The following is a 115343-nucleotide window of genomic DNA, read 5'->3' on the forward strand; positions in this document are numbered from 1 at the left end:
AGATTCTCTAAATTTTTTAAAAATATTATTTATTATTTTACTAATTATTGGTGTATTATTTCGATTTACAAATCTTGATAAAAAAGTTTATTGGGGAGATGAAACTAGTACATCAAGCCGTATTGCTGGTTATAGATTTCAAGAAATTAGAGAACAATTTTCTGGCTCTTATTCAGTTGGCATAGAAGATATAAAAAAATATCAGCAATTAACACCAGAAAGAACCTGGGTAGATGTCGTCAAAGGTTTAGCAGCAGAAGAACCACAACTTCCACCAGTTTATTTTCTATCATTGCGATCTTGGGCGCAGCAATTTGGCAGTTCTGTTGCAGCTATCAGAAGTTTTTCTGCCATCATCAGTTTACTAGCTTTCCCTTGTATTTATTGGTTGTGTCAAGAGCTATTTGAATCATCTAAACCAGCATGGATAGCCGTTGTTTTAATTGCCATTTCGCCTTTTCATTTAGCATATGCTCAAGAAGCCCGTCCTCAAAGTTTATGGATAGTGACCATTCTATTAAGTAGTGCTGCTTTACTGCGAGCAATTCGGCTCAACAACCGATTGAGTTGGGGAATCTATACTGCGACTTTGGTGTTGAGTCTTTACACTTATATGTTTTCTGCTTTAGTTGCTATTGGACATGGCATCTACGTTTTTTGGAATGGTGGATTTCGGTTTAGTAAAACAGTTCGTACCTATCTAATTTCTGCTCTAATGACAGGGTTAATGACTATCCCCTGGGTAATTGCTGCCGTTTCCAGTTTCACAAAATTAGATGAGGGTACTAGTTGGGTCAAAATGAAAGTTCCGCCAGGAGATTTAGTTAGAACTTGGCTTTTAAGCGTAAACCGATTATTTATGGATTTCAACTATAGTTTCACCTATCGAAATAGCTTTTTTTATTTAGGAATTGCCACTACTACATTACTAGTTGTTTATGCAATTTATTTCCTCTGTCGTCACACACCTAGACGAACCTGGTCATTTATTCTGTTATTAATCGCCATTACGGTTCTGGCTTTGGTAGTACCTGATTTAACTGGTGGAGGAAGACGTTCTGGTGTTGCCCGTTACTTGATGCCTTCTTTTTTGGGAATTCAAATAGCAGTTGCCTATTTGCTGGCATCTAAGTTATCATTTTCTGCTCAAAGACTCTGGCATAAACAGCTATGGAATAGTTTAACTATGTTCTTGATTTCAGTAGGTATTGCTTCCTGCTTTATCTTCTCACAATCCCAAATTTGGTGGAATAAATATAATGGTATTCCTTTTCCCGCTATTGCTAATGTTATAAATCAATCTCCTCATCCAATTTTGATTGGTGGTCCATCTTTCGAGTTTATAGACCTGATCAAAACGGATATGAAAATGCAATCTGCCCAAGTTCCTATTCCTAAAGAGACAAGTGACGTTTTTATCATGAGTCGCAATTATTCAGACTTAATACTACAAGACTTTCTTAAACAGCAACCAGACTATTTGGTTAAGAAAAGCGATGTTTGGAAAAACAAAGTTGATCCAACCTATGAATTCAAAATTATGCTTTGGAATCTAGTAAGAAAAGGAAAAAATTAGCATGGCTAGATTAGCAATTACTAACAAACTGCCTTCAGGTAATTTTGTTGCTTACTCTCTGATTGGTTTAGCGATTACCTTTGGAATATTAACCCGCATTATTAGTCTGTTTAGATATACCACTTTTGATATTGGTCAGGCTCCTGATCAAATCAGAGATGCATTTGTTTATATGAAAATGTTGGCGGGAGAATTCCCTACTCTAGGACAGTCTTCTTCCGTAGGAAATTACAGTTTACCACCCCTGTACTATTATCTAGTTTTTCCTGCCGTTTGGTTCGGTGCTGATCCATCTTTACAGGTTTTTCCCAATGGAATATTCTCTTTTTTAGCTATTCTTTTATTCATGGTTTTAATATATGAACTTCTAGAAAATATTCCTGATTCTAAACGATTATTGCTATCAGGAGTAGCTGGATTATGGTACAGTTTGATATTTTCTGAAGTTTTTGTTAGCACATTTGAATGGAATATTAGTCCAATTCCATTTTTCTTGTTTGCATTTTCACTCCTATATAAACGCCTATTAGAAGGAGGAAAATCACTTGCTATTCAGGCTTTTCAATGGATACTCTATGGCATTAGCCTGGCTGTGCTAATCTGTTTACACAGCACTACTTTATTTGTAATGCCTATTGTTTTTATTGGCAGTCTTCTGGTTTTTCTAGGTAAGAATCGCAAGCATTCTAACAGATGGTTTTTACCTGGATTGGCGATTGCTTCTGCTATCATCACTCTCACCCCTTACTGGATAGGTGAGATATCTCGTAGGGGAAGTAATACTAAAAAAATTCTAGCGTTAATCTTTAATCGTGATGATCAAGGAAATGCTGGTTCAAGTATTGGTTATCGTTTGAGTCGGATAATTTTTAACTATGTAGAATTGGGGCAACAGACCTATTTTACAAAATTCCCTTGGTTCTATGGCAGTATTGGTATTGTTTTTCTGGCTTTGATTCTAATTATAGGAATTACTAAATTTAGAGGAAATAAAACTCTATTAGGTTCTCTAATTTCTATTTGGATTATCTATCTTTATGCTGCGTCAAACTATCAAAAAGAATATTTCTTCCATTACAAGATGTTGATATTCTTTGCGCCAATTTTATTCACGGTTCTGACTTTAGCATACATAGATTATCAGCGCAGATTTATTAATCAATTAATCACTGGGTTCCTGACTCTGGGCATTTTTACATCATGCATGAGCAATTTATATTTCAATTATTTATATTTAGATACCAAGTTTGGTCAGGAACAAGCAATCGCAATTCCCGATATGATTAATATTCTCAATCAACTCCCGAATGACTCGACAATTTGTGATCCACAGTACATTCGGTTGCGGGAACAATATCATATAGTTCAGTACTTGGATAGGTATATAACTAAGAAAAACTTCAAGTTATCAAAAGTTTGTGAATCTGGAAATTATCGGATTTATCCAAAATTCCAATATGCTTTTTTGGGCAATAATCAATGGCCTCATTTTGATGTGATTAGCCCTAAACCCTTTGAGCAACCAGCAGAAAAATTTCTAGAACTGCCTGTTGCGTATATATACCAAATTAAAAACTAAATAATACTAAATAAGCAAGTCAGCACAATTAATTACGCCAAGGCTTGACATTAATTATGGTAAGTTCTACCATAAAGAATCAGCACTTGGGGAAGTCCTCAGATGACAACCTTTCCAGATATGGATTATGGACAGAAAAGTTACCAAAACTCAGAATTAAATCTCAGTGCAGAGGACTATAGCTTACTGACTGATCTTTACCAGTTAACAATGGCAGCTTGTTACACAGGTGAAGGTATAGAAAAAAAACAGGCCAGCTTTGAATTAGTTGTCAGACGCTTACCCGAAGGTTTTGGCTATTTAATAGCGATGGGTTTGACTCAAGCTTTGGAATATTTGGCTAAATTCCGCTTTAATTCCGCGCAGATTGCGGCTTTACAAGGGACAGGCATTTTTACCCATGCACCTCAACATTTTTGGTCATTATTAACAGAGAGCGCTTTTACTGGTGATGTGTGGGCAGTACCAGAAGGCACAGCAGTATTTGCTAATGAGCCATTATTGCGAGTAGAAGCACCACTTTGGCAAGGGCAGTTAGTGGAAACCTATCTATTAAATACTCTAAATTATCAAACTTTAATTGCTACCAGAGCCGCTAGATTACGTGATATTGCGGGAGAAAAAGCAACACTTTTAGAATTTGGTACAAGAAGGGCTTTTAGTCCCCAAGCTTCTTTATGGGCAGCGAGGGCAGCTTTAGCAGGGGGGTTGGATTCCACGTCCAATGTGTTAGCAGCGCTACAGCTAGGTGAAAAACCAAGTGGTACGATGGCACACGCTTTAGTTATGGCTTTATCAGCTTTAGAAGGCAGTGAAGAACAGGCTTTTACTGCATTTCATCAATATTTTCCTGGTGCGCCATTATTAATTGATACTTATGATCCGGTTGCTGCTGCTCAAAGATTAGCGGAAAAGGTTAAATCTGGAGAAATGAAATTAACGGGGGTGCGTTTAGATTCTGGGGATTTGGTAAGTTTATCAAAAGAAGTGCGATCGCTCTTGCCAAATGTATCAATTTTCGCTAGTGGTGATTTGGATGAATGGGAAATTGCCAAACTAAAAGCAAAAGGGGCGCAAATTGATAGTTATGGACTAGGAACTAAACTAGTTACAGGTACACCAGTAAATGGAGTTTATAAACTTGTCGATATTGATGGTATTCCAGTTATGAAACAGTCTATTGGCAAATTGACTTATCCAGGACGAAAGCAAATTTTTCGCTCATTTGTGGGCAGTAAATTACAAGCTGATAGATTGGGATTAGTCTCTGAAAGTGCAGTTACAGAAGAATCTGTATTAAAGTTAGTCATGAAAGAAGGTAAACAATTACAACCACATGAAAGTTTAGCCACAATTCGTCAACGTACGGCTGCTTCTGTAGCGAGTTTACCGGAAGAAACACGAAGATTAGAAAATTCGATTGCCGTGACAGTAAAGATTTCTGATAGTTTGCAGAAGTTAACAGAAGAGACTAGAAAACAACCAATAAAAAACACAAAAGGGGCAAAGTTAATATGAAGAGAATTGCCTTATTTGGTACAAGTGCAGATCCACCAACTGCTGGACATCAGGAAATTCTTAAATGGTTATCTGAAGATTATGATTGGGTCGCTGTTTGGGCAGCGGATAATCCTTTTAAGTCTCAACAAACGCCTTTACCTCATCGGGCAGCCATGTTAAAATTATTAATTGAAGATATCGATATGCCCAAACAAAATATTACTCTAGAACAAGAATTGAGTAGTTGGAGAACTCTGGAAACTTTAGAAAAAGCTAAGATCCGTTGGGGTGATGATGCTGAATATAGTTTGGTAATTGGTTCAGATTTATTGCATCAATTACCACGTTGGTATCATATTGAAGATTTATTAAAACAAGTACAGCTAGTGGTGATTCCCCGACCAGGCTATGTCATAGATTATCCTAGTTTAGAGGGAGTTAAACAGCTAGGAGGGAAAATAGCGATCGCTAGTTTAACTGGTTTAGATGTCTCTTCTACCGCTTTTCGTGAACAAAAAGATCCCGAAACTCTGACACCTCATGTCGTTGCTTATATTCATCAAAAGCATTTGTACGCCTAAATGCCAGAACGCAACCATAAAAAGATTTCAAATTCGATCAATCAACAACCTTTGGCTGATTTCAAAGTCGGTGTTGATAATGTGATTTTCTCTGTAGATACTGCTCAAAATCGCTTATTAGTTCTTTTAGTAATGCGACAGCAAGAGCCATTTTTAAATTTTTGGAGTCTTCCTGGTACTTTGGTACGTCAAGGAGAATCCTTAGAAGATGCGGCTTATCGGATTATGGCAGAGAAAATTAAAGTCAATAATCTGTATCTAGAACAACTGTATACATTTGGTGGACCAAATCGTGATCCTAGAGAAGAAATTGATAGTTATGGTGTGCGATATCTATCAGTTAGTTACTTTGCTTTAGTTCGGTTTGAAGAAGCAGAATTAATCGCTGATAAAGTGGCTGGTATTGCTTGGTATCCTGTGAAAAAACTACCCAAATTAGCATTTGACCATAATGAAATTATTAACTATGGATACAGACGAATCAAAAATAAATTAGAATATAGCCCTGTAGCTTTTGATGTATTACCAGAAACATTCACTCTCAACGATTTATATCAGTTATACACAACAGTTCTAGGGGAAAATTTCTCTGATTATTCTAATTTTCGAGCGCGGTTACTTAAATTGGGGTTTTTATCTGATACTGGAATTAAAGTATCACGAGGTGCAGGTCGTCCCGCTAGTTTGTATAAGTTTGATGCTGTGGCTTTTGCACCTTTTAAGGATAAGCCTTTGGTGTTTATTTGATTTAAATATGGATTAAATGAACCGCGTTCGCGTAGCGTCCCGTAGGGATAGGCGCGAAGGACGCGAAGGAAGAGGGAAGAAGGAAGCCATTATTTATAATATTCCAATTACTAATATGAAAATAGGAATCGCTCAATTTAATCCAATCATTGGTGATTTGTCTGGTAACTCTAAACAAATTCTTGATGCTGCTGAAAATGTAGTGTCTTCAGATGTACGTTTACTGTTGACACCAGAACTTTCTTTGTGTGGCTATCCACCACGAGATTTATTACTAAATCCTAGTTTTGTGGAAGCTATGGATATTACTTTACAACAATTAGCTCAGGATTTACCTGCTAATTTAGCTGTGTTGGTAGGAACTGTTGTTAAAAATACTGACGCGCACATTACTGGTGGAAAAAGTTTATTTAATAGTATTGCTTTATTAGAAGCTGGTCAAGTTAAACAATTTTTTCACAAGCGACTTTTACCAACTTATGATGTTTTTGACGAGAATCGTTATTTTCAATCTGGGTTAGAAGCTAGTTATTTCACTTTAGATGATATCAAGATTGGTGTAACCATTTGTGAAGATTTATGGAATGATGAAGAATTTTGGGGTAAACGTAGTTATGCGGTTAATCCTATTGCTGATTTATCAAATTTAGATGTAGATTTAATTGTGAATTTATCTGCATCACCTTACACTGTCGGTAAGCAAAAGTTACGAGAAGCTATGCTGCAACATAGTGCTGTTAATTTTAAAAAATCAGTAATTTATACTAACCAAATTGGCGGAAATGATGATTTGATTTTTGACGGGCGCAGTTTTGCTGTAAATCAGCAAGGTAAAGTTATCTGCCGTGCTAAGGGTTTTAAACCTGATTTATTAGTAGTTGAATTTGATCAAATACAGCGCGATTTAAAGTTAGGTTCTGTTTCACCTGCTAATGAATCTGAAGATGAGGAAATTTGGCAGGCTTTAGTTTTAGGTGTGCAAGATTATGTTCATAAATGTCGCTTTTCTCAAGTAATCTTAGGTTTAAGTGGTGGGGTTGATTCGGCATTAGTAGCTGCAATTGCAACTGCGGCAGTGGGGAAGGAAAATGTTTTTGGTGTTTTGATGCCTTCTCCTTATAGTTCCCAACATTCTATTAGTGATGCTTTGGCTTTAGGAGAAAATTTGGGGATTAAGACTAATATTTTACCAATTGGGGAATTAATGCAGGGATTTGATCACACTTTGGCTGAATTATTTTCAGGAACTGAGTTTGGTATTGCTGAGGAAAACATTCAATCTCGAATTCGTGGTAGTTTATTGATGGCGATCGCTAATAAGTTCGGTCATCTCCTCTTATCCACTGGTAACAAGTCAGAAACAGCAGTTGGTTACTGCACCCTTTACGGTGATATGAATGGCGGTTTAGCAGTGATTGCAGATGTCCCTAAAACCCGCGTATATTCTCTTTGTCATTGGTTAAATTCTCATAACCAGACAGAAATTATTCCCCAAAATATTCTCACCAAAGCACCAAGTGCGGAACTTAAACCAGGTCAAGTTGACCAAGATTCTCTACCAGCTTATGAAATCTTGGATGATATCTTAGAACGTCTGATTCATAACCACGAATCAGCAGCACAGATAGTTGCAGATGGTCATGACTCAGTAATTGTTAATCGAGTCTTGCAGATGGTAGCGCGGGCTGAATTTAAGCGGCGACAAGCACCTCCTGGACTGAAAATCACCGACCGCGCTTTTGGTACTGGTTGGCGAATGCCTATTGCTAGTAAAATTAGCTGGCTGTCAGTAAAAAATTCTCAATTGGATTAACCGCCGATTTCTCTTAGCATGGCTTCTACCCTGGCTAATCCATCTGGATCATTAGTCCGTCGATATAAATCCTTGGCTTTTTGTAATACGTTGCTGGCTTGTTGGGTTTGTCTTCGCTGTTTGAACATTGAACCCATTAACTCGTAAGTGCGGGGATCGTTACGGTTTAAGTTAATTGCTTGTTCGTACGCCCACATAGCTGATTCATAATCTCCCAGAGAGGTTTGAGTTACACCCAAACCTAAATAGGCATTAAAATTGCCACGGTTGAGCTGGATAGCACGGCGATAAGCTTCTTTTGAGCCAGCAGTGTCTCCTAGGTTACCTTTGATATAACCGACAGCATAGTAAAAATCACTATTATTGGAGTCGATAGCGATCGCTCGACGATAGGCAGCTAACGCCAATTGAAAGTTCCGTTGTTGAGCATATAAGTAGCCAATCCCAGAATGTATCTTGGCATTCCTGGGGTCTAATTTTGCAGCTTCCTGATACTGAGCGATCGCCCCATTATAATCACCCGCATCTACTAACCTCTTCCCTTCTTCTAACAGTTCCTTTAACTTTGGATTACTGGCTTGTGCTACTAATACCTCAGCTTGAGCTATCAAGGGAGTAGCAGTAAAAAAATATCCCAATAGTAGAAAAGTTACTAAACATGATGTTGGTTTGAACACAATGAATTTCCTTAAAGTTTCATGAAGTTTTTGTTTGTACATTAAAACAAAAATATTGAATTTTGGAAAGTGCCTTTATTCACATTTTTGAAATATTACTAACTTAGGAAACTTAGCTACACGTACCGTAAATTAGGCGATGTTTCACACTATAACTCAAATTTAAAAGACCTAGCAATGGTAGTAAAAGTTGTAGTAGCATCAAAGCATTAAGATTAACAAGACCTTCGCTAAATAAAAAAGCCTTGATTCGGAGGTTTGGTAGAGGCACGTATCCCTGCGTGAACGCGAAGTGTAGCGAAACCAAAACCCAACCTAAAAATGGCGAAAGTATTGATTAATATCTGTATTTCTGGACATTAAAAATCTAGATTCAACTTGGTAAAAGTATAATCTATCATGCTTATATCCGTAAAATTTCTCATATATCCAGCCTTGTGAACTTTTCTGCACCAGTAAGCGGCTTGAGATTAATTTAAATTAATTCAGAGACTGTGTGTAAAGCTTGGCAGTAAATTTATCCAGAGTCATTGTCCCTGATAGATTTTGGGTTTCCTTTAACTGAAACTGGGATAACAAAACTGTTTGAATCTTTTTTTGTTCGCTTTCTACTTCCGTTGCTGTTTTCAATTTAGACCATAAAGGATTGCCACTATCTAACCACAAAATACGAGAATATTTAGCTGGTTCTTCCTTCAAAACTTTTTCTAAAGAAATTGCTAGTCCTGATGGCTTTTGAGATAGAAGCATCACCGGGTAAGAAGTGGGAATATAATAAGCCACACGCATAACATGACCCCAAGCTTTGGAGTTCATAGCAATTAAAGTTGGCTGATTCCAGTCTTGGGAAATTAATTCAGAAACCGAGCGAAAAACTGAGCGTGTCCGCAGACTAAAATCACCAACGCTAATAGTCAAATACACCAGCAATAAACCAACTGCTATAGGAGTTTGCCATTGTTTTGCAACTGCTTTTTCTACCCACAAAGTTATTAATAATAAACAACCAGGAAGAATAATGATCATTGTTCTGCCAAAGCCAAATCCTAAGGTAAATTTTTTAGTGGCAATGTCTACCATTAAGGCTAGTAATATCGGCAAAATTCCTAATATTAAAACTGTACCTAAATTTTTCTGTTCATGTTGTTTCCACAGATGAATACTAAACCCTATAAATAGCAAAATTACTAAACAACCAGATAAAGTAATGACTATTGGATCTAAACTAGTTGCCCAGTCTCCTATAAGTATGTCAGTACCTAAAGTGTTAGTAAAATCTTGTAAATGTCTTAATAAAGGAGGTAATGCAGATTTAGCTTTACCAAAACGATTTAAGTCGGCATTGCGGAGTTGTTTAATTGTACCCCATAAAAACCAGGGCATTGTTAATAAAACTCCAGTACCTAAGCGTAAGCCATGTTTAAACCAATTTGTTCTATCTAAATAAAGTACCAATACTCCTAAAACTATCAGCCAATAGGCATATAAATAAAAAGTCATCAGACCCGCACTAATGGAGATAATTAAAAGTCCATTCCATAGCAATTGACTGCGAAAGTTTTGGGTAATTTGCAATTTTTCTTGTTCAATTAAATATAGCAGCGCCCATGTACTTAAGATGACCCATAAGACTAAGGGCGCATACATCCGCATATTGAGAGAATGGAATAAATAAAATGGACTCATTCCTAGCAGTGCTGCAAAAAATAGTCCTCCACGATGTCCTAAAAAAAGCTTTCCTAAACCATAAGCCCCACCCATAGCAGCAATGCTAAATAATGTGTTTAAACTTCGCACAGATGCTTCACTATTGCCAAAAAGACGCAACCAAAAATGTTGACTTAAAAAGAATAATGGTGGATGAGGTTCTCCACCTAATAAACTCTTAATTAAAGTCTCTATGGTTAGGAAAAAGTCGCGTAGATTTGCTTCAATTGGTAAACGCAATAAGGATGTATATTCTGCTAATAACACTGGTGTATCTCCAGGAGTATTATAAGCATCATTTTTACTCGTAGAAAGTAATAATGATAAAACCTCGTCGTACCAAAGTTCTCTACTTCCTAGATTGATAATTCTGAGTACAACTGCTAAAGCAATGACAATCAATGCTATTTTCTCTATGGAAAAAAACTTATTAAGTTTATAAATTGCTAAGTTTAGTTTCATTTTCTTAAGCTACTTTTTTAAAATTAGGTTTCTTATTTATTCTTATTTATTTTCAATAATCGTTGCTTCTTCTATTCTGTATTTTTTATTTTGTTTAATGTTTCTTAGCTGCATACTCAAGTTTTTCTCGCTTGCAAATAATGTAAATTTATCAGGTATTTTAGGAGAAGAGAAGCATTTATCATAAGCAGGACATATGTAGAGAAATTTTTGATAACCTTGTTCGTGCAATGCTAAACCTAATTTACTCACATTATCAGGCTCTTTTGTGAGAAAAAATATTTTTTGGTTAAACATTGCTTCAAAACTTTGGCTAACATACTGGTTAGCTACAGCTACAACTTTATTACTATCTTGGCGCAAAAAGTCCAGAACATCAAGATTTTCTTGTTTGCTTTTTTGATAAACAGCTTCTGTGCCTGCAATTATGTTGAGATTAAACCCTAAAACAAATAGTATGGCTAAAATTCCCATGCTGATATATCTGAACCCAAATTGTTTAATTTTCCAAATTTTATCTAACCCTGATATTGCTATGAAATTAAATAATGGTATGAGAATTAATAAGAATCTTGGTCCCCACTGTTTACCACCATCACTAGGAATAAGTATGGGAACTATCAACAAAAACAAACTTGAGATTAGTAATATTTGCATAATTACAGGTTGGAATCTCAAATTAATTCTAAATATAGAAATAAACAAAATCCCAATTGCAAAGTAGATGATCGGAAAATATTTAAGTAGGCTATCTTTAAGTTCATTAAAAAATCTCACTGATTTTAATAATCTTTCTGGTAGTGAAAAGTTTTCTACTACTTGGAAAGCATGAGCGCCTAATGGATGATTATAAATGATTTTATTTAATGCAAAGAAACATAATATGGTAGCGATAAGACTAGCAATAAATATTATTTGTCTATTTTTAATAATAGTGATGAAATCAAGTTTGATTTTATATGAGACGATTACTAGCATTATCAAAATAGCTACTAATGCTAAAAATTCGGGTCTAAACCAAGCTGATAAACCAATTAATATGCCGCTACTTATGGCATCTTTATTTGAAAAATTTTCCTCTGTTTTAGTTAGAATAATCACTAAGCCATTAAATGCTAAACATACTGCTAGTGTATGTTCCCAATACATAGCACTATACATGGTCAGTGGAGAAGCAAATATAAGAGTAAGCAAACCTATACTTATAATTAAATAATCTAGTTTAAAGCACTGACATAATTTATAAAAAATCACCCAAATTATCCATGTAGAGATTAAAGGAATTATATAAAAACCTCTAAAACCAAACATGGCATAAAACGGGGCAGTTACTAGTGGAAATGTAAACGGAAATGTAATATAGTAAAGGTTAGATATCTTATAACTAAATGGGGCTTCAAAGGGATATAATCCGCTATCCCATAGATTTTTTACCCATTGGGGTGCTAGTAAGTCTAAATCAAAATGCAGTTTACCAGAGCTAAGTTGTTTTGCTAACAGTGCTTTCAGCCCAGCATCACCACTAAAGTAAATTTCATCAGGAATTTGCGATAGTAAGTATAAGGAAAAAATTACACCAGATAGAATGATCAAGAACGGTGTATTTGCTTTCAATTTATTCATAAATTCATGAAAAATGATTATTATCGATATTTATTCAATTGGATACATAAAACTCAAGCAAATTTCAAAGCAGATAAATTAGCAATTATCTGTCAAAATAGAAGATAAATGATGGTTATTTCACAAGACGGACTAGAACTCAATGGCTTGTCAATAATATAACATCACAAGTTGCAACTTTTAATTTATTGCGAAAATTAAATAAGTAGTTTACGTTTGATGAACTGTGGCTAATATAACTTTCGATGCAATTCTTGACCGTGCTTTATTAGGGTATAATATATCACCACATGAAGGTGCTATGTTGTTGAAACAGACTGAGCCAAAAGCTGTAAGTGCTATTCAGGCTACAGCTGATAAACTCCGTTACACTCAAGTAGGTAATACAGTCACTTACGTAATTAACCGTAATATTAACTTTACGAATATCTGTGAGCAACATTGTAGTTTTTGTGCGTTCCGTAGGGATGATGGCGATACTGATGCTTATTGGTTAAATTGGGCGCAAATCTTGGAAAAATCCACAGATGCGGTGCGTCGGGGAGCAACAGAAATCTGTATGCAAGGGGGATTACACCCACAAGCGCAAATTAACGGTAAATCGTTGCCTTATTATCTGAAGTTAGTAGAAACCATTAAGGGGGAGTTCCCTCATCTGCATTTACACGCATTTTCTCCCCAAGAAGTCCAGTTTATCGCTAGATTAGATGGAATTTCCTATACTGAGGTGATCACATCTTTACGGGATGCTGGTGTAGGTTCCATGCCAGGAACAGCCGCTGAGGTGTTAGATGATGAAGTCAGAAGAGTGCTATGTCCAGAAAAAATTGATACGGCTACTTGGCTAGAAATAGTTGGTATAGCGCATAAATTAGGTGTAAATACCACTAGTACCATGTTATCTGGGCATATTGAAACCCCAGAACAGCAAATTGGACATTTAGAAAAATTGCGATCGCTCCAACAAAATGCTATTGAGCAAGAATACCCAGCTAGAATTACAGAATTTATTGTCTTACCATTCGTTGGACAAGAAGCGCCCAAATCCTTACGTCGTCGTGTGGGAAGAGATCAACCAGTGTTAGCTGATGCACTGTTATTAACTGCTGTAGCGCGAATTTATTTAGGAAATTGTATACCTAACCATCAACCGAGTTGGGTCAAATTGGGTTTAGCTGGTGCGACAGCAGCTTTAAATTGGGGTTGTAACGATATCGGTGGCACATTGATGGAAGAACACATTACCACAATGGCAGGGGCTGTGGGTGGTACTTGTATGGAGGTGGAAACCTTGCAAAGTGCGATAGCATCCCTAAAACGACCTTACCAACAGCGGGACACCTTATATCGGAAAATAGGAGCTAGGGATAACAAATAAATTATCTGTAGGACTTACGCAAGTGTCACACCAAACATCTATTTTATGGTGCGTCAGATATCAAATATCTGTTTATTTGCAGGATATTTCAGGTCTGACGCACCCTACCAATATGCCAGTTGCGTAAGTCCTGATCTGTTTAAATTATCTGTTCCCTGTTCCCGATAACTGACTGATCCCAATCCAAGATAGTATGGACGTTGATTTACATATTGTTTTACTTAATGCATATGAAGCGTTATTGGTCGCGTCTGCTTGCACTAGTTCTAGTTGTAACCATTGGTTTAATAGGCTGTTCTGGTAGCCCAGATAGTTTGACTGGGGATTATCGTCAAGACACATTGTCTCTAGTCAATACAATGAGACAAGCTCTAGATTTATCACAAGATTCCCCAAATAAAGCCGAAATTCAAGCTGAAGCACGTCAAAAAATTAATGACTTTTCGGCTCGTTATCAACGTGCTAATTCTGTTTCTACTCTTAGCTCATTTACAACCATACGAACAGCCCTTAACGCCTTAGCTGGTCACTATAGTTCCTACCCAAATCGTCCCGTCCCTGAAAAACTGAAAAGTCGTCTAGAGAAGGAGTTAAACCTCGTGGAAACAGCACTGAAGCGTGGTGGCTAACCATCAGATATATTTTTGTCAAGAACCAAAAATGCAAAGTCAAAATTTATAACTTTGCATTTTTGGCTCTTGGCGACTTGATACAAAATGTCGATAAATCTGGGGTTTCAATTTTAAATTTATCTATCTTTTTTTAATGTTTAGCGCCAGAAAGCAAAAGGTAGTAAAAAAGCTTATTTGCTCAAATGTTAATTCTTTTTTAAATAAATATTTATTTTTGCTAAACTCTAGTAGCTAGAGTATTAATATAATTCACTTGCTTTTAAGTTGTCATCAATGGGGATTATATGAAATAATAAAGCAGTGGTAATCAGATTAAGTAGCAGCTAAGTTCAATGAACAAACAAAATGATAATGTAAAAAAAGAACCAAATGCAATTGAGAAGAATCTTAGTGACATCCATCAGAGTCTACAAGATATCAATGACAACCTAAAAGGTATCAAAAGTTATTTTAAGAGTTCTTCCGACGCATTTAACAATTTTTCCAATACATTTTTTGTGTTATCAATTGTACTGGCCTTTTTCTTATTTATAAATTTTATTAATAGGGGTTGATAAATATTTGGTCAATCTAATGTTAGTCCATAGCCATCCTAAATAAGACATGAACAACTCTTTTTCTTTACTTGTGCGCTCTCTGTGGTTCGTTCCCTTATCCGTCAAAATTTATTTGAGAGACTATTAATAAATATGTTTAACTTTACCTTAAAAGTTACAAAACCAAGATTATTTTGGCGAAGTCTGTTCGCTGTCCTTTTTAGTAGTAGTTTTTTGCTTCCTAATATTGGGAACCAAACAGCTAGGGCGCAAGTAATTCTACAATCTTGTCAGCTATCACCAAAAACCGTCAAAGAAAAAGAAAATCTCCGTTTATCAGCACTTAAAGGTAATAGAGATAGCCAGAATCGCTACCAAAAATTACTAAAACAACACGCACAAGAATTACAGAATTGTCGCAGTCGAAATTGGCCTCAAACCCAAGCTATCTGGTTGCGGTTGTATCCATGCGATACTCAACCGGGTGCAATTGATCAGATTATGGATCGGATTGTTAGCCGTGGCTATAACCAAGTTTATTTAGAAGCATTTTATGACGGCCAGGTATTATTGCCAGCAGCAGCTAATCCCACAGTTTGGCCGGCTGTAGTTCGCACACCGGGAACAGAAAAGACTGATTTACTAGCCGCAGGAATTAAAAAAGGTCAAGAACGGGGTTTGAAAGTTTATGCTTGGATGTTTACCGTCAATTTTGGCTATACTTACGGACAGATACCCAGCAGACAAGATGCGATCGCTCGTAATGGTAAAGGACAAAACAGTTTAGCAGTTGTAGATAACGGCTCTCAAGTATTTATTGATCCTTATAACAACCAAGCCAAAAACGACTATTACCAAATGGTACAAGAGATAATACGTCGCCGTCCTGATGGTATGCTCTTTGACTATGTACGCTATCCTCGACAAGCTGGAATTAACTCTATTGCTACTAAAGTTTCAGATTTGTGGTTATTTACGCCCGCAACCCAAGAAGCCTTTTTCCGTAGGGCTTTAAACTCCAAAGGATTGGAATTAATGCGGCGGTTTTTAACTAAGGGATATGTCACCGCAGGAGATATAAATCAAGTTGATAAACTTTATCCCCAAGAAGATGAACCTCTTTGGGAAGGACGCAATCCCTCAATCGCTCAAAAGTCCCTCTTATCAGCCACCGACAGACAACCAGGTTTACAAGTAGAATTATGGCAGTTGGCGGTAGCCCATGCTATGCAAGGTATTCTAGATTTTGTTGCTTTAGCTAGTTCCCCAGCACAGCAGCAACGCATTCCCAGCGGAGTAGTGTTTTTTCCAGATGGTAATCAAGCTGTGGGAAAAGGGTATGATTCCCGTTTGCAACCTTGGGATCGTTTTTCTCCTTCCTCAGAATGGCATCCTATGGCTTATGCAAATTGTGGTAATGCAAATGCTAGTTGTATTGCAGAGCAAGTGCAACGGGTTTTGAGTATGGCACAACCAGGTACACAGATAATTCCAGCTTTAGCTGGTAAATGGGGAGAATCAATTAGTAATCGTCCACCCCTGGAAGCACAGATGGCAGCTTTACGCCAATTTTCTCCTCAAATCAAGGGAGTCAGCCATTTTGCATATTCTTGGCAATATCCTGAACATGATGGCGATCGCAAATTTTGCCGTAACAAATAATTATTTCGATATCTCATTGCTTTTTCTTAGCACGTTTTTGTTGGTACATCAATTCATCTGCCAAAGTAATTAGATCATCTAACGAAACTGGTTGGCTAGGGTCATAACTCACAAACCCTATACTCATTGACACATTAAACGGCTTATTCCCAGACAGATTATACTCATCAATAGAAGATTGTAGTCGCCCAATCGTTACCTCTACACTGGGGTCGTTACTTTGCATTAATACCACAAATTCATCACCTCCCAATCTCCCCAAAGTATCAGAACTGCGAAAAGTTTGGTTGATTAAGTTGGCAGATGCCACAATAGCAGCATCACCAAATTCATGTCCTAATTGATCATTAATTTGCTTGAGTCCATCTAAATCAATAAACATTAAACAGGTAGGAATTTGAGTGCGTTGGGCTAATTTTAATTGTTGTTCTGCGACTACAAAAAATCCTCGTCGATTGTATAAACCTGTCAACTCATCAGTTAGAGAAAGATGACGCACTTGTGCTTCAGCTGCTTTCCGTTCTTCAATTTCTTGTTCTAGAGCAATAGTCCGGTCTTTTACTCGCTGTTCTAATTCTGAATAAACTTCTACATTCTCCATTGCAACTGATGTTACATCTGCCAATGCTTGCAACACTTTTACTTCTTGTAAGGTAGGCTGATGGAGAGTTGCCCAATAAGTCCCAATAGCTCCGATTGGTTCTTGAGTGCGGATAGGAACCATAACCATACTTTTTATAAATGTCGGTTTATAAGCGACATGAGGAACACGTTCATCAACACTTACATCTTCAATAATCGCAGGTTGACGGTTAAACATTGCCCAGCCGCCAATACAAATATTCATCGGAAATCGCTGACCTTTCCAGAGTGGAGCAATAGCATCCTCGTCAGCATAGTAACAGCAACCGTTGTCCCGAAGTACGAAGCTGGCTCCATCCGATTTCGTCAATTCTCGTGCCGCTACCCGCACAATTTCCATAATCCTTTGTAAACTACGAGCCAGAGAAAGGTCTTGAACTACTAATAATAAACGTTCCATTGCTTGTAAGTATTGCTGAGTTGCATTACCTTCTGCTTCAAACAATATTGGACAAGACAATGGTGTGGGAATATTGGTTGTTGTCATATACACCCCAATAATTTTTAATTTTAAACACCGAGACTAGGAGTGATGTCGTAGCTAACTTGTCTGGAAATAAACTGTTTCTGAGGAAATTTTTCCAAAATAACACATTAACAAACAGCTTTTTTGATAGCTACTTAAACACCTATATATATCATGTCAGTTTCATGTAAATTATTTAACGGTTATTTAAAAGATGTAACTTTTTGTTTTATTTGCACTTCCGTAAAATAAAAATTAATCAACACGCAATTTAAAACGCTAATATTTATGGATTTATCGCCAAGTTAAATCATGACTTTGCTATATTACTTCATTTCCATCCAATTATCTCCCGCACGCATATCTACTAATAATGGCACACTTAAACTTACAGCATTTTCCATCACCGACTTAATTTGTGGTTGCAATTCTTCCCACTCTTGAGGAGGAACTTCAAACACCAATTCATCGTGAACTTGTAACAACAACCGTGCTTGATAATTCTTTAAAACCTCATGTAATTGCACCATAGCAATTTTGATAATATCCGCACTAGAACCTTGAATTGGTGCATTCGCAGCCGAGCGTAATAACCCAGCATCATAAGCACCTAAATTCTTTAATTTACTCAAATCAATATCTTCTATATTCCTATTTTTAAAATCGCGTAAACTATTACTAGTAAAATCAAAATAACGCCGTCTACCCAGAATTGTTTCTACATAACCGAGAGCAATTGCTTGTTTTTTAACTCCCTCTAAATATTTAAATACTTGGGGATACCGTTCATTAAATCGCTTAATAAATTCATTCGCATTCGCTTTATCTACACCTGTTGAACGGGCAAACTTGAGAGAACCCATTCCATAAATTACACCAAAATTAATTGTCTTCGCAAAACGACGTTCTTCTGAAGTTACTTCTTCTTTTTCAAAGACTAATTTTGCTGTCACAGTGTGAATATCTTCATTTTGCTGATATGCTTTTAGTAATATCGGTTCTTGACTCAAATGAGCCAAAATTCTTAATTCAATTTGTGAATAATCAGCAGCTACCATTAACCAACCTGATTCAGGTAAAAACGCTTTTCTAATTTGACGACTAAAAGCGGTACGAATCGGGATATTTTGTAAATTCGGATTAGAAGAAGATAACCTCCCAGTTGAAGTTGCAGCTTGGTTAAAATCTGTATGTAAGCGTTGACTTTTTGGATGTACTAATACTGGTAAAGCATCCACATAGGTAGATTTTAATTTTGATAAAGTTCTATATTCAAGAATCGCATCCACAAAACCAGTATTATCAACTTCTTGGAGTTTTTCTAAAGTCGCTGCGTCTGTAGAATAGCCAGTTTGAATCTTGCGGGAATATTTAGTACTTAATCCCAACTTCTCAAACAAAATCTGGCTCATTTGTTTGGGAGAACCTAAATTAAATTTTTCTCCCGCAATTTCAGTGGCTGTTATTTCTAATTTTGCTAATTCTGTTTCTAACTGCTGAGAAAGTTCTTGGAGATAATCTGAATTAATTCTCACTCCTGTATATTCCATTTCCGCTAAAACTGCTTCTAGGGGTTGTTCGACTTCTTGCAATAGTTTATTTAAAGCCGGAGTTTTTTCTAATTCTTCTCGCAATTTTGGGACTAAAGCAAATGTAGAATAAACATCCATTCCGCAATAATCAGCAACAGCAGTAATATCTATATCAGCAATGGTTTTACCTTTGGGAACTAAATCAACATAACTTGTGGCTATTAATCCTAAATATCGCTGTGATAAATCAGTTAAATTATGGCTACTATCTGGATTTATCAAGTAACTTGCCAGCATAGTATCAAACACTACTCCTGTCAAATTAATTCCCTGACACTTGAAAATTAAACGATCAAATTTAGCATTTTGTAAAGATTTAGGATAATCAGCACTTTCTAAAATTGGACGTAATGTTTGTAATACTAAATCTTGATTTAAATTTTTGCCAAGTTTATGATTTAAGGGAATATAAGCTACTTCATTTGCTTCTTTTCCCCAACAGCAACCAATTCCCACTAAATTCGCATCTCTAGGTTCTAATGCAGTTGTTTCTGTATCCCAAGCAACAGGTGTTTCTGGATTAGTGAAGGTTTGTAATAGGTTCACCAAATCAATTAATTGAGCTTCAGTATTAATGATGTTTGGTTGAATTGGGGAAGCAGTTTGTTTTTTGGCTTCTGTTGTATCAGCAGCACTAAAAAACCACAAATCATGATCTTCATCAATATTGTTTTTTTCTAGTTTATCTACTTTAGGATTTAATTCAACTTGTCCACCAAATTTAAATTGGAGTTCGTTGATTTTATCTAAAAAATTATTAAATTCTAACTTCTCTAAAATTGGGGTGAGAACGCTGCTATCAAATCCTGTTAATTTACAATCTTCTAAATCAACTTCTATAGGAACATCGACAATTATTTGCGCCAAATATCGAGAATGAAAAGCATTTTCTTTCCCATTAATCAATTTTTCCTTAATCGTACCTTGGAGTTCGGTTAATGAATCATAAACATGATCAAGAGAATTATATTTATTTAGCAGTTTGACTGCTGTCTTTTCACCAATTCCTTTTACCCCAGGAATATTATCTGATTTATCACCACAAAGAGCTTTGAAATCAACAATTTGTGTAGGTAATATGCCTAATTTTTCTTTAACTTGTTCTGCTCTAAATTCAGTAATACTATTTGTAGAACGTTTTAATGCTTCTGGACTAAAATTTAAAACAGTAATTCCTTTATCAGCATCTATTAATTGAAATAAATCTTTATCTCCTGATAAAATTTTCACGCGATACCCAGCAGCAGCAGCTTTTTGTGCCAAAGTTCCCAAAACATCATCCGCTTCATACCCTGGTGCAGTTAAAATTGGTAAATTAAACCCATTTAGTAACTCTTGTAAATTTGCTAAGTCGGGAATGAAATCTTCTGGTGTTTCTGCACGTCCTGCTTTATAAGTATGATCAGCCTCATGGCGGAAAGTTGGTAATTTTAAATCAAACGCTACCGCAATTGCTTGTGGCTGTTGTGTGGTTATTACTTCCAGCAAACACTTAAGAAAGCCAAAACATACGCTAGTGGGAATACCTGCTTTTGTACGTAGTCCTCCGTTTTTACCTTTAGCAAAAGCGAAGTAGGAACGAAAAGCCAAGGAATGTCCATCTACGAGAATAAACGTAGGATTATTTGTAATTGCAGAGTGAGAAGTCAAATTGTTAACGGAATTGAGAGACATAAGCCTATTATAGCTAGTATTTTTCCTTGAGTACATAATACCTACGTAGAATAAAGCAAGTTTTCTTAGCTTTTTAACCTTTGTTGACTGGATGGTTATTTTCACCCGTCAGTAATATTCCCTTAAATATTTGTAGTCATGTCATGACATGAACAATAATATCCCCAATATCCCCGACTTATTAGAGAAGTAGGAAATCTGAGTTTTGTAATTTTCACAAATAAAAAATGCTTACTATAGTATTTTCTCTTATGTAGATACTACTTAAGTAGAATATCAAAAATATTGAACTGGAATCCTCATCAAAACTTTAGATTTAATTGAGTAGATTTACGAAAGCGCTAATCAGTGTTTTAGAGCTATAAATTAGTTATATTTCAATTCCTCTAACACAACAATTTACCTATGAACTCTAAATTTATCAGCACTTTAGCAGCCGCCACTACCTTAGCAGGAATTGTTGCCACCGCCGGAACTGCAAATGCAGCTTCCCTCTCTTATACTGCTTCTTCTGGTGATTATTCTCCAACGGATTTTAGTGAAACACTCAGTATCCAAAAATTTGACTCATCTTTAGGTACACTGACGAGTGTTTTCCTAGAAATTACTGGTTCTATCAAGGCAAATGCAGGCTTAGAAAGCCTCAGTGCATCTTCATCTACAATCACAGCAAATGTTGGTGCAGATATGTATTTAACCCAGGATAACAATCAGTTGTTTTTCATCAAGCCCACTAATAGTGAATCTTACCAAGCTACTGCATTTGATGGACAAATTGATTTTAGTGGCACTTCTGGAAAGACAATTAATGACATCATGGACTCGGAATATAAAAACACGACTTTAACTAGTGACCTATATGACCTAGCCGCATATATTGGTTCTGGAAATATAGACTTTTTGTTTTCAGCTACAGCTAAATCAAGCGTTTCAGGATCTGGTAATATTGTTTCTCAGATCAATACAAATGCTAAAGGAACACTGAAAGTTACATATAACTATGATAGTCCCTACTCAACTCAAGTACCTGAACCCTCTACTTTACTGGGATTTGGTTTAGTTGCTGGTTTTGGTATGTTATCACAACGCAAAAAAAGCCGATTTCAAATCTCAAAGTAATAAGGTTATACAATGGGTAGTTTGACCACACCAATTAGAAACTTTAGGTTTGAATAGTTAATTTTGTAAGTATTTTATTTAATTTAGTTATCTTTTTTTATCGTGTCTACAAGATGCGATAAATTATTGTTTTTAGGCAAAATATTTTCTTTACCCAGAATACTCCCCATTGTCTACCAGAGATTGCTAATCTCTTACTAGCACTTCAAAGCTGGGGAATTTATGCACAAACTATCTACCAATTCTACATCTATCCACAATCAGACAGGAAATGTCAAAGATGTTCAGCTATTAGTTTTAGATATAGATGGTACGATTGCTGGACATGACAATCAAGTGAGTGAAGTTGTCAAGCAAGCCATTACAGCAGTACAAGCCAAAGGCATTAAAATAGCCATAGCTACGGGGAGAATGTATTGTTCAGCTTTGCGGTTTCATCAAGAAATTCAATCTACCCTACCATTAGTAGCTTATCAAGGGGCTTGGATTCAAGAACCAAGGAACCAAAAAATTCATCGTCATTTACCGGTTTCTCGGAAAATTACCCAGCAATTACTAGATTATTTTGAACAGCCGCCATTGCGTTCTTTACTTTCTGTGCATTTCTACGTAAATGACAAACTTTACGTGCGGGAAATGACTAAAGAAACTGAAAGTTATGCAGAACGCTGCGGTGTTAGTCCCATACCCGTCGGTGATTTGCGTCAAGTCTTAACTGATGAACCCACCAAAGTTTTAGCTTTGTGTGACGATGTCAATATCATCAACGAACTTTTAGGGAATTTACGTCTTCAATACACACCCGCAGAACTATATTTAACCACATCTGTTGCCACTTTTTTAGAAGCGGCTAACCCCTTTGTGAATAAAGGAACTGCTGTCCGCTATATCGCTGAAGAATTGCTGGGATTAGAAAGCGCTAACGTCATGACTATTGGCGATAACTTCAATGATGTGGAAATGCTAGAATACGCGGGTATTGGAGTGGCTATGGGTGACGCACCAGCAGAAGTTCAAGCGATCGCTAATTGGGTAGCTCCTAATGTAGAAGCAAATGGAGCGGCAGTAGCAATCAAAAAGTTTTTACTGTAAACATCAAAAAAGACACCGACGACTGGCCGTGTTTCGTCTCGGTGTCTTTTCTGGTTCGCTCCTCACACACCTGCTACTATAGCCGAGGAGATTTATTGAGTCAATATCCGTAATTAAAATTTTTATTTTGATATTGGAAAAAATGATGGTAACTATAACTCTAGAGGTGCGAAAACCCCCAATTTTGCCTCTAATACAGACTTTAACACCAACTTAGTAGCTATCAGCAATCCCAGTCTAGCTTGGGCTAATGCCAATGAATTAATTTTCACTTCACCCCAAATCCGGCAATTACACCAAAAATTATCAAAAGCTTGGCTCAATTTTAGCCCTGCTTTTTCCCAGTTGACTACACTCATGGCATCAGGATATACCAAATCGTCTACCAATTTTATCAGCTGGTGAATGAGACGAAATTCATCCGGTTGATGGAAACGCAATTTTTGATCATGATCAAGCCACGGTATAGATTGTGCGGACTGAAAATAACGAAAATTCATACTTTCATCTACAAGTTCAATTAAGCCCTCTCGGTGAGCTAATCGTAATAATGAACAGCAGCGTGCATGAGTATATTGAATAGTAAATACTAGTTTATCAGTATGTTGGGTTTGATAACTACTTTTAACACTTTTTAATCCAGTACTTTCAACCGTAATACTGTGCAGCCAATCTGCTAGAGTAGGATGAGTAAGCTCTATACAAACCCAAGCAGGGGGAACTATTTTGACTCTAAAAATTTCGCCACAGTTTGCCGATAAATAAGCAGCAATTTCCCAAGCAATTTCCATAGCTTTTGAATTATCACTGGTTGATAGCCTCAGAGCAAGACTGGAAATATACAAAATCTTTTCATGATCTCCACCTTGATGTAGAGGAATTTTTATATCCTCTATGCATAGAATTTCTCCACGATTAGTATAATCACTTAGAAAATTCATGAAATGGATATAGACTAAATGTTTAATTGATGTATACTTCTTAAAAAGTAGCCGTTGATGCACGTAGATCTTTGGGAAACTTTTGTGGATATGAATATTTTATCCTGTTCCATCCACCTTTAGATAGAAGTTAACTCTAGGTAAAGAAAAATGAGAGTAGGATAAAATTTCATGAATAATCGATGAATCATGAGTAAACTTTACTACCTTCATTGTACAGTAAGAAGTATAACAGAAGAGTAGAGGGCAAATCCGCTTTCTACACTTTACATGGCTGACGCTGTTAGGCGTTAAGCCTACCCTGTTAACACAAAGACACTCCTTGCACCTTTTTATTACGTCTTTGTATTCAGCCGAACGCTCTTTGTTACCTATGCAATCTCAATCCTCTTTTTCCGAGGCATCACGGCCTTTTCTCACTTGGCAACGAATTCTTGATTGGGCTCAAGAACACTACCGCTGCCGCACCTTCAGCAAAGATGAGCGTATTCCAGCTAGACCTGGATTGCTCTATTTAGTGCAAAGAGGTGCAATCCGCATGGTAGGAACAGCCCAAGTTAGTGCTACTGCCAGTCAACTAACATCTCGACGCATCAACAGAACCCCAGAAGAAGCCTTTTTGGGTTTTGTGGGAGCAGGACAACCATTTGAGATCGTTGCTCAATCGCCTTTTACACTCCAGTCTTATGCTCACGTTGACCAAACTGCGGTGTTATGGATGTATTGGCATGATTTAGATAACTGGCCTCACTTCCGTCGTGAAGTTATGGATGCGTTTAGATATCAACACCAGCGCAAACTCTTGTGGTTAAGTGCCTTGGGACAACGGCGCACAATTGACCGACTCTTAGGATTTCTCACCTTGTTGATTGAGGAATATGGGGAGCCAGCAATGAGCGAAACTGATCCCGATGTAATTCGTGGTTATTGCCTACCCTTTCCTCTCACCCATGCCCAAATAGGCAGCGCAATTGGTTCGACTCGTGTCACAGTTACCCGCTTGATGGGTAAATTGCGTCAACGCGGCCTCATCCTCACTCAAGGGGATAATTTGATTTGCTTGCCAGCAGAATCAATTAACAGAGCCAACTAAAGCAAAGTTAGAAGCCACATTCTGAGCATATAAGTTGGTACTTGCTATTTTCAAAGCCATAACTAGCAGGAGTCAGTGGATTTTAACAAACCCAATCTGGGTAATTAGTTCCTGTCCCTGCTCTGTTAAAAGTAAATTGACGTAAGCAAAACCTGCTTGCTCATAATTTATGACCGTCCTGTTTGACCACCACAAACAGATTTCGGGTAATCGGGTATTCTCCTGATTGGAAAGCCTTAATGTTCAATTTGTTGTGTTGATCAAGACATTCATTAGGGACAACAAATGATTCTTGGTAATGAACAATGTATTGCCCTGGCATTCCCCCCAAAGCTAAGGGTTTAATAGAACATTGAGAAATCACTTCTGGGGCAGAAGCGTAATAGATGCCACCAGGACTATCAGCCAGCTTTTTTAAGGCTTGGGTGGTCGTGGAGACAAACTCTACTTGGGGACTGAAAGCTTGACCACCCAAAATGTCTTGGAAAAAAAGTTAAACTGTAACCCCATGATTAACACGGTGTGAACAGGGCTTGATCGGCAGATTGGAACCAAGTCGGTGGTTCCAATTATTGATCTTGCCTGTGTAAGTAGGTCAGCGTTACAAATTGTGATGATTACAAGGCAAGAGGCAGAAGAAAAGAAGTTTTTGGGCGAATTTACTTTTCGTTACATACTTCGGTTTTTGAGCTTTTCTAGATAGATATCAACGGTAGGAATGCTATAGATTTTTTAGTTTTTTAATTTTTTAACTGGTTTCGGATTGGCTCAAAGTCATATCCAGTACGGGAACGATTACCGGAAATAATTTTTACAAGTTGAATTGGGGCATTGCGATCGCCTGATTGTAAAAAGCGAATTGCACCAGAAGCACCTGTAGCAGTAAAATCTGACGACACTAAAGCTTGTTGAATTCCAGACCGGGTGGGATTAATTTCTAGAGATGCAATAAAGGCTTTTGTAGCATCATAGCCCAGGGCAGTACGCCAACTTACATCACCACCCCATAACTGTCGAGATTTTTGGGGAAAATTTGATTTGGTTTCACCATCAATATGCCACGGAACGGCTACTACCATTCCCATTGCTTGTTCTCTACCGAGTTCTAAAGTTTTGAGGGTATAAACATCATCACCTCCCAGTAAAGTTAAGCGTTTCTGATTAACCTGAACTACTTGCAGTGCTTTGTCCAAAGTTTCAGTATTCGCGGCTAACATCAACACTTCTGTTCCTTCTTTAATTGCCCGTTCTACACTTTTAGCTGCACTAAAATTAGCCTGAGATAAATCAACCTCGCTTGATATTTGTCCACCCTCCAAAGCCAAAGAAGAAACAAATTCAGATTTTAAAGATTGGCTATAGTTACTTTGAGAATTGAAGAAAACTACAGCTTTTTTTTTCTGCAAGGTTTTTACCATGTAGTTAGCTAAGGTTCTAGCAGCCATAAAATCACTGGGAACTGTGCGAAAAACATAGGGGCTAAAGTTAGAGAGTTTTACTGAAGTGCTGGTAGGAGAAATAGCTACAAGTTCTCCGGAGTTATAGACAGCACCTGCTGCTAAAGTTGCATCACTTGTATTAGGACCAACTACACCTAACACTTCCGAATTTTTAACTAAATTGGCAGCAATTTGTTTAGATATTTCTGGATTATCATCGTCGTTAGCTATGCCTACTTTTAAGAGAACTCCCTTAATTCCCCCAGCAGCATTAATTTCATTTTGAGCTTGAGCAATACCCCGTAAAACTTCTAAAGCGGCATTGGGATCTGTTCCCATTGGAAGTGATGCAAAAATGGTATAACTTTTGCTATTTCCAATCCTGGTATTATTCAGATATATTAGCGCTTCTGGGTCGTTAGGTTTGAGTTTTAAAGATGTTGTTAAATCGGCAATTGCTTTGTCATAACTTTTATTAGCTAAAGCCTGGATGCCGTCTTTTTTAGCTGAAGATATTTCTCCAGGAGTTAAGGATTTATCCCCAAAACTAATCCGTTCGCTAATTGATTTGTTGCCGTTATTTGTTTGATTGGCAGCGGTATTACTACTAAAATTAACGCCAGAACTATGAATAAACAACCAAATGCCTCCACCTATTAAACCTGTTGTTAATAGTAAAGAGATAACTAAAACTTTAATTTCATTTTTTTGAGACATAAGTTAATTTCTCAACATTTAGTATTGTTTAAATTATTGAAGATAGTAATTTATAAATTAGTCGAAATATGGTTGTTATAGCAATGGCGATTAGTGCAGATGTAACTGTTAAAATCATTAATTGCTGAATGCCCAAGCTACTCCGTAAAAGTGGGATAAAAAATATAATTGCCAAAGTAATTCCGGGAATAATTAATAAGTCAAATTTTTCCAACCAGCGTCTGGTTTGAGCCAAAATCAAACCACTCAAAATCACAATGGAAATAGCTAAAGTAATGATGGGGTTTTTGACTAAACTAAAAAGAGCGATCGCTATTAATGCTCCTTCAAAACCACTAAAAGCAGCCCCAGCTAATAGTTCCCAAGTTGTAAAAGCTGGTTTAACTGTTATTTTCCGCTGAGGTGCTGGTGTTTGAGGTGGTTGTGTTTGTTGTAATACTGGTGGAGGAACTGAGAGAGCAATAATAGCTTCCAATACTTCTGCTGCTGACTGAAAGCGTTGACTAGCGGCCGGGAGCAGCATTTTGTCTAAAATATCCGCTAGTCTGTCGTTGACAGTGGCTTGTCTTCGCCATTTCCATTGGTTAGTATAGGCATCAAATAGCTGACTTGCTTCTTTTCCTGTCATTAAAGTGATGAGAGTAACCGCAAAAGCGTACAAATCTGTAGATGGAAATACTTGATTTCCTGACATCTGTTCAGGGGGAGCAAATCCCATAGAATAGATTCCTGTGGAAGTAGCGGAACCAGAAGGAGCATTGGTAACTTGTTTAACTGCGCCAAAATCCAGCAAAAATAGTTTACCATCTCGACGACGCATGATATTAGAGGGTTTAATGTCTCTGTGAATAATGCCTCTATCGTGAATAAACCTGAGTACTGGGAGAATTTCTCTGAGTATTTCTAGTACTTTATCTTCGGAAAAATTACCATTTTGAATTAATTCTTCTTCGAGATTTTGCCCATCAATATATTCTTGGACTAAATAAAAAAACTGGTCTGCTTGATTTAGTTGCAAACTTGGAAGTGTGATAGTAAAAAAAGCAAATAGGTTAGGTATTTGTTTGTGTTCGTTACCTATTTCTTCTAAAACTCCTGCTTCTTGTGTAAACAGGACTCTGGCCTTTTTTAGAGTTTCTTCTGTTAAATTGCCCATAGGCTGAAATTGCTTAACCACACATTGACGCATTCTCGGAGTATCCCGATCAATTGCCAAAAAAGCTGCACCAAATCCTCCCTGTCCCAAAAGTTTAATTGGTAAATAGCGGTCACGCAAAATTAATGGCATACCACAGTTTGTGCAGTATTTTTGCTGGGTTGTTTTTAAAGTTGTAATATCATCTAAATCAGCAAAATAATTTTTTGGGCGTGAGCAATGTGGACGAGTGCAGTAGACTTCCATGTTTGTTTCTAGTCATTAGTCAAAAGCTGATTTCTTCTGACTAGTACAGCTTGGCAAAAATATAGCTGTCATATTCTTACGGGGAAGCAAGCTACAAAACATTGAAAAGCTCATCTCATCGGCTTTTGGAATTTTGTAGCCGCCAGCCCTGGTGTGAGGCTATTTTAAATTCTGCCCTGCGGTACTAGTGACTGTTAACCTTGGATAAAATGTTCAGTCTGCGTCAGAGGAATTGAGTGTTAAGGTATCCAATGTAGTTACCACTAAATCCTTTTGTGGTAATTTTAACGTATCTTCATTCCATCCAGAAGTAGCAAACTGAGGTAAGATTTCCTGACTGAAGGCTTCTGCTGCTTTAGAACGATAACGATTGGGATTCACAATCAGCCACAGGGTTCGCTTGACAACCACACCGTCAATAGGGGTATGGTGTAGCACACCCATTTGTAACTCTTTAGCGATCGCAGAAGTAGAGACAAAGGCAGCCCCTAAACCAGATTGCACAGCATTTTTAATAGCTTCGATGGAATTTAGTTCCATTTCCAATTTAAAACGCCTGGTATCAATCTCGCAGCGCGCTAATACTTGATCAATGACTTTACGGATAGTAGATTGAGAATCGAGGGCAATGAATTGTAGTTTATATAGGTCTTCTTTTTGAATTGTTTCGAGTTTAGCAAAGGGATGGAATGTCGGCAAAATCAGCGCCAGTTCATCTTCTGCGTAAGGAACAATTTCTAAAGATTCTGCCAATTCACCGGGAATTTCTCCACCGATGATAGCTAAATCTACTTGTCCATTAGCCACACTCCAAGCCGTGCGACGGGTAGAGTGGACGTGCAATTGCACTGCCACATCTGGATACTTTTGTCGGAACATTCCAATCATGCGCGGCAAAAGATAAGTGCCGGTAGTTTGAGAAGCCCCGACAATTAAAGTACCACCTTGGAGATTTTGTAAATCCTCAATAGCACGACAGGTTTCTTGGCACAGACTGAGAATTTTTTCACCATAGCTCAGGAGTAGATGCCCTGCTTCGGTTAATTGGGCGCGTCGTCCTCCTCTGTCAAATAAAGGTACATCCAGTTGGCGTTCTAGGTTTTGTACCTGCAAACTAACTGCTGGTTGGGAGACATAAAGACTATCAGCGGCACGCTTAAAACTCCCCTCTGCGGCGATCGCTTTGAGAATGCGTAACTGATCTAAAGTGAAAGGAAGGTCAGACATAAGGCTCAACCCAAAAACTTTGAAAGGAGCGATTTTGGCAATAAATCAAACTGAACAGCAATAAGCTGGGCATGATTTATTACAACTTCAACTACGAGGCTTGACTCGGAAAAGACATTACCACAACATCTTGGCTAAAGTCCTCTTGTGTATAATCTGTTAAAGGTTAAGATGCTTACCAATACTAGCTTCTTTCATTTTGGATTTTTTAATTTTTAATTGAGTTGTGTCTATGATGCTGAATCCTTGGTTTACCTCCAGTCATTTTGTCATGCTGGGCTTACAGTTAGCTTTTGCGATCGCCCATAGTGGAGGAGCCGCTTTGCGCCCTTGGGCAGAAAAATACGTTGGACCAAGGCTTTATCGCATTTTGTTTGCATTAGTTAGCCTACCCTTAGCGGTGATATTAATCACTTACTTTTTTAATCACCGTTATGATGGCTGGCAACTTTGGCAAGTGCAAGGTGTACCAGGAATCCAACCTCTCATTTGGGTGCTGTCAGCGATTTCATTTTTATTTTTATATCCTGCTACATTCAATCTACTAGAAATTGCGGCTATTCAAAAGCCCCAAGTCAATCTCTATGAGACAGGAATTATTCGTATTACCCGTCATCCCCAAATGGTAGGACAAGTTATTTGGTGTGTCGCTCATAGCCTTTGGCTAGGAACTACCTTTGCAATTGTGACATCATTGGGTTTGGTGTTACACCATTTATTTGGGGTTTGGCATGGCGATCGGCGATTGAGCAACCGCTATGGAGAAGCCTTTGAAACGGTCAAACAGCGAACTTCAATTATTCCTTTTCAAGCAATTCTTGATGGTCGTCAATCTCTCCAATGGGAGGAATTTCTCCGACCTGCATATTTAGGGGTTGGTATTTTTGTGGCGTTGCTGTGGTGGTCGCACCCGCTGTTAATCGTAGCAACCAGTAGGTTAGTATGGTAGTTTTGAGTGATCCCCAAGATCAACAAAAAATACCAATTTAATCCAAATTCTGACCTATCAATTGCCACCAAATCAATGTAGGATAAATTTAAATAGCTGTCAGCGAGGTTTTCCTCAGTCGGTTTGAGATTTTAGATTGGTATTTGCTGGACAAGTTACTTTCCTGGAGAGGAAACAGCAATCAGGAGTTGAACAACAAAAAGAGCCACCGTGAATGTCGCGCTGGCTTTTTTGTCAGCAACACCATAACAGGCTGACTTGCCAATCTCTGCTGCTGCTAGTTACTTTGATATAAAAACCTTATAAATCAAGAGGCGTCATGGTGTTGTCGGTTTGTGAGCGGACATTTACTCAAGAAGTTTTAGAATCTCCAATTCCGGTTTTAGTTAATTTTGAGGCTCCTTGGTGTGGCTTGTGTCGCATCATCCACCCGTTGTTGCTGCAATTTCAAGCTCAATGCGGCGACGAAATTAAACTAGTGGGAGTTAACGCCGATCAAAATTTCAAGCTATCTACTACCTATAGACTTAAATCACTACCAACGTTACTACTCATTGAAAAAGGCATAGTCCGACAACGCTTAGAAGGTTTTCGCAGTAGAGATGATTTGCGTCTGGCATTAGCAGAAATTAAACTCAACTACGGCAGTAGCCATAAAACTTACAATATTCCCCAAACAGCCGACTTGGAGTGCCGCACAGTCTGATTGGAAGCAGAAGAGGCAGAGGGACAGGGTGCAGGGAAAAGGTATTTTCTCCCTTGTTACCTACTGTCTGCCGCCTTTGTTTTTCCCATTTCTCAATCCTCAAATCTAAAACCATGCTTAACACCCCACCTAAAGCTCATTAGGTGGGGTATTTTATCCTCTAGGGTGTGTGTCACAATTATTAACAGTTCCGACCTGGATAGTTGCCTGCAAAGCAAGCCGCTACAGCACTATCCTAACTTAGTCAAGAATTTTAAAAGTAGGCGTTAGTGATGGAAGTAATCTATCAGTATGCCTGGATGATTCCAGTATTACCTCTTTTGGGAGCAATGCTGGTCGGTCTAGGGCTAATCTCGATAAATCAGGTAACAAACCGCCTGCGGCAGCTTAACGCTGTGGTAATCATCTCCCTGATGGGAGCAGCTATGGGGCTGTCGTTGGCTTTGCTATGGAGTCAATTTCAAGGCCATGCGCCTTATCTCCGTACCCTGGAATGGGCAGCAGCAGGTAATTTTCATCTGACAATGGGCTACACTATTGACCACCTCACAGCCTTAATGCTGGTGATTGTGACAACAGTAGCCTTCCTGGTGATGATTTACACTGATGGCTACATGGCGCATGACCCAGGTTATGTCCGGTTTTACGCCTATCTCAGTTTGTTTGGTTCCTCAATGTTGGGTCTGGTGGTCAGTCCCAACCTGGTACAAGTTTATATCTTCTGGGAACTGGTCGGGATGTGTTCCTACCTCCTGGTCGGCTTTTGGTACGATCGCAAAGCGGCCGCAGATGCTTGTCAAAAGGCATTTGTCACGAACCGCGTCGGTGACTTTGGCCTATTACTAGGCATCCTGGGGCTATTTTGGGCAACAGGCAGCTTTGATTTCATGATTATGGGCGATCGCTTATCTGAACTAGTAGAAACCGGTTCTGTGAGCAATTTCCTGGCTATCGTGTTAGCAATTTTGGTCTTCCTTGGTCCAGTTGCTAAATCAGCCCAATTTCCCCTCCATGTCTGGCTACCAGACGCAATGGAAGGTCCCACACCCATTTCCGCCCTTATTCACGCGGCAACAATGGTGGCAGCGGGTGTATTCCTGATTGCCCGGATGTACCCAGTGTTTGAACACGTTCCCGCAGCTATGAACGTGATCGCCTTCACAGGAGCATTTACAGCATTTTTGGGCGCGACTATCGCTATGACCCAAAACGATATCAAAAAGGGCTTGGCTTACTCCACCATTTCCCAACTTGGTTACATGGTAATGGCGATGGGAGTAGGTGCTTACAGTGCGGGATTATTTCACCTCATGACCCACGCCTATTTCAAGGCAATGCTATTCTTGGGTTCAGGTTCGGTAATTCACGGTATGGAAGGCGTGGTTGGCCATGATGCCGTTTTGGCGCAGGATATGCGTTTAATGGGTGGACTGCGTAAGTATATGCCCGCTACCGGTATCACCTTCTTAATTGGTTGCTTGGCAATTTCCGGTATTCCTCCCTTTGCTGGTTTTTGGTCAAAAGATGAAATTCTCGGTGCAGCTTTTGCTGCTAACCCCCTGCTGTGGTTCATTGGTTGGCTAACTGCTGGGATTACTGCTTTTTATATGTTTAGAATGTATTTCTCGACATTTGAAGGCAAATTCCGGGGTAATGATGAGAAAATCAAAACCCAACTCAAGAATGCGGCTGCGGCGGCTGCTGAAAAATTAGGTGCTGCTGAATTAGCGCCTAACTTTGGTCCAGGGGCGATGAAAAAAGGCGAACTGGATAGTCATTCTCACGACTCCCACGGACACAGCACTTCTCCCCATGAGTCTCCTTGGACGATGACTCTACCGTTGTTGGTGTTGGCTATCCCTTCGATGTTAATTGGTTTAACGGGTACTCCCTACGCCAATTATTTTGAGCAGTTCATCTATTCTCCTAACGAAAGTTTGGCTGAAGTGATGGAAAAAGCAGCGGAATTTGACCCCCATGAGTTTTACATTATGGCGGGTAGTTCTATTGCTATTTCTGTGGTGGGTATTACTTTGGCTGTGCTGATGTATTTGGCTCGGAAAATTGACCCTGCTGCGATCGCATCTAAAATCAAACCACTGTATGAGTTATCGTTGAATAAATGGTATTTTGACGATATTTATCATCGTGTGTTTGTGCTTGGTTTGCGTCGTGTCGCTCGACAAGTGATGGAAGTTGATTTCCGCGTTGTTGATGGTGCGGTTAATTTAACTGGTTTCTTTACTTTGGTTAGTGGTGAAGGTCTGAAATACCTGGAAAGCGGTCGGGTTCAATTCTATGCTCTGATTGTTTTTGGGGCTGTTTTGGGCTTGGTGATCGTTTTTGGTGTTACCTGATTTTAATGGGGGCGGTTTGTCCGCCCCTAGATTGTTTTTTATGGTCATTAGTCATGCTATGAGTACAAATTTAATAGATGAAATTTAAGAATAGATACTAAAAAATCAGATAATTAAAAGTATATTAGCAAAATCAACGACACTATTTGGCTACTTTAATAGACTTACTAGATATATATCAGGATTCAAAATGGTTTCAGATAATGAGGCAAAGTCACCAAATCAAGTAGATGCATCACCTACCAAAAACTTTTTTGTAGAGATGCTTACTCGTGATATTGATCTAGAAGATTCAATTCTTGATCTTCTAGATAATTGTATTGATGGAATACAACGCATTATTAAAGATCGTCCAAGTTCAGATAAGCCATATCAAAATTTTTGGGCAAAAATAACATTTTCAAGTGAAGGATTTAAAATTGAGGATAACTGTGGAGGTATTCCTACAGAAGCTCAACAGTATGCTTTTAGAATGGGAAGACCTACAGACATCATTAATGGTAACACTTACACTATTGGTACTTATGGTATTGGTATGAAAAGAGCTATCTTCAAGATGGGTTGCTCTAGTACAATAACATCTCAAACTGAAAATGATTCCTTCAAAGTAACAATTGCTCCCGAATGGCTAATCTCTGATAGTTGGGAATTACCCATCGAAAAAATAGAACCTTTTCTAGCTGAAAATGGTACGGCAATTGAAGTAACACATATACGTCCTGGGATTATCACACAATTTTCATCCCCGCAATCAACTCTTCTTGACTCCCTTGCAGGAAAAATTTCCCATCACTATAGCTATATTATGAACAAAGGCTTCACTGTTTTTGTAAATGGAAAAAAAGTACCTCTAATATCTCTAAATCTTCTTTGGGATGGTGTTGAGAAAATAAATAGTCAAAATAATGTTGCCATTGCTCCATATCTTTATGAAGCTCAGAAAGATGGAGTGGAAATCAAGCTGGCAATCGGTTTTTATAGAGCAATAGCTAGTGAAGATGAAGTAAATGAGGAAACAGAAGGAATCAGACGAAGTAGTAATACAGCAGGTTGGACTATCATTTGTAATGATCGAGTAGTATTGTATTGTGACAAAACACGTTTGACTGGCTGGGGTGAACCAACAGTTCCTAGTTATCACCCTCAATTTATTGCTATTTCAGGTGTGGTACATTTTCGTAGTAAAGATGCAAGAAATCTTCCTATTACAACTACAAAAAGAGGTATAGATGCATCTTCTGAAATATATTTATATGTGAAGGATTTCATGCGGGAAGGACTGAGAATTTTTACTTCATATACTAACAAGTGGAAGAAAAATATTCCTCAAGAAAGAGAAATATCAAGTAACGCTAAGACTGCTGATTTAAATATGATATTCGAGACAATACCTGAAGAGGCTTGGAAACCAGTAAAAAGAAGAACTAGCGAGAGTAAATCCTTTTCTACTCAAAGAACTTTTACTCCTAACCTACCCGTTCCTGAAACTCAAAATACTGGAACTAGAAGAAAGAATATAAGCTTTTCAAGACCTTCAAAAGAAATTGAGATAGTTGCTGAATATTTATTTGAAGACTCTGAACGTGAAGCATCAGAAGTTGGTAATGAGTGCTTTGAAAGAATTTTGGGAGAAGCAAAATAATGAGTGGTGCATCTATTCCCTATCACCTACGACAGAATAAAGCAATTGACAGATATGCCTTCATGGAACTTCTCTCAAAAATTGACAAGTTCTGTAATATTTGTGAGTATAGTTATATAGGTTTCGGTGGTCATTCATTGGAAGATTTTAAGTATATCCACTCTTATTTTGGAATTTCCAAGATGATTTCAATAGAAGAGGATGAAGAGGTATATAAGCGACAGCAATTTAACCAGCCTCATAATTGTATTAACTGTTTTAGGAAAACTAGCAGTGATTTTATCAATGATTTTCAAAGAACTGATGGAACTATTATTTGGTTAGATTATACAAAACCATCCGATTTAAGGAAGCAAATCGAAGAATTTCAAACTATCATTAATAAACTTATTCCATTGGATGTTATAAAAATCACATTAAATGCCCATGCTGCTTCCTATCTACAAGCACCGCCAGGAGCTAAATCAGATGAAATACAAAAATCAAGATTAGAAGAGTTAAGGAGAAGATTAGGAGATATTTTCCCCTTTGCTGAAGTTACTACAGATATGATGACACAAAAGAGGTTGCCAGAAGCATTATGTCTAGTTCTAAAATTTGCTGCTAATCTAGCAACTCAGGGTATACCTGATGTTTATTTTCAACCCATAACCTCCTTCTCATATTCTGACGGACAAGAAATGTTAACTGTCACAGGCATTATTTTAGAGCAGGAACAAGAAACTAATTTTTTTGATAGAACTCATATAAAAGAATGGGGACTTAGTAACACTAATTGGGGAAAACCACAAAAGATAAATGTACCTAATCTAACGGTTAAGGAACGGTTATATATTGACGCTCTTCTACCTAATTCAGACGCAGATATAATTCAAAGTAAATTAGGATTTTCATTTGATAAAAATGATAAAAATTCACTCGAAATGTTGAATACTTATGTTCTTTTTTATCGCCAATCTCCATTTTTCTCAAGAATCCTTATTTGATAAACTATTTTTTGTATTTTAAACTAGCAGAAACTGTTACACCAATTTTGTAGAGTGCGTTACGCAACGCTAACACACCCTACTGTCTGAATCAGGATTTCCAGGATTTAAGGATGTTCAGGATGAAGAAAAAAACTCATCTTTAAAATCTGAAATATCCCCAGATAAATATTCATATAAAATCCTGTTACTCCCCTAATCCTGGGTATCCTGATTCAGACAATTAAGCATTTTCAGGATGTAGAAAAAAACTAATCTTTAAAACCTGAAATATCCCCAGATAAATATTCATACAAAATCCTGTAAATCCTTAAATCCTGGATATCCTGATTCAGACAAACTAATTTATCATTAATTAAGATTAAAAAATAATTCATGTATTGTCAAAATATCAACTTCTCCCGCCATGCTATCCAGCAAATGTTTTATCGTCGCATCAGTAAAAAAGAAGTAGAAACTGTAATAGCTTATGGACAAATAATAGAAGAAAATACTGATGATACACCATATCCCAGTTATTTAATATTAGATTTTGTAGAAGGTAAACCGATTCATGTTGTATTTTCCTACGATGAAGTTACAGATACAGGATATGTAGTAACAGCTTATATCCCTGATGTTAATATTTGGTTAGATGGTTTTACAACTAGGAGACAAAGATAATGAAATGCGTAATTTGTAAACATGGACAAACCAAACCCGGTTTAGTCACCGTCACCTTAGAAAGAGATGAATGTATTATTGTCTTAAAAAAAGTTCCCGCAGAAATTTGTGATAACTGTGGTGAATATTATTTAAGTGATACAGTTACCGAACAGGTTTTAGAAAAAGCAGAATTAGCAATTACTAAAGGAGCAGAATTAGAAATCATTAGATATGCAGCTTAAATTTCTAAAACCCATCAGGATTTTAGATGAAAAGCAAATCACCAAATTACCTCACGTCCTGGAACATAATCACGAATATTTCCCCAAACTTCATCAGGGTTAATTTCTATTTCTTCATCTATTAATTCTTATCGAAATTGTTATATAGATTCCGAAAGATTTGGTTATTTAGCAATTGGTTTTGCAAGTCCTTCTGCAATATCTTTTTTAGCACGTTGAGCAGATGCAACCAATTTTTCTTGAGTGTTCTGAAATGAATTATCCCATTTAAGTTCATCTTGCAAATCTGCCAAATATTCTCTCAGATGTTCTGCAACTTTTTCTTGTGCATCTTCAGATAAAGATTCCATCATTTTAATTACAGTAGTAATTGCTGGAGATGACATAATCTAATTTCCTTTTAAACCTTACCAGTCTATTTTACTAAACAAAACTCTATCACCAGATAATCCTGGACATCCTGATTCAGACAAATTTGCCATTTAATGTCGTACAGATGCCATAATTGCTCAACTTGAGCAAATTAGCGGGCAATTTACCTGTCAGATGCTGACTGATAGAAGTGGTCTAAGAGTGCATCTGGGAGGGTGGGGTATTGTCAATTTAATTAAATCAACCTAACAATGAAGGGAAAATTGCCAAAAAGCTGTTAGTTATTAACTGTGACTTTTTGCCAAACATGATTTTAATTGCTGACTGATTGTGATGAATATAGCTAATTTCCCGTGGTTGACGACGATTATTTTATTTCCCATAGCCGCGTCGCTACTGCTTCCCATCATCCCAGATAAAGACGGCAAAACAGTGCGCTGGTATTCCCTGATTGTCGGGTTGATAGATTTTGCGCTGATTGTTTACGCTTTTTGTACTGGTTATGATTTCTCCAATCCCGATTTGCAACTGGTGGAGAGTTACCCCTGGGTTCCCCAATTGGGTTTAAATTGGTCAGTGGGCGCTGATGGCTTGTCTATGCCCCTGATTTTGCTAACTGGGTTCATTACTACCTTGGCGGTTTTAGCAGCTTGGCCTGTCACCTTCAAGCCGAAATTATTTTTCTTCTTGATTTTGGCGATGTATGGCGGCCAAATTGCTGTGTTCGCTGTCCAGGATATGCTGTTATTCTTCCTGGTGTGGGAATTGGAACTAGTGCCAATTTACTTCCTGTTGTCGATTTGGGGCGGTAAAAAACGCCAATATGCAGCGACCAAGTTTATTTTATACACTGCTGGCGGTTCGCTGTTTATTTTGCTGTCTTCCTTGACGATGGGATTTTATGGCGATACAGTTACCTTTGATATGCGATCGCTCGCATTGAAAGATTTTGGACTCAATTTACAACTTTTACTGTACGCTGGCTTCCTCATTGCCTACGCTGTGAAGTTGCCCATCATTCCTTTGCATACCTGGCTACCAGATGCCCACGGTGAAGCTACAGCGCCCGTGCATATGTTACTAGCAGGTATTTTGCTGAAAATGGGTGGTTATGCCCTAATTCGCATGAATGCCCAAATGCTACCCGATGCCCATGCTTATGTTGCTCCAGTGTTGGTGATTTTGGGGGTAGTAAATATCATCTATGCTGCTTTAACATCCTTTGCCCAGAGGAACTTAAAACGGAAAATTGCCTACTCTTCAATTTCTCACATGGGCTTTGTTCTGATTGGTATTGCCTCTTTCACCGATTTGGGTTTAAGTGGGGCAGTTTTACAAATGGTTTCTCACGGCTTAATTGGGGCAAGTTTGTTCTTTTTAGTCGGTGCAACTTACGACCGTACACACACCTTAATGTTAGATGAAATGGGTGGTGTCGGTAAAAGAATGCGGAAGATTTTCGCTATGTTTACAACTTGTTCAATGGCATCTTTAGCATTGCCAGGAATGAGTGGTTTTGTAGCGGAATTAATGGTATTTGTTGGCTTTGCTACTAGCGATGCTTATAACCCGACATTCAAAGTAATTGTCATTTTCTTGATGGCGGTTGGTGTGATTTTAACGCCAATTTATCTACTTTCAATGTTGAGAGAAATTTTCTACGGACAAGAAAACGAAGAGTTAGTTTCTCACCAAGCTTTGATAGATGCTGAACCTCGTGAAGTCTTTATCATTGCTTGTTTGTTAATTCCCATTATTGGGATTGGTTTTTATCCCAAGTTGCTAACACAAATGTACGACGCTACAACTGTACAATTGACGGCAAGATTGCGTGATTCTGTACCAACTTTAACGGCTGAGAAAGCGGTGGGAACTGTTTCTTTGAGTGCGCCAATAATTGGTAATTAATTCGTAGTTACAACTATGAGTTATGATGAGGGTGGGTTTTATACCTGCCCTTTTTTTTAGCTTTTTTTATTCTGGTAGCCAGTCTTCATCTAAAACTAACTCTAATTCATAAAGACATTCTTCGGGAAATGTAGAAATTATCAATCCCGTTTGTTTTGTTGCTTGACGACGTGCTTTTTCATAGCTTTCTGTTAATTGTTCTTGAGGATAATTTTTGAGACTAGGACTATCTTTTATAGTTAATTCAATTTGAGTGCGTGCATCTGTGATAGAATCTAACCAACTATCGGAACGTCGTTGAGGTTGATATTGCCATTTTAGCAAGTGTAAAAGTAAGCGAATTAATTGACTAGAAATAGCTCTTTTTTCACTTTTAACCAAGTCGGAAATCTCCTCAATTAAATGTTCTTTGTCTATTTCTTGCCAACGATTTTCTAGTAATAGTTTTGCAGTTTCTTCCAGCCACATATTGAAATCTGTCTGATAAGTCACAGTCATTTTTAGTTTACCTCTAACTATAATTATTTTATGACAGATAATCAATCATCAGTGAATCATTTCATTTAAAGCTATATTAATTATTTCTTCACTAACTCCATGATGTTTCAAATTTTCAATAAAAGTAGAAATTCCTTGATTACGACTTTCTAAATAATATAATATGGCTGCGATAGGAGATGGAGGATCAATAGGATATTTTTGTTGTTCATAGACTTCTACTAAAGTCGTTAAAATATCTAATTTTTTATATTCTGGTGTATGAGGTTCAGCATCAAAAATTTGTTCGATTTCTTTTAATGCCTGTTGATAATCTGATTCTGTTTTAATGGGTTTTAAAGACATTTTTTTTGTTTCACTCAAAGTTTTATAAAATTTGTTTAATATAGTGTCAAAACTCCTAAATCTGAATTTTCTGCAAAGGCTTGGATGTCCTCTAAATGTGATTGCAAAATCTCTTCAATCTGGTTAGTTGAACAATTACCACGTCTAATCCAAATCACTTTCGGCGGATATCCACGCAGTATACTTAATTCATTAAAATCAGCATCTCTGGTAACAATTATAAATTTATTTTGTTTTGCAAATTCCCACAAAATTCTATCATCAGCTTGATCTAAACCTAAGAGAAAAACGTGCTGAGAGTTGGGGTAAATAGCAGCGAGTTTATCTACTAACCGGGGTGATAGATTATGGTCAAATAATAACTTCATGCTTGCACCATTAACATTTGTCTTTCTCTATCAGCCGCATAGCTAAGACAAGCTAAAATATCTTCTTGTGTTAAATAAGGAAAATCATTCAGTATTTCCTCATAAGTCATCCCAGAAGCAAGATATGATAAAACATCATATACAGTAATTCGCATCCCACGAATACAAGGTTTACCTCCTCGTTTTCCTGGTTCAATGGTGATAATATTTTGATATTGCATAGTGTTGAAGGGTTAGTTGTTTTTTCTATTTTAACGTTTGAGGTTATACTCTTTTTTATCTCACGAAAAGAAAGAAAATAAGGGTTTGGGCTAGAGATTTATGTTTTTAACTTTACTATTATGAGTTTATAATATATCAACATCTTCTATAATAAAAAAATTTGTGATTAAATGCTTATCAATTTTCAATGCCAATTCTCTAAAAAAATTATTCATTTTAATAGCTTTTGATAAGTCAATTTCTTTTATTTCACCATGAGCTATTTTATTGCGAATATCTGTTATTTCCTGAAAATTTTCCTTTTCTTGTTCTGTCATTTCTAATCCAAAGACATCATTTAAAATACGAGGAATTTCTTTGGATTTCATATACTTAATATTATCCAACTCCTTTTTTAGTTCATTTAATCCATAAACAGATAATAATTGTGACGGAAACATATAGCCTTGTTGTATCAATTCATTTATAGCTTTTTTATATTTTAATACTTTTCCCTTCTTTTTTGAATTTGAATCTCTCAATTGAGCAACTAAATCATTTCGGTAATTTTGTCGATTTATTTGATTATCTCGCTTTAGCTTTACATAGCTTAAATAATTTTCCACACCACCATTAATTTTAAAAAATTCCTCAATCACTGACTTAATATAGACCTCAAAATAACTAAATGCCGTAAGATATAAGAACTTGCCCAAACTTTTTTTATAATTAGGCATAATTTCTTTTAATCTATCATGGTCTGCAATTTGCTGAAAATAATCAGGATGAGGAATGTTAGGGGGTTTACCGTTACCAAGTTCAACAGCTTTTATGTAAGCATTAAGAGCAGGTACAGCATGACAAGACAAAAGTACAAAATTAAGAGACTCTTGTATTTGATTTTTCAGAATTTTGTAGTTTTCTGAATACTTTCTCATAATTTACTATTGACTTATTTACTCTTAATCACTTATTGTATAATATACATGGACTGCTAGGGTAATGGTTAGCCCACTCCCCTCCTTTCTATATGCAAGGAATGTCACTTAGTTTGCATACAAAAGGGAGCAGATTCGGTTCAATTCCGAAGCAGTCCACTTTAATTGTTTGGTTAATCAGCTTGATTATTTGTCAGAAGAATTTTGAGATCCTGGATTTTTGGGTGGTGTTTCAGGAGGTTTGGGAGGTTGGGCAGCAGGTTTGGGAGATTGAGGACGCAATTGAGAAGCGCCACTCATACTGTGCTTCTCTTCCCGTTGCTGATGCTGTTTATTAAGGTGTTGTTCTTGACTCATACTTGTTTTTTTCTCGCTGAGGTTTAGTGTTGCTGAATTAATTCCAATGATCACTACTAAAATTATACCTGTGATAAAACCCAATTCAGCAATTTTATCTAGAAGCATCAAAATTTTATCTTGGGTTTGATTCTCGCTCAGAATTTTCTCAATGTGTAAAGCGTTTCTATCAAGTATATAAATAATAGAAATAACTGTAATCAAAAAGCTAAGTAGAGTAAAACTAAACAGAAGTAGCTGAGTAAAGTTTGAAACGCCAATAGTTCTAAGTAAAGTAACCAGAACTCCAATTGCAGTTACAGATAGTGTTAATAGTTATTTATCTCTTTCAATCCTTGTGTTAATCCAAGCACTAACCATAGCACTATAGAAAGCTTTCTCTTTTTCTATATATTCTTTTTGTTGTAAATTTTCTGTATTATCTATTTTCTCATCATTCATAATATGAAGTTTATCTCAATTGGTTAGTAATTCTATATAAATTGCAGATGATAAAACTACAGCCGGACAGCGTTTAATACCTGTAACACCAGGAAAATCAACCGTTACCACATCCCCAGGATTAAATTTCACTGTGTTATTTCCTCGCTTTCAGGAAATATCGAAGCCGCATATTGTAAAGAAAAAGATGTAATATCAAGTTGATCTTCTTCTGTCCAAGTATCACTTTCATCAATAATATATAAACCTTTCCCAGCTAAATTATTTTCTAAAGCATTAAGAATGAATCTAGCAATCACATCTTGTTCAGTTTCAGGAAGTTGCTTTATTTGTGCAATGGCTTGTTCAAGTAACTTAGTCATTATTTTTCACCATTCATCATTGTCTATTTTACTGCATATCAGTTCCAGGGAATAAATTCCCTATCTCAAAGCAAAAGTCGGTTTGAACCGACTATTTTTGTTTTTTATTATCACTCTAATTCATCAGGATTCACACCTAAAGCCTTTAATTTTTCAGCTAAAAGTTGCGTTTTTCTCCTTTCTGCGGCTAAAGCTGTTTCTGCTTGTTCCAAAAGTTGAGAAATTTCTAGATATGAAGAAAACTTATTCCCATCAGGATGATAAATTTGTAATTCTTCCCCTGATAAATCAAACTTAATTCCTAACCTGGGACTAACCCAATTTTCCATTTCTGAAATGACATCTAAACCATCTTCCGTTCTTAACCATCCTCTCAACTGATTATTTTGAGGATTATAAATATAATATTCTTCTACTCCATATCTTTCATAAAATATCAATTTTCTCTCCATTTCGGTTTGCGAATTACTAGGAGAAAGAATTTCAAAAACTACGTGGGGTGCAATATTATTTTCTTGCCATTGTAAATAAGAACCGCGTTTACCTTTTGGTCGTCCAAACACAACCATAACATCTGGTGCATTGACTATATAATTTTTTCCTTCAATGGGATACCAAAATAAATCACCAGCTACAAAAACATCAGGGTTATCTGCAAATAACCAATCTAAATTTTGTTGAATAACTAATATCCAACGAAACTGTTCTGTATTATTAGCCATTGGTTGTCCATCACTGTCTGGGTAGATGACCTCTGATGTATTTAGGGGTAGAGGTTGAGTAACCATAACTTTAAATTAGTTAGTTGTTTACTTTACCAATATCTTAGCATTAAAGAAGATATACCCTAATTCTTAATAAGATCCAGGGAATAAATTCCCTGTCTAAAAGCAAAAGTCGGTTAAAACAGACTCATAACAAAAACTCTTTTCTTCCTCTCCGTGAGAAAACCCCTAAAAATCCTCATCATCCAGAAAAAACTCCGCCTCCTCATCAACGCTAGACTTCGACGCACCCAACTCCCAAAAAGGCTGTAAAATCGCTACACCAATTAAACCCACAGCCACACAAAAAGCCAACACCAACCCAAAAGGAATTTGAATAGATTGAAAAATCAAAAACCGTAAAGATACAGGCGTAGCATTCTGCACAGAAATCAGTGCGATCGCAATTACCCAAACAGCTATAACTATAGATATTAGTAAATTCACAAAACTTTTCATATTTTAATAAATAATTCCCCTCCTCGCTTGCGGGGAGGGGTTAGGGGTGGGGTTTTATCCTAACTTAGCAATTTCACTCTCCATAAATTGAGCAATTTGGCTAAGTTTTTCTGGCGAGTTAGTTTCCATATACACCCTCACCAAAGGTTCTGTACCAGAAGGACGCAGTAGCACCCAGCTACCCTCTTCTAAATACAATTTAATCCCATCCTTACGTCCGACTTCCTTCACCTTGATTCCTGCCACTACTGAAGGCGGATTTTTGGTGTAAGCATCAATCACCGCAGTTTTGTGAGACTCAGTCAGGTGTAAATCCAAGCGATTATTATACAAAGGACCATCAGCTTCAGCAATAGCTTCCTGAACCAATTGACTTAGAGGCTTACCCTCATAAGCGATCGCCTCAGCCACCAGCATATCAGCCAAAACCCCATCCTTTTCAGGAATATGGCCAATGATACTCAAACCACCAGATTCTTCTCCACCAATCAAAACAGCGGTTTCCCGCATTTTCTCACCAATGTATTTAAAACCAACAGCAGTTTCATAAATTTGCAGACCATACTTAGCAGCGAAATTATCTAACAAGTGAGTAGTTGCCACAGTGCGAACAATTGCCCCGCTCTTACCCTTGTTTTTTATCAAATGCCGTGCTAGAACTAACAGCACCGTATTGGGAGTGAGGACATTACCTTGTTCATCAACAATACCAAAGCGATCGCTATCGCCATCTGTCGCCAGACCTAAATCCGCCTGATCAGCCTTTACAGACTCCACCAACTCAACTAATTGTTCCCCTTTGGGTTCAGGCATACCGCCACCAAAAAGAACATCCCGCCAAGCGTGGAAACTTTCTAACTGACAGCCACTGTGTAGCAAAACTTCATCTAAATAACCGCGAGAGGTAGAATACAAGGCATCATACTTTACCTTTAAATTTGCACTTTTAATTTTATCCACATCCAATAATGTGTAGATAAAATTTAGATAATCTGGCTTCGGATCAAAAGTAGAAATTGAACCAGATGGATTGCTTCCGGGCAACTCATCCGATGCACTTTCTATATTTGCGACAATAGTATCAGTAATTTCTGGAGTCGCCGGACCCGCATAGTCGGGTATATATTTAATCCCACAATAAGGTGCAGGATTATGACTAGCAGTAAACATCAATGCCCCTGCGGAATTCAAGTGACGGGCGTTGTAGGCAATTACAGGAGTCGGACAATCCCGATTAGTAATTTTCACATTCCACCCTAAATCTGCCAAAACCGCAGCAGATGTCCGGGCGAATTCGTCAGCTAAAAACCGCGTATCGTAGGCAATAAGTACTGGTCGGTCTTTGCTGTAAGCAGTTTCCAAGTAAATAGCTATTGCTCTAGTTACTTTTCGCACATTGGGAAAAGTAAAATCATCAGCAATAATCCCACGCCAACCATCAGTACCAAACTTTATCTTGCTGGAATTGCTACTGTTGCTCATTTTGCTACTCTCTCCCTTGCATGATTATTACTATTAGGAAGCATCCCGCAAAGCTTGTGTAGCCGCAAGTATCCCCACCGTATTTTCTCTCACTCTCCCTGAGCAATGTCAACCCCCGATAGACCTTTTGCCAGTTATCACCTTTGGTCTTTATTTGCCCCAGCGATAGGGCAAGAACGTTGGCACTGCCAAATGAGGCGCGGATTTATTAAAGCGCGACAGCATGAACCGCAAGTCAAAGCTTTATTAATGCAAGCTACACCACCTCAGCGAATTGGTATTCTTGCCCAAAAAGGCGTTTATGAGTTTCATCATCATCGACATTTGTTAACTCAGTCTGATGGTGTTGAGAAAGTTGCCCAATTACTGAAGCTACGGGACTCTAGTGAGCAAGTCAAGCAGCGAGTACTCCAAATTTTGCAAAAATACCAAAAATCTCCCTTGCTGGTTGGTAAACACATTCTCCAATTAACTCCTGGAGATGAAGGATTTCCCAAACCAATAGTCATTGAACAACAAGATTATTGTTTTCGATTATATGCGGCTATGGACTGTGTATTTATCGAATCTGATAGCACCCTACATATTTTAGATTTTAAAACTGGTAAATCGGCTTTTGACCGTAGACAAGCACTAGTTTATTTACTCGCAGCACGTTATCTTTATCCAGGAAAAACAGCTGTAGCCTCTTTTTATAATTTGGAAGTTGGTAAAAAATCTGAATTAATAACTATTAATCATCATGAATTAGCATCCCTAGAATTTGAGTTGGCGAATATCGCCAATAGACACCAAATTGATTTACAAAAATATCAAGCAAGCAGCAGTAATTTTAGTAAAATATTTCCACCCAATCCCGGTAATCATTGCCGCTTTTGCCCCTTTAATTCAATTTGTGAGTTCTCTGATTTTCAAGGTGCAAAATTACAGGCCATGCCAATTACTAGAAATCGCTGTCAATTACCTAAACTGCACTGAATTAATCAGCTAAAACATTTATGCTCATGCTTACCGTCTAGGTATTTAATCATTGAATTTCATAGTAGTTGTCAGGTTGAATTAGAACTATAGAGTAATAATAAAACTCAGAAACAGAAAGACTTTACAACCTTGTTCCCTTCTATAATTAACAGAATTGTTTAAACAAGGATAAATCAATATTACCAAAATGAATACTTATCGCAATATTCAATTGTTCTAAAGTGCCAACAAACCAACTAATACCATCGGTAGTAGCAGCTTCATAGTGGTTAAACAAGATTGCAAATCTTTTTTCTAAAAATGGTTTGACTTTACGACAAATCAGTACGACTTTCAGTAATAAACCAATGGTTGGTAACGTCCCTTGATTACTGATCAAATCTAAGAAGATTGAGTGTTGTGGATAGGCTTGACTGTTGACCACTAAAAAGTTGAGTAAGTGACTGCAAGTTCTCACAACTAAAAAATCATTAAGATTTTGATGATCAGCTTGCGGTAACGTGCTTTGTAAATGAGAGTATAACCGCTGATTAAATTGACGCTTACCATATTGTCCATCAACAGATGAGATTAGATATTCATATAAGTCATCTTTGAAACTATGGAATTTGGCGGTTTGACTGCTATGAGTGAGAAATTTTTGCGCTTTTTCTTGATAAGTGCAGTCACCTTCAGCATTACCAATAAATTGCTTTAAGGTGCTAAAGAGATCACGGTCGCTCAACAATGTAGGATTATTGACTGGGCGTAAAATCTGATGTGCTTCAGATGGCGAAACTCTTGTTGAGATATTAACCTGACGTACTTTATACGTTACGTATTGCGACAAGTCAATTTCAAATTTTTTTTGTACCTGCTTCTGGAAGTGTATAATTGTTTCTTTTTGTTCTAAAGTAGCGTTTTCGCTAATTAAGCAATGTTCATACAAGTAAGGATAGCGACGAATCAAACTCATTAAGGGCTGACTATCTTTAGTACTATCCCATCTGGGGGTTTGATTAACTATTTGAGTGAAGCGACGTAAGATTACATACTGGTCACTTTCAGAAAAAATCTGCACTAGTTCACGCAAGCGCCTAATTTCACGCAAGCGAAAACTACCTACTCCTAATCTATTAGGAGGAGACTCAAACAATTCGATTAACTCCGCAATAGCATGATGCAACTGTGGTTGCATATACCAGCGGTTAATTAAAATGTGGCAACAACGGTTGAGGAAAAATTTAAAATCCTCCATTGCGGTTTTAGAGCCTGTAATTTTATCTAAAATTGATATAATTTCCGGCTCAGGATAATTCGCACGTTCAATGAACAGACAGCGAAAACGTTCAATCATTTGGCTAGGAGATTCCATTTGCACCAAATGAAGTAAATGTTGATATACTAGCTGCTCTTCTTGATAACAGTCATGATAATTGTGAAGGTACTCCAGTCTACCACCTGGCATTTTGGCTGAAGGTGTTTGCTCCACAGTTTTCTCAGATTCAGAACTAATCCAATTGTTCACCTGCTTTTACCGTTTACAAACGTCCTTAAGTTAGTTTTCATACTTTAAACTTGGCTTGTCAACCGTATAAATTGGTATTCAATAATGATCAAATTACTTTCTTCTCAATAGTTATCAGGAAGAATGTTATATGAATATCTTACTGCATATTACGGAAAACTACTGAGTAGTTAAATAAAGTGAACATAAATATTCCCTATCTCCAAGTAAACTTTTGATTAAGAACAGATAGAGAACTGGGGGCAAGGGGGAGTGTAGGGCAAATTCAAAAGTATTTTTACCTAATCCCTCATTGCAAACTACAAGTTCCCAGTTTCCGATTCTAAGTTAAAAAGGCGGTAATTCTTGAAGAATTGTAAACCGAATATGATTGATGGCTAATTCTCCAATAGAAATATCTTCCTTTGTTAACCGACGGCCGTTGCTAATCAAGGTTTCAAAGGTAACACCTTTACCAATTTCAATATGATACCAGCATAATCCCATAAAAAAGCGTGTAGGATAAGGACCAGCATCACCCACATCATCGGGATTAGATTCCATTGGCACCCAGCCAAAATTAGGGATGTAGAACTCTAGCCAAACATGATTAAAGTCTGGTTGCAGAGGAACTCCTTGCTGTTCTCCATAGGGAGGGCATTTATATCTACCTACAGTGCGACAAAGAATTCCATTTAAACGGCATAAAGCCAATAATACACCGACGTATTCGCCACAAGAACCAACTCCCCGTTCTAATACTACATCAGGTGTGTCAATGTATGGCTTAATCCCGTATGATAACTCATCATAAACATAATTACGGATGTTGTACATTTTCCGTAACATATTAGTTTCTGAACCAACTGCTTCACGGGCTGCACGACGGACAATAGCCGTTTCCATTGCTAAATCATCATCATCAACCAAATAGCGTTCTTGGAATGCTGGTGTCGGTTCAGGAAGTTCTTCTACATCTTTCGGTGTGATGCGATACTTTATGCCTCGGACTTCTAACAGTGCTTTCCAGCCAAATATATGCCGTTCACCGGGAGTCAGGGAATCAAATTTAAATACTGCTATTCGCTGTCCCTCAAAGATTTCTTCTGTGAAGGGTAAACCAATTGCTTCAACTTGCTTGACCTTTTGGCGTTCAGTTTCTGATGGTAGGGCAATGCGCCATTCTACATTGGGTAAATAAACCTCGTCTAGGGGTGCAATTTCCTCAACATAGGACATTTCTATAAGATAACCATTAGAGAGGGCGTAGCGCTTATCTGGCTGGTAATGATAATACAGGGGATGAATAAAAGTCATATCCCGGTAGGTTAACTCATGACAAGGGTCGGCATTGGGATTATCGCGAATATAAGGCTCCTCAGTGGCATAAGCAATGTAGAGATTTTCCTGTGTTGTATCGTTATTTCTATGTACTGCTATTCCAGTAGGAGATGCAAAAGGGGTAAGAACACTGAATCGAATTTCCCCAGTTGCCCTATCCATAGAATAAACGCTTTGTTCTGTGCGATCGCAAACCCAGAGAGTTTCCTGGGTGACGGTCAAATTTTCTATGCCCACACCAGGTGCATGAAACCGAGTAATTTCCTTGCGTGTTTCGCGGTCAAAAACTAGAATATAGCCAAGTCTTTGACAACTTACATAAACAGTCGATTCCCAAACAGCTACGCCATCAGCACCATAAGGTAAAGTGACAAAATGCTCCAAACCTAAAGAGGCAAGTTTACACCGATAAACGCTATTTTCACGGCTTACCCACAGAGTATCTTCCCAGACGGCTAAACCTGTAACTTCTGTAAACTCCTTAACTTGGTGGGGATTAAGAATTTTACTATTATCAGAGGTGGGGTCAATTTCTAGTAGATGACCTTTGATTGTATCGATAGCAATCAGTCTATCTTTGATGAAAGCAATGCCGTATAGAGTAGCAGCAGTCAGCGGTCGGATTGTTTTTTGGCCAAACATTTGGCTAACAGTCAAACTAGGGAGTACAAAACTCATATTATTAGTCATTAATCATTAGTAAAAGGCAACAGGCAACAGATTATTCTCTACATCTCCCCATCCACAATCTCCAGTCCCTAGTCCCCAATGTAACTTTAGTTGATGGAATTCCTGCCATCACTCAATTATGATCGAACTTTGTAACCATTTCCTGTGACTTACACGATGTCTGCTCATTCTTTGCCTCAAGGTGCCGTTGTTTGGCATAGTTTAGAAGTTGATAAAGCGCTAGACCTGCTTGATAGTAACCTAGACAGTGGGTTAACACCTCAAGAGATTCAACAAAGGTTGCAAAAATACGGACCTAATGAACTAGAAGAACATGGCGGCCGAAGCGCTTGGGAGATTCTTCTGGATCAGTTCACAAACATCATGTTGTTGATGTTGATCGGTGTAGCCCTCATTTCGGGTTTTTTAGATTTTTTGGCGTTGCAAGGAGGCACATTAAAATCTAATGAAGTACCATTCAAAGACACAATTGCGATTATGGCGATTGTTATCCTCAATGGTATTTTGGGCTATGTGCAGGAAAGCCGTGCTGAACAAGCTTTAGCGGCGCTGAAAAAAATGACCTCTCCTCTAGTCAGAGTCATCCGTGACCGTAAACTAGTGGAAATTGCAGCTAAAGAATTAGTACCTGGGGATGTGATGCTGCTGGAAGCTGGTATGCAAATAGCGGCTGATGGACGCTTAATAGAACAGTCTAATTTGCAAGTGCGGGAGTCGGCACTAACCGGTGAAGCCGAAGCGGTGAATAAGCAGGCAACTCTCACATTACCAGAAGAAACATCTTTAGGCGATCGCATTAATTTAGTTTTTCAAGGAACGGAAGTAGTCCAAGGACGGGCTACAGTGCTTGTCACTAATACCGGCATGACAACGGAACTAGGCAAAATTGCCACGATGTTGCAGTCTGTGGATAGTGAACCTACACCCTTACAGCAGCGCATGACTCAACTGGGTAATGTGCTGGTGACAGGTTCTTTGATTCTTGTAGCCATAGTTGTGGGTGGTGGACTCATTAATGATTTAGTGAAGGGAATAGGCTGGGTTAATTTACAAGAACTGGTGGAAGTTTCTCTGAGTATGGCGGTGGCTGTAGTTCCTGAAGGTTTACCCGCTGTAATTACTGTGACTTTGGCTTTGGGAACTCAGCGGATGGTGCGTCATCATGCTTTAATTCGTAAATTACCAGCAGTAGAAACTCTTGGTTCTGTAACTACGATTTGTTCTGATAAAACTGGAACTCTGACTCAAAATAAAATGGTGGTGCAGTCAGTTTACACCAATCAAAAAAGTTTCCGAGTTACGGGTGAAGGTTATGTCCCCATTGGAGATTTTCAGTTAGAGGGGCAGAAAGTTGACCTTGATGAAAATCCCGAAATATCCGCTTTACTGGTTGCTTGTGCCGTTTGTAATGATTCAGTACTGCAAAAAGAAGCAGGGGAATGGGCAATTTTAGGCGACCCCACAGAAGGGGCTTTGGTAACATTGGCAGGTAAAGCCGGAATTGAAAAAGACCAATGGCATAGTAAATTACCCCGTGTGTCTGAGTTTCCCTTTTCTTCAGAACGGAAACGCATGAGTGTAATTTGTCAAGTAGAAGAAATTGCCACGGGTGATCCGGCTATGAGTGGGGTTGACCCGTTAATAGCAGGGTTTTTAGCATCTGAACAATATCTAATGTTTACCAAGGGTTCACCAGAATTAACATTAGCGCGTTGCAATCAGATTTATACGGGGAATACCTCAACCCTCATTGATGAAGAACGACGCGCCCAAATTTTGGCAGCAAATGACCAAATGGCATCTCAAGGTTTACGGGTGTTAGGTTTTGCTTATAAACCTCTTACAGAAGTAGCCCCAGAGGCTTCAGAAGATGCTTCTGAACAAGATTTGGTATGGTTAGGCTTAGTGGGAATGTTGGATGCACCACGCCCCGAAGTCAGGGCAGCTGTGCAAGAATGTCGCCAAGCCGGGATTCGCCCCATTATGATTACTGGTGATCATCAATTGACAGCACGGGCGATCGCTGTAGACTTAGGTATAGCAGATGCAGATGCCAGAGTCCTCACTGGTCAAGAATTGCAACGAATGACTGATAAAGAAATAGAGGAACAAGTTGATTTAGTCAGTATTTACGCTAGAGTTTCTCCTGAACATAAACTGCGAATTGTCCAAGCTTTGCAACGTCGTGGTCGATTTGTCGCTATGACGGGCGATGGAGTCAATGATGCCCCTGCCCTCAAACAAGCCGATATAGGCATTGCTATGGGCATTACAGGTACAGATGTGAGTAAAGAAGCCAGCGATATGGTGCTGTTAGATGATAACTTTGCGACTATCGTCGCCGCTACGAAAGAAGGTCGAGTTGTTTACACTAACATCCGTCGTTTTATTAAATACATCTTGGGTAGTAACATTGGTGAAGTTCTCACCATTGCCGCTGCACCTTTAATTGGCTTAGGTGGTGTACCTTTAACTCCTTTGCAAATTTTGTGGATGAACTTAGTCACGGATGGTTTACCTGCTTTAGCATTAGCTGTAGAACCCCCAGAACCAGATGTGATGCAACGTCCTCCTTTTAGTCCCCGTGAAAGTATTTTTGCTAGGGGATTAGGTGCTTACATGGTTCGGATTGGGATTGTTTTCGCCATCATTTCTATTTCTTTGATGTATTGGGCTTATAATCACACCCATGCAGCAGGTTATCAGGGTAATCCCGAAACTTGGAAAACAATGGTATTTACTACTCTTTGTATCGCACAAATGGGTCATGCGATCGCTATTCGTTCTAATAACCAACTCACAATTGAAATGAATCCTTTTTCTAATCTTTTTGTACTGGGTTCTGTGATTGTGACAACAATTTTGCAGTTAATGTTAGTTTACGTCGAACCCTTAAGAAATTTCTTTGGTACTCACTGGTTAAGTCTTTCAGAATTAGCTATTTGTATTGGTTTCAGTAGTTTGATGTTTGTCTGGGTTGAATGTGAAAAATTATTCTTCCGTTTTATGGGCAAAAGGACTGTTTAATTGGTGATTGGTGATTGGTGATTGGTGATTGGTAATTGGTAATTGGTAATTGGTAATTGGTGATTGGTAATTGGTAAAAAAATAAATATTACCATTACCAAACATAAGTATCTCACTATAAGTATCTCACTAGATAACTAGCACCTTACCTTATTAATCATTATCTATTTATTACCCAGTCCCCAATACCCAGTCCCCAGTCCCCAATACCTAATCCCCTATGCTATGTACCTAAAAACCCTACACCTCCGACAGTTTCGCAATTACCAAGAGCAAAAAATTGAGTTTACCGCTGCCAAAACAATTTTGGTAGGTAATAATGCTCAGGGAAAATCGAATTTGTTGGAGGCTGTGGAGTTATTAGCAACATTGCGCTCGCACCGGATGGCACGCGATCGTGATTTAGTTAAAGAAGGGGAAAGTATTGCCCAAATTCATGCCACTCTAGAAAGAACATCTGGTATCAGTGACTTAACCCTGACACTACGCCGTAATGCTCGTCGCACTGTGGCTATTAATGGCGAAACGGTTCGTCGTCAACTGGATTTTCTGGGCGTAATTAATGCAGTTGAGTTTTCCAGTTTGGATTTAGAATTAGTGCGCGGTAGTCCTGAAGTTCGTCGTCACTGGTTAGATACACTTTTAATTCAACTCGAACCAGTTTATGCTCACATTTTGCATCAATATCACCAAGTGCTACGTCAACGCAATGCTTGTTTGAAAAGGAGCCAGGAATCAGGAGTCAAAAGTCAAAACTCAGAACTAGCTATTTGGGATACACAGTTAGTCACCGCTGGAACCAGGGTAATTATCAGACGTGACAGAGCTATTCAAAAACTAGCGCCTATTGCCGCTGCTTGGCACGCTAGTATAAGTGGCAGTACAGAAGTTTTAAAAGTTAATTATGCGTCAAATGTCCCACTCGAAAAAAATCACCCCGAAGTAGTACAACAAGCATTTTTAGCTAAAATTCAACAGCGAACTCTTACAGAATTAGATAGAGGTATTACCCTGGTCGGTCCTCACCGCGACGAAGTGGAATTGATCATTAACCAAACACCCGCTCGTCAATATGGTTCTCAAGGACAACAACGAACATTAGTTCTGGCTTTAAAATTAGCGGAATTAAAATTAATCGAAGCAGTTGTCAACGAGCCACCCTTACTTTTGCTAGATGATGTCTTAGCAGAATTAGATCCATACCGTCAAAATCAATTGTTTGAAGCTATCCAAGACCACTTTCAGACATTGATTACTACTACTCATTTAGGTTCTTTTGAACAAGATTGGTTAAAGTCTTCCCAAATTATCTGTGTGAAAGCAGGAGAACTAAGCTAATGTTATTTAAGTTGCATAATTCACAGACTTAGAAAGACACAGGGAAAACAGGAAACCGGAAATTTATTTGTAGGTTGAATTAAGTGAATTGATGATTCAGACGAGAACAGGAAGCAACTCTTAACAGGAAAAACTCATGTTTAAAAACATGAGATTGAAATAATGACACTGTTTTTTTCGTGTCACTCTCCTTGTAAAAACATCCTTTTTTTTACTGAGCTTTAAACTCAGAACTAAAGTTTCTTATCTGTTCCCTGTTCCCTGTTCCCTTTTTTTGTAATTTTACCAAAAGAATTACAAATATTGTTTCTGTTACCTGTTTCTTAATTCTTAAATTCTGCCCTAAAGCATTTGCATCAGATATTTTGTGAAATGGGATTAAATATGAATCGCAGAAATTATGTATTAGATAAAGATGAAATTAAATCACTAGGTGCATCATTAAGAAGCATTGAGCCAAAGCTACTCAAACCATCTTTAAAAGCAGATACAGTGAAAATTTGGTTACAAGGTGGAGAGCCTTATTTTGATATTTTTTTTGAATTAAGTAATGATGAAATTATATGGTTTCAATTTACTTTACGTGGTAAATCACTTTCTTGGCATACTCAAACCACTAAACTGCAAACAGGTATTACCAATGAATTAAAGATTGATAATGTAAGTTTTTATGCAGCTAGTAAAACCGTAGAGAATGACGATATCTGTGATGCTAACTTTATAGAGTTAGTCAAATCCATTCTCCAAACAAGAGCAGAAGAAGAAATTTTTGCCAAAGCCTTGTCATTGTTTAATTAGTCAGTATTTATTTTCGTGATTACCAATCACTAATGAAATTTTTCTACTTTTTTAAAAATATTGAGAACCACAACAGTTAACACAGCAGTAATTAATCCTAGCTGCCATAAACCACAACCAGAAGCAATTCCTAAAGCAGCTGCCACCCAAATCGCTGCGGCCGAAGTAAGTCCGTGAATTTCCAGTGAGTTTGATTGTTGAGAAGATTCCCGTAAAATTTCTCCTGCACCCAGAAATCCTACACCAGATGCAATACCTTGAATCACCCGACTGAGAGTATCAGCAGTAATTTGTTCTCCACCGACTTGGATAGCAATGAGAGTAAACACAGAGGAACCCAAACTAACCAACATATGGGTTCTTAAACCAGCGGGTTTGTGTCTAAGTTGGCGTTCTAATCCAATCATTCCGCCCATGAGTAATGCCAGACAAAGCCGAAAACAGATGTTCAGCCAATCATGGCTGGCAACATAGAAAGAGTTTGTCAATTAATTTATGATTGCGAGAAGTAATTTTATATTCTATGTTAATTGGTAAGTAGATGCGCGTAAAAAAAATATAAATACTGAATTTGTATTTTAGCGCTTTATTTATCTCAGCCTCAAGCCTGAAGCTACAGAAACAAATCCTGCCCACGCAGGCCAATTAAGCGCCTCTTGATCAAGAACTTGGATGACAACTGACACCTAAATAATTGAGTGGATAAACTCTACTGGCTTGACCAAATTAAACTACAAGACCGCGCCAAAGTTGGCGATAAAGCGTTTTACTTAAGTAAATTTATGCAGAGGGGCTACCCAGTAGTACCTGGTTTTGTAGTTTCGGCAGATGTTTGGCGGCAATTTCTAGAAACCCTCAATAGTTCAGAGTCATTAGTTGCTGACTTACCCTATTCTTCCCTACATTTGGATGCAGCTAATTGGCAACAACTTCAGTACGTAGCTGGCCGCTTGCGTCAGGAAATTATTTCTGCTACTGTACCGCATCATTGGGTAAGTACAATTTTCCAAGCTGCTAAAACATGGGAAAAGAAATGTTTAATATTGCGTCCAACCCTAGCAGTATCAGCCGCAGCGATACAGGTAATGGGGAATATCTCTGGCTTGCTGGAGTCCGTGTTTTGTCCCTGTGATCAAGAAGCGATCTCTGAGGCATTAAAACTAGTTTGGAGTCAGTTATTTCGTGCCAGAAGTCTACTGTACTGGCAAAGTGTAGGCATTAACTTACAACAAATTAATTTGGCGGTATTAGTGCAACCAGTAGAGAATGCGATCGCTTCTGGTATATTCAACGCCAACAAGTTAGGAACAGATGTTGAAGCTACTTGGGGATTAGGAGTGGCAATTACCAACGGAGAAGTATTGCCAGATGTTTACTATATCCAAGACAAAACAGAACTTGTTCGCGAACAACATTTGGGAAATAAAATTCTTGCTTATCGTGTTTATGATCCTGCATCTTCAGATGTTAGCGAATCCCAATCTGAATCAGTGTTAACGATAGACAACAATTGTCTGTTGGCCTACCTACTAAGTGAGCATCAACAAAAACAGTATGCTTTATCAGCAGAATTACTGTCACAAGTTGTTTTCTTAGGAAATCAACTAGTCAGTGAAGTAGGTACAAAGTTGACTATGAAGTGGACAATCACTCAGGAAACTTCATCTACAAAACTCTACATCACTCAAGTGAAGGCCTCCCCATTAGCAATTCCCGGTTCATACTTGATCAAAGGAATAGGGGCAGGTAAAGGACGTGTGATGGCTAATGCCTATGTGATTGTCAGTTCACAACAAAAACCTGAACAAATTCCCCAGGGAGTGATTCTAATTGCACCAGCAATTACTCCTGATTGGTTGCCTTTACTCGATCAAGTGGGGGGAATTATTACAGAACAAGGTGGATTAACCAGCCACGCCGCGATTTTGTCCAGAGAATTGGGTATTCCCGCTATAGTCAGCGCCACAAATGCCACAAACCTGGTTCAAACTGGTGAACGACTACTGCTTGATGGCGACAGGGGAGAAGTTTATCGGAGTAAAGGAGATGGAGGAGTTGGAGAGATGGGACGGTGGGGAAATACTGGAGGTGGGGAAGAGAAACAAATAATGTCTTCTTTATCACCTGCTCATTTTCAATCAATGATCGCTACTCAACTACTGGTTAATCTCAGCCAGCCGAGTCTCATTTCACAAGTGCAAATTTTACCTGTAGATGGGGTGGGATTACTACGTTCAGAATTGATGGTGCTAAACATTTTGGATGGACAAAATCCTCATGTTTGGCTGTTAAATGGACGCAGAGCCGAATTATTAGAATTATGGTCTGAGCAGATTATGCAATTTGCCGGCGCTTTTGCACCAAGACCAATTTTTTATCGGTCTTTAGATTGGCGACCGCAGGATTTGCCATCATTGAGTGATTATAAACTATCTTCTCCTCAATCGATATTAGGTGAACATGGTACTTTTAGTTATTTACGTGATCCTACAGTTTTTGAATTAGAATTGGAGGCTTTAGCTGCTGTACAAAAAAGTGGTTACAGCAATATTCACCTGATGTTACCTTTTGTGCGGACTGTGGAAGAGTTTGTATTTTGCCGTCGTAAAGTTGAGCAAGCAGGATTAACTCAAAATACCCATTTTCAATTATGGATAATGGCGGAAGTTCCCAGTGTGCTGTTTTTGCTGCCAGAGTATATTAAAGCAGGTGTAGCAGGGATTTCTATTGGCACCAATGACCTCACTCAATTAATTTTAGGGGTGGATAGAGAGCAAGGAGAACTAGCAAGTATATTTGATCAGCGTCATCCAGCGGTTATGGGTGCGATCGCTCAATTAATTAAAATGGCTAAAGATGGGGGGATTCCTTGTTCAATCTGCGGTCAAGCACCAGCCCTGTATCCAGAAATTATTGATAAGTTGGTGGAATGGGGTATTACGTCAATTTCTGTGGAACCAGAAGCAGTAGAAAAAACTTATAGTGCGATCGCTCGTGCCGAACAGCATATTATCCTAACAGCAGCACGTAGACAACTGGGGAATCTGTGAAACAGTTAGCAATTAATTTGGCAAAATTATACCATGATTAATTTTTACAGTGCCTAATATCATGTCCAGTTGAATACTTATCATTTAGACTGATGCGGAGACAGGGAGACGCGGGGAAGCGGAGAGTTTTTTTATGAAGATGCAATTTACCAGTAGAGACGTTCCATGGAACGTCTCTACCAAATAAATTTGGCGCAGCTTCACATGGAAGAGAAATAACTAAGCAATAAGTGAGATATCTGTAGCAGCTAAGACAGTACCGACTCCCAAATTAGCGAAGATTCCACCGCCACCACTACCAAAAGCCGACAAGTTGACATTGTAGAACAAGTCTCCAGTACCTTGATTGTAAACAAAGTAAGTATTCTGACTGTCAATACCAGCATTAGTAGCTTGGTTAACTAAGCTAAAACCATTAGCAACCAATGATAAATTTGAACCGGCAGGACCAACAGCTGTAAAGGTGCTAATATCCAGCAAAATCTGATCTACTCCAGTAGCAAAGTCAGTAATTGTATCCTTACCAATGGAAATACTTTTTGGACCTATCAACCCTAAAGTTGTACCCGTTTCCTCAGACAACCCAGTGACTGGATTGACAGCTACAGCTTGACCACCAAATTCAAAAATATCAGCGTCGGCTCCACCGATGAGAGTATCATCACCTGCCTTTCCTTTCAAGGTGTCAGCACCTGACCCACCAAATAAAATGTTATTTTTGTGATTACCAATCAGGACATTATTTCCAGCATTACCAGTACCGTCGATAGATGCTGTTCCTGTCAGAGAAAGGTTTTCAACGAAGGGTGGTAAAGTAGTGGTGACAGAAGCAGTCAGGGTATCAGTGATAGTCGTAGTGGCACTGGTTTTTGTACCCAAACTGGCATTGGTAGGAGATGTTAGGCTTAGAGTAAAGGTTTCATCGGCTTCATTGATGAAATTATTAACAATGGGGATATTAATGACTTGACTGGTAACACCTGGGTTAAAGGTCAGAGTTCCTGTTTTGCCAGTATAGTCTGAACCTGCTATAGCTGTACCGTTACTAGTAGCATATTGAACAGTAATAGTTTGAGTGCTGATGTCGGAAAGAGTAACCGTATAGGAAACATTTTGAGAACTAGTACTGCCTTCAACTATGGTTTGGTCGTCACTGAGGTTAATAGTGATTAATGGCAAGTCATTATCAGCAACATTCACAGTGGCACTCGTAGCAGTACCCAGGGTGTATCCTGTCCCAGTAGCTAAATCGAGGATAGCTGTTTCTGCGCCTTCAATGATGGTGTCATCAATGGGGTTAACTGTCACCGTGGCTGTTGCAGAACCTGCGGCAAAAGTTACAGTTCCTGTGAGGTTACTGTAGTCAGTGCCATTGGTAGCCGTGCCTGTGGTGGTGTAGTTAACAGTCAAGGCATCAGTTAGATCACCTGTTCTGGCGAGAGTAAATACTCCCGGATTTGCAGTCACACCTGTGGCTGTTTCGGCAGCATTGGCATCTGTAGCCGCTACGGTAATTACTGGTATCAGTGATAAGTCATTATCACCAATGAGTGATATGTCTGTAGCAGCTAAGGCTGTACCGACTCCCAAGTTAGCGAAGATTCCACCGCCACCATTACCAAAAGCTGACAAGTTGACATTGTATAATAAGTCTCCAGTGCCTTGATTATAAACCAAGTACGCATTCTGAGTGTCAATACCAGCATTAGTAGCTTGGTTAACTAAGCTAAAACCATTAGCAAGCAATGATAAATCTAAACCTGCGGGGCCTATAGATGTAAAGGTGCTAATATCCAGGAAAATCTGATCTACTCCAGTGGCGAAGTCGGTAATGATATCCTTGCCAATGAAACTAGTTTTTGGACCTATAAACCCTAAATTTGCGCCTGTTTCTGTCAAAAACCCTGTTTCTGGATTTACAGCTAAAGCTTGACCACCAAATTCAAAAATGTCAGCGTCAGCTCCACCTGTGAGAGTATCAGCACCTGCCTTTCCTTTCAAGGTATCAGCACCTGTGCCACCAACTAAAATGTTATTGGCTTGATTACCAATCAGGACATTATTGCCAGCATTACCTGTACCGTTGATAGATGCTGTTCCTTCTAGAGAAAGGTTTTCTACGTTGCTAGGTAGGGTAGTAGTAACAGAGGCAACGAGGGTATCGGTTATGGTTGTGGTGGTGCTTGTTTTCGTACCTAAACTGGCATTGGTAGGAGATGTCAGAGTCAGAGTAAAGGTTTCATTTGCTTCATTAATGGAGTCGTTGAGAATGGGAATATTGATAACTTGAGTTGTTACTCCTGGGTTGAAGGTTAATGTTCCTGTTGTGCCAGTATAGTCTGAACCTGCGATGGCTGTACCGTTACTAGTTGCATATTGGACGGTAATGGTTTGGTTGCTGGTGTCGGAAAGAGTAACTGTATAGGCAACGCTTTGAGGACTAGTATTGCCTTCAACTATGGTTTGGTTCTCACTTAGGTCAATAGTGACTAGTGGGAAGTCATTATCAGCAATATTGACAGTGGCAGTTTTAGCTGTACCCAGGGTATATCCTGTGCCAGCAGCTAAGTTGAGGATAGCTGTTTCTGTAGCTTCAACAATGGTGTCATCAATGGGATTAACTGTCACCGTGGCTGTTGCAGAACCCGCAGCAAAAGTTACAGTTCCCGTGAGGTTGCTGTAGTCAGTACCGTTAGTAGCTGTACCTGCGGTGGTGTAATTAACAGTTAAGGCACTGGTTGTGCTACCTGTTCTGGTGAGGGTAAAGACTCCTGGATTAGCAATTTCACCTGTTGCGGTTTCAGCAGCATTAGCATCTGTAGCCGCTATGGTAATTACAGGTAGAGGAGGCAAGTCATTATCAGCAATATTGACAGTGGCACTCGTAGCTGTACCCAGGGTATATCCTGTCCCAGCAGATAAGTTGAGGATAGCTGTTTCTGTACCTTCAACAATGGTGTCATCAATGGGGTTAACTGTCACCGTGGCTGTTGCAGAACCCGCAGCAAAAGTTACAGTTCCCGTGAGGGTGGTGTAGTCTGTACCATCTGTACCATTGGTGGCTGTACCGTCGTTTTTGTAGTTAACAGTTAGAGCATCAGTTGTACTACCTGTTCTGGTGAGGGTAAAGACTCCAGGATTAGCGATTTCACCTGTTGCGGTTTCCGCTGCATTGGCATCTGTGGCGACAACTGTAATTACTGGTAGAGGAGGCAAGTCATTATCAGCAATATTCACAGTGGCACTCTTCACCGTACCCAGGGTATATCCTGTTCCAGCAGCTAAGTTGAGGATAGCTGTTTCTGTACCTTCAACAATGGTGTCATCAATGGGATTAACTGTCACCGTGGCTGTTGCAGAACCCGCAGCAAAAGTTACAGTTTCCGTGAGGTTGCTGTAGTCAGTACCATTAGTAGCCGTACCTGCGGTGGTGTAGTTAACAGTTAAGGCGCTAGTTGTGCTACCTGTTCTGGTGAGGGTAAAGACTCCTGGATTAGCAATTTCACCTGTTGCGGTTTCAGCAGCATTAGCATCTGTAGCTGCTACGGTAATTACTGGTAGAGCCTGGGAGTCATCATCAATGATTGTAGCTGTAACTGTTCCTGGTGTGCCGATCGCATAATTTGCACTAGGAGCTAAGATTAAAGCTATGGTTTCATTGGACTCTACTGTGGTATCAGTTGTGGGGTTGATGGTTAGAGTTGCTGTACTTGCACCCGATGCAAAAGTAATGCTTCCTGCTGTGTTTGTGAAGGTTGCTGCTCCAGTTTGAACATAGTCAGTGTTCAGTGTAGCTGTGCCAGAAACTCCATAGTTCACAGTTAAGGCCGCAGCTGTACTGCCAGTTCTGGTAAACGTGTAAACTAAATTTGTTGTCCCATCTTCAACGACGCTAGTGGGATTGACAGTTAAAGTGATTACAGGAGCGTCATCATCAAGAATAGTACCTGTGACAGCAGTGGCTGTGCCGATACTGTAACCAGTTCCAGCAGCTAAGGTTAAAGCAACGCTTTCATCATTTTCAATGATGGTATCTCCCGTAGGATTAATGGTTAGGGTTGCTGTACTTGCTCCTGTGGCAAAGGTAATTGTTCCTGTTGTGGCGTTAAAGCTGCCGGCTCCTGTTTGAGTGTAGTCACTATTGAAGGTAGCTGCACCGCCAACACTATAATTAACGGTTAGAGGACTCGTTGTATCCCCCTGACGAGTGAAAGTGTAAACTAAGTTTGTTGTTCCGTTTTCAAGGACGGTGGCAGGAGAAACCGATAGATTGACAGCATTATCCTGCTGCTCATTATCAGCAATAATCACTGTTGCACTATTTGCTGTTCCCAAATCGTAATTATTAGTATCAGTTAATGACAGGATGACAGTTTCATTTCCTTCAACTAGAGCATCATCAACTGGAGTAACAGTAACAGTGGCTGAAGTCTGACCAGCAGCGATAACTATGGTAGAAGGAATAGTATTGTAGTCGGTGGCAGATGCAGTTCCCGAAATTGTGTAATTAACTGTGAGGGCGTTGGCCGTGCTACCTGTCCGAGTGATAGTAAATACACCCAAGTTAGGTGTTGTTCCTTCTCCTGCGTTGCTATCTGTAGCTGTGACGCTGACGGAAGTTGCGTTACCAAAACTAGCTGCTTGGAGAAAAACGGCAGAGTCATAAGCTGAGTCACCAGTATCTGCGATCGCTAACTTGATGGAGTTAGTAACACCAGGGACGAGACCTGTTGCGGTTGCACTTAATACAGTTGTAAAACCATCAAACTGTAGATCAAAAGCAGTTCCATAATTGGGAGTGAAAAACGACGAGTTCGGACCGGTTCCTGGAGTGGATGAACTACCAGCATTGACGGTATTAATAGAAACTGGAGTTGTCGTACCAGGGATGAGAGCAATGTTTTCACCATTTAAGAAAAAGGCAAAGACATCATTGAAGCTTGAATTTACAAACTCGGGATACTCTTCAGAAGCAAATACATAGGAGAAGCTGATAGTACTCGTCGATGGAATAAAGTCAAACTCTAATACTGCTGCATCATTTGTACTGAGAGGACTAACTATGGAATTTAGATCACTGTCACCTGGTCTACCATTGCTACCGGTTCTGCTACTTGTATTATTTGGACCTTGGGCAAAAGCAATGTTCCCAGTGCTAAGAATAATACCGCTATCTATACCTATACCTGCTGCTGTCCCTCCAGTAAATGTACCTCCAGCAACGTTTGCACCTGTAAAAGTTATATTGGTCGCTGTCACACCAGTGCCGAGTAAAGTGTTGACAAGTTGCGTGGCTGTAATGCTAGTTAAATCAGTTGTACTTACTGTAGTCATAATATAGAGGCTTATACGTCTCAAATATTTTAACTTTATTTTGATACCACTTAGCGGGTGTTTGCAAACTTTTCTGTGTGAGAGTTAACACTTACTAGATACCCGTTGAAAAGAGGGATTAGGGGGATCTAAATTAAACTTAAGTTAAGAATTCGTAATGATTTAGTCATGAAGATATTCAATCATTTTGGCATTTTCTAGTAATTTTGCCTCTCGTTGTCCCTGAGAACGCGCATTAGCAGTAAATAACCCAATAGGAGTACTTAACAAATCTACAAAATCAGCCTTACCAAAAATATTTTTAATACTTGCTTTTGGTAACTCTTTTAATAACCAACGGAAGAGACGATAACGGTATTCTCCTGGTGTCATCTCTCGCATTAGGTCTACACCATGCAATTCATGCAAGTAACGATTAGAACGACCATAACGTCGCCATTGACTAGATAATTCTTTGATTGTCACTCGGTGACGATGTTGAACAATAGCATTTGGTGCAAATTCTAATTTACCCAAATTACCTTTGAGAATGCGCCAACAAATATCTGCATCTCCCCCTGTGGTAAGATAGGGACGAAATAATCCAGAACTGTTAAAGATAGTCCGACGAATTCCTAGATTTGCAGTTTGCCCATAGGAACAAAATTTATGAGCAAGGGTATGTTTTTGGGATAAAGTTTCTTGTTTATCTGCGAATTTTTCCAGGATGTTTTTACCTGGTAATGCCTGAATTTCCCCAGCGACAATTACTACTTCTGAATTCCTAAAAGGCTGAATTAATGTGTTGAGCCATTGAGGTTGGGGGCGACAATCAGCATCAGTAAAAGCGATAATTTCACCCGTAGCAGCTTTAATCCCTGTGTTACGTGCAGCGTAGGAACTTTGAATATTATTTTCACTTAAGGGACAGATAGTAATAGGGGAATTTTCCGCCTTGGTATTGAGAATGGAGAGAGTGCGATCGCTACTGTTATTATCTACCAGTAAATACTCTACTTGATCTTTGGGATAAGTTTGCCATAAAAGACAACTCAGTAAATCAGGTAATTCGGCTTCACCATTATAAATAGGAATTACTACTGAAACCTTGGGGAAAAAGCTTTGAGAGGTATTTACATCAACTGGTTGATTATTCATAATCTGAAATTTTCTGGCTTAGATTAATAAATATATACCAGTATATATAGTGGGATACCCCCGTAGAAATCTCTATTTGGTTTTTGCCAAAATCTCAAATCCCTAATAAAATCCCACCCTTAATTTTAAGAGTGGGAGAAAATTAATCACAAAAATACATGAACACCTGATAAAGAAACTTAAAATTTCAAGTCTTCAGCACGACTGCTGAGGGGCTGTGAGTTAGGAATGGTAACAGGTTGAGCAAATTTGCTATTAGCAAGAACAGCAATAGCACGGGCATATTGGGGATCACTCTGAGTGCCGATTAAATCTGGATTAGAAGCCAATTGACGCTCTTGGGCTGCTGTCAAATCTAGTTTGATATCGGGGGTAATTCCCTTATGGTTGATATCTGTGCCTTTAGGGGTGTAATAGTGGGCAATAGTGACTGCTAACCCAGAACCATCAGCTAGTTGATGAACTGATTGCACTAAGGCTTTACCAAAAGTTTGACCACCTATAACTACTGCGCGTTTATTATCCTTGAGTGCGCCAGTTAAAATTTCACTAGCACTAGCGGAGTTACCATCGACTAAAACGGCTAAAGGACGATTTGTTAAGGCAGTGCGATTAGCTTTTGTTTCTTCACTACTACCTACACGGTCTACGGTCTTGACAATTCCACCATTGTCATACCACATCCGCGCAATTTCTATGCTTGCTTGCAATAAACCTCCGGGATTTCCTCGCAAATCTAAAACATAGGAATCAACTTTTTGATTGTCCAAGTTGCGAATAGCCCGTCGCATTTGATCAGCGGCGTGGGCGCTAAATTCTCTTAAGCGAATATAGCCAACTCGACGACCACCTTCTTGCTTGAGGGTATAACGGACTGTGGGGACTTCAATTGTTGCCCTTGTCAGTTTTAAATCAAACGTATTTTTCCCAGTTCTTCCCAGTTTCAAGGTGACAGTGCTACCTGCTTTACCACGAATAAGATTAGAAGCATCATCTACTTTCATCTTGAGAGTAGATTTACCATCAACTGCCAATATCTCATCCCCAGCTTGAATACCTGCTCTGAGCGCCGGGGAATTTTCAATCGCTTCGATGACAGTTAAGCGGTTGGTTTTTTCGTTTACTTCCATGCGAATACCAATTCCCGAAACTTCCCCAGATGTTTGACTGGTTAGAGTTTCAAACTGCTTGGGGTCCATAAACCTTGTGTATGGATCTCCCAATTTTTGTAGGGCTTCGCGGATAGCTACATAAGCCTGTTCGTTGGAAGTATAGTCTTTATTTAACAGGCTTTGCCTAGTTGCTTGCCAATCTTGTTGATTAAATTTGCCATCAACATATTCACGATTCACAAGTTGCCATACTTGGTCAACTAACGCTTTGGGACTATCTTGTAGAGCAGCGTGAACGGAGCGAGTCCAAGCTTGACCAAATACAGATAGAGTAGCAGTTGTGGCGATCGCTCCACCAATCAAGGCTACTTGGAGCGGTGAGTGACGTTTCGCAGATTGGTTCATGTATTGGATTGGAATAGTTGTATTGTTGACAGTTTAACAATCAGGCTTTCCTGAGATTTTCAAGTTTTTATACCCTAAATTTCAGCTATGCTTAATTCATCATTTTTCCCTTTTTAAATGATGTGAAAATTACTGTCTTTTATTAGCAATAATTGCTTGTGTTTTTCGGGTCTACAGTAAAAATAAACACACCACTGTTGTGACACGGGTCACTGCTTCATCTTTACACCCTAAATTCTTTCACTAAGATAGCACTTTGTTGAGTTGATGGGAGAGTTTTTCAATTTTAGACAATAAAAGCGTTAACTTTCTATGTTATGAAGCACAAATTTACCATTGATTTATCAAATTTATTGCGGGGTAGATTTAGAAAATTCAGGAGTTTGTTAAAATATGTTGCTTTTACTGTGTGTTTTATCCTGGTTATTCGGTTCACTTCCACCACTATAGCCTTAGTTTCTGCTTCCTCACAGCGGGTAGATGCCTTATTTGTGCTAGGAGGTAGCATTCGCAGGGAAATTTATGTAGCTCAATTAGCCAAACAATATCCACAAACCCCGCTTTTAATTTCTCATGGTTCCCTAAATCCATGTATTTCACTAATTTTTCAGCGAGAAGCAGCAGATTTACAAAATACATGGTTAGAGAATTGTGCTAATTCTACCTTTGAAAATTTTTATTATGGAGTACCAATTTTGCGGCGTTGGGGTGTACGTAAGGTAAAATTGATTACTTCTGGAACTCATGTATTCCGAGCCAAGTTGATGGCACAAATCATCTTAGGCGCTCATGGTATCTGGGTCGATATTGATGTTGTTAAGGAACAAGGTATTCCTGGTAATCATGAGTCTTGGCTCAAAACTTTCTTAGACGTTCTTCGCAGCTTATTATGGGCGATTCTAAGTCAAATTATTCAGCCTCAATGTTCACAGGTGACAAGACTGGTTGATGTGGATATGCAAGCTTGGGAAAAGAGCGGTTTTCAGTGTGAACATCAGGGGGGAATAATTCGCAGAAGTGAAAATTAAAAATCAAAAATTAAACATGAAAATTACGGTTAATATGCTGATATCATAACTTGGTTATAATCTGCGTATTTTTGCTGTTAATGCCTTGACATGAAAAATAAGTTCCCAAAAAAAAGTCACCTACATCAAACGACTTATTGTCAAACATTTCAAAGCTTAAAACTTTTGGAAGTAATACCGTGTAAACAAATATTACTGTATATCCTAAATAGGTATTTACCTCTTGTGCGTAACTCCCTCAAAGAGTATGGAAATTTTATCTAATACTGTAGCGTTATCACGGTTGCAATTTGCATTTACGGCGATTTTTCACATGATTTGGCCTGTGCTAACTACAGGTATGTCTATTTACTTAATTGTTGTGGAAGGACTATGGTTAAAAACCAAAAATCCTACCTATTATCATCATGCTCGTTTTTGGTCAAAACTGTATTTACTAAACTTTGGTATCGGAGTTGCATCAGGTTTACCAATGGGTTTTCAGTTTGGGACTAACTGGGCTCCATTATCAGAAGCCGTGGGAGATTTCCTAGGTAGTATTCTGGGATTTGAAGGCTCAATGGCATTTATGTTAGAGGCTTCTTTTCTAGGAATTATGATGTTTGGTTGGGAACGAGTACCTCCCGTAATTCACTACTTAGCAACTATTCTCGTAGCTTTTGGGGCGAATCTTTCCACATTTTGGATTTTGGTTGCTAATTCATGGTTTCAGACTCCTAGTGGTGGAGAAATGTTGAATGGTAAGTTTATTGTTGATGACTATTTCCAAGCAATTTTAAATCCCTTTATGGTAAATAGTGTTCTTCATATGTTCTTGGCAACTTTGGAGACTTCTTTATTTGTCATTGGTGGCATTAGTGCTTGGTATATTCTCAATAATCGCCATTCGGAGTTTTTTAGCAAATCCTTGAAAATAGTCTTAGCAATATCTATTTTTGTTGCTCCTTTACAAGTATACATTGGTCATGCTAGTGGTGATCAAGTTTATCACTATCAACCAACTAAGTTAGCCGCGATAGAATCCCAATGGGAAACAGTACCTGCTGGTGAATCTGCTAAGTGGAACATATTAGCAATTCCTAATAGAAAAGCAGAAAAAAATGATTGGGAAATTTCTGTTCCTAATGGTTTAAGTTACATTTTAGAACTCAAACCTAAACTTTCTCAACCTGTATTGGGACTCAAGGAATGGAAACCAGAAGACCGTCCACCAATGATTCCTTTGATTTTTTATTCCTTCCGAATCATGGCAGGAATCGGCTTTTTCTTAGTAGGATTAATGCTGTGGAGTATTCTGCAATGGCTCAGAGGTAAACTAAGCCCGAATAACTTAACTCAACAAAAATGGTTATTACGAGCTTGGATTTTATCCGCACCTTTAGGCTATATTGCTATTGAATCAGGCTGGATTGTGCGCTGTGTGGGACGACAACCTTGGACAGTATATGGACAAATTCGGACTACTGATGCAGCTTCTCATTTACCAGCAGGTGAAGTGTTATTTTCCCTAACAGTTATTGCCCTTCTTTATAGTGTTTTATTTGTCTCAGCCATGTTTTTTGGTAGCCGTATTATTCGTAAAGGACCAGATTTAACTTTACCAATACCTGGAGGTGAGATTAAAACAGTTATTGTCACTGAACCGGTGAGTCACATTCCCGATAGTCGTCCTCTAGAAACGCCACAATAGGAACTATTATATGGAAGCTTTATTGCGCTTTTTACCACAAGTTTGGTTTTTTATTCTAGGGCTTTTCCTGTTCCTTTATGTGCTGTTAGATGGTTTTGATTTAGGCGTTGGTATTCTCTCTTTGACTTCTTCCGATGAAAAACGTCGTAGTTTATTAATGACCAGTTTAGGTAATGTTTGGGATGCTAATGAAACTTGGTTAGTTTTGATGGCAGGGGCTTTATTCGGAGCATTTCCTTTAGCCTATGGCACAATTCTCAATGCTCTTTACTTACCCCTAATGGTGATGGTTGTAGGGTTAATTTTGCGGGCTGTTGCTTTTGAATTTCGGGAACATTCTGATAATAAAAGTTTTTGGAATTTTGCCTTTGGAATTGGTAGTTTTATTGCTTCTTTATTTCAAGGATTTGCCTTAGGTGGTGTATTAGCAGGAATCAAAGTTGATACAGCCGGACATTTTAGTGGAGGAATGTGGGATTGGTTAAGTTGGCAATCATTATTAACAGCATTAACACTTGTACAAGGTTATGTGTTAATTGGTTCAACTTACCTGATTCTGAAAACAGAAGGTACATTACAGGAAACTCATTTTCGCACAGCAAAATTAGCAGCTTGGACAACTTTTATTGGTGCAATTTTCATTACCATTAGCACACCAATTGTCTATGAAAATGCTAGAGCTAGACTATTTCATCAACCAGAAGTCTATATCTTTGCTCTAATCCCTTTGTTGGGTGTACTATTAATTTGGTTGCTGCTGCAAAGCCTAAATAATAAGCAGGAAGTTGCCTCATTTGTTTACACAGCATTAATATTTCTGCTGACATTTATTGGTTTAGGATTTATTGCCTTTCCCTACATTATTCCCCCCACTATTACCATCTATCAAGCGGCATCTTCTGCCACTTCAATGGTGTTTATGATTACGTTCATTGGGTTTTTGATTCCGATTATGTTGTTTTACAATATCTACAATTACTTTGTTTTCCGAGGTAAAGTAGTCATGAGTGAAGAGGGAGAATAAATTAGTATGATATTTGCCAGATTCTCGACTTTTTAGAAAAGTCGAGATTTTTTTGAATTACAACTATAAAAAGTTCAAAAATTTAATCAGTTCATACAACGAATGATGTGTAGACACAGCCTGACTATTTGTGACTCGCCAAAAAACTACTTCAGACGCAGATATCACTTCTACCGTAATTTCTGTAGACTGATAACCTTGTATAACAACAAATCCAACTCTTTTTAAAGCCCGAATTGTCCAAATAGCCGCAACACCTTCACCTCTTAAATTAACTTCCCCTTTATATGGTGTATGCAGATGAAATTCCCCAGAAAACATATCAAATTCCACACCTTCACTGCGGAAAGTATCAGCAAATATACCATTTAATATCAAATCTTCCGGTGCGCCAACGTGGAGAATACCATTATTTCCTAACAGCCAAATTTTATCAGCAAGGCGCAAAGCTAAATCTAAATCATGGGTAGAAAGCAGAATTGCTTGATTTGTATCCCGCACTAACTGACGCAACAATTGCATAATTTCCACCCGACGTGGTAAATCTAAAAAAGCTGTAGGTTCATCCAATAACATCACAATAGGCGACTGCGCTAAAGCACGAGCAATCATAATTTTCTGTCGTTCACCATCACTTAATTCACAAACATTCCGTTGGGCTAAATTTACCGCCCCCACAGATTTTATTGCCCAATTAATAATATCTTCATCTTCAGATGATAACCTTCCCCACCAGTCAGTATAAGGATATCTTCCCATAGTTACCAAAGCATAAGCTGATAACATTCCCACATCAATTTTTTCAGTCAATACCAAACTTAAACGTTTTGCTAACTCCTGTGGTGGTAACTTATAAATATCATCTTTTAAAAGCTTAACTTCCCCGGCAATTGGTGGTTGCATTCCCGCCAGAGTTCTTAATAAAGTAGACTTACCAGCACCATTAGCACCTAGTAGACAAACCAACTCACCCGCTTGCAAAGATGTAGAAATATTCGCTGCAACATTCCGAATAGTTTTCTGGGAAGTCTTATAACCAATAGTCAAATTGTGAGTTGTCAGAATTGAGTTACTCATAATCCATAGCGAATTAAACGTATAAACACCCTGCGTACCTCCGCGCTTACCTCCGTGTACCTCTGCGTTTAAAAAGCTTTCTTAGAATTACGCCGCAGAATTACCCACGTAACAACAGGAGTTCCAATTAAAGCCGTAATAGCATTTAAAGGTAAAACCATTTGATTTATCAGAATTTGGGAAACCAAATCAGCAAATAAAGCTAAAATTGCCCCCATAATTATGACACTAGGGATTAATATCCGATGATCTGAAGTATTAAAAAGACTCCGACAAAGATGGGGAATCGCCACACCTAAAAATGCTATCGGTCCACAAAAAGCAGTAATTGCTCCTGCTAATATAGAGGCACTACTAATCACAGAAAATCTAGTTTTCTGCACTGTCAAGCCTAAACTGCGTGCATAGGATTCACCTAATAAAAGTGCATTCAGAGATTTTGATTGCAGCACCGCTATTAATAAACCTAAACAGATAACTGGAGTTAAAATAGCTAATTGTTGCCAAGTTACCCCAGTGAAACTGCCAAAAGTCCACATTATATAACTTTGAATCCGTTCTTTTGAACTAAATTGCAACAAAATACTTACCATTGCACTTGTCGCATATCCAAATAATAAACCTAAAATTAACAATGTCATTGTATCTTGCACACGACGAGAAACAACTAACATCAACCCTAAAACTGATGCTGCACCAAAACTTGCCGCTATAACTAAACTAAAATCACCAATGATTCCCAAATTAGTTAATAATGTTGGTGCAGTCACACTTGCTGTTAGTAGAACTAACGCAACTCCTAAACTTGCACCCGAACTAATTCCTAAGACAAAAGGACCAGCTAAAGGATTTTTAAATAGAGTTTGCATTTGTAAACCACTCACACCTAAAGCTGCACCAGCTAAAGTTGCAGTTAAGGCTTTAGGTAAACGAAACTTGAAGATAATATTTGTCCATGTTATTTTTTCTGCTTCTTGTCCGAGTAAAATTGTAATTACCTGATTAATAGGAATCTCAACTGCACCTAAAGCTAAATCTAGTAAAAATGCCAAAACTAAACTTATTAGTAAAATTGAAAAAACTAGAGCCTTGATTCGAGTTGCAGGTTTTTGGTGTAATAAAGAATTTGAAAGTTGAGACTTTGCGGTTAACATTATTGACTAAGTTTCCGATAATAAAATAATTGATGACTTTCTAAAATGTCTGGATGAAATATTTTTATTAAATCAGATAAAACTACATCTGGATTACTAATACCACTTTGCCAGTAATCATTACCACCATTAACATTAACGCGAGCATTATTATTATAAATATTTCCTTTTTTAAAAGCTTTAAAATCACCATAGCGATTATCTTCGATAATGACATCTTTGAAAGTCTTCCAAGACTGTCTCAAATTCAACCAATAATCAGCATTAGCAGCACGCTCAAAAACAGCTTCAAAAGATACAGGTAAACTACCAGAAGATTTATCCTCACTCCAGAGATAATTTGCACCTGCGTCAGCGAGATATTTGGCTACATAACTATTACCACCTGGTGTATACCAAGTTCCCTTAAAATTGAAGCCAACAAACACAGTCGGACGATTTTTAACAGCTTTAGCAATAGCCGCAATATCTTCATACTTTTTAGCAATTTCAGCAAAGATTTTTTCCGACTCTTCCTCCTTGTTAAAAAATAAAGCAGTAAACTTCAACCATTCACTTCTTCCCAATGGTGTATCTTCCATATATTCAGCATTTATCGCCACTTTCAAACCAGCTTCCAACAACTTAGGAAAACTATCAATTTGTTGATTTCCAGTCCCAAAAGTGGTAACTAACTCAGGATTAAGTTCTAAAACTTTCTCCACATTCACAGTAGAATTATTACCCACCGATACCACCTTACCAGCCTTGATTCTGTCAATAAATTCTGGTGTAGTTACCTGCTTAATATCACTAACACCGATTAACTTATCAACAACATTTAACTTAGAAAAATGTGGTAAATGAGTTGTAGAAAGAGAAATCACAGAATTTACAGGTGTAGTAAATATTTGTGATTTCTCAAACCCTGCTGGTGTCGGTGTACCGCATTGAACCAAAACATATTTAAAACCTGTTTTAGCATCTTGCCAAGGATTTTTAATCGTCACGACTTTGTAGTTTTTATAATATTCAACTGCAAAACCTATAGCATGAGTAACCTTCACCTTGTTGGGAAAATAATCAACATTAGGATCATAACTTTGAACACAACCATTATTAGCAGAACTAACAACCAGACTATTCTGAGAACCTTGACAAGAAACAACCAAAACAGCAACTAAAAACAACTGACATAAAAAGATAATAACCTTATACTTCCCAAAAATCATCTTCCATATTTCTCTTTGCGCCTCTGCGCCTCTGCGTGAAAAAATAACCCTACCCAAATACAAACTAAGGATATATATATTCAACAACCTTATTCCCCGCAACCAAATGTTCCTGTACAATTCTTTCTGCAACTTCCGGCTTAACACGACTGTACCAAGTTCTATCAGTAGAATGATAAACAACAGGCCCTAACTTACAAACCTGTAAACAACCACTTGTTCTCACTTCCAAATCTAATTCCGCTTTTTCAACAGCAGCTTTTAAAGCCTCAAAAGTAGGTTGCCATTTTCGGGAAGGATAACAACGTCCAGAAGTGCAAACTGCAATATAGGCACATTTGAGAGGATTTTTAGTAAAAGGAATGGGCTTTTTACCTAATACATAAATATCTCTAAGTTCCTGATAAAAAGCTAACTTTGTAAAATCTCCCTTTCCTTCAGGGAGCAAATTTTCATCTTCTACATAGGGATTAGGTAAAAATATCGTCATAGCCTTTTCCCCAGCACCATTCCAAAATTGAATACCCCAACTTCTCGGTTCACCTTCGGGATTTATTCGCCGATAAAATGCACCCTTACTAATCAACCGTTGCTGTCTTACTTCGATGGAAGTTTCAGCATTGGGACCACCTAGAGTTTCCTCAATACATAAATGAAAATGCCAATCTCTAGTAATAACAGTTAAATATCCATCATAGAGAACACATTTTTTAGGTGCTTCGTGAAACTCCAACTCTAAAACACTACCTTGTTCCAAATGTCCCAAACCAACTTGATGCCAATTTTCTTGAAATAAAGTATAAGCTAAACAAGCTAGAACATCAGCTTGACAATCAAAAAACTCATATTCAATTTGCCAATCATTCCCCGTCGCTTCAATTGTTTTTTCATTTACTGGTGTTACCCAACAATTAAAATCAGCCATAAAACACCCTCCTTTTATTAAACTTTTGTATTACTTTTAGGACTTAAGCAACTGGTATATCAAGAAGGTGCGTCAGAGTTAATAATTTGGTAATAGTCAACAAACTTTTGATATCTGACGCACCCTACAATACCGAATATTAAAAAGTAGCACTCAAACCAATTTGAAAACCTCTACCTCCGTCAGGAAAACCAGGAAACAACTGATAACGCTGATTAAAGAGATTTTCCACACTACCTGTAACTACCAGTTTATCATTTAAAGGTACACGCAGTTTAAAATCAAAAGTGGTATAACCAGATAAAAATTCTGTATTTGTATTATTAGTAGGATATCCATTTAAGGAATTCATTAATAAACCCAAATACAAACCTTGAGGATTTTCATAAGAAACTCCCAAATTTAATTTATCTGCACCAGCGAAGCGCAATTCTTTGTCAATTTCTGCCGCATTAGAACTTTTCAAAATACGCGGATCATTTGCCGTGTAATTAACAAAAGTATAAATGTTTTTGGCAAGTTGCAAATTCAAAGTCGCCTCAATTCCAGTAGTTTCCACCAGTCCGATATTTTCCCAAGTTCCTGTATTACCATTTACTGGTGGTGTCAGTCTTTTAAAGGCAATTGTATCTGATACGCTATTTTTGAAAAATGTTAATCTTACTAAACCAATATTACCAAGTTTTTGGTCAATGCCAATATCAAAACTATCACCTCTTTCTGGTTTAAGTTCTGGGTTGCCAATATTGCTAGGATTGACATTAAATAAGTTAGCAATAGTAGGAACTCGGAAATTTTTGATGTAATTTGCTCTTAAGGTGGTTGAGTCGGAAACAGCAAATTTTGTTCCTACAGATGGAGATGTAACAGAACCATTTATCAAGCTGCTAAAATCTTGACGTAAACCTAAATTAACAGTCAAATTAGGGATTAATGCTACTTCATATTTGGCAAATAATGCTCCTTGATTAATATCATTGTCATAGTTCAATGTTTCTATATTAGTGGAATAGCTAAAAGAAGTATTCCGAACATTGACAGTGCGATAATCAAAGCCATAAACTAAACTTTGATTTTTAGCAAAATTCCAACTATGTGTAGTTTGAATTCCGTAGGAACTTTGGTTAGTTTCAAAGCGACTTGAACCACTAGGATCAAAACGAGTGTTCAAAAAATCACCATAAACTCTTGCTGTTAATAAAGAATCATCTCCACCTCCTAATTTTGAATTCCAGGTTAAATCCGTTAAAACTTGATCTGTGTATTTGCGATTTTTATCGGTAAGCGAATTAAAAAAACCTTGTCCATTGACTGGAAAAGGAATTGGCACTCCTCCTGGTGTTCCTTGTTCTTTATTTAAGTATAAAGTCGAGAAACTGAGTGTATTTCGTTTTCCTAAATCTGCTTCTAATTTGAGATTAAAATTGTTATAAAGTGCATCATTATTTTTTCGAGTTCCCGAAAAATTAGCTTCAGGAATAGAAAAAGGATAATTATTTTCAGCTTGGGTACGGTTATAACCTACAACCCAAGAAATATCACCCTTTTTACCGCTATTTTGAATACTCTGTTGATTGAGTCCATAAGCACCAAAATTTACTTTTGCTTCTGTGGTAATTTTCTCTGTAGGACGACGGGTGATAATATTAATTACTCCCCCAATTGCATCAGAACCATACAGAGTTGAACCTCCTCCTGGTAATACTTCAACTCTTTGAATATTGTTTGTTGTAAATTCGGAAAGATCAAAACCACCACTACCGGCATTATTAATTGGTCTACCATCAAGTAATATTAATACTTGACCAGTATTAGAACCACGAATAAATTGACCACTTAAAGCATTAACTTCTGTTCCTACTGTACCATCACCTAATATACCAGGCAGAAATTTAAGTGCTTCTCTGACGGTTCTCGCACCTTGTGCTTCCATTTCTTCACCCGTAATTACATAAATTGGTCGGGTAGAATCTTTGACTGTTCCTTCCCGACGAAAGGGTGAAAAAACAGGTTCATTTAATATTGTGTCAATGACATTTATTTCAATATCAGCTTCTTTTTCTTCTGTAGCTTTTGGTGGATTTTGAGATATTTCTTCTACGACTGGTTGTAAATCTTTTGCAGAACCTTTGTCTTGGGGAATTTCTACTCCGATAACTTTGCAATTCTCACACCACATTCCCAAAGTCACACTAGACGCAATAATTTGAATTCCCAGTTTCGCAACTAAATTAGTAGACATTTTTTACCTAAACACCTGTATAACTAAAAATTTGACCAAGGTAAAAGTTGCAGTCTTTTTCATTAACCAGCACGGTAATTTACTCAATTACACGCTAAAAAAAGACTGCGACAGTAAAGAAAGAAGCCGCATTAATATGAGAATTATAATCATTATCACATAAATGGTAAAAATTGCAATAGCTGCTTGGCATCAATTCAACTAGTCACCAACAGCAAAATACTTTTTATACTGATATCTAGCGAGAAATTAACTATGAGTGATGTTCAATTGCGCCCACTTATTTAGTGCCGGAATTTTCGCTAAGATACCTTTTTTCAAAGGTTCTGGTCGTTCTGACCAAGGTAACAAACCATCCGCTTTAGTATAGTATAGATTTGCACATTCTAGTATTGCAGATGTACTACCATCTACGGGTAAATCACCAAAGAGATAGGTTGATTTTCCTGCTGCTGCAAAAGCAATTACACAAGAATGACTGCAAGCACTCATACATTCAACCCCCTGAATGCAGAATTTATCCTGCATTTCTCTATCTTGTGCAAGTGTTTGAAGCTGTTGTAGTAGTTTTTCTCCACTACTTTCACCAACTCGCTTACCGTTTTCCCACTTACCACCACAAGTTGTGCAGACAAATAAAGTATGTTTTTGATTGAGCATTGATTGAAAAATGTGTAAGAACTAGTCGGGAACGCAGACATGAAAGTTTTTACAGCGAAACTACAGCAGCAACCTCTCCTGCAAACCAATAATGTTTGAAATCATTCCTTCCCAAGCTAAAAAAGGACTGATGTCAATTGATATATTTGATTGAATTGAAAACTGCTATGTTTATGTAAAGTTGCCAGAAATCTATTGAAGATATGAATAAGCGTCAGTCATATACGCTTGCCGTCTTCTCGGATAAAAGGGTATAAAAAATTAAATTGACTGTTGATACTCTCAGAGTAATATACAATTTGTAGAGAATCTCTGATGCCAAAATGATGAATTTTGATGGAAATATTCATGGATTTATTCATCTGTACCACGCAGATGGATATAAGTTATTTTACCTTCGGCGGGCATTCTGACTTAGAGAGATAATTCTCATTACAGCTGCGGGACAGCGTTGGATTTACACCAAACTTTCCCCCTTGCGTTTAATGGTTTTTGCCATTAAAACCGACGTATAAATGAACATACTATAGTTTTTGTCTATTGTCAATAGGCATCGCCGGATAATATTTGTTTATCCTTTTTGTGAAAGGCTTTTTGGGAAGAAATTAATCATGATGATGCTGGATTCTATAAAAGAATTGTAGTCAAATTGAGCAGTTCTTTGGAGAAAAAAATTTTGGCAAGGACTTGTAAATCTATTTGAATCCTTAGCTTGATAGTTGAATATAAATATAAATTTCCCAAACCAAATACTTTCAAATATTACACTCTATAACTCTGCACCACTGGGGGCTATTATAATTTCATTGCACACAAATCAGCCAAATCACAAACATTACAACCTGGAGAACGTGCCTTACACACAGCCCGTCCGTGATAAATTAGACGAATTGACCAATTCTCCCAATCTGGTTGGGGTAATAACTTCATTAAATCTTTCTCAATCCCAACAGGTTCAGTATTTTTTGTTAAACCTAAACGCTGACTTAATCGCTTAACATGAGTGTCTACAGTCACTCCTGCATTAATCCCATAAGCATGAGCTAACACCACATTTGCAGTTTTCCTTGCTACTCCTGGAAGCTTTAAAAGTTCTTCCATTTGATTAGGAACTACAGAATTAAAATCACTGACAATCATGCGACAAGCACCTTGAATATTCTTCGCTTTGTTGCGATAAAAACCAGTCGAACGCACCAATTCTTCTAACTCTAATAAATCAGCATTTGCTAAAGTTTCAGCATCAGGAAATCTACCAAATAATCCTGGTGTCACCTTATTTACGCGTTCATCTGTACATTGGGCAGAAAGAATGGTTGCTACTAGCAATTGCACAGGAGTTGAATAGTTCAAGGAACAAGTAGCATCTGGATAAAGGCACTGGAGACGCGAAAGAATTTCTAAAGCGCGTTGTTTTTTAGATAATGATTTAGTAGCCAATCAATTTTCTATTTTAGATTTTAGATTTATTTTCTAGTTTAAACTAGATTGCGATATTTTTTTAGATTGAGAATTTTAAATAAATTATTTCATCTAAAATTCTCAATCTAAAATTTGTTTATGCTCACTGAAACAGTTTTTGCACCCAATCTAACTGGAAGGTTAACTGTGTGGTTTCTTTAACAATCAGGAAAATGCCTAATCCTAAAAGTAACACTAAACCAGTTTGCATCACGCCTTCTTGAATTTTGGCTGGTAAGGGTTTACCAAATAAACCTTCAATTAGCAAGAAAGCCAGTTGACCACCATCTAATGCTGGTAAAGGCAAAATGTTGATAACTGCCAAGTTAATGCTGATAATTGCGGCGAAAGAGAACAGATTTGCAATATTGTCAGATGCTAATTTTGCACCGATTTTGACAATATTAACTGGGCCAGAAACTTGTCCAACAGTTTGTTGAAAGTTGGTAGCTAATTGTCCAAAACCTTTGACTGTACCAACAATTAATTGTTGAAATCTGTTAGCTGCAACGCTGAATATCTCACCAATATTTTGGGGACGGCGATATACTGCTTTACCATTAGGACCTAGTTCAATGCCTACTAAACCTTTGCCATCTGCACCCATTTTGGGGGTTAATGTTAAAGATATTTGTTCGTTTTGGTGTTGAACTTTTAAGTCTATTTGCTGATTGGGATGAGTTTGGATTTCCTTGGTCAGCAATAAGGTGGAATCGCTACCAGCAGTGAGTTCTTGACCATTAACAGCCAGGATAATGTCTCCTTCTCTAATACCAGCTTGGTAGGAAACAGATTGTTCATTTACTGGTTTGACAACTACACCTGGTTGATACTGGAACTCCTGTGGTATGCCGACGATACCCAGTTGCAAAGCTAACATCAAATAGGCGAAAATTAAATTGGCAATTACTCCGGCACTAATGACAATTGCCCGATCTAAAACTGGACGGTTCCGCAGCAGATTTGGGTCATTGGGAGGAACTTCACTATCTGGATCATCATCAGGAAAGCCGACAAAGCCACCCAAGGGAAAAGCGCGGATAGCATATTCCGTTTGTGATCCTTGGTACTTGAAAATTACGGGGCCAAAACCCAAGGAAAAGCGGTTAACGTAAATACCTTGAGAACGAGCGGCTATAAAGTGTCCAGCTTCGTGTACCAAAATCAAAATAGCCAAGACTGCGATCGCTGCTAAAACTGACATAGAGCAAATTAGTCAAAACATTGAAACATATACTCTTATTGTAGTTTGGTTGGGAACGGTCAGGCAAAACCCATTGCCTGTGTTGGTTTTGCATTAGCGTTAGTATGGATCGCTGACTTGTCAATTCGCAATTTGCAACTTTTAAACATTGATTTTACCTCACACTAAGGAACAATAGCGATCGCATAACTCACTTGCGTAAGTCCTGAGAAAGCTATTCATATCATGTCCACCTAATCCCTAATCACTTATCAAAAAAATTCTCCGCGTCAGTCTAATTGATAAGTATTCAACTAGACATAATATTATGGGAGGAAAGTTTGATGATAAAAAAGAATGGTCTCGCCAATTTAACAAGACCACACAAATAAATGCTACCCTAATTCTATTAATCTGAGAATCTTGATCTCAACTACTCAGACTTAAATTGCGCGAGAGAATTTTGTCTCTTTAGTTCTTGTATGAGTATCGAAGATGACAGCAATATTTCTCACCAATAATCTCCCAATATCAGTAATTTGGATTTCATCAGCTAATAAATTGACTAATCCATCAGCTTCTAAAGGTTTTAATTCCTCTAATTCCAGAGAGAAATATTGATCAAAACTGATGTGGTATTTGGCTTCAATACCTGACTTGTGTAGCTGGAAATGAGACATGATAGACATAATTACATCACGTCTAATAATATCATCATGACTCAGTTTGACACCTTTAGTAGTAGGGATTATACCTGCTGAAACTGCTTTGTAATAATCCTTTAATCCTTTATGATTTTGAGCATAAGCATCTTCTAGCATACTAATCGATGTAGAACCAAAACCAAAAAGTTCCGTTTCTGCATGGGTGGTGTAACCTTGGAAGTTACGTTTTAGAGTACCATTACTTTGAGCAATAGCTAATTCGTCATTAGTTTTGGCAAAATGATCCATCCCGATAAACAGATACTTGTTACCTGTTAACTCCTCAATCGTCATTTTGAGCATATCTAACTTTTCCTGTGCTGCGGGTAATGCATCTTGAGGTATCCTTTTCTGCACAGGTTTCATCCACGGTACATAAGCAAAATTAAACACCACAATTCTATCAGGATCTAGAGAAATAGTCTTTTGTATAGTTTCCCGAAAAGTCTGAAGATTTTGGTAGGGTAAACCATAAATTAAATCCACATTCACACTGTCAAATTTAGCTTCTTTAATCCAACCCATAGCATCAAAAAGCATTGCTTCTGGTTGAATACGGTTTACCGCTACTTGCACTTCTGGGTTAAAATCCTGGATACCAAAACTAATGCGATTAAAGCCAATATCTTTCAGAAAATGGATGTACTCTCTAGTTACATAGCGGGGGTTAATTTCAATTGAAACTTCAGCTTGTGAATCAATGTTGAAATAACGATTAATCTTGTTCCACAAAAATTCAACTTGATCAAGTTCCAAATAATTAGGAGTACCACCACCCCAATGAACTTGCAGCACTTTTCTGTTTGTATCAATCAAAGCCGTGGTATTTTGGATTTCTTGCACCAAATGTTCCAAGTATGGTTTGGCAATATTCTTGTTATTAGAAATAACTGTATTACAGCCACAAAAATAACAAGTACTCTGACAAAAGGGAATATGGAAATACAAAGATAGGGGTGTTTGTCGTTGATTAGAAGCGGTAATTGCTGCTTGAAAATCTGTAGCGGTGAATGCTTCACTTAATTCTGTAGCAGGTGGATAGCTGGTATATCTGGGTGCGCGAGTATCATACTTTTTAATCAGATCCAGATCAAACCTTACACCAGGTAATAGAAAGACCATCAAAACCTCCGAGTATCTGTGAGTTTAGTGCCTAGTAGGCATAGCAATTTTGAATTGGGAATATCACGATTAATTTTCCCAATTTTGTGTTGTAAGATTGACAATTTTTTGATTACTAATTGCCAATATATTTGTATGCTTCAGTTGCAAAGACTGAAACGAGCTAGGACTTACGTCAAGAAACCCGGTTTTGATCAAAAATACTATAAACTAGTTGTAGTAAATAGAATTCATGACTACACAAATTAGTTTAGTTGTGAATTCTACTATTTTAAATAAACCTTAAAAAACGCAAAATCACAAGAGTTGGCAAGATGTTTTGCGTAATTCATACTTGATCAAATTAAGTCATTATATGTGGCTCGACCAAGGGCTAGTATTAAAATACTTTCTAACTCCTTAATTATCTGCGTATTCAAGTAAAAAGCATGGTTGGCTTCTGCTACAATTTGATCAACATTTGTATCATCAACAGGTACTGTATCTAATGCTTGACGATACTTGTTTTTGAATGCTTGCTTATCTGGAATTTGCTCAAAGTTATAAAAGGAAGTTCCTTCATATCCAGACAATTTCAAAGTAGATTGAGCAATTTTTTGTAGCATTTGTCCCCCAGAAAGATCACCCATATAACGAGTATATGAATGACCTAACAATAATGCAGGTTCATGAGCAGATATTTCTTGAATACGAGCAATGTAATTTTGAGTAGCAGTTGAAGGTGAGATTCTCTTGTACCATTGACTTCCATAATAAAACTCCATGTCTTTTTCTAGGGAAGCTTGGCGCTTTAGTTCAGGAAAATAAACTACACTAATTACAGGATGTTGTTTATTTTTCTCAATTGCTGCTTCTAGCTCACTGTAAACAAAATACAAGTTCTTCAACAACTGAATAAAGCAGTCTCTATCAATAACACCTTGGACAAAACATTTCATGAATCCGACATTTTCTGCGTCTGTATGAGCTTGTTGAGTACCAGAACGCAATTTGATGGCTAAATTATTACTCATTATTGCTTCCTTCTTGTTCAAGTGCAAAGTTTCTAGAATGTCACCGACTTGTTTATCAGTTCACCGTCGATGTCACAGTGAGAAGATTGCTATTGTAGAGATATGCACTCTCTGTACTAATCTATCCAGCAAATATCACGGCTGAATATATCCTGGCTATTTTGCTCTCTTACAAAATATTTAACTATTAATCTTCTTAATAAAGATAAAGATATTCATATTTCTTTAGACTTTCCTGAGCAAATTTACCCTATATGTTGCTTTTATAGGCAAAATTACCTTAGATATGAAAGAATTACTTAATTTCATGTATATAACCAAGAAAAATTAGCAAGTAGATATATCAAAAATTAAGTGCCATACTGGGAACATTCAACTAAAACACTTTTAAAAATATGCAGTTTACTAATTTGCAACTCCCATTTATTGTTATTTTAGCTGGTTGCGTTTTTTCCCCTGCTGGTTATACCCAAGATACCAATTCAAACACATCTAAACTAACTCAAGAAGTTACAAAATTACGACAACAGGGAGCAGCGGGATTACAAACATTTCTCAAATCACATCATAATGAATTAACATCACCACAAATCAAAACAGCTTTAGATCAATTGTGTCAGCAAAGGAATTGTTATGCATCTAAATTGTATTGGTACACAGATTTAGAACAAGCTAAAGCTGCTGCTAAAACTAGTGGTAAACCAATTCTTTCTTTGCGGTTGTTAGGTAGATTAGATACAGACTTGAGTTGTGCTAACAGCCGATTTTTTAGAGTAGCATTATATCCAAATTCAGAAATTTCTCAACTATTAAGAGAAAACTTTATTTTGCATTGGCAAACAGTACGTCCTGTACCCAAAGTCACAATTGATTTTGGTGACGGACGCAAGTTAGAAAGAACAATTACAGGGAACAGCATTCATTATATTTTAGATAGTTCTGGTCGTCCCATTGATGCTATTCCCGGACTTTATGGACCGAAAGCTTTTCTTAAACAACTAAAACAAGCAGAAATAATCGCAACAGAGTTGGGTAAAAGTAGCGGGACAAAATACGAAAATTTATTACAACAATATCATCTGCGTCAACTTGATGGAATTCAAAACCAATGGAGAGCAGATTTATCCCAATTGGGTATTCAGTCTCCACCTCAATTAGTACCACTGAGCAATAATTCTACTTTACCTCCTAGCGCTAGTGTTGCAGGTTCTCTTGCAGTTTCTAAGTCCGTCGTAGAAAGACCTATTATCAATGCAATTCAACCTGAGATATTGGATAATAAATCTAATCCTTTAGAAATTATTGATCAGGCAACTTGGAACAAATTAGCGCAATTATACCAAAATGATGCTAAACTTGATAGTAATAGTATAGCTTTAATTCAAGCGAAGAAGTTACCAAATACAACCAGCAAAAATAATTTATCCAGAGTAATTAGTAATTTTGAAACAGTCATGGCTCTGGATACAGTCAGAAATGAATATATGCTACATAGGCAAATTCATCAATGGTTTTTACAAAGAAATGAAACATTAGATGTCAATCAACTCAATGAAAAAGTTTATGCTGAACTGTTTCTAACTCCTAGTTCTGATCCTTGGTTAGGTTTAGCAAACAATGATACTTATAGTGCAATTGATAATGGTGGCATTATTGAGAATTCTGCATCACTAAACCGCTAAAATCTCATGTAATTCTTAAATCTGCTCAGGTGATTTTGTACAATTTATTTTCAATAATTTAACTGATGACTACTAATAACTATTTATGCTTAGATAATTTTAAAAGCATAAAATAGCAAAAGGATTATCATGGTTAAGTCGTTGGAAACTCCCGCAGTTGAGTTATTGAAACCAGGTGTCAAAGCCCCGGTTCAAGAAACATTATTAACTCCCCGTTTTTATACCACAGATTTTGATGCTGTGGCAAAAATGGATATTTCTGCTCATGAGGAGGAAATCAGGGCAATAGTTGAAGAACTCAAGGCTGATTATAACCGCCATCACTTCGTTCGTGATGATGAATTTAAACAGTCGTGGGATCACATTGAGGGAGAGAAGAGACTAGCCTTTATTGACTTTTTAGAACGTTCCTGCACTTCAGAATTTTCAGGGTTTTTGCTGTTTAAAGAATTATCTCGTCGTATCAAAGATAGTAACCCTTTGCTATCAGAAGCTTTTGGTTATTTAGCACGAGATGAAGCCCGTCATGCAGGGTTTTTAAATAAGTCTATGGCAGATTTTAATCTTTCCCTGGACTTAAGTTATTTAACTAAAAATCGCACTTATACATTCTTTCCTCCAGAATGGGTAATTTACACAGTTTACCTGTCTGAAAAAATTGGCTATTGGCGATATATTTTAGTGTATCGCCACATGGCACAAAATCCAGAATTCCAGTTTTATCCACTGTTTCGGAAGTTTGAAAGTTGGTGTCAGGATGAAAATAGACACGGGGATTTCTTCAAAGCTTTGTTACGTTCTCAACCCCAGTTATGGAATAATTGGAAAGCGCGGTTATGGGTGCGGTTCTTCTTATTAACGGTGTTTGTTACCCACACAATGACCGTATTTGAACGAGCTAATTTCTATGAAATATTAGGAGTTCATCCTCGTAAATACAATAATCAGGTAATTGAAGAAACCAACAAAACCGCAGCGAGGGCATTTCCCCTGATCTTGAATACAAATCACCCTTACTTTTTCTGGTATTTGGAACAATGTGCAATCAATAACCAGAAAATCATCGAACTCAATAACAGTAAGCGTGGGCTAATTGTCAAGTTCTTCAAAAAAATGCCGTTGATGAAAAACATCGTTTGGTATATGTTGAAACTTTACCTGATTAAACCTATCAACGCCGAAAAGACTCGTGAGGCTATTTGTTAATTGATAGCCATAGCCTAAAAATCTTTTTTGGGAATCTCCTCATGAAAATCTATCATCAATTGCATAGTTTCTACTGCTAAATCACGTAAGTCCCGATTTAGATATACAGCACCTTGAGAACCAAACCAACGGTCAAAAATTGCCACATATTTGGGGTTATTATTAACAAATCCTTGCATAAACTTGATGAGGGAATAATTCACTGAGTCGAGGAATTTAGAGTTATTCTCAGGAACCATGCAAGCAATTCCTTCTCGTGAGTAGGGACGAGGGGGTGCGATCGCAAAACTATCTTGATTTTTTGCTGTCTGTAACCATCCCTCTAAAAGAATACTATCGGATGCAAAAGCGTCAATTTTGCCCTGTTCCAAAGCAGCAAATCCTTCTGCCCTAGCCTGAAAATATACAAGCTTGGCTTGGGGTTGTATCTCCTTGATTGCTTGTTCGTTGGTAGTTCCAGCCAGCACACCCACACGCTTACCAATGAGAGATTCAAGCGACCCTAAATTGCTATCCTTCTTAATTAAGATTTGAGTACCTGTGACACCATAGCTGCTCGAAAAATCCACTTTTTTATCTCGCTCCCAAGTAAAACTACTAGCATCACAGACAATATCAACTTGTCGGTTAATTATCTTGGGAATCCTTTCTGCTGGGGTAACTCCAACTAATTGAAGTTTAATTTTTTTGCCTAATTCTTTCTCTAACTGCTTCTGAATCAAAGTCAGCATATCCACCGAATAACCAGTCAATTTCCCTTGATTATCAGCGTAGGCGAAGGGTAAAGCATCTCTGCTCGTACCGGCGGTTAATACTCCTGTCCGCGCTACTTTTTGCATTACAGTTTCTGCCCCTGCAACACCAGGTATAATTGCTGGAAATATCAAACCAAGTATTATAGGCGCAAGATTTCTATACATCTTCAATTTAGTAAAAGCAGGTAAACACGAGATATTAATTCTGGTATTGACAAACATATTCAAATTCAAATCTTTGGGCATCAACAGCATCAAAATACAAGAATTATCTCTATCAATTGCCAAGTAAACCGTTCTAGAAATGATTCTTCACATTGAGTTCTGTACCGCTATGTATTTATGATTAAGCATCGATAAATAAATGTATAATCAGTCACTTGTATGGATTCTTTAAATAGAACCGTGTATACATCCCAACTGGATGAGGATAAAATTGAAGAGTATTCGGCATTTGCCCTCACGGAGATTTTGGCCTGATGTTGCTATGCCTCAGAATTGAGAATTTTGCCCTCATTGACCAACTGGAATTGGATTTTGGCGCTGGGTTGAACGTGTTAACAGGAGAAACTGGCGCGGGAAAGTCGATTATTTTGGATGCGATTGATGCAGTTTTAGGTGGTAAAGTTTCTAGTCGTGTAATTCGCACCGGCACGAGTCGCGCTTTGGTGGAAGGTACTTTCAGTTTAAATCCTTTCCTAGCGGCTTGGTTGAGTGAACAGGAAATTGATTTAATTGATGATAATTCTGTAATAATTAGTCGAGAAATCAGCACGACTATAAGTAATATCCGCAGTCGTTCCCGTGTGAATGGAGTGTTAGTAAATCGGCAAATTATGGCTGGTTTGCGCGACCGCTTGGTGGAAATTACCGCCCAAGGACAAACTGTACAAGTGGGACAATCTGCTCAAGTTCGAAATTGGTTAGATTTATATGGTGGCGACTCTTTGATGCAACAACGCCAAAAAGTTGCTGTTGCTTTTATTGCTTATCAACAAGCACACCAAACTTTAGAAAAACGCCGTACTTCCGAACGAGAACGTTTACAACAACTGGATTTACTCACCTATCAAGTGCAAGAATTGGGTGCAGCAAATCTCAGTGATGCTCAAGAAATGGAACAATTGACACAGGAAAGAGAACGCCTCAATCACGTTGTTGATTTGCAACAAATGAGTTACAAAGTTTATCAGGCTTTGTATCAAAATGAAGATGAAACTCCAACCGCTGCGGATTTATTGGGAGATAGTGAAACGATATTAAATCACATGGTAGAGTTCGATTCTCACTTACAATCTTTGCTGGAATTGGTGCGAGATGCAGTAGCAGCAGTGATGGAAGTGGGAAGACAAATTAGTGCTTATGGGGAAGGATTAGAAGCAGATCCGCAACGGTTAGAAGAGGTTGAGGAAAGGATTCGGGAATTAAAACAAATTTGTCGTAAATACGGACCGACTCTTACGGAAGCGATCGCTTATTATGAACGTATCCAAAAAGAATTAGCTGAACTTAATAACAGTGAATTATCAATAGAAACTTTAGAACAACAAGAACAAACTTGTTTACACCACCTCAACAAAGTCAGTCAGATATTAACTCAACTGCGTTGTCAAACTGCGGCTAATTTAGAATCTCATTTATTAGCTGAACTTAAGCCCTTAGCAATGGAAAAGGTAAAATTTCAAGTTGAAATTACACCAATTCCTCCTACCGCTATAGGTGTAGATAAAATTACTTTTATGTTTAGCCCTAACCCTGGTGAACCTATACAACCATTAACAGAAATTGCTTCTGGTGGGGAAATGAGCAGATTTTTACTAGCTTTAAAAGCTTGTTTTAATCAACATGATGGGGCTGATACAATGGTATTTGATGAAATTGATGTTGGTGTATCGGGAAGAGTTGCTCAAGCTATTGCTGAGAAATTACACCAACTTAGTCAAAATCAACAGGTATTATGTGTTACTCATCAACCTTTAATTGCCGCAATGGCAGATCGACATTTTCGAGTTGATAAACAAGTAATTAATAAAAATGGTAACACTGAACAGCGTACAGTTGTCAGAGTTACCAGTTTGGATAATTTAAGTACTCGTCGGGAAGAACTAGCACAGTTAGCAGGTGGTAAATCTGCCAATCAAGCGATCGCATTTGCCGAATCTCTGTTATTACAAGCTGCAAACCACCGTCGTCAAGAACAAAGTTAAGTTCTCAACCGATGGTAAATTGTGTGTATTATACATCGACCGAATTTAAATATGCGTTTTTCATACTCCTTTCCCACTAGAAGGATACGGATTAAATGAACCGCGAAGACGCGAAGGACGCGAAGAAAGAAGGAAGAAGGAAGAAGATAAGTAATCTTCACTGGGAAGGGAGTAACCCTTGTAGAGACTTTGCATACAAAGTCTCTACATCCTTTTTCACTCCTATGTCTATTGCGTAAGTCCTAAAAATGGTGACGAAAGCTGATAGCTAATAACTAGCCAATGAATACTTACTCAACAATTGCAAAGATATTTGACAAATATTCACTCTCATTATGACTCTTCTTAGAATAAAGATAATCAGAGAAATTCTGAAGTTAAGTATCTCTCAACATCGTTTACAACTTTACTACTTATCGTTAGATTCCACTCCAAAAAACCAACACTAACAAAAGAAAAAATTTCCTGTTTTCAACAAGTTTTCAACATTTTGTATCAATTTTAATCATCATCTTCAAAAAATGAGGTGTAGACAATGACTATCATTGCTCCACGTCGAGAAGAATTCGATTTCTTTGAACTATGGGATCGCTTTTGTGCTTGGGTGACTAGCACAGAAAATCGTCTCTATATTGGCTGGTTTGGCGTTTTAATGATTCCCACCTTGTTAGCTGCCACCACTTGTTTTGTAATTGCTTTTATCGCTGCACCGGCAGTAGATATGGAAGGTATTAGAGAGCCAATTCGAGGTTCTCTAATGGATGGGAACAATATAATTACAGCCGCAGTAGTGCCAACTTCTGCTGCAATTGGTCTTCACTTTTACCCAATTTGGGAAGCTGCTTCATTAGATGAATGGCTTTATAATGGTGGTCCATATCAACTCATTGTCCTGCATTTTCTGATTGGAATTTGGTGCTATTTAGGGCAATTATGGGAGTTAAGTTATCGTTTGGGTATGCGTCCGTGGATTTCCATTGCTTATTCTGCACCAGTCATAGCAGCCACATCAGTATTGCTAGTTTACCCAATTGGTCAAGGTAGCTTTGCTGACGGTTTACCCCTTGGTATAGCAGGTACATTTCACTTTATGTTGGCATTCCAAGGAGACCATAATATTTTGATGCACCCCTTCCATATGTTGGGAGTTGCGGGAGTATTTGGTGGTGCATTATTGAGTTCCTTACATGGTTCTTTGGTAACATCTACTTTACTGCGAAAAACTGACGAAAATGAATCTCCCAATGCTGGATATAAGTTAGGTCAGCGTCATGTAACCTATGCCTATTTAGCAGGACATTATGGTTATCTTGGTCGCTTGTTAATTCCTCCTTTTGCAAGTCGAAATCACCGCGCATTTCATTTTTTGCAAGCTGCATTACCAACAATTGGTATTTGGTTTGCCGCAGCCGGGGTAGTGAGTATGTCCTTTAATTTGAATGGTTTTAACTTCAATCATTCAATTTTAGATAGCCAAGGTGCAGTCATTAGAACCGATGCGGATATGCTCAATCGAGCTAATTTGGGTATTCAAGCCATGCACGCTCCTAATGTCCATATTTTCCCAATAGTTATGTTTAGCGGCGACGCAATTCCTGTGAATTTAGTGATGTTGTAGATATTTGAGGGTGGGTTAGTTAGCGATTAACCCACCATATAATTTTTCACAGTTTGATATTGTTTTTTAGCATTGATTGAGAATTTAAATCTCAACTAACACCGACAAAAGTTGTTCAATTTCTTCGACACTATTATAGTGTGCTAATCCAATTCGTAGTAAACCACCAGTTGTTTCTACACCTAACTTTTCTGTGAGTTCAATAGCATAGAAATTACCGTGCCAACAGAAGATTCCTTTCTCTGCTAAAATCTTAGCTACATCTGCCGGTGTTTTTCCCTCAATCCGAATCGAAACAGTTGGTGTTCTCCAGATAAATTGACGAGGTTCAGTAATACCATAAACCCTTAAACCCGGAATTTCTAACAATCCAGAAATCAGCTTTTTACTTAATTCTCTTTCATATTGCTGAATGGCAGACATTGCAGCTAACAAAGCCGCACGACGACTGTGATAAGCTGATGCTAGTTCATAGTTAGGTTGTCCAGGTTCTGTGAGAAAGCGAGGACAATGAAATGTAGTTAAACCTTCTTTATCAGCTTCCATTAAAGACGAAAGCAATTCATTATCTAAAGTTGGAGAAACATGACAACCTAATTTTGCTAAATAATTAATTGTTGCTACCAATCCTGCCAAACCTTCATGATTTAAAGTTCCTGTTTCCCAACGAGATGGAACTTCATCAGATGCAGGTTTTACTTTATAAGGAGAAAACCGCGCTAAATGTTCTCTTTTTCCGTAGAGAATCCCAACATGAGGAGAGAAAAATTTGTAAGCAGAACAAGCGAGAAAATCACAGTTTAAATGATGAACATTAATCGGTGCATGAGGTGCATAATGAACAGCATCAACAAAAACTAAAGCACCAACAGCATGAGCTATATTGACAATTTTAGCAATATCATTAATAGTCCCCACTGCATTAGAAGCATAACTTACCGCTACTAACTTGGTGCGGGAATTAATTTTCTGTTGCAAATCATTCATGTCGAGAGTGCAGTCTTCAACATTGATATCCACAGTGCGGATAATGACACCCTTTTCTTCCAAAGCATACCAAGGAGAAACATTAGCCGCATGATCAAGACAAGTCACAATAATCTCATCACCTGCTTGTAATTCTCTACCAATAGCGCGACTGACAGCAAAAGTGAGAGTAGTCATATTTGCGCCAAATACGACTTCATCATAATCGCATCCTAAAAAATCTGCGATCGCAGCCCGTGCAGAATTAATCACCGCATCCGTTCGCACACTGGTAGCAAAATAACCGTGAGCATTAGCATTAGAACGTACTAGATAATCACTCATCGCATCCAGCACCGCACCTGGTATTTGAGTTCCACCAGGACCATCAAAAAAAATCGCTGGGTATCCATTAATAGTTTGTGTTAATGCTGGAAATTGAGAACGAATCCATTTTAAATCAAGAGATTCCATAAATAAATTTCCTTATTTTTTAATAACTAAAGAGAGCAAAAATAAATTATATCTCCATCTCAAAAATAACCTCCTCCGTGTCCCTCTGCGCTTAACTCTGCGTTCCTCTGTCTTGAAAAGTTTCCTACGCCGGGAACCCGGCTTCGAGGAACTTTTCGCTGCGTTAAAAATCCACTACAGCCACATTCCTCAAAATATTCATCGGACCTATATCTTTAAGCAGTTGCAATTGTTCAGCATTCCGCACCAACAAAGCACCAGCAAACCCCAAAGAATTCACAGAAATTGACTCAAATTCATCCTGAGATCGCGGTACAATTAACATCCATTCCCGCGTAGCTAAAAGATTATATGCCATAGATTGTATATTATTAATAGCTTCAATACCCACTATCCGCAGTAAATCTTGATATTTTTTTAAAGTTACCTCAGCACCTGCATGGATATCTAGAGTTGTAAAAGAGTGTAAAAAAGGAAATCCGGATATAGTTGCAACAGAATCTTGAAATTTAGCTGCTTTTAAAAGTGGTGTAATAGGAATATCTTGCCCAGAAAAAGGGACAACTTGTAAATGTTTATGTCTCTGACTAGCACCAGCCAGTTTACCACCGTTATAAAACACTAAACCATCAAAGTCAGCAAGAATTGCCCACATCGCGGCAAAATCTTCTAAAGTTAGTAAGCTTTCCTGTTCTTCAAACGCACGGGTAATAATCAACAAGTGATAATCTACGACATTGAATTTATTTAAAATGCAAACGCGAGTATCAGAAATATCCGCCACAAATAAATCTTCTTCATAAGGTAAGAAAGGATTAAACTCTTTACCAGTTGATATGGTTTGTTTTTCTTGTTTTTCCTTAGCTGCTTTTTTAAGGTTTAGGTTAGATAAAATTCTGACTAAAAATTTAATTCCATCTTCTTCAATAAATTCAAACTCTGTCGGGATAGATTTTAGCGCCCCACGTTTTAAAGCTTGTTCTGTGGTTTGTTTAACTTTTGTCCATAGTGTGCCTGGTTCTAATAGGATTTTTTCTGGTTTCATTTGTTTTTAGATATTATGAATTTTCAAGACGTAAGTTTTTAATAATTGCCATGACAATTAGTGCAATTACCAAAAGAGACATTACTCATTAAAGAATTATCCTCTTGTTTGGGAGCAATTGCAACTAGTAAACAACCGATTAAGCCCCTATGGGTATACTTCAATATGAAATACAGCTAAATGAGCGATTAATACTATTTTAAATAAAAAATTACAGTGTATATCTCCTTAGTAATACTCTTCGTTATATGAGTAAGAATAGTATAAGAGGGTATTTGAAAAATCTCAATTCATTATAAGTAGTCGTGCAAAATAAATTTTATAGTTAGGAGAGGGAACAGGGAACAGGGAACAGGGAACAGGGAACAGGTAAGGAATACAGACATTCTTGTTTTCAATCAATATGTACAATTAATTTTGCTTGGGTACTTAAACCTGGCAACTAGTACAGTACGGCGTAAGTAAGATAACCATTAAAAAATCTCTGAAAAGCTTATACAATCTGCTTTTTTAATTTTTAATTTTTAATTTTTAATTCCGCCCTGCGGTACTAGAAGTCGCGTTCGTCGGTTTGAGACTCTTGATTTTTCATTACTCTATGCAGGTAGTGAAACCATTACTGTAGGCTGGTTTCCCACCGTAGGAAACTGGCGAACCCGAAAGGACTTTGCTTATGTAGTAGTGTTCGCCATTGGCATAGCGTAGCCATATTATATTTGCCCAACACTTTTCAAATATCCTCTAAGATATCTTTAAATAAATGGTTGTAAATTTCACCTATACTGAGTCCATTCACATAAAAAAGTTGGATACTAACTTGTTTAACTTTAGATGGATCAGTAAAAGCAACTTTTATAAACTTTAAAGCTAAAAAATATTAGAAATAGTAACATCCAACTTTTTAATCTCTTTCTTTAATTACATTTTATGAATGCTTTATTAGGAAAATATGTTCCAGCAAATTACAATAGATAAATCACATTTAGTCAAATTAAATCTTCAAAAATGTATTTTATTACTATTATATTTTATATTAGGAATAATGTTATTTTATTTAGCTCATTCCCAGATCAAAGCTTCTAACCAACCTATAAAAGTTGGTATTCTCCATTCTCTTAGTGGCACAATGGCAATTAGTGAAAAATCCGTTGTTGATGCTACCTTCTTGGCAATTGAAGAAATCAACAACAAAAATGGAATTCTTGGTAGAAAAATTCAGCCAATTATAGTTGATGGTAAATCAGATGATCATACATTTGCTCAAGAAGCCGAAAAATTAATTACTCAAGAAAAAGTTGTCACTATCTTTGGTTGCTGGACTTCTTCTAGTCGAAAAACTGTTAAGCCTATATTTGAAAAATATAATCATCTACTAATTTATCCAGTACAGTATGAGGGTTTAGAGGAGTCACCGAATATAGTTTACACAGGTGCTGCACCCAATCAACAAATTATTCCTGCCGTCAAATGGTCTTTTGATAATTTAGGTAAACGGTTTTTTCTAGTAGGTTCAGATTATATTTTTCCGCGCACAGCCAACGCTATTATCAAAGACCAAGTCACAGCATTAGGAGGAAAAATTTTAGGGGAAGAATATATAATTTTGGGTAGCAATAATGTGGAAATAGCAGTGCAAAGAATTTTGAAAACCCAGCCAGATGTGATCTTAAACACAATCAATGGTGATAGTAATATTGCCTTTTTTAAAGCTTTAAGAAAATCTGGAATTACTTCCGATAAAATTCCTACTATTTCTTTTAGTATTGCTGAAGAGGAATTAAATTATTTGCCGAGAGAATATGTCGTAAGTGATTATGCAGTCTGGAATTATTTTCAGAGTATTAATGATAACATTAATAATAACTTTATTCAAAATTTTAAAACTAAATATGGTAAATATAGAGTTACATCCGATCCCATTGAAGCAGGCTATTTTGGAGTTTATTTATGGGCGCAGGCTGTTACAGATGCAGGTAAAGACGAAGTAAATCTTATTAAAGAACATATTAAAGATCAAAGTTTTAAAGCACCGGAAGGTATTGTATATATAGATTCAGAGAATCAACATACCTGGAAAACCGTCAGAGTTGGTAAAATAAAAGCAGATGGACAATTTAAAATTGTGTGGAACTCAGATAAGCCAATTCGTCCTTTACCCTATCCTCTTTCCCGTTCCAAAGCAGATTGGGAGATGTTTGTAAATTCTCTCTATAAGACTTGGAATAACAACTGGGCTAATCCCAATTAAAAACACCTGAACCAAGGAGATGCTAAACTTGAAAAAAAGCAAAATAGTCAACAAACTATTATTATGGTTTTTATTAATTGCCTTAGTACCTCTAACAAGTGTTACCTGTTTAGCATATTATATCGTCCAAAAATCTCAAGAGAAAGAAGTAAATAATAATCTTAGTTATATTGCTGAAGCTAAAGCTAAGAGATTAGATAATTATATCAATGAACGTAAAAATAATGCCGCAGCTATTGCTCAAATACCAAGCATCGTTGATGCTATAGAAGCGTATCAAAAAACCTTTGAACAATCAGGAATTGACGCACTAGCATCTTGGCAGATAGATGAAAAATATCGCCCATTTATAGCTAAATATTTAGAAATATTTGATTATTCTGACATAATTTTGATATCACAATCTGGTGATAATATTTTTTCCATAAAACGTGGTCAATCATATGGTAAAAACTATTATGATCAGGATTTTAAGAATTCAGAACTAGCAAAAGTATTTGACCGCGCTAAAACATTGATGCAAGTAGAAGTTTCTAATTTTGGATATTATGAAACTATCAATGAACCAGCTGCTTTTATTGCTGCTCCAGTGTTTAAAAACAATTTGATTATTGGTGTGGTAGTCTTACAATTGAATAATCAAGAATTTAATAAAGTAGTAAACGATTACACCGGTTTGGGTAATACTGGCGAAACAATTGTCGGTTCAGTAGTAGGAAAACAAATAATCTTTACTTCTGCAACCAGACATGATCCAAATGCAGCTTTTCAAAGAACTGTTAAGATTAGTAAAAAGAAATTAAACCCACTAGATCAAGCAGTACATGGAATTAAAGGTACAGGTATTACGATTGACTATCGCTACCAAGAAACTATTGCGGCTTGGAGGTACTTACCTTCTTTAAATAGTGGGTTGCTCGTGAAAATAGATACATCAGAAGCCTTTGCAACTTTAATAACTCTAAGAAATATTGTGATTTTTTTAGGAATAATTACAATTGTTTTAGTTAATTTTGCCGCTTTTATAGTTGCCAAATCAATTTCTAAACCAGTTGTGGAACTCACTCAAATTGTTCACGAATTGGCACAAGGGAATCTACATAAAAAAGTACCAGTTCTCACCAATGACGAAATTGGTCAATTGGCGCAATCATTTAATCGTATGACTGAAAAGCTAGAAGCATCTTTTAAAACTATTCAACAACGAGAACAAGAAGTAGCAACTGCTAAAGAAAAACTAGAAGTTGTTTTAGAGCAATTACAGCAGGAGGCACAACAACTCGCTTCTCAATTGGTGCAAAGTGAAAAGATGTCTAGTTTAGGTCAGTTAGTAGCAGGTGTAGCGCATGAAATTAATAACCCAGTTAACTTTATTTATGGTAATATTAATCCTGCTCATGAATACATTGCAGATTTATTGAGGCTGATACAGCTTTATCAAGTCTACTATCCCCAACCAGTCCCAGAAATTCAAGATGAAATAGAAGCAATTGATTTGAGTTTCTTAATTACAGATTTGCCTAAATTATTAAATTCAATGAAAGTTGGTACTCAAAGAATTAAAGAAATTGTTATATCTCTGCGAAATTTTTCTCGCTTGGATGAAGCAGAGATGAAAACAGTAAATATTCATGATGGTTTAGATAGTACGCTGATGATTTTGCAAAATCGGTTCAAAGCCACATCTAACCGTCCTGCAATTGAACTGATTAAAGAGTACGATAACTTACCTTTAGTAGAGTGCTACGCTGGACAACTCAACCAGGTATTTATGAATATTCTCGTGAATGCGGTTGATGCTTTAGAAGAGTCTATTTTCAATCCAGAATTTGCATTGATTAACCCACAGATTCGCATTTATACTAAACTCACGGAGGATAAAAAAGTAATTATTCGCATAGCCGATAATGGAACTGGCATTCCTGAAAACGTATACAACCGAGTCTTTGACCCTTTTTTCACTACCAAACCAGTAGGTAAAGGTACAGGTTTAGGTTTATCTATTAGTTATCAAATTATTACTGAGAAACATCTAGGCAACTTGGAGTGTATTTCCTCTCCTGGAAAAGGTACAGAGTTTATAATTACAATTCCCTTACATCAATTCTGAGTCTTTATGTAAAGAAAATTGGCGTTGCATAATTGCGGGATGATTTGAGAATCTGCATCAATATATAATCACCGCGTCTCCGTGTCCCCGCGTCAGCCTCAATCATCCCCTTATTCCAATACTGTTCGGTTAAGGAAAAAGAGGGGGTAGGATCAAGAGAAAATAGTTCGCGTAACTATTGCGATAACTACGCCCGATTTTAGGAAACCTCGCTATATTGCGACACTTATTATTAAAGTCCTGAACAAACCTTTCCCCCGCATCAATATTACGTTGGAGAAAATAATCTAAAATATCTTCTAAATCCTTAGTTGCCTCTACAGATAAAACATATTCCATTATTTTTGATTCTCACGCGCCTGTCTAATTTTTTCATGTAATCTGGCCATAACAACATCACCATCAATCACCTCACCTTGTTCAACTTGGGCAAGACCTACAGCCAGCTTTTCGCGTGTTTCCTGTTCCCATTCCTGATATCCCTTCTCCCACTCCGATAATAATTTAAGTGCTTTAGTTATCACTTCATCAGCATTAGTGTAGTGACCTGTAGCAATATAAGCCTGTATCAATTCCTGAGTTTCTGGTTTAACTTGAATATTCATGATGTATTTTCCAGTTAATTAATAGCCATCCAAAAATGCTAACAATTATGGCTCACGCTGCAATATCACATTTTCGCCTGTACCTGTTCTAACAATAAAATAAATCTAATTTAAAAACCAATAACAGAAACTGCCTTGCGTCGCTGCTCCGGGGATACCTCCAAATATCGTTGTAAAGTCCCCAAATCATTATGTCCACTAATTTCTTGAATATGCCGCAGAGGTATGCCCGCACTAGACATTTGATTTAATGCAGTCCTCCTAAAAGAATGAGTTGAAACTCCTTCCAGTCCAACTCGTTTAGCAGCTTCGCGGAGAATCTTATCAGCGCCATATCGCGTTAACCTTTCAGTCACACCACGCTTACCGGGGAACATAGGACCAGGCTTAGGGGTGTATGCGTCTAAAAATTCTGCCAAACCATTTTGGATATCAACCACGCGAGTTTTCAACTTCCCTTTAGTGGTAGACTTACGGAAGGTAAGAGTACCGCTTTTGATATCAGTCGTCTGAAGTCCAGTTTTCGTTGACTACATGGGCGGAAGGGTTGCGATATCGTGCTGGCGGACAACAGATAAAGCTGCTTTTTTCTTCAACTTATCATTCAGCCAACGCAAAAATCAGGCTTTTGGGCTTTTTCATAATCTTTGCTTATAATAGTAACTTTGTTTTAATTCTATACTTTTTTCTACACCCCAGTCCATACCGTTGCCCATGATAATAGTCTCGAATTGATTTGGACTGAATTGAAAATTTTTACGGTTCTAGGGCATCCGCCGAGGTACGTGCAAATCTCACTTTGGAACATTGTTTTCTAGGTGACCTACTTAAACCCTGGTACGCAGCCGCTAGTAGATGTATTCAGCAGGCACAGTTATGGCAAGCGTGACAAGAAAAAGCACCAGATGGAGGATTATTAGCCGCACTGGGTTTATTGTGCAAATAGTTCATGTCTCTGTTGCTATCCCTAACACTTGCCCAACAGCAGTTGTTAAAGCCTCTGGTTCTACTGGTTTGGATATATGCATTTGAAACCCCGCCACCAAAGCCTGTTGTTGCTCAAATTCTTCAGTATATGCACTCAAGGCGATCGCTGGAATTTGTCCCCCTTGTTCAGGTGGCCAGGTTCTAATTTCTCTGACCAGTTCATAGCCATCCATCTGTGGCATCCCAATATCACTAATCAAAACATTGGGTTTTAACTGTGGTATTGCTTGCAGTCCGCTTAACCCATCGGATACTGCTGTAACTTCTGCTCCGCACTGTTTCAGTACAAAGGCAAGCAAGTCTAGTGAATCAGTATCATCATCTACAACCAATATTTTAATGCCACTCAAGTTAAAAGATACATTAGTCGGCTTGCTCTGGCAAGTGTCAGCAAAGTTGCCATCAGCAGCCAATAGCGGTAGTCTGACAGTAAAGGTTGCACCGTGGCCAAGACCAGAACTTTCTGCTTGAACAGTGCCGTTGTGTAATTCAACTAAGTTACGAACAATTGCCAGTCCCAACCCTAACCCGTTAAATTTTCTGGTAATCGTGCTATCCTCTTGTCTAAAATATTCAAATATTCGTGGCAAAAATTCTGGACTAATACCTTTACCTGTATCGCTAACTGTGATTTGAGCATAAGCAGGATAATGGGTAGAAGAAATTGAATTCTGCTCTGTTGATGGTTGTTCAGTTTCTATGACTTTTGACAGTTTAACTATCACTCTCCCTCTATCCGGCGTAAACTTAATAGCATTGGACAAGAGATGGTAAATTAGCTGCTGTAAACGAGTTGAATCACCGCTAACTTGCCCTACATTGGGGTCAATATCAGTAATTAGCTGAATTGACTTCATTGCAGCAGACTGGCTGACTTTTTCTATAGCAGTAGAGATGACAGAACTCAAATTTACTGGACAAATATTCAGCCTAATTTTCCTGTGGAGAATGCGGGAGAAATCTAGCAAATCTTCAATCAATTTCACTTGAGCTTGTGTATTGCGCTCAATAATTTTTAATGCTTCTGTTGTCTGTTTTGCATTTAACTTTCCGCTCATCAGCAGTTTAGTCCACCCCAAAATCGGACTAAGTGGAGTACGAAGCTCGTGAGAAATAATGGCGAGAAAATCATCTCTGAGGCGGTTAACTCTCTCTGCTTCTGCCCTTGCAACTTGTTCTCGTTGCCGCAAAAGTTGTTTTTCCACTTCCGCTTGCTTGCGGTCAGTAATGTCTTCAGCTATACCTAATACTCGATAAAGTTCTCCAGATTGGTCTTTAATTGGAAATTTCCGATCTCGTATCCACCGCATCTCGCCATCGGGATGAATAATTCGATACTCTTGGTCATAACCACCTATATGCGCTTGCTCACAGAAGATAGTTCGCACCTGCTCACGGTCTTCTGTATGAATTGCTTCTAGCCAATCATAAAAATTGGCATATAACAGAGAACAGGAGCGTCCCCAAATGCGTTCATAAGTAGGACTAACGTAAATGAGTTGATTATTCGTGATATCTGACATCCAAAATACTGCATCAGTAATGTTCTCTGCAAATTGACTCAACATATCACTAGCACGACAAGTATCAGTCTTACCATCAGCGTTTGTTATCAGCTTCTCCTCTAATACTTCTACTTTTGAAGCATGACTACATCCCATTGACATATATCTTCTAAAACACACCGTATCAAGATTAAGGTATCAGCGTTATCATCAATCACTAAAATTCTTTTCTTAACATCTTTATTAAGAACACAAGATTGTAACTGACTTTCCATTGACTTTTTAACCTCAGATATTTTAACTGTAAACAAAAGTTTTAAAGATTTTTTGAAGATGATAATTTTTTCCTTCTCGATTATCTTTTCAGCATTAAGGCTATACATAGAGCAGTATGCAGTTGAATCAGGTACAAAATTGTCCGGGAAGTCCATACCATAAAAGACTTTCAACTCCGTTTCCTGTTTCCTGCTTAGAGCATTATTTCCATTGCAGAAGCTCTGTTATTTGTTCCACCAATTTCAAAGGATCAAATGGTTTGCTAATTACCCCTTTCACCCCTAAGTTATGAAAAAGTTTTAAGTCGGAATTTTGTACTTTAGCAGTCATCAAAATTACTGGAATTTCTTGAGTATTGGGTTCACTTTTTAAATAATTAAATAAAGTTAAACCATCCATATCCGGCATCATTACATCTAAAATTATGGCATCTGGTTTTTCAGTTTGAGCTAAAGTTATACCTTCATGGGGACTCTGAGTAGTTAATGTTTCCCAAGTTCCAAATTCTTCTAGGCAAGTTGAAATTATAAAACTAATGTCATATTCATCTTCTATGACTAAAATACGTTTTTTGTTCATTTGTATATCCTCTGTTGATAATTTTGTGTCAACTTCAAGTACCGATTTAAAAAAGACAACAAAGTATTCTATTCTCTTGAATATGAAAAGAAAAATTAAAGATTTTATGAAGATTGCAAAAATGATAAAAAACTTAACCTTTTTACTATTCTCCGTATAGACAGATATTTTAGTTACTGAATTTTAGATAAGGGACTTCCAGGAAATAAATTATCCAATCTTGTGGGATGGGCTTCTAGCCCGTCCGGGTTTAAGGGCAGGCTTTTCGTCCTACCCCACAAGAATTAATTGAATATTTTTTTATTTGGAAGTCCCTAACACTGATAAATAGCAAAATTTTCATAATTCGCTATAGAATCTCTATTTTTGAACCTAAAAGCCAAGTTTTTAGTTGATTAATCCTTAATCAATGCACTTCCTGTTTACTTAGATAAAATATCAACCCAAATCCAATAAAACAGACCAAAGAATATTGTCTAATATAGACTTATTCATCTTCTTAAACATTAATCGTTTTGCTATTGAACAGAGAATACACATTTCTCCTAAATTTTCTCAAAAATAACCCATATAACCACAAAAGTTATGAAAATATTATTAGTAGAAGATGACAGCATCACCCGTGAAACAATAGCTAACTTTCTCACTGCTCATGAATACCAAGTTAGTTTAGCTACTGATGGAGAAATGGCGTTAGAATTGCAAGAACAGTGTGAGTATGACTTAATAATATTAGATATTCTCCTGCCTAAATTAGACGGCATTAGTATATGTAAACAATGGCGACATCAAGGCTGTCAGACTCCTATTTTGCTAATTACTGTTAAAAATCAAGTTACAGAAAGAATTATTGGACTAGAAGCAGGAGCAGATGATTACGTTACTAAACCTTTTGATTTAGAAGAATTACTAGCAAGAATTCATGCTTTACTACGCCGCAGTAAATCTTTTATTCCCCAGGAAATAAATTGGGACGGTATTCACTTTGATTCAGCTAGTGGAAGAGTATATTCTGGTAATCAATCTATACATCTGACACCCAAAGAATACTGTTTATTAGAATTATTTCTACTTAACCCCAAACGAATATTTAGCCGTCAAGCCATTTTAGATAGACTTTGGGATTTTGCCGAAATTCCCGGTGAAGGGACTGTAAGCACCCATATTAAGAGTTTGCGCCAAAAATTAAAAGCAGTGGGAGCAGAAGATCCAATTGAAACTGTATATGGTCTGGGATATCGCTTAAAAACTCTCAGTGATTCTGATCAATTCTCACCTTCTACCCAGTTAAATACTGCGAGTGTACAAACAAATACTCAAGAGAACGCCCAAATCATTACATCAAGAGTATGGGCTAAATTTCAAAATCATTACGTAGAGGAAACAAATAAATTATCACAAATTACAACTACTTTATCAACAGCACAACCAGATATAGGACTACAAAATCAAGCTGAACAAATGGCTCATAAATTAGCTGGAACTTTGGGAAGTTTGGGTTTTATCAACATATCCGAACAAGCAAAACAATTAGATACATTATTGCAACAGCAAGTTTTGAATCCTGATGACATCCAGCAAGCGATCGCACTCAGCAAAGCTATACAACAAGCAGTTAGCAAAGTTTCAACTGTTCTAGAACCAAAAACACAAGCGAATACTGAATTTATAGCCTATTCACCATTATTGTTAATTGTAGACGAGGATCTGATGTTGGCGGAGCAAATTCGGATTCAGGTAATGAGTACCACTAGACAGGCTAACATGAATACATGGAAATGGCGGGTCGAAATTGCCACAGATATAAACGTAGCCCGGAAAATGATTACTCAAACCCCACCTGATCTAATTTTATTAGATTTAAACATTTCTGGTAGGGGTGAAGATGGTCGAACTCTCATGCAAGAATTATCAACTCATACACCAAAAATTCCCGTAGTTGCTTTTACAGCCAAAGATACTCTCACAGATAGAGTAGATTTTACTCGTTGGGGTGGATGTTTCTTTGTGAATAAAAACTTACCTATATCAACAGTATTACAAGCTGTAAATACTCTAATTCAACCACTATTCCAAAATCACAAATATCGGGTTTTAATTTTAGATAATAACCACAAATTTTTTCACCAACTGTCTAATCTATTAACCAGCTATAAAATTGAAGTATTCATCTGTACTGATACTCAAAATTTTCTGCAATTATTAAATCGCAATCAGCCAAATTTAGTAATTTTAAATCAACAAATGCCTGGATTTAGTGGCATAGATTTGTGCCGAGTTGTACGAACAGACCCTCAATGGCATAATCTACCAGTGATATTTATCTCAACTAATAGTAAACCTGAGATAATTTCTCAAGCTTATGCCGCAGGTGCAGATGATTATTTTAGTAAATCCATGAATAAGAACGAAATAGCTATAAGAATTTGGCAACGACTACAAAAATGTTAATTGTAAGGTAAGAATTCAGGAGTCATTTTAAGACAAATTATTAATTTTTAGTCAAATTTACCAACCGAATAAGTCAGCTAATAAATTAATAAGATTCATAGGGTTAAAGGGTTTAGTTAACAAACCTACAACCCGTAATTGAGAAAGTTGCTTTTTGTCTTCAGGCTGCACTTTCGCAGTCAGAAATGCGACCGGAATATCTTGAGTAAGAGGATTTGCTTGCAATTTTTTTAGTACCTCAACGCCACTCATGTGTGGCATGGAAACATCTAATAAGATACCATCTGGTTTTTCAACTTCAGCTAAAAGCAATCCTTCTTCACCTGAACTAGCTAATAAAACTTTCCATCCGGCAATATCTTCTAAGCACCCCTGAATTACAGCTTGAATTGCCTTTTCATCATCAATAACCAGCACCCGTTTTGTAGACATAACTTCTCAAGTATCCTCATTATGATTTTCTCGAAGTGGTAATGTAAAGAAAAATGTACTACCTTGGCCTAATTTGCTCTCTGCCCAAATCTGCCCTTCATGTTGTTGAATAATATTCCGACAAATTGACAAACCCAAACCTGTACCACCTTTTGCTCTGGAATCGCTAGAATCAACTTGCTGAAACCAACCAAAAATAGTTTCTAATTTATCTGCTGGAATTCCTTCTCCTTGGTCTTGTACCTGAAACATTACATAGGGTGGACATAGAACATTGAGTAAAGAATTATTAGTTAAATGAGCAAATATTTGTGCTTGATTTTCCTGGCTATCAACCAAGATATTACTAACAGTAATAGTAGTATAAGGTGCAGAAAACTTGATGGCATTACTCAACAGATTTGTTAAAGTTTGAATAATAGCGTCAGGATTAACCCAAATTTTGATTGAGACAGGATTTATATTGAAATTTATGTGATTTTTTTCTGCTTCTGGTTGCATTAGATTGACAGAATCTATAATTAATTCAGCTGCATCACAGCTTTGTTTTACAAGAATTGTATTACCAGACTCCAATTTCTGTAACGCTAGAATATCATTCACTAACCTAACTAAACGCGCTGTTTGAGCAGCAGCAATATTAATCATTTGGCTACGCTTATCAGGATTGTTATCATAAACTTTACCTGCTAATAATCCTAAAGCACCATTTATTGCTGTTAATGGAGTACGCAATTCATGACTAGCAATAGAGATAAAATCTTTTTTCATTTGCTCGACTGCACGAATTTCGGTTATATCTTCGACAATTCCGATATAACCACTCATTTTCTCCTGTTCTATAAACATTGGGGCTAAATGAATTCGTGCATAATGGATTTGATTATCTTGATGAAAATATCTCACTTCATGACAAAAATCTAATTCACAAAAATCTGTCGGTGAATTATTTAAAATCATCAACCATTCTTTTAATATCTTCTCTCGGTCATCAGCATGGATAAAATCTAACCAATTTTGTCCTGTCATTTCTGCTATAGTTAGTCCAGAAAAATTTTGATAATAAGGATTAACATAAATAATTTTTCCCTCTTTATCAGTCAAAAATACACCTATAGGTAAACATTCCGTGAGTGAGCGAAACTTGATTTCACTGTTCTTTAAGTCTGTTTCTTTTTGCTTTTGTTGGGTAATATCATTATTCATTTCTAGGATTTTAACAGGTTTACCAGACTCGTCTTTTTGTAGTACCCAACGACTGGAAACCGTTACAGAAGTGCCATTTTTATCACTATGAATTAACTCTCCTTCCCAATATCCTGATTTTAGAACTTGAGCTTTAATTTCAGATAATGGCTGCGGAAAGTGGGTTTTAAAAAGTTTGTGAGATACTTTTCCTATAGCTTCGGCTTTTGTCCAACCATACATCTTCTCTCCTCCTTTATTCCAAAAGGTAATAACTGAGGAATTGATATCTTTGGTCAAGATTGTATCATGAGCCAAATCCAAAAGTTGAGATTGTTCCAAAAGCTTTTGTTGCTTTTTCTCTATCTCATCTAAGCTAATCAGTAGATGTTTATTGAGTTCAGTTAGTTCAGCAGTGCGTTGTGCAACTCGTATTTCTAATTCCAACTTGGCCTGGTGTATTTCTGCTTCTTGGCGTTTGCGTTCTGTAATATCTGTAAGGTTGACAATTGCGCCAATAATTTCTCCAATTGAGTTTACTCAAGGACGAGCATTGAGAAATAAATCAAATTGCTGACCGTCAGGACGTTGAAAATAAACTTCTACTCCATTATAAATCTGACCCTGTAAAACTGTACTGATATAAAAGCGATGTTCGACCATTATATCTGGAACATAATTTGGCAGTGATTGGATAATGTTAGTTATAATATTTGGATCTAAATGAGAGAAAAATAAGGATATTAAATTATCAAAATTTTGCCAAAGAGGATTTGTTCCACATAAAGTATTAAAAACTTGACTAGCACGAATAATCTTCCCAGTTTCGTCACAAACTACTATAGATTCACCCACTTGTTCTAAAATTGATCTAGCAAATCTCTCTGAAGCTATAATTTGTTCATTTTGGTGTTTTTCAGTTAAATCAGTCACAATCAAGCAAGTAATCTCATAACTATTAATATTCAAGCTATTGGCATTAATGTAAACAGATATTTCTTGTTGATTAATATTGATGAGCGAGAATTCACCTGCTGCTACCAAATCTTGCTTTTTTATTTTCATCAAAGCTTGAAGTTTATCAACATCTTGCTCTAAAATAAATTCTTGAAATTTAGAACCGATAATCTTTGCTAAAGAAATCTGAACTAAATTAGCAAATGCTTGATTAGCATATAAAATTCCTCCCTCTGATGTGACAATAACTGCTCCTTCAGACATCTGCTCAATTAGCAAACGATAAGTGTAATCTCCACTTTGGAGCGTAAATACTTTCTCACCTTCTGGAGTAGCAATCACAAAAGCGTCAACTCCACCTTGATGTATTGCTTCTAATGTATCTTCAGCTGTTTTTAACCTTGTTTGCAGGACTTGAATTTCTTGTAATAATTCTTCGTTTGCATAATTATCTAAATTCATTTTTTAATTTTCCTTTTCATCTGATATGCAGGAAATTGAGGCGACAAAAGGTATAAGATGATAACAAAGTGATATATCAAAAGATTTTCAAACCTATTCCCTGTTATCGGGTGCAATATTTAAACCTACAAGCACATTGACAGTATTCGATAAATCACCAATTATTTTTTTTACTGGTAGAGGTAATTCTTTCACTAATGTGGGTACAGCGAATACATTTTCTACCAAAACTAAGCCAGGTTGTTGATAAATGTCAATTACTTCCAACTGATACTGACCAGGTAAATGTTCTTCACATATCTGTTTGATATTTTGTAAAGCCCTCAGAGAATTATAATTAGCACCTGCCACATAAAGTCGTAAACAAAAAATTGGGTTTTCTGCTTTTGTAATTAGTTGTTTAAAGTCAGCACTTAAATCTTTTATATCTTCTTGTTCATTTTGAGTATTCATAACTTATTCCCCCCAAATGATGAATATCATATAAAAATCGGGTGTGGTTTCTAATCTAGCCCTGTAGTGTCAGCCATAATTACTAAATAATTACTAATTTATAACTGGCTTGATTTCTAAACCGACTAATACTTTTTCTTTGTCAGATAAATCACCAATAATTTGCTTGAGAGGAACCGGTAGCTGACGGATTAAAGTGGGAATAGCAAATATGTTATATTCTCGTGCTAGATGAGGATGTTGCAGTAGATCCACCACTTCAATTTGATATTTACCATAAAGATTTTGCTCACATATTTTTGTTAAATTGGCAAATGCAGCCACAGATTTTGGTGTTTGTCCAGCTACATATAGCCGTAACTTCCATATCCTTGATTCGTTTACTGTATTGTGTTCTTGCATAAAAGAATTTCCTGAGATTTTTTATGATGACAGTGGAGGAAGAATCTCATACTCATCTTCGCTCTTAAAATTAAATAATTTAGGTTTTGCTGAGAAAGTATTTCCGTTAGGGGATAGGAGTCGGGAGGAAGTAGGAATTTTTGAGCAAATGTGAGTATTTATTAGCTAATGTTAATTAGCCCCAGAATAGAGTCAAATTTTTTCTGTAACAAAAGGGAAAAAACGAGCTAATCGGCTTTTCTTAATTGAGCTAGTTTTTGGCTATATTGCCTTAAATTCTGACTATTAATAGTGTCTTGTTCTATAAGAATGCGAAATTCTTCCTGTTCTGCTGCTAATTCTGCCTGTAATGCAGAAATCTGCGTGGAAACTAACTTTTCTTTGTATTCTAATTCTCGTCTTGTTTGCTCTAATAATCGTTGGCGTTGATTGGCTGCTAATTGTTCTTGTGCTTCTTGAATAATTCTAGCACTACCAGTTAAAACATTTCCTTGCCCTAAAGATACATCTAGCAGTTCCACACCTTGTTTAGTTATTAAAAATTCTCGTACTTGGTTAGAGTGTTCCATACCGCGAGATTTGAGAAGATACAAGAGTCGGTTACGTTCTCCGTTGGTTTCTAAAGTGCGTAGGTCAATCCAAGTATCCATGAGGGAGGAAACTCCTATTTCTGTCTGATAAATTTGGCCATTACCTGGATTCAGGTTAGTTAGTAAAACTGTTATTTGTTGCGATTTGAGAAAATCAATCAAACGCATAAAAAACATCTTAGTTTGATTGAGTGTACCGCTTAATATCATGTTACTCATGGGATCTATTACCACGGTAGAAGGTTTAAATTTCTGTATCCAGTGGTGTAAATTCACTAGGTGCATTTCTAACCCATTGGCAGTAGGACGAAATGCCTGAAAATTGAGTAACCCCTGTTGTACATAAGGCTCTAAATCTAAGCCAATTGAGCGCATATTTCTCATAATTTGTTGGGGTGCTTCTTCTAAAGCTATGTACAGACACCTTTCTCTTTGACGACAGGTTTCCACAGCAAAATAGCAAGCTATAGTGCTTTTACCAGTTCCTGCTGTACCTGTAACTAAAATGCTGCTACCCCGGAAGAATCCTTTGCCCCCCAGCATGGTATCTAAACGCGGGATACCAGAGGAAATACGTTCTGTTGTTACCTGATGTTCTAAGCCAACGGAGGTAATAGGTAAGACAGAAATGCCATCATCAGTGATTAAGAAGGGATATTCGTTAGAACCATGTCGTGAACCTCGATATTTAATAATTTGTAGTCGTCGTGTAGCTAGTTCTTCATAAATTCGTTGGTCTAATTTAATTACGCAGTCAGAAACATATTCTTCTAAACCTTGGCGTGTTAGGGTCTTGTCCCCCTGTTCTCCAGTGATAATCGCAGTTAAGCCTTTTTGTTTGAGCCAGTTAAATAAACGACGTAATTCAGTACGGATAACAGCCGCGTTGCTTAAACCGACAAATAAGGTTTCGATAGTATCTAATACTATTCGTTTGGCTTTGATTTCATCTACCATTAGACCGATGCGAAGAAATAAACCTTCTAAATCATAGCTACCTGCTTCGATAATTTCTTGGGGGTCGATCTGGATGTGGTCAATAGCTAATTGTTTGTTAACAATTAACTCTTCTAAATCCCACCCCAAAGAGGTAACATTTTGTATGAGTTCTTCGGGGTTTTCTTCAAAACAAATGAATACTCCTGGTTCTGCATACTCGGTTATACCACGGAGTAAAAATTCTATTCCCATTAAGGTTTTACCGCAGCCAGCAGCACCACAAACTAATGTGGGACGACCTTGAGGTAGTCCACCACCAGTAATTTCGTCTAAGCCTTGAATGCCAGTTGGCGATTTAGGCAAAGATTTTTTATTACTTTTTGTAGGTGTATTTTGTCTAACCATAATCTCTAATTAACTAAGAACAATTTACTAAGCTTTATTTCTATTCATGTTTTCTTTTTGGCTATGGTAAACAGTGCTAATCGCTAATTATGTAATTTTCAAAACAACAGCCGAACTTCTAACTGCATTCCCTTTAAAATTTTATCTATAAATTTTAAATATTTTTTGAAGATTGAAACATGATTTAGGTATAACGAACTGCCAACTTAAAGCTTGAATTTACTACTTCTTCCTTCCTTCCTTTCTTTCTTCTGCCTTCCCCCAACCAAGATCACCAAAATCTGACAAGACCCCATAGTAATACTGTTCGGTTAAGGAAAAAGAGGGGGTAGGATCAAGAGAAAATAGTTCGCGTAACTATTGCGAGAACCATGAAAAGTTGAGAGACTTACTTTTTCTCTCTGAGACTGTTGTATAAGTCAGCCCAGTTTTGTCGGAGAGAATCAATACATGATTGTAAGTAATCAACCTGAGTCCTTCGCGCAACCGAGAGAACCGCATCAATGTGAGCAGGACTTCCAGCTTTGCCTAAATGCTTGTATTTAGTTAACTTGCCTGGTTGAGAAGTAGGGAAAATTGGTTGAGAAGCGTGTAACTTATAGTATCAATAAACCCCTCCCCGCAAGCGATGAGGGGGCTAAGATGTACTTCATAAGAGTGGAAACAGCTGTATCATGTCCGGTTGAATACTTAGGGCTTGCTTAATAAAGCTAAAACTTAGATATATCAAGAGTTTGAAGGTTAAAAAGGTGAATCAGGTGCAAGGAATAAGCGTTGAAACTGTTCATTTGCCTATCACTTGACCAGATTCAAGACGATTCTTCTCTTCTTCTAATTCTTCCTCCTGACTCCTGACGGATGTATTCTGACTCCTAGCCCATGACTTACGTCACGCTGCGCGAACACAGATAACTTTTATGGCTTACGCCACGCTACGCGAACAGCAAACCCTACTTATCATTTAGACTGACGCGGAGATTTTTTTGATAAGTGATTAGTCGGACATGATATAACTTATTAATTTTTATCGCACCGTGCAGAATTGCGGGAAACTGAGAACAGATATGTAAACAAAGGAGAACTGTATGGCCTGGATTAGCGTTCTAGCAGCTAATAAACTCGCTCCTGGTGCGAGAGAAGTTGTCAAAGTGGGTCAGCGAAAAATCTTGCTGTTAAACTACGAAAATCAGCTTTATGCTGTAGAAAATAACTGCCCTCACTTAAAACTACCCTTGAAATCCGGGAAAATCGAAAATGGGGCGATAGTTTGCTCTTTCCATCGTAGTGCTTTTGACTTGAGTAGTGGTGAAGTACAAACCTGGTGTCCCTGGCCACCTGGAGTGGGTAAGTTGCTATCAATGGTTTCTGAAGCCAAAAGCTTACCTGTATATCCTCTGCGTGTGGAAGAAGGTAATATTTTGGTTGATGTACCAGAGGAATAATAGCTAATATCTTGTGCAGTTGAACAGAAGAAGCGGGGGGAATATCTGTCCCCACATCCCCCCCCTGCATCTTTTCTTCAACTGTAGTGCGATCGCTTACGAAAAAAGTCGCCTTCAGAGAATAAATTTATAACAACTTGCCTTTTATTTGCTTCAGTAGTATAGGATGGACGGAGTGTTGCAAGGCGTGGGGCTATTATGGCTCGCTATACCTGTTCATTTATTGTTTCTGTTCCCATTGAGCATCTTCAAGCCTTACTTATAGATCTACTGCAAGATTGTGACTTAGATGTTCAATACTATACAGCAGACTACATTATGGCTCGTGAAATTCCTGGTAATGTATCTTTTTCTAAATTAGTGACCATTGAAGTACTCATTGACAAATCTACTGCTACGGAAACGGAAACCCGGTTAAGTATTGTGATTAAAAATGAAGAACTACCACTCCAATTGAATAATCATTGCCGACAAATATTTGATTTTGTCAAGCAAGCAATTGAACACAGCCGACATTGGCATCTCATTGAAAGTATTGCCGGATAATCATGTAAGTTGCTAGTAACACTAGGTACTAGCAGCTTAAATTCCTGGGCGTTGCATAATTGCGGGATGATTTGAGAATCTGCATCAATATATAATCACCGCGTCCCCGCGTCCCCGCGTCAGCCTCAATCATCCCCTTATTCAGCAACGCCAATTCCTGTAATGCTATCAGTCCTCCATATCTTCAGTCATGCCTGGGTTTATTAATGTAATATCATACTCACAAGCATCAGTTTGTCCGGCATTATGAGTCTTTTTTAGGACATAGTAAATAGCACGTACTTGGGGACCAAAGACAATTTCGTCTTCATTTTTTAGGTTATGGGTTGGTATTTTGCGTCCGTTAATCACTAAGCCGTTAGCACTAGGCTTGCCTTTAGGATCGCCATCTATAATCCGGTAATAATAGCTATTATTAAGATTCTTGCGTGGAAATCGGACTAATGTAGCATGGTGACGAGAGACAAACTGAGATATCAACCGGATATTGCAATTACGATCTCTACCGATAGAGTAGACGGAATTTTCAAGAGGAAACTCCTTACGTCCTTGATCGTCTTCTAGGATCAGTAGATGGTTTTCATTAGGTTCTGCTGCCATTGACAGATGGTTACTAAAATTTGTGGAACTGGGATACGCAAGAATTGAATGAGTATCTTTTTCTACCATGATTTTTAGAGAAAATTATCTCATAGTAAATCTAATTAACATCGAAATTACACATGACTAAAGTCAGGAATAGTATATTGTTTTTGCTTATATGAGTATATTGTCTCTGGGAGGACTTTAGATAAGTAGTCGGGCAAAATTAAATTTATTTTCCTGCTGATAACTCCAGGGGTATGATCCAAAATAGGAGCTATTCAGGTTTTGCCTCCCAGTGATAATTTTAAGATAAATTTGCAGAGCGACGTAACAAAACTGAATTAGTGACGACACTAACTGAGCTAAAAGCCATGAGCGCTGCTGCGCTAGATGGACTAAGAACAAAACCCAAACTCGGTAGCAAAAGACCCGCTGCTAAGGGAATACCAATTGTATTATATGCAAAAGCCCAGAATAAATTTTGACGTATTTTGTTGAAAGTGGCACGACTCAGTTGAATTGATTGGACAACGTCGCTCAAACAGTCCCTCATCAGGATAATTTCTGCTGTTTCCATAGCCACATCTGTGCCAGAGTGTAAAGCAATTCCTACGTCTGCTTGAGATAAAGCTGGAGCATCATTGATGCCGTCTCCTACCATGGCCACAACGGATTGATGTTCCCCAGTTTGAAGAGTCTGTATTGCTTCGGCTTTCTTCCCTGGGAGGATACCTGCCATGACATCACTAGTATCTAATCCTAGTTGCGCTGCGATCGCACTGGCTGCTTCTAATCTATCACCGCTGAGGAGAATAACCCGTAAACCCATTTGACGCAACTTGTCTACCGTGGCTTTTGCATCTGGTCTGAGGGTATCACTGACAGCAATTAATCCAGCTAAAGTGCCATTCACTGCCATACCAATCACTGTTTTACCCGCTACTGCCAATTTTTGCCCTTGCTGTTGTGCGGTTTCACTAAGGGCAATTCCGTGGATATTCAACCAATGCCAATTACCTAAAAGTACTTTTTTGCCTTCGACTACAGCCGACACTCCTAATCCTGGTTCAGTATGAAAATCTACAGCATGGGGAATTGATAACTTTTGTTGCTGTGCTGCTTGGTGAATTGCTTTAGCTAAGGGATGGTAAGTGCCGCTTTCTACTGCGGCTGCTAGTTGGAGAAGGGACTGAGGTGAATTTTCCGCTCCATTTTCTGCAAATACCAAATAATCTGTCACAGTTGGATGACCTGTAGTTAGAGTTCCTGTTTTATCAAAAACCACAGTATCTAGCTGGTGGACTCTTTCTAAAACGTCACCACCTTTGATTAACAAACCCCGTTCTGCACCCAAACCTGTACCGACGAGAATGGCTGTGGGGGTTGCTAGTCCTAAAGCACAGGGACAAGCGACTACCATCAAAGAGATCGCTAATTTTAAACTAATTAACAGTGAGGAGTAATGTGTATTCGGGGCTGAGTGTTGTGCCGAGTGACTCATCATTTCCATCCCACTGGCAACGGTAACTTCCGGCCAAATGTGAGTTCCGAAAAAATACCAAAACAGAAAAGTTACCAAAGAAGCTGTTAACACCCCATAGGTAAAATAACCAGAAACCGTATCTGCTAATTTTTGGACTGGCGCTTTCCGTGTTTGGGCTGCTTCTACCAAAGCCACAATTTGCGCCAAAGTAGTATCATTGCCTGTACGGGTAGCTTGAATAGCGATCGCACCCGACTGATTGAGAGTTCCCGCTGCAACTGCATCTCCTGGTTGCTTCATCACTGGTACGGCTTCCCCAGTCAGCATCGATTCATTCACCGTAGTTTGTCCAAAGCGAACTTCACCATCAACGGGGATTTTATCTCCTGGTAACACCTGCAACCATTCACCAATCCGCACTTGTTCCGCAGGTATTTCGACAATATTTGCCCCTACTATTAATTTCTCTGCTTCTGGGTTAGCAATCAATCTGGCTATCTGCGGCTGGAGTGCTAGTAATTGCCTAAATGCGGCGGCAGCACGACCTCTAGCTTGTTGTTCTAATGTCCTGCCTAGGAGGATAAAGCCTAGCATCATCACTGGTTCATCAAAAAAGCATTCCCAACCCATTTGGGGGAACAACAACGCTACCAAACTAGCAATATAGGCTGTCAGAGTTCCCAAACTGACCAAGGTATTCATGTTGGGCGCACCCCGTCGCCAACCACGCCAACCATCTATTAAAATCGGGCGGCCGGGAATTAACAGCGATAGGGTGGCTAGTCCGCAGTGGAACCAGATGTTATTGAATATGGGTAAAACGGTACTACCAAAATGTCCAATTCCTGATAATAGCAGTAGCATCCCAGCGATCGCTAACTGTCCGGTAGCCCTCACCATTTCTTGGCGCTGTCTGATGGCTGGGTCTTGTCTAGCAGATGTTTCACCTGCTGTTTTGCTATTAGCTGTGCGGGTTTGAGTAGGAAATCCCGTTGCTGTCAATCCCTTTGCCAGTGTCTCTGCATCTATCACACCAGTATCTGCCTCCACCACAGCTACTTCTGTTGCTAGGTTGACGCAGACGTTTTTGATTCCTGGATGTTGTTTTAGCTGTTTTTCTACTGCTGTCACACACCCAGCACATTTCATACCCTCAACATCTAAAATAATTTTTTCTGTATTTGGGGTAGATTCTGGGGCAAGTTTGGTTTCTGGGAGAAGTTGCATGGCAAGTTTTTCGATTCGCTATAAAAATTCTATCCCTGACGACAGGTGTCTCTACTTCGAGGGTAGGCGAAATCTGTAACTATGACCAAATGTCAATCATGTTTAAATTGTAAACTACCATTAACGACTCCAGCGCCGATAAGTCAGATAGATTACAGTTACCACCTGTATGGGCATCATGAAAATTAGGTTTTTGTAGAAATAGTTAATTTCTAAATTAGACATAACGCTGAAATAAGCCATACCGATTAGCAATAAAATTATCAACTTAATCTGTTTATGTTTAAGGATTGGCATATTTTACCAATTTTAGATTTTAGATTTTAGATTTTAGATTTTAGATTGGGAATGCTGATAATTTAATAGTCTATAAATTAGGCAATTTCCCCAATATAGGACTCCTATTTGATTTTTGATAGCTTCCTTGGC

The 115343-nt window shown here is 37.8% G+C and carries 90 protein-coding genes, 3 pseudogenes and 1 riboswitch (2 of these 94 only partly in view); of the genes and pseudogenes, 37 read left to right on the forward strand and 56 right to left on the reverse strand.

Features of this window, described 5'->3' with window-relative positions; genetic code table 11:
- The 6 genes and pseudogenes from ANA7108_RS0112315 to ANA7108_RS0112340 all read left to right on the forward strand — a co-directional run.
- Window positions 1-1576, forward strand: partial view of a glycosyltransferase family 39 protein gene (locus ANA7108_RS0112315; RefSeq protein ID WP_016951097.1) — the 3' portion only. The gene continues 41 nt to the left of window position 1, outside the view; 1576 of the gene's 1617 nt are visible here — the last part of the coding sequence; its start codon lies beyond the left edge, outside the window; it ends in the stop codon at window positions 1574-1576.
- Between the two features lies 1 nt (window position 1577).
- Window positions 1578-3155: a hypothetical protein gene (locus ANA7108_RS0112320; RefSeq protein WP_016951098.1), complete on the forward strand. Its 1578-nt coding sequence runs from the start codon at window positions 1578-1580 to the stop codon at window positions 3153-3155.
- Window positions 3156-3257: 102 nt separating this feature from the next.
- Window positions 3258-4673, forward strand: coding sequence for a nicotinate phosphoribosyltransferase (locus ANA7108_RS0112325; protein ID WP_016951099.1), 1416 nt, complete (start codon window positions 3258-3260; stop codon window positions 4671-4673).
- Window positions 4670-5321 (forward strand): annotated as a pseudogene (locus tag ANA7108_RS0112330) (nicotinate-nucleotide adenylyltransferase). Before ANA7108_RS0112325 ends, ANA7108_RS0112330 begins: the two are co-directional and overlap by 4 nt.
- Complete coding sequence (locus ANA7108_RS0112335; RefSeq protein WP_016951101.1) at window positions 5237-5983, forward strand: NUDIX domain-containing protein; 747 nt, start codon at window positions 5237-5239, stop codon at window positions 5981-5983. The pseudogene ANA7108_RS0112330 and the gene ANA7108_RS0112335 overlap by 85 nt, the downstream one beginning before the upstream one ends.
- A 115-nt stretch (window positions 5984-6098) precedes the next feature.
- Entirely contained in the window at window positions 6099-7796 is a 1698-nt protein-coding gene (locus tag ANA7108_RS0112340) for an NAD+ synthase (RefSeq protein ID WP_026104147.1), read from the forward strand.
- Here the strand turns inward: ANA7108_RS0112340 and ANA7108_RS0112345 are convergent.
- From ANA7108_RS0112345 to ANA7108_RS0112355, 3 genes are all read right to left on the reverse strand, one after another.
- Window positions 7793-8473 (reverse strand): tetratricopeptide repeat protein, encoded by a 681-nt coding sequence (locus ANA7108_RS0112345; protein ID WP_026104148.1) that lies wholly within the window; start codon window positions 8471-8473, stop codon window positions 7793-7795. The two genes, ANA7108_RS0112340 and ANA7108_RS0112345, sit on opposite strands and share 4 nt — an antisense overlap.
- Window positions 8474-8953: 480 nt before the next feature.
- The gene (locus tag ANA7108_RS0112350) at window positions 8954-10642 is read right to left on the reverse strand and encodes a glycosyltransferase family 39 protein (protein WP_016951104.1); all 1689 of its coding nucleotides are present in this window, start codon (window positions 10640-10642) and stop codon (window positions 8954-8956) included.
- A 42-nt stretch (window positions 10643-10684) separates the two neighbouring features.
- Window positions 10685-12265, reverse strand: a complete 1581-nt coding sequence (locus tag ANA7108_RS0112355) for a hypothetical protein (RefSeq protein ID WP_016951105.1) — start codon at window positions 12263-12265, stop codon at window positions 10685-10687.
- A gap of 226 nt (window positions 12266-12491) precedes the next feature.
- Here ANA7108_RS0112355 and cofH point away from each other — a divergent pair, with 226 nt between their 5' ends.
- The 3 genes from cofH to ANA7108_RS0112375 all read left to right on the forward strand — a co-directional run bounded on the left by cofH (window position 12492) and on the right by ANA7108_RS0112375 (window position 16473).
- Window positions 12492-13643: a 7,8-didemethyl-8-hydroxy-5-deazariboflavin synthase subunit CofH gene (cofH, locus tag ANA7108_RS0112360; protein WP_016951106.1), complete on the forward strand. Its 1152-nt coding sequence runs from the start codon at window positions 12492-12494 to the stop codon at window positions 13641-13643.
- Window positions 13644-13873: 230 nt separating this feature from the next.
- Entirely contained in the window at window positions 13874-14272 is a 399-nt protein-coding gene (gene psb27, locus ANA7108_RS0112365; RefSeq protein WP_016951107.1) for a photosystem II protein Psb27, read from the forward strand.
- A gap of 692 nt (window positions 14273-14964) precedes the next feature.
- Window positions 14965-16473 carry a family 10 glycosylhydrolase gene (locus tag ANA7108_RS0112375; RefSeq protein ID WP_016951109.1) on the forward strand — a complete coding sequence of 503 codons (1509 nt, stop codon included), beginning with the start codon at window positions 14965-14967 and terminating at the stop codon, window positions 16471-16473.
- 13 nt (window positions 16474-16486) lie between these two features.
- Here the strand turns inward: ANA7108_RS0112375 and ANA7108_RS0112380 are convergent, their stop codons facing one another.
- Together ANA7108_RS0112380 and polA are read right to left on the reverse strand one after the other, a co-directional pair.
- Window positions 16487-17602 (reverse strand): sensor domain-containing diguanylate cyclase, encoded by a 1116-nt coding sequence (locus ANA7108_RS0112380; protein WP_016951110.1) that lies wholly within the window; start codon window positions 17600-17602, stop codon window positions 16487-16489.
- 305 nt (window positions 17603-17907) lie between these two features.
- Complete coding sequence (polA, locus tag ANA7108_RS0112385; protein WP_016951111.1) at window positions 17908-20847, reverse strand: DNA polymerase I; 2940 nt, start codon at window positions 20845-20847, stop codon at window positions 17908-17910.
- Between the two features lie 405 nt (window positions 20848-21252).
- Here polA and ANA7108_RS0112390 point away from each other — a divergent pair, with 405 nt between their 5' ends.
- Together ANA7108_RS0112390 and ANA7108_RS0112395 are read left to right on the forward strand one after the other, a co-directional pair.
- A complete protein-coding gene (locus tag ANA7108_RS0112390; protein WP_016951112.1) occupies window positions 21253-21966 on the forward strand; it encodes a PEP-CTERM sorting domain-containing protein in 714 nt (237 codons plus the stop codon).
- Between the two features lie 222 nt (window positions 21967-22188).
- The gene (locus ANA7108_RS0112395) at window positions 22189-23058 is read left to right on the forward strand and encodes a Cof-type HAD-IIB family hydrolase (RefSeq protein ID WP_016951113.1); all 870 of its coding nucleotides are present in this window, start codon (window positions 22189-22191) and stop codon (window positions 23056-23058) included.
- 152 nt (window positions 23059-23210) lie between these two features.
- On the opposite strand, the gene ANA7108_RS0112400 is transcribed toward ANA7108_RS0112395, so the two are convergent.
- Window positions 23211-23999 (reverse strand): DALR anticodon-binding domain-containing protein, encoded by a 789-nt coding sequence (locus ANA7108_RS0112400; protein WP_016951114.1) that lies wholly within the window; start codon window positions 23997-23999, stop codon window positions 23211-23213.
- 334 nt (window positions 24000-24333) lie between these two features.
- On the opposite strand from ANA7108_RS0112400, the gene ANA7108_RS0112405 reads away from it, so the two are divergent.
- Window positions 24334-25092: a Crp/Fnr family transcriptional regulator gene (locus tag ANA7108_RS0112405; protein ID WP_084777019.1), complete on the forward strand. Its 759-nt coding sequence runs from the start codon at window positions 24334-24336 to the stop codon at window positions 25090-25092.
- Between the two features lie 72 nt (window positions 25093-25164).
- On the opposite strand, the pseudogene ANA7108_RS27280 reads toward ANA7108_RS0112405, so the two are convergent.
- The 4 genes and pseudogenes from ANA7108_RS27280 to ANA7108_RS0112425 form a co-directional block, all read right to left on the reverse strand.
- Window positions 25165-25681: pseudogene (locus tag ANA7108_RS27280) on the reverse strand (PstS family phosphate ABC transporter substrate-binding protein); the annotation flags it as partial.
- A 151-nt stretch (window positions 25682-25832) separates the two neighbouring features.
- Window positions 25833-27248 (reverse strand): ABC transporter substrate-binding protein, encoded by a 1416-nt coding sequence (locus tag ANA7108_RS0112415; protein ID WP_016951117.1) that lies wholly within the window; start codon window positions 27246-27248, stop codon window positions 25833-25835.
- Window positions 27249-27276: 28 nt separating this feature from the next.
- A complete protein-coding gene (locus tag ANA7108_RS0112420; protein WP_016951118.1) occupies window positions 27277-28650 on the reverse strand; it encodes a protein kinase in 1374 nt (457 codons plus the stop codon).
- A gap of 213 nt (window positions 28651-28863) precedes the next feature.
- Entirely contained in the window at window positions 28864-29877 is a 1014-nt protein-coding gene (locus ANA7108_RS0112425) for a LysR family transcriptional regulator (protein ID WP_016951119.1), read from the reverse strand.
- A 232-nt stretch (window positions 29878-30109) separates the two neighbouring features.
- Here ANA7108_RS0112425 and ANA7108_RS0112430 point away from each other — a divergent pair, with 232 nt between their 5' ends.
- The 7 genes from ANA7108_RS0112430 (at window position 30110) to ANA7108_RS0112465 (ending at window position 37404) form a co-directional block, all read left to right on the forward strand.
- Complete coding sequence (locus tag ANA7108_RS0112430) at window positions 30110-30826, forward strand: NnrU family protein (protein WP_016951120.1); 717 nt, start codon at window positions 30110-30112, stop codon at window positions 30824-30826.
- Window positions 30827-31145: 319 nt separating this feature from the next.
- Window positions 31146-31532: a co-chaperone YbbN gene (locus tag ANA7108_RS0112435; protein ID WP_016951121.1), complete on the forward strand. Its 387-nt coding sequence runs from the start codon at window positions 31146-31148 to the stop codon at window positions 31530-31532.
- 272 nt (window positions 31533-31804) lie between these two features.
- Complete coding sequence (locus tag ANA7108_RS0112440; RefSeq protein ID WP_016951122.1) at window positions 31805-33889, forward strand: NAD(P)H-quinone oxidoreductase subunit 5; 2085 nt, start codon at window positions 31805-31807, stop codon at window positions 33887-33889.
- 190 nt (window positions 33890-34079) lie between these two features.
- Window positions 34080-35531, forward strand: a complete 1452-nt coding sequence (locus ANA7108_RS0112445; RefSeq protein WP_016951123.1) for an ATP-binding protein — start codon at window positions 34080-34082, stop codon at window positions 35529-35531.
- Entirely contained in the window at window positions 35531-36517 is a 987-nt protein-coding gene (locus tag ANA7108_RS0112450) for an O-methyltransferase (protein ID WP_016951124.1), read from the forward strand. Before ANA7108_RS0112445 ends, ANA7108_RS0112450 begins: the two co-directional genes overlap by 1 nt.
- Before the next feature lie 375 nt (window positions 36518-36892).
- Window positions 36893-37180, forward strand: a complete 288-nt coding sequence (locus tag ANA7108_RS0112460) for a DUF4258 domain-containing protein (protein ID WP_016951126.1) — start codon at window positions 36893-36895, stop codon at window positions 37178-37180.
- Complete coding sequence (locus tag ANA7108_RS0112465; protein WP_016951127.1) at window positions 37180-37404, forward strand: type II toxin-antitoxin system MqsA family antitoxin; 225 nt, start codon at window positions 37180-37182, stop codon at window positions 37402-37404. Before ANA7108_RS0112460 ends, ANA7108_RS0112465 begins: the two co-directional genes overlap by 1 nt.
- 164 nt (window positions 37405-37568) lie before the next feature.
- Here the strand turns inward: ANA7108_RS0112465 and ANA7108_RS0112470 are convergent, their stop codons facing one another.
- A complete protein-coding gene (locus ANA7108_RS0112470) occupies window positions 37569-37790 on the reverse strand; it encodes a hypothetical protein (RefSeq protein WP_016951128.1) in 222 nt (73 codons plus the stop codon).
- Between the two features lie 319 nt (window positions 37791-38109).
- On the opposite strand from ANA7108_RS0112470, the gene ANA7108_RS0112475 reads away from it, so the two are divergent.
- Window positions 38110-39684: an NAD(P)H-quinone oxidoreductase subunit 4 gene (locus ANA7108_RS0112475; RefSeq protein ID WP_016951129.1), complete on the forward strand. Its 1575-nt coding sequence runs from the start codon at window positions 38110-38112 to the stop codon at window positions 39682-39684.
- A gap of 66 nt (window positions 39685-39750) precedes the next feature.
- On the opposite strand, the gene ANA7108_RS0112480 is transcribed toward ANA7108_RS0112475, so the two are convergent.
- The 11 genes from ANA7108_RS0112480 to ANA7108_RS0112535 form a co-directional block, all read right to left on the reverse strand.
- The gene (locus ANA7108_RS0112480) at window positions 39751-40182 is read right to left on the reverse strand and encodes a DUF29 domain-containing protein (protein WP_016951130.1); all 432 of its coding nucleotides are present in this window, start codon (window positions 40180-40182) and stop codon (window positions 39751-39753) included.
- 48 nt (window positions 40183-40230) lie between these two features.
- Window positions 40231-40527, reverse strand: coding sequence for a type II toxin-antitoxin system HigA family antitoxin (locus ANA7108_RS0112485; RefSeq protein WP_016951131.1), 297 nt, complete (start codon window positions 40525-40527; stop codon window positions 40231-40233).
- 35 nt (window positions 40528-40562) lie between these two features.
- Window positions 40563-40895: a DUF5615 family PIN-like protein gene (locus ANA7108_RS0112490; RefSeq protein ID WP_016951132.1), complete on the reverse strand. Its 333-nt coding sequence runs from the start codon at window positions 40893-40895 to the stop codon at window positions 40563-40565.
- Window positions 40892-41116, reverse strand: a complete 225-nt coding sequence (locus ANA7108_RS0112495) for a DUF433 domain-containing protein (RefSeq protein WP_015214973.1) — start codon at window positions 41114-41116, stop codon at window positions 40892-40894. Before ANA7108_RS0112495 ends, ANA7108_RS0112490 begins: the two co-directional genes overlap by 4 nt.
- 126 nt (window positions 41117-41242) lie before the next feature.
- Window positions 41243-42034 (reverse strand): HEPN domain-containing protein, encoded by a 792-nt coding sequence (locus ANA7108_RS0112500; protein WP_016951133.1) that lies wholly within the window; start codon window positions 42032-42034, stop codon window positions 41243-41245.
- Between the two features lie 186 nt (window positions 42035-42220).
- Window positions 42221-42595 (reverse strand): hypothetical protein, encoded by a 375-nt coding sequence (locus ANA7108_RS0112505; RefSeq protein ID WP_016951134.1) that lies wholly within the window; start codon window positions 42593-42595, stop codon window positions 42221-42223.
- 111 nt (window positions 42596-42706) lie between these two features.
- Window positions 42707-42832 (reverse strand): hypothetical protein, encoded by a 126-nt coding sequence (locus ANA7108_RS31195; protein ID WP_016951135.1) that lies wholly within the window; start codon window positions 42830-42832, stop codon window positions 42707-42709.
- 128 nt (window positions 42833-42960) lie between these two features.
- The gene (locus ANA7108_RS0112520; protein WP_016951137.1) at window positions 42961-43194 is read right to left on the reverse strand and encodes a hypothetical protein; all 234 of its coding nucleotides are present in this window, start codon (window positions 43192-43194) and stop codon (window positions 42961-42963) included.
- 110 nt (window positions 43195-43304) lie between these two features.
- The gene (locus ANA7108_RS0112525) at window positions 43305-43982 is read right to left on the reverse strand and encodes a Uma2 family endonuclease (protein ID WP_016951138.1); all 678 of its coding nucleotides are present in this window, start codon (window positions 43980-43982) and stop codon (window positions 43305-43307) included.
- Between the two features lie 165 nt (window positions 43983-44147).
- Window positions 44148-44417 (reverse strand): LapA family protein, encoded by a 270-nt coding sequence (locus tag ANA7108_RS0112530; protein ID WP_016951139.1) that lies wholly within the window; start codon window positions 44415-44417, stop codon window positions 44148-44150.
- A 54-nt stretch (window positions 44418-44471) separates the two neighbouring features.
- Window positions 44472-45899, reverse strand: coding sequence for a phosphoglucomutase/phosphomannomutase family protein (locus ANA7108_RS0112535; RefSeq protein WP_016951140.1), 1428 nt, complete (start codon window positions 45897-45899; stop codon window positions 44472-44474).
- A gap of 105 nt (window positions 45900-46004) precedes the next feature.
- Between ANA7108_RS0112535 and ANA7108_RS0112540 the strand changes: the two genes are divergently transcribed.
- Complete coding sequence (locus ANA7108_RS0112540; protein ID WP_016951141.1) at window positions 46005-46877, forward strand: PD-(D/E)XK nuclease family protein; 873 nt, start codon at window positions 46005-46007, stop codon at window positions 46875-46877.
- Between the two features lie 148 nt (window positions 46878-47025).
- Here the strand turns inward: ANA7108_RS0112540 and ANA7108_RS0112545 are convergent, their stop codons facing one another.
- Entirely contained in the window at window positions 47026-48387 is a 1362-nt protein-coding gene (locus ANA7108_RS0112545) for a hypothetical protein (RefSeq protein ID WP_016951142.1), read from the reverse strand.
- A 327-nt stretch (window positions 48388-48714) separates the two neighbouring features.
- Window positions 48715-50385 (reverse strand): transglutaminase family protein, encoded by a 1671-nt coding sequence (locus tag ANA7108_RS0112550; protein WP_026104151.1) that lies wholly within the window; start codon window positions 50383-50385, stop codon window positions 48715-48717.
- A gap of 168 nt (window positions 50386-50553) precedes the next feature.
- On the opposite strand from ANA7108_RS0112550, the gene ANA7108_RS0112555 reads away from it, so the two are divergent.
- The 3 genes from ANA7108_RS0112555 to ANA7108_RS0112570 all read left to right on the forward strand — a co-directional run bounded on the left by ANA7108_RS0112555 (window position 50554) and on the right by ANA7108_RS0112570 (window position 55560).
- Window positions 50554-53424, forward strand: coding sequence for a cation-translocating P-type ATPase (locus tag ANA7108_RS0112555; RefSeq protein ID WP_016951144.1), 2871 nt, complete (start codon window positions 50554-50556; stop codon window positions 53422-53424).
- A 225-nt stretch (window positions 53425-53649) separates the two neighbouring features.
- The gene (gene recF / locus ANA7108_RS0112565; RefSeq protein ID WP_016951146.1) at window positions 53650-54762 is read left to right on the forward strand and encodes a DNA replication/repair protein RecF; all 1113 of its coding nucleotides are present in this window, start codon (window positions 53650-53652) and stop codon (window positions 54760-54762) included.
- Window positions 54763-55146: 384 nt separating this feature from the next.
- Window positions 55147-55560, forward strand: a complete 414-nt coding sequence (locus ANA7108_RS0112570) for a hypothetical protein (RefSeq protein ID WP_026104152.1) — start codon at window positions 55147-55149, stop codon at window positions 55558-55560.
- A gap of 29 nt (window positions 55561-55589) precedes the next feature.
- Here ANA7108_RS0112570 and ANA7108_RS0112575 read toward each other — a convergent pair whose 3' ends face one another.
- A complete protein-coding gene (locus tag ANA7108_RS0112575) occupies window positions 55590-56048 on the reverse strand; it encodes an MgtC/SapB family protein (RefSeq protein WP_026104153.1) in 459 nt (152 codons plus the stop codon).
- 210 nt (window positions 56049-56258) lie between these two features.
- Between ANA7108_RS0112575 and ANA7108_RS0112580 the strand changes: the two genes are divergently transcribed.
- Window positions 56259-58610 (forward strand): putative PEP-binding protein, encoded by a 2352-nt coding sequence (locus tag ANA7108_RS0112580; protein ID WP_016951149.1) that lies wholly within the window; start codon window positions 56259-56261, stop codon window positions 58608-58610.
- 219 nt (window positions 58611-58829) lie between these two features.
- On the opposite strand, the gene ANA7108_RS30930 is transcribed toward ANA7108_RS0112580, so the two are convergent.
- The 3 genes from ANA7108_RS30930 to ctpB all read right to left on the reverse strand — a co-directional run bounded on the left by ANA7108_RS30930 (window position 58830) and on the right by ctpB (window position 66598).
- A complete protein-coding gene (locus ANA7108_RS30930) occupies window positions 58830-63944 on the reverse strand; it encodes a Calx-beta domain-containing protein (protein WP_016951150.1) in 5115 nt (1704 codons plus the stop codon).
- 162 nt (window positions 63945-64106) lie between these two features.
- Window positions 64107-65081, reverse strand: coding sequence for a glycosyltransferase family 2 protein (locus ANA7108_RS0112590; protein ID WP_016951151.1), 975 nt, complete (start codon window positions 65079-65081; stop codon window positions 64107-64109).
- A 179-nt stretch (window positions 65082-65260) separates the two neighbouring features.
- On the reverse strand, window positions 65261-66598 hold the full coding sequence (gene ctpB, locus ANA7108_RS0112595) for a carboxyl-terminal processing protease CtpB (protein ID WP_016951152.1): 1338 nt from the start codon (window positions 66596-66598) through the stop codon (window positions 65261-65263).
- A gap of 317 nt (window positions 66599-66915) precedes the next feature.
- Here ctpB and ANA7108_RS0112600 point away from each other — a divergent pair, with 317 nt between their 5' ends.
- From ANA7108_RS0112600 to cydB, 3 genes are all read left to right on the forward strand, one after another.
- A complete protein-coding gene (locus ANA7108_RS0112600; protein ID WP_016951153.1) occupies window positions 66916-67626 on the forward strand; it encodes a YdcF family protein in 711 nt (236 codons plus the stop codon).
- Between the two features lie 247 nt (window positions 67627-67873).
- A complete protein-coding gene (locus ANA7108_RS0112605) occupies window positions 67874-69316 on the forward strand; it encodes a cytochrome ubiquinol oxidase subunit I (RefSeq protein WP_016951154.1) in 1443 nt (480 codons plus the stop codon).
- A 10-nt stretch (window positions 69317-69326) separates the two neighbouring features.
- A complete protein-coding gene (gene cydB / locus ANA7108_RS0112610) occupies window positions 69327-70340 on the forward strand; it encodes a cytochrome d ubiquinol oxidase subunit II (protein WP_016951155.1) in 1014 nt (337 codons plus the stop codon).
- 63 nt (window positions 70341-70403) lie between these two features.
- Here cydB and ANA7108_RS0112615 read toward each other — a convergent pair whose 3' ends face one another.
- The 10 genes from ANA7108_RS0112615 to ANA7108_RS0112660 all read right to left on the reverse strand — a co-directional run bounded on the left by ANA7108_RS0112615 (window position 70404) and on the right by ANA7108_RS0112660 (window position 83092).
- The gene (locus tag ANA7108_RS0112615) at window positions 70404-71417 is read right to left on the reverse strand and encodes an ABC transporter ATP-binding protein (RefSeq protein WP_016951156.1); all 1014 of its coding nucleotides are present in this window, start codon (window positions 71415-71417) and stop codon (window positions 70404-70406) included.
- Window positions 71418-71485: 68 nt separating this feature from the next.
- Window positions 71486-72571 (reverse strand): iron ABC transporter permease, encoded by a 1086-nt coding sequence (locus ANA7108_RS0112620; protein ID WP_016951157.1) that lies wholly within the window; start codon window positions 72569-72571, stop codon window positions 71486-71488.
- Window positions 72571-73782, reverse strand: a complete 1212-nt coding sequence (locus ANA7108_RS0112625; RefSeq protein WP_016951158.1) for an ABC transporter substrate-binding protein — start codon at window positions 73780-73782, stop codon at window positions 72571-72573. The genes ANA7108_RS0112620 and ANA7108_RS0112625 overlap by 1 nt, the downstream gene beginning before the upstream one ends.
- A gap of 64 nt (window positions 73783-73846) precedes the next feature.
- Window positions 73847-74707, reverse strand: coding sequence for a ferredoxin (locus ANA7108_RS0112630; RefSeq protein ID WP_016951159.1), 861 nt, complete (start codon window positions 74705-74707; stop codon window positions 73847-73849).
- Between the two features lie 139 nt (window positions 74708-74846).
- The gene (locus ANA7108_RS0112635) at window positions 74847-76949 is read right to left on the reverse strand and encodes a TonB-dependent receptor (protein ID WP_016951160.1); all 2103 of its coding nucleotides are present in this window, start codon (window positions 76947-76949) and stop codon (window positions 74847-74849) included.
- Window positions 76950-77198: 249 nt separating this feature from the next.
- Window positions 77199-77609: a DUF1636 family protein gene (locus tag ANA7108_RS0112640; RefSeq protein ID WP_016951161.1), complete on the reverse strand. Its 411-nt coding sequence runs from the start codon at window positions 77607-77609 to the stop codon at window positions 77199-77201.
- Window positions 77610-77990: 381 nt separating this feature from the next.
- A riboswitch (cobalamin riboswitch) is annotated at window positions 77991-78133 on the reverse strand.
- A gap of 271 nt (window positions 78134-78404) precedes the next feature.
- On the reverse strand, window positions 78405-79049 hold the full coding sequence (gene nth, locus ANA7108_RS0112645; protein ID WP_016951162.1) for an endonuclease III: 645 nt from the start codon (window positions 79047-79049) through the stop codon (window positions 78405-78407).
- A gap of 124 nt (window positions 79050-79173) precedes the next feature.
- Window positions 79174-80274 (reverse strand): RIP metalloprotease RseP, encoded by a 1101-nt coding sequence (gene rseP / locus ANA7108_RS0112650; protein ID WP_016951163.1) that lies wholly within the window; start codon window positions 80272-80274, stop codon window positions 79174-79176.
- Window positions 80275-80696: 422 nt separating this feature from the next.
- Complete coding sequence (hemN, locus tag ANA7108_RS0112655) at window positions 80697-82079, reverse strand: oxygen-independent coproporphyrinogen III oxidase (protein WP_016951164.1); 1383 nt, start codon at window positions 82077-82079, stop codon at window positions 80697-80699.
- A 338-nt stretch (window positions 82080-82417) separates the two neighbouring features.
- Window positions 82418-83092, reverse strand: coding sequence for a heme oxygenase (biliverdin-producing) (locus tag ANA7108_RS0112660; RefSeq protein ID WP_016951165.1), 675 nt, complete (start codon window positions 83090-83092; stop codon window positions 82418-82420).
- 395 nt (window positions 83093-83487) lie between these two features.
- Between ANA7108_RS0112660 and ANA7108_RS0112665 the strand changes: the two genes are divergently transcribed.
- Window positions 83488-84774 (forward strand): hypothetical protein, encoded by a 1287-nt coding sequence (locus tag ANA7108_RS0112665; RefSeq protein WP_016951166.1) that lies wholly within the window; start codon window positions 83488-83490, stop codon window positions 84772-84774.
- A 129-nt stretch (window positions 84775-84903) separates the two neighbouring features.
- Window positions 84904-85980, forward strand: coding sequence for a magnesium-protoporphyrin IX monomethyl ester (oxidative) cyclase (gene acsF / locus ANA7108_RS0112670; protein WP_016951167.1), 1077 nt, complete (start codon window positions 84904-84906; stop codon window positions 85978-85980).
- Between the two features lie 14 nt (window positions 85981-85994).
- On the opposite strand, the gene ANA7108_RS0112675 is transcribed toward acsF, so the two are convergent.
- Window positions 85995-86900, reverse strand: coding sequence for an amino acid ABC transporter substrate-binding protein (locus tag ANA7108_RS0112675; protein ID WP_026104155.1), 906 nt, complete (start codon window positions 86898-86900; stop codon window positions 85995-85997).
- 314 nt (window positions 86901-87214) lie between these two features.
- Between ANA7108_RS0112675 and recN the strand changes: the two genes are divergently transcribed.
- Together recN and ANA7108_RS0112685 are read left to right on the forward strand one after the other, a co-directional pair.
- Window positions 87215-88942, forward strand: a complete 1728-nt coding sequence (gene recN, locus ANA7108_RS0112680) for a DNA repair protein RecN (RefSeq protein ID WP_016951169.1) — start codon at window positions 87215-87217, stop codon at window positions 88940-88942.
- 535 nt (window positions 88943-89477) lie between these two features.
- On the forward strand, window positions 89478-90560 hold the full coding sequence (locus tag ANA7108_RS0112685; RefSeq protein WP_016951170.1) for a photosystem I reaction center subunit IX: 1083 nt from the start codon (window positions 89478-89480) through the stop codon (window positions 90558-90560).
- Between the two features lie 84 nt (window positions 90561-90644).
- On the opposite strand, the gene ANA7108_RS0112690 is transcribed toward ANA7108_RS0112685, so the two are convergent.
- Both ANA7108_RS0112690 and ANA7108_RS0112695 read right to left on the reverse strand, forming a co-directional pair.
- A complete protein-coding gene (locus ANA7108_RS0112690) occupies window positions 90645-92000 on the reverse strand; it encodes a cysteine desulfurase-like protein (RefSeq protein ID WP_016951171.1) in 1356 nt (451 codons plus the stop codon).
- A gap of 163 nt (window positions 92001-92163) precedes the next feature.
- A complete protein-coding gene (locus ANA7108_RS0112695) occupies window positions 92164-93045 on the reverse strand; it encodes a phosphorylase (protein WP_016951172.1) in 882 nt (293 codons plus the stop codon).
- Between the two features lie 1042 nt (window positions 93046-94087).
- Here ANA7108_RS0112695 and urtA point away from each other — a divergent pair.
- Both urtA and ANA7108_RS0112705 read left to right on the forward strand, forming a co-directional pair.
- On the forward strand, window positions 94088-95293 hold the full coding sequence (urtA, locus tag ANA7108_RS0112700) for an urea ABC transporter substrate-binding protein (RefSeq protein WP_237741512.1): 1206 nt from the start codon (window positions 94088-94090) through the stop codon (window positions 95291-95293).
- A gap of 19 nt (window positions 95294-95312) precedes the next feature.
- A complete protein-coding gene (locus tag ANA7108_RS0112705) occupies window positions 95313-97403 on the forward strand; it encodes an ATP-binding protein (RefSeq protein WP_016951174.1) in 2091 nt (696 codons plus the stop codon).
- A 129-nt stretch (window positions 97404-97532) separates the two neighbouring features.
- On the opposite strand, the gene ANA7108_RS27290 is transcribed toward ANA7108_RS0112705, so the two are convergent.
- The 5 genes from ANA7108_RS27290 to ANA7108_RS0112735 form a co-directional block, all read right to left on the reverse strand.
- Window positions 97533-97742, reverse strand: coding sequence for a type II toxin-antitoxin system RelE/ParE family toxin (locus ANA7108_RS27290; RefSeq protein ID WP_016951175.1), 210 nt, complete (start codon window positions 97740-97742; stop codon window positions 97533-97535).
- Entirely contained in the window at window positions 97742-98008 is a 267-nt protein-coding gene (locus tag ANA7108_RS0112715) for a type II toxin-antitoxin system ParD family antitoxin (RefSeq protein ID WP_016951176.1), read from the reverse strand. Before ANA7108_RS0112715 ends, ANA7108_RS27290 begins: the two co-directional genes overlap by 1 nt.
- A gap of 110 nt (window positions 98009-98118) precedes the next feature.
- A complete protein-coding gene (locus tag ANA7108_RS27295) occupies window positions 98119-98460 on the reverse strand; it encodes a tyrosine-type recombinase/integrase (RefSeq protein ID WP_237741513.1) in 342 nt (113 codons plus the stop codon).
- Window positions 98461-98955: 495 nt separating this feature from the next.
- Window positions 98956-100662, reverse strand: coding sequence for an ATP-binding protein (locus tag ANA7108_RS27300; RefSeq protein ID WP_084776924.1), 1707 nt, complete (start codon window positions 100660-100662; stop codon window positions 98956-98958).
- A gap of 315 nt (window positions 100663-100977) precedes the next feature.
- Entirely contained in the window at window positions 100978-101355 is a 378-nt protein-coding gene (locus ANA7108_RS0112735) for a response regulator (RefSeq protein WP_016951180.1), read from the reverse strand.
- A 585-nt stretch (window positions 101356-101940) separates the two neighbouring features.
- Here ANA7108_RS0112735 and ANA7108_RS0112740 point away from each other — a divergent pair.
- Window positions 101941-103806, forward strand: a complete 1866-nt coding sequence (locus tag ANA7108_RS0112740) for a response regulator (protein WP_016951181.1) — start codon at window positions 101941-101943, stop codon at window positions 103804-103806.
- A 57-nt stretch (window positions 103807-103863) separates the two neighbouring features.
- On the opposite strand, the gene ANA7108_RS0112745 is transcribed toward ANA7108_RS0112740, so the two are convergent.
- The 7 genes and pseudogenes from ANA7108_RS0112745 to ANA7108_RS30935 form a co-directional block, all read right to left on the reverse strand.
- Window positions 103864-104238 (reverse strand): response regulator, encoded by a 375-nt coding sequence (locus ANA7108_RS0112745; protein ID WP_016951182.1) that lies wholly within the window; start codon window positions 104236-104238, stop codon window positions 103864-103866.
- Between the two features lie 6 nt (window positions 104239-104244).
- On the reverse strand, window positions 104245-105870 hold the full coding sequence (locus tag ANA7108_RS0112750; protein WP_016951183.1) for a PAS domain S-box protein: 1626 nt from the start codon (window positions 105868-105870) through the stop codon (window positions 104245-104247).
- 93 nt (window positions 105871-105963) lie between these two features.
- Entirely contained in the window at window positions 105964-106842 is an 879-nt protein-coding gene (locus tag ANA7108_RS0112755; RefSeq protein WP_016951184.1) for a PAS domain S-box protein, read from the reverse strand.
- A 93-nt stretch (window positions 106843-106935) separates the two neighbouring features.
- Entirely contained in the window at window positions 106936-107295 is a 360-nt protein-coding gene (locus ANA7108_RS0112760) for a circadian clock KaiB family protein (RefSeq protein ID WP_016951185.1), read from the reverse strand.
- A gap of 93 nt (window positions 107296-107388) precedes the next feature.
- Entirely contained in the window at window positions 107389-107697 is a 309-nt protein-coding gene (locus tag ANA7108_RS0112765; RefSeq protein WP_016951186.1) for a circadian clock KaiB family protein, read from the reverse strand.
- Window positions 107698-107924: 227 nt separating this feature from the next.
- Entirely contained in the window at window positions 107925-109631 is a 1707-nt protein-coding gene (gene kaiC, locus ANA7108_RS0112770) for a circadian clock protein KaiC (protein WP_016951187.1), read from the reverse strand.
- A 388-nt stretch (window positions 109632-110019) separates the two neighbouring features.
- Window positions 110020-110235: pseudogene (locus ANA7108_RS30935) on the reverse strand (hypothetical protein); the annotation flags it as partial.
- A gap of 481 nt (window positions 110236-110716) precedes the next feature.
- Between ANA7108_RS30935 and ANA7108_RS0112775 the strand changes: the two are divergent.
- Window positions 110717-111073 (forward strand): Rieske (2Fe-2S) protein, encoded by a 357-nt coding sequence (locus ANA7108_RS0112775; protein WP_016951188.1) that lies wholly within the window; start codon window positions 110717-110719, stop codon window positions 111071-111073.
- 198 nt (window positions 111074-111271) lie between these two features.
- Entirely contained in the window at window positions 111272-111619 is a 348-nt protein-coding gene (locus tag ANA7108_RS0112780; RefSeq protein ID WP_016951189.1) for a hypothetical protein, read from the forward strand.
- 168 nt (window positions 111620-111787) lie between these two features.
- Here the strand turns inward: ANA7108_RS0112780 and ANA7108_RS0112785 are convergent, their stop codons facing one another.
- The 3 genes from ANA7108_RS0112785 to ANA7108_RS28820 form a co-directional block, all read right to left on the reverse strand.
- Window positions 111788-112288 (reverse strand): FHA domain-containing protein, encoded by a 501-nt coding sequence (locus ANA7108_RS0112785; protein WP_016951190.1) that lies wholly within the window; start codon window positions 112286-112288, stop codon window positions 111788-111790.
- A 220-nt stretch (window positions 112289-112508) separates the two neighbouring features.
- A complete protein-coding gene (locus tag ANA7108_RS0112790; RefSeq protein ID WP_016951191.1) occupies window positions 112509-114914 on the reverse strand; it encodes a cation-translocating P-type ATPase in 2406 nt (801 codons plus the stop codon).
- A 401-nt stretch (window positions 114915-115315) separates the two neighbouring features.
- A protein-coding gene (locus ANA7108_RS28820) for a hypothetical protein (protein WP_158318361.1) crosses the window boundary here: on the reverse strand, window positions 115316-115343 show its 3' end. Its footprint extends 209 nt past the window's final position; the window shows 28 of its 237 coding nt (coding positions 210-237); the start codon falls outside the window, past its right edge; its stop codon occupies window positions 115316-115318.

This window comes from Anabaena sp. PCC 7108, from assembly GCF_000332135.1.
In the GTDB taxonomy this organism is placed as follows: domain Bacteria; phylum Cyanobacteriota; class Cyanobacteriia; order Cyanobacteriales; family Nostocaceae; genus Anabaena.

What these genes read in the sequence shown, in the direction of transcription:
- ANA7108_RS0112320 (WP_016951098.1), top strand. Translation starts at nt 1,578, where the DNA reads ATGGCTAGATTAGCAATTACTAACAAACTGCCTTCAGGTAATTTTGTT.
- ANA7108_RS0112325 (WP_016951099.1), top strand. Translation starts at nt 3,258, where the DNA reads ATGACAACCTTTCCAGATATGGATTATGGACAGAAAAGTTACCAAAAC.
- ANA7108_RS0112335 (WP_016951101.1), top strand. Translation starts at nt 5,237, where the DNA reads ATGCCAGAACGCAACCATAAAAAGATTTCAAATTCGATCAATCAACAA.
- ANA7108_RS0112340 (WP_026104147.1), top strand. Translation starts at nt 6,099, where the DNA reads ATGAAAATAGGAATCGCTCAATTTAATCCAATCATTGGTGATTTGTCT.
- ANA7108_RS0112350 (WP_016951104.1), bottom strand. Translation starts at nt 10,642, where the DNA reads ATGAAACTAAACTTAGCAATTTATAAACTTAATAAGTTTTTTTCCATA.
- ANA7108_RS0112355 (WP_016951105.1), bottom strand. Translation starts at nt 12,265, where the DNA reads ATGAATAAATTGAAAGCAAATACACCGTTCTTGATCATTCTATCTGGT.
- psb27 (WP_016951107.1), top strand. Translation starts at nt 13,874, where the DNA reads ATGAAGCGTTATTGGTCGCGTCTGCTTGCACTAGTTCTAGTTGTAACC.
- ANA7108_RS0112375 (WP_016951109.1), top strand. Translation starts at nt 14,965, where the DNA reads ATGTTTAACTTTACCTTAAAAGTTACAAAACCAAGATTATTTTGGCGA.
- ANA7108_RS0112380 (WP_016951110.1), bottom strand. Translation starts at nt 17,602, where the DNA reads ATGACAACAACCAATATTCCCACACCATTGTCTTGTCCAATATTGTTT.
- polA (WP_016951111.1), bottom strand. Translation starts at nt 20,847, where the DNA reads ATGTCTCTCAATTCCGTTAACAATTTGACTTCTCACTCTGCAATTACA.
- ANA7108_RS0112390 (WP_016951112.1), top strand. Translation starts at nt 21,253, where the DNA reads ATGAACTCTAAATTTATCAGCACTTTAGCAGCCGCCACTACCTTAGCA.
- ANA7108_RS0112395 (WP_016951113.1), top strand. Translation starts at nt 22,189, where the DNA reads ATGCACAAACTATCTACCAATTCTACATCTATCCACAATCAGACAGGA.
- ANA7108_RS0112400 (WP_016951114.1), bottom strand. Translation starts at nt 23,999, where the DNA reads ATGAATTTTCTAAGTGATTATACTAATCGTGGAGAAATTCTATGCATA.
- ANA7108_RS0112415 (WP_016951117.1), bottom strand. Translation starts at nt 27,248, where the DNA reads ATGTCTCAAAAAAATGAAATTAAAGTTTTAGTTATCTCTTTACTATTA.
- ANA7108_RS0112420 (WP_016951118.1), bottom strand. Translation starts at nt 28,650, where the DNA reads ATGGAAGTCTACTGCACTCGTCCACATTGCTCACGCCCAAAAAATTAT.
- ANA7108_RS0112425 (WP_016951119.1), bottom strand. Translation starts at nt 29,877, where the DNA reads ATGTCTGACCTTCCTTTCACTTTAGATCAGTTACGCATTCTCAAAGCG.
- ANA7108_RS0112430 (WP_016951120.1), top strand. Translation starts at nt 30,110, where the DNA reads ATGATGCTGAATCCTTGGTTTACCTCCAGTCATTTTGTCATGCTGGGC.
- ANA7108_RS0112435 (WP_016951121.1), top strand. Translation starts at nt 31,146, where the DNA reads ATGGTGTTGTCGGTTTGTGAGCGGACATTTACTCAAGAAGTTTTAGAA.
- ANA7108_RS0112440 (WP_016951122.1), top strand. Translation starts at nt 31,805, where the DNA reads ATGGAAGTAATCTATCAGTATGCCTGGATGATTCCAGTATTACCTCTT.
- ANA7108_RS0112445 (WP_016951123.1), top strand. Translation starts at nt 34,080, where the DNA reads ATGGTTTCAGATAATGAGGCAAAGTCACCAAATCAAGTAGATGCATCA.
- ANA7108_RS0112450 (WP_016951124.1), top strand. Translation starts at nt 35,531, where the DNA reads ATGAGTGGTGCATCTATTCCCTATCACCTACGACAGAATAAAGCAATT.
- ANA7108_RS0112460 (WP_016951126.1), top strand. Translation starts at nt 36,893, where the DNA reads ATGTATTGTCAAAATATCAACTTCTCCCGCCATGCTATCCAGCAAATG.
- ANA7108_RS0112465 (WP_016951127.1), top strand. Translation starts at nt 37,180, where the DNA reads ATGAAATGCGTAATTTGTAAACATGGACAAACCAAACCCGGTTTAGTC.
- ANA7108_RS0112470 (WP_016951128.1), bottom strand. Translation starts at nt 37,790, where the DNA reads ATGTCATCTCCAGCAATTACTACTGTAATTAAAATGATGGAATCTTTA.
- ANA7108_RS0112475 (WP_016951129.1), top strand. Translation starts at nt 38,110, where the DNA reads ATGAATATAGCTAATTTCCCGTGGTTGACGACGATTATTTTATTTCCC.
- ANA7108_RS0112480 (WP_016951130.1), bottom strand. Translation starts at nt 40,182, where the DNA reads ATGACTGTGACTTATCAGACAGATTTCAATATGTGGCTGGAAGAAACT.
- ANA7108_RS0112485 (WP_016951131.1), bottom strand. Translation starts at nt 40,527, where the DNA reads ATGTCTTTAAAACCCATTAAAACAGAATCAGATTATCAACAGGCATTA.
- ANA7108_RS0112490 (WP_016951132.1), bottom strand. Translation starts at nt 40,895, where the DNA reads ATGAAGTTATTATTTGACCATAATCTATCACCCCGGTTAGTAGATAAA.
- ANA7108_RS0112495 (WP_015214973.1), bottom strand. Translation starts at nt 41,116, where the DNA reads ATGCAATATCAAAATATTATCACCATTGAACCAGGAAAACGAGGAGGT.
- ANA7108_RS0112500 (WP_016951133.1), bottom strand. Translation starts at nt 42,034, where the DNA reads ATGAGAAAGTATTCAGAAAACTACAAAATTCTGAAAAATCAAATACAA.
- ANA7108_RS31195 (WP_016951135.1), bottom strand. Translation starts at nt 42,832, where the DNA reads ATGAATGATGAGAAAATAGATAATACAGAAAATTTACAACAAAAAGAA.
- ANA7108_RS0112520 (WP_016951137.1), bottom strand. Translation starts at nt 43,194, where the DNA reads ATGACTAAGTTACTTGAACAAGCCATTGCACAAATAAAGCAACTTCCT.
- ANA7108_RS0112525 (WP_016951138.1), bottom strand. Translation starts at nt 43,982, where the DNA reads ATGGTTACTCAACCTCTACCCCTAAATACATCAGAGGTCATCTACCCA.
- ANA7108_RS0112530 (WP_016951139.1), bottom strand. Translation starts at nt 44,417, where the DNA reads ATGAAAAGTTTTGTGAATTTACTAATATCTATAGTTATAGCTGTTTGG.
- ANA7108_RS0112535 (WP_016951140.1), bottom strand. Translation starts at nt 45,899, where the DNA reads ATGAGCAACAGTAGCAATTCCAGCAAGATAAAGTTTGGTACTGATGGT.
- ANA7108_RS0112540 (WP_016951141.1), top strand. Translation starts at nt 46,005, where the DNA reads ATGTCAACCCCCGATAGACCTTTTGCCAGTTATCACCTTTGGTCTTTA.
- ANA7108_RS0112550 (WP_026104151.1), bottom strand. Translation starts at nt 50,385, where the DNA reads ATGAGTTTTGTACTCCCTAGTTTGACTGTTAGCCAAATGTTTGGCCAA.
- ANA7108_RS0112555 (WP_016951144.1), top strand. Translation starts at nt 50,554, where the DNA reads ATGTCTGCTCATTCTTTGCCTCAAGGTGCCGTTGTTTGGCATAGTTTA.
- recF (WP_016951146.1), top strand. Translation starts at nt 53,650, where the DNA reads ATGTACCTAAAAACCCTACACCTCCGACAGTTTCGCAATTACCAAGAG.
- ANA7108_RS0112570 (WP_026104152.1), top strand. Translation starts at nt 55,147, where the DNA reads ATGAATCGCAGAAATTATGTATTAGATAAAGATGAAATTAAATCACTA.
- ANA7108_RS30930 (WP_016951150.1), bottom strand. Translation starts at nt 63,944, where the DNA reads ATGACTACAGTAAGTACAACTGATTTAACTAGCATTACAGCCACGCAA.
- ANA7108_RS0112590 (WP_016951151.1), bottom strand. Translation starts at nt 65,081, where the DNA reads ATGAATAATCAACCAGTTGATGTAAATACCTCTCAAAGCTTTTTCCCC.
- ctpB (WP_016951152.1), bottom strand. Translation starts at nt 66,598, where the DNA reads ATGAACCAATCTGCGAAACGTCACTCACCGCTCCAAGTAGCCTTGATT.
- ANA7108_RS0112600 (WP_016951153.1), top strand. Translation starts at nt 66,916, where the DNA reads ATGAAGCACAAATTTACCATTGATTTATCAAATTTATTGCGGGGTAGA.
- ANA7108_RS0112605 (WP_016951154.1), top strand. Translation starts at nt 67,874, where the DNA reads ATGGAAATTTTATCTAATACTGTAGCGTTATCACGGTTGCAATTTGCA.
- cydB (WP_016951155.1), top strand. Translation starts at nt 69,327, where the DNA reads ATGGAAGCTTTATTGCGCTTTTTACCACAAGTTTGGTTTTTTATTCTA.
- ANA7108_RS0112615 (WP_016951156.1), bottom strand. Translation starts at nt 71,417, where the DNA reads ATGAGTAACTCAATTCTGACAACTCACAATTTGACTATTGGTTATAAG.
- ANA7108_RS0112620 (WP_016951157.1), bottom strand. Translation starts at nt 72,571, where the DNA reads ATGTTAACCGCAAAGTCTCAACTTTCAAATTCTTTATTACACCAAAAA.
- ANA7108_RS0112625 (WP_016951158.1), bottom strand. Translation starts at nt 73,782, where the DNA reads ATGATTTTTGGGAAGTATAAGGTTATTATCTTTTTATGTCAGTTGTTT.
- ANA7108_RS0112630 (WP_016951159.1), bottom strand. Translation starts at nt 74,707, where the DNA reads ATGGCTGATTTTAATTGTTGGGTAACACCAGTAAATGAAAAAACAATT.
- ANA7108_RS0112635 (WP_016951160.1), bottom strand. Translation starts at nt 76,949, where the DNA reads ATGTCTACTAATTTAGTTGCGAAACTGGGAATTCAAATTATTGCGTCT.
- ANA7108_RS0112640 (WP_016951161.1), bottom strand. Translation starts at nt 77,609, where the DNA reads ATGCTCAATCAAAAACATACTTTATTTGTCTGCACAACTTGTGGTGGT.
- rseP (WP_016951163.1), bottom strand. Translation starts at nt 80,274, where the DNA reads ATGTCAGTTTTAGCAGCGATCGCAGTCTTGGCTATTTTGATTTTGGTA.
- hemN (WP_016951164.1), bottom strand. Translation starts at nt 82,079, where the DNA reads ATGGTCTTTCTATTACCTGGTGTAAGGTTTGATCTGGATCTGATTAAA.
- ANA7108_RS0112660 (WP_016951165.1), bottom strand. Translation starts at nt 83,092, where the DNA reads ATGAGTAATAATTTAGCCATCAAATTGCGTTCTGGTACTCAACAAGCT.
- ANA7108_RS0112665 (WP_016951166.1), top strand. Translation starts at nt 83,488, where the DNA reads ATGCAGTTTACTAATTTGCAACTCCCATTTATTGTTATTTTAGCTGGT.
- acsF (WP_016951167.1), top strand. Translation starts at nt 84,904, where the DNA reads ATGGTTAAGTCGTTGGAAACTCCCGCAGTTGAGTTATTGAAACCAGGT.
- ANA7108_RS0112675 (WP_026104155.1), bottom strand. Translation starts at nt 86,900, where the DNA reads ATGTATAGAAATCTTGCGCCTATAATACTTGGTTTGATATTTCCAGCA.
- recN (WP_016951169.1), top strand. Translation starts at nt 87,215, where the DNA reads ATGTTGCTATGCCTCAGAATTGAGAATTTTGCCCTCATTGACCAACTG.
- ANA7108_RS0112685 (WP_016951170.1), top strand. Translation starts at nt 89,478, where the DNA reads ATGACTATCATTGCTCCACGTCGAGAAGAATTCGATTTCTTTGAACTA.
- ANA7108_RS0112690 (WP_016951171.1), bottom strand. Translation starts at nt 92,000, where the DNA reads ATGGAATCTCTTGATTTAAAATGGATTCGTTCTCAATTTCCAGCATTA.
- ANA7108_RS0112695 (WP_016951172.1), bottom strand. Translation starts at nt 93,045, where the DNA reads ATGAAACCAGAAAAAATCCTATTAGAACCAGGCACACTATGGACAAAA.
- urtA (WP_237741512.1), top strand. Translation starts at nt 94,088, where the DNA reads ATGTTATTTTATTTAGCTCATTCCCAGATCAAAGCTTCTAACCAACCT.
- ANA7108_RS0112705 (WP_016951174.1), top strand. Translation starts at nt 95,313, where the DNA reads ATGCTAAACTTGAAAAAAAGCAAAATAGTCAACAAACTATTATTATGG.
- ANA7108_RS27290 (WP_016951175.1), bottom strand. Translation starts at nt 97,742, where the DNA reads ATGGAATATGTTTTATCTGTAGAGGCAACTAAGGATTTAGAAGATATT.
- ANA7108_RS0112715 (WP_016951176.1), bottom strand. Translation starts at nt 98,008, where the DNA reads ATGAATATTCAAGTTAAACCAGAAACTCAGGAATTGATACAGGCTTAT.
- ANA7108_RS27300 (WP_084776924.1), bottom strand. Translation starts at nt 100,662, where the DNA reads ATGTCAATGGGATGTAGTCATGCTTCAAAAGTAGAAGTATTAGAGGAG.
- ANA7108_RS0112735 (WP_016951180.1), bottom strand. Translation starts at nt 101,355, where the DNA reads ATGAACAAAAAACGTATTTTAGTCATAGAAGATGAATATGACATTAGT.
- ANA7108_RS0112740 (WP_016951181.1), top strand. Translation starts at nt 101,941, where the DNA reads ATGAAAATATTATTAGTAGAAGATGACAGCATCACCCGTGAAACAATA.
- ANA7108_RS0112745 (WP_016951182.1), bottom strand. Translation starts at nt 104,238, where the DNA reads ATGTCTACAAAACGGGTGCTGGTTATTGATGATGAAAAGGCAATTCAA.
- ANA7108_RS0112755 (WP_016951184.1), bottom strand. Translation starts at nt 106,842, where the DNA reads ATGAATTTAGATAATTATGCAAACGAAGAATTATTACAAGAAATTCAA.
- ANA7108_RS0112760 (WP_016951185.1), bottom strand. Translation starts at nt 107,295, where the DNA reads ATGAATACTCAAAATGAACAAGAAGATATAAAAGATTTAAGTGCTGAC.
- ANA7108_RS0112765 (WP_016951186.1), bottom strand. Translation starts at nt 107,697, where the DNA reads ATGCAAGAACACAATACAGTAAACGAATCAAGGATATGGAAGTTACGG.
- kaiC (WP_016951187.1), bottom strand. Translation starts at nt 109,631, where the DNA reads ATGGTTAGACAAAATACACCTACAAAAAGTAATAAAAAATCTTTGCCT.
- ANA7108_RS0112775 (WP_016951188.1), top strand. Translation starts at nt 110,717, where the DNA reads ATGGCCTGGATTAGCGTTCTAGCAGCTAATAAACTCGCTCCTGGTGCG.
- ANA7108_RS0112780 (WP_016951189.1), top strand. Translation starts at nt 111,272, where the DNA reads ATGGCTCGCTATACCTGTTCATTTATTGTTTCTGTTCCCATTGAGCAT.
- ANA7108_RS0112785 (WP_016951190.1), bottom strand. Translation starts at nt 112,288, where the DNA reads ATGGTAGAAAAAGATACTCATTCAATTCTTGCGTATCCCAGTTCCACA.
- ANA7108_RS0112790 (WP_016951191.1), bottom strand. Translation starts at nt 114,914, where the DNA reads ATGCAACTTCTCCCAGAAACCAAACTTGCCCCAGAATCTACCCCAAAT.